The sequence below is a fragment of the Bifidobacterium thermacidophilum subsp. thermacidophilum DSM 15837 genome (assembly GCF_000426425.1).
Classification (GTDB): domain Bacteria; phylum Actinomycetota; class Actinomycetes; order Actinomycetales; family Bifidobacteriaceae; genus Bifidobacterium; species Bifidobacterium thermacidophilum.
Window position 1 is genome coordinate 288,358 of sequence record NZ_AUFI01000007.1, and the last position, 114,171, is coordinate 402,528.

Below are 114,171 nucleotides of genomic sequence, written 5' to 3' on the forward strand. Positions count from 1 at the left end.
AACGCCGTGGACAAGGCTCAGGGGCGTCAACCGAAAATCATGAAGACCCGCTGATTGCTTCGCGTACCTATGGGGTCGCGGCGGGCCGCTGTCGGCGCGGCGGGCGCGGTAGTCGCGGCGCATATAGGCGAGTGCGATTCGAGCGTACGTGCGATATGAGACACGCGCAGAAGGGCGAAACGGCAGTTATCAGCGGGCTCACTACAATCCCCACCCCCTCCTCAGCAGGAGACTCGTGCAAAAGGGCGAAGTTCAGTTATCAGCCGCAGTCAAGGCAGGCACGCGCCGAGAGAGCCATGCTCCCACAAACTGGTTACGCTGGTTAAGCTGAGGCGGCTGATCATGCCGGTCGCGCCGGTTACGTTGAGTGCGGCGCCAGTGCGACCAGATTGAGTGGTCGAGAGCGGCGGGAACGACCGTTCCTCAGCGTGTTCTGTTCATTTGAGTTGTTCGGTGTCATCACTTTTTCTGGACAGTTTCGTCGTTCAATCTGGACGGGTTGAGTGGCGGGGTTGCTCGAGGGTCAATCCAGGGGAGTGGGATTTCGGCGGACGACCGGGCACTCCGGCACTGAATCCGAAAACGGCAGGCGGAATCGGAATCAGTCTCTGCATCCCATAGGGCCTAGCATCAGGGATTTGCCATGGCAACACCACAGAACCGCGAAATTCCAATGATTTGCCCGTACCATGCACGGGTGGATGACGCCAGACCATGTGTACAAGTCGACCGGACCACGGACCGAATCAGAAAACGCTACTCGAAACCCAATCCAGTCCACAACATGCCCGACCGCAACATGCCCGCCAATCACGGCACCACCACGAACCCGCAGAATACCAACAATCCAACACACAACGACAATCAACCACCATCAGACGAGCCACTCAGGCCACCCGAATCCACGGACCAAACCGCGAATCACACCACGACATCGGAACCAGTCCACACCGACACCCACCCAACACGCTCCCGACAACCGCGGCACCACCACAAAACCGCGGAATACCAATGTTCTGCTTGTTGCACAGCAATCAGACGATCACACCGGCCTCGCAGCGGCCCGAACCTGCGGACCAAATCCGAGATTGAGAGCCGAAGACCGATCCAGTCCACACCGACACCGGACCACCAACCACGACACCACCACGAACCCGCAGAATACCAACAATCCAACACACAACGACAATCAACCACCATCAGACGAGCCACTCAGGCCACCCGAATCCACGGACCAAATCGGACAATGAAGGCCGAAAAAGCGATTCAGTCCACAACAGGGGACCAACCACCATCCACCGGCGGCCGCAGTCACATTGGAAAACCACGAATTTCCAATGAACCGACCGCATCATCACTATCACATACCCTCAGCTCAGTCGCCCATGCTGGCTGAACCACGGACCGAATCAGAAAACGATACTCGAAACCCAATCCAGTCCGTGACAGACCCGACTGCGACGCGCCGGCCAGCCACGATACTCCAGCAAAACCGCAGAATACCAACAATCCACAACACACACGAAGACCAGGCGCAGCACACCGGCCACGCAACCGACCAAATCCGCGGCCCAAACCGCGAATCACACCACGACATCGGAATCAGTCCACACCGACGCCCACCGACACCGGGCCACCAACCACGACACCACCGCGAAACCACGGAATACCAATAATCCGCACACACCACGATAATTAATCATTGCCAAGCGAGCCGCTTGAACCACCCGAAACACGGACCAAATCGGATAACGACACTTGAAACCCGATCCAGTCCGCACTGGCACCGGACTGTACCCGGCCGCCAGCATAACCGGCTGGGCACAGAAGCAGGAGACCCACAACGGTTAGCCGCAACACCCACAACAACGTGATGGCCCAGAACACCACCAATGCAGTGTTCCGGACCATCACACGTCGGCAGGCGGATAGCTATCAGCCGTTACTGCCGCACTTGGCCGTTTCCCTGCTGGTTATCCGTTCCCTGCGACGTCGAGGCCGAAGATGAGGACGACGACGATGCCGACGACGATGCCGACGACGATGCCGACTTGGTGGTCAGCGTAATCGAGGCGCCCTTATTCGCCTGCGTTCCGGCAGTCGGATTCTGGGCGGTCACCAGATCGGTGTCCTTGGCGCCTTGCGTCGAGTTGGACACCGTGAAGCCGAGGCCTTCGAGCGTGGACTTCGCCGACGCATACGTTGCCCCGACGACCGAGGGGACAGTCACCTGCTCCTTGCCCTTGGACACATACACATTGATGGTGGACCCCTGCTCGATCGAGGTGCCAGGCACCGGGTCGAGTCGCGTCACCGCGCCGGAAGGCACCGTATCGGAGTTCTCCTCCTCAACGGACGTGTTGAATCCACGCTCCTGCAAGGTCTTGAGGACCGTATCCTTCGACTGTCCGACCAGACCATCAGGCACCTTGGTCATGCCCGAGGAGATGTACAGCAGAATCGTCGTGCCCTTCGACTGCTTGGACCCGGCAGCCGGGCTCGTACGCGTCACATTGTCCTTGGCCACAGTGTCGCTGTCCTCGGTCTGCGTGCTCGCGGCCACCTTGAATCCGGCAGCCTCCAGCGTCGAACGCGCGTCATCCTGCGATTTGCCGCTCACATCAGGAACCGTTCCCGTTGACGGGCCGGCCGAGAACCACACTTTGACCGTCGAGCCGACGGCCACCTTCTTGCCGCCCGCCGGGGACTGCTTGGTGAACGTGCCCTTCGGCTCGGTGGAGTTCGTATCAGTCTCCACCTTGATCTTCAGACCGACCGCCTCAAGCTTCGCCTCGGCGCCCGCTTCGGTGGTGGAGGAGGAGAAGGTCGGGACCGTGACCATCTGCGTTTTCTTGGAATGCGTAAGAGCGAACACGATACCGCAGATTGCGGCGATGGCGACGATAGCGGCCACCACGGCAATGATGATGCGCTTCTTCTTGCGCTGCTGCTCAGCCTCACGCTGCTGGGCGCGCGTCTCGCCTTCCGTCTCCACGAACGGGTTCGTGGTCGTCGGCATCACCGGGTTGGTCTGCGTGGCGACTTGCGGTGGGGTGAGCACCTGGGTCGCCGTTTCGCCACCGGTACGCGTGGCGGGGTTCGCCAGGTCGGTCAACTGGTTGAACGTGGCTGCAATCGGCACGCCGCCGTTCATGAAGGTCAGAATATCGTTCTTGAACTCGGTCGCGGTCGCGTACCGGTTCTGACGATCCTTCGCCATGGCTTTCGCGCAGATGTTGTCCCACATCTTCGGCAGACCGGGAATCACCGCGCTCGGGGGCGTCGCAGCCTCGGAGACGTGCTGGTAGGCGATGGCGACCGCGGAATCGCCGGTGAACGGCGGACGGCCGGTCAGCATCTCATACAGCACGCAACCGGCGGAATACAGGTCGGAGCGCATATCTACGGTCTCACCACGCGCCTGCTCCGGGGAGAGGTATTGGGCGGTGCCGACCACACCCTGCGACTGGGTCATCGTGGCGGCGGAATCGTCCAAGGCACGCGCGATGCCGAAATCCATGACCTTGACGACACCCTGGTCGGAAATCATGATGTTGCCGGGCTTGATATCGCGGTGGATGATGCCCATGCGATGCGAGTATTCGAGCGCGTTGAGCACCCCAAGCATCACCTGCTCGGCGTCACGCTGGCTGAGCGGGCCGTTGGCTTTGATGATGTCGCGCAGGGTCTGCCCCTTGACGTATTCCATCACCAGATACGGCACCCGCTCGGTCCGCCCGCTGTCGTTGACGATGGTCTCCTCGCCCGAATCGTAGATGTTCACAATATTCGGGTTGTTCATCTGTGCAACCGAATGGGCCTCACGGCGGAACCTCGTGAGGAAGATCTCGTCATTGGCGAGGTCGGAGCGCATGATCTTGATGGCGACGGTACGCCCCAGACGCTTGTCGAGCGCCACGCGCACCTCCGCCATGCCGCCCCGGCCAACGAGCTGGCCGAGCTGATACCGGCCGTTCGCCAACGAAGTGGGTACACTGCTGCTCATTGCTGCTCCTTCCATTGCGGGCGGAATGTCGAACTCACTGTCCGCGGCTCCGCAGTCCCGCTAATGAATACTTGTTTCGGCTGCTGCGCGTCCGACATGCCTGCCGTGGCCGCCGCGCCGACATGCGGCGTACTGCTCACCCTTCGGGGCAGACGCCCGTGGGACGGCACGATGGTCGTGTCATCGCTCAGTTTGGTTTCCTGGTCCATCAGCCGTCGATCAATACGTGACAGCGTGCGCGACACCACGAGAGCGTCTTTCGGACGATCCCGCGGGTCCTTGGCCAGCATGGACATCACAAATTGCCGCAACTGCAAATCAACCGTGTCAGGCAACGGAGGAACAGCCTCGTTCACATGGGCCGCAGCGATATCAACCGGGGTCGCTCCCGTAAACGGGCGATGCCCGCACAGCCCCTCATAGGCGACGACACCCAGCGAATAAATGTCCGACTGGGCTGTAGCCTGCTTGCCCTGTGCCTGCTCCGGCGAGATGTATTGCGCTGTACCTACCACCATGCCATCTTGGGTGATTTGCTCCTGATTTGTGGAGTACGACACGCCGAAATCCGTAATTTTCACTTCTCCATCATCGGAAACCATGATGTTCGCCGGCTTGACATCGCGGTGAATCACGCCATGCGAATGCGCCACGAACAGTCCGCGCGCCACCTGAATCAGGATCGGCAGCAACTCGGTGGGATCCATCGCACCTTTTTCGTGATAGATATCCGCCAAGGATTTGCTCGGCACGTATTCCATGATAAGGAAGCCGATGCCGTCATGCTCGTAGTATTCGAACAGCGCGGCGATATTGGGGTGGGCGAGGTTCGCGGAATTATGGGCCTCGGCACGCAGTCGGCGCAGTTTCGCCTCACTGTCCGCCGCATCGCTGCGCAAGGCTTTGATGGCGACGGGACGCCCAAGCTGGATGTCATAGCCTTTCCAGACCTCGCCCATACCACCTTGCGCGAGTCTGCGGTCCAAGCGGTAACGGCGATGAATCAGCTGTCCTTCAATCAGTCTCACTGCTTCAACGCCTCCTCCATCACCTGCTTCATAATCGGCCCGGCAGCGGTAACACCGAATGTATTGACATTATGTACCACAACAGCGACCGCAATCTGCGGGTTGTCTGCGGGAGCGAAGCCCATCACCCACGCGTCAGTCGATTGGTTGTCTGTGCCAATCTGCGCAGTGCCGGTTTTCGCCGCCACCTTGACGCCGTCGATGGCGAGCGTCGGGCTTTCCTTGGTGACCACGTCCTCCATCATGCCGGTCAGAGCGGAAGCGGTGTTCGAGCTCATGGTTTGGGACATGACCGTAGGGCTGGTTTCCGAGATGGTCGACAAATCGCTGGCACGCACACGGTCGACCAACGTCGGCTGCATCAGGGTGCCGCCATTGGCGATAGCCGCGGCGATCATCGCATTCTGCAGCGGGGTTTCGAGCGTATCACCCTGGCCGATAGACGCGAGGGCGAGCTTGTCCGAAGGCAGATTCGATGGGAAGGTGGAGGCGACTGCCTTCATCGGGCTGCCGGTGGAAGCGGAACCATCTACGGTGATTGACTGGCCGAATCCGAATTTCTTCGCCTGCTCGGCGATGGCGTCCCCACCGAGTGTGACCCCGAGCTGGGCGAATGCGGTGTTGGACGAGTAGGCGAGGGCGTCGGACAGGGTCAACTGCCCATTGGTGCCGTTCGCCGCCGGGGTGGCGTTCGTCAGCTGGGTTGCCGTGTTCGGCAAGGTATACGCACTGCCGGCAGGAATCTGCGTGTCCGCCTGATATTTGCCGCTTTCCAACGCCGCCGCCGCGACGACCGTCTTGAACGTGGACCCGGGCGGATACAGTTCGGAAGTCGCGCGGTTGAGCATTGGATTGGTTGAGTTCGATGTCAGCTGGGCGTAAGCGTTGTTGACCTTCGTCGTATCATGCTGCGCGAGCACGTTCGGATCGTAACTGGGCGTGCTCACCATCGCGACGATTCTGCCGGTCTTCGGCACGATGGCGACGACCGCGCCGTCATAGCCTTGGCTGGAGAGCGCCTGATAGGCGACATCCTGCAGTTTTGTGCTGATGGATGTCTCGATGGATGCGCCCTTGTTCTCGGTTCCGGTGAGCAGCGCCTTGAATTTCTGTATCGCCAGCGCGTTTGACGTACCGCTAAGCAACGCGGCCCTCGACGCTTCGATGCCGCGGTCGGCGTTCTGGCTGATGGAGAAGAAGCCGGTGACGGGCGCGTATTCCTCACCGCTCGAGTAGGAACGCTGGTAGGAGAACGCATCGTTCGACGGGTCGGACTTCGCGAGGACAGTGCCGTCGGACGCGAGAATCGACCCTCGCGGGGCACTGAACTGGTAGTACAGCGCACGACGATTACGCGGATCGGAATTCAGTTCGTTCGCGCGGAATGCGGTGAATATCGTGGTGGAGCACCCCAGAATCACGAACAATATGACGACGACAGTGAAAATCTGCCTGAGGCTCTTGTTCATCGGGCTCCTCCTTTCACCGTTCGCGGCGTGGATTGCGGCGGCGCCGGGGGAGTCGGGGGAGTGCCGCCGTTCCCGTCTTGCGCGGCCTGGTTCTGCGCGTCTTCGACCTGTTCTGTCTGGGCCCCGCGCGTCGGCCAATGGCTGGTCGTCGTGGCCGGAGAATCATCATCATCGGCGAAATCACGCCAATCGGCCCAATCGTCTTGTTCATCGCGATTGTCTTGTTCTTCGGCATCATACAGCCCTTCCGGCTGCGATGCGTCGTCGACCATAATGGTCGGGGCATCCTCGATTTGGGTTGCCTGCACGGCGTCTTCTGCGTCGTCGGCGTGGGTCGCATGGCTTGCGTGGCTTGCGTGAGCGCCGTGCCGAGGCTGATTTTCATCGTCCTTGGCGGCCTGCGCGGCTGATTTTGCGCGTTCCTTGAGCTCATGGTCGCGCAGCACGGCCAAAGCCTCATACTGGAAGGTGTCAGAAGTCAGCTCGGGTTCGGGCTTGTTCGCAGCATTCGAAATGATCAGCAGCAAGGTGATCAGAATGTAATTCGCAATCAGCGAAGAACCGCCGGCAGCCATGAACGGCATGGTCAGACCGGTCAGCGGAATCACCAATGTAATACCGCCCACGACGGTGAACACCTGCACGGCCATCGTGAACACCAGTCCCGAGGCGAGCAGCTTGCCGAATCCATCCTTGATTTTCATCGCGGTAATCAAACCGGAGGCGATGATCACCAGATACAAGGCGAGCACGGCCAACAAGCCTGTCAAACCGAGTTCCTCGCCCACGGACGAGTAGATGAAATCGGAATTCGCCAGTGGTGTCAGGCTCGGATGCCCCTGTCCGAGCCCGGTACCCATCAAACCGCCGGACGCAAGGCCGAACAGGCCGGTCACCAACTGCTCGGAGCCGCCCTGGCGGTTGTACACCTTCGCGTCGAAGGGGTGCAGCCAAGCATCGATACGGTTGTCCACATGCGCGAACATGCGGCTGGCGATGACCGCACCTGCCGCAAACGCGAGAATGCCGATGACAATCCAGCTCTTCCGGCCGGTCGCCACATACAGCATGCACACGAACATCGCGAAGAACATGAGCGACGTACCCAAATCACGCTGAATCACCAACACGCCCATTGACATGGCCCAGACCACCATAATCGGACCCAGATCCTTGATGCGCGGCAACTGCAGACCCAGCACCTTCTTGCCACCGACGGCGAGCTGGTCACGATGATCGAACAGATAAGCGGCGAAGAAGAACGCGATGAACAGCTTGGCGAATTCACCCGGCTGCAATGAATACGAGCCGATGCCAATCCAGATCCGCGCGCCGCCGATTGTCTTGCCCAGACCCGGAATCATCGGGGACAGCAACAGTACGATGCCAGCCACCATGCTCACGTACGAGAACCGCCTGAGCACGCGATAATCACGCAGGCAGATCACAAGAATGCAGCACAGCACCAACGCCAAGCACAGCCAAATCAACTGTCTCGTGCCGACGTGCGTACCTTTCTGCTGATCGATGCGCGAGATGAGCGTGATGCCGATGCCCGTCAGCAGCAGAACGCACGGCAGAATCGACTGGCTGGCGTACGGCTGGAATTTCAGCAACAGCGACCACAAGATGATGAACAGCACCGCGACAACGCTCAGCAGCATCATGTATTCGCTTGGGAACGACCCGACGGTGCGTTCAAACATCTGGAAGAAGCCGATGAAGCTGACCGCCATCGCAAACAGCATCAACGACATCTGGCGCAGACGAGTGACGATCATCCGATCACCACCCATACATCGGCGGACCATGCAGCCACGCCTGATATGGGGACAAGGGGAACACGCAGCGCAGCCGGGCTGGATGCGGCGGACGGGCTTGCCGATCCGCTCGCCGAGGGGCTCGCCGACTTGGAATCGCTGGAATCCGTAGACCCCTTGTTGTTTGCCCGTTCGGTCGCCTTGAAGTTCTTCATCTCCTGCTCAATCAGCTTGACGTGGCTGCGCGCCTCGTCCAAACTGTCCACGGTGATTCCGTCATGCAGCTGGTCGCGCCAAGACTGGGGCAGGGACGACACCTTGATGTCGGTGTCCTGGATGGCGTGGGACAGCTCAACGCCGAACACATTCGTCGGAACGCCCTGATAAATCGACACTACGCCGTCATGCTCGCCAATGTAATACTTGGTCTGGCTCCACCGGTAGCCTGCGAAAGCCAAGCCGACCAACGCGGCGATGATCACGACGATGCCGACGATGATGCCAAGACGTGACAGATGGACGCGCTTGCGGTGCGCCCGCTTCTGCTGTGCCTGCTCGCGCTGGATGGCCTTCGCCACCTCCGGATCGTTGGGATCGGCGGATATACGGCCGTCACGCTTCTTGACGACAGGGATTTCACCGGTGTCGGTATTGGGAATCTCGCCGTTTTCCTCACGCACCTGCGAGGGCTGTGCGACACGGGATTTCGGGCCTTGCTCCTCCTCCTTGGCCGCTTCATCTTTTCCTGCGTGCACCGCGCCTTGGATCAGCGCGGCCGCACGCTGCGCAGGTGAGTTCTTGCCCGCCCGCAGAACCGGAGCTGAAGCAACCGGTTTATGCATGATATCGGCGATCGTTTCAAGGCTGGCGCTTGCCGCTCCGCCAACCAACGGAGTCTGATGAGGCAAATCGAAGGCATCGGCGTCAAGAGCGAGCGTGGCATCGCCGATCACAGCAGTCACGTTATCCGTACTACCGGCCTTCAATGCCATGGATACCAAGCGCTGTGCGCATTCCTCCTGGTCGGAGACCGTGCTGAGCATTTCTTCGATGGTCGAATCCTCCAGCACGCCGCACAAGCCGTCCGAACACAAGAGCCAACGGTCGGCGGGATGCGCCTCGCAGATGGCGATATCCGGGTGAGGGTCGATGTCAAAATCGCCGAGCACACGCATCACGACGTTGCGCTGCGGATGATTGCGCGCCTCGGCTGGACTGATGCGGCCGGTGTCAATCAGATGCTGTACGTAGCTGTGATCGGTGGTCATACGCGACAGTTTCCCGTCACGAAGCAGATACGCGCGGGAATCGCCGATATGCGTCAGCACCCAGTACCCGGAAACCAAAGCGACTGCGACCACCGTCGTGCCCATGCCGGCGAGTTTGCGTTCATGTTTCGCTTTGCCGACAATCGCATCATGCGCAGCCATCACGGAGGTTTCCATCATCTGCGCCACAGCTTCCACACTGCTTTGCTCGTCATCCTGTTCAATATGAGCAAGCGAACGAATGGCGATGGTGGACGCGGTATCGCCGCCGGCATGACCTCCCATGCCGTCGCACATGGCGATCAGGCGTTCCCCGGCGAAGGAGGAATCCTGATTATTGCTGCGAACCGTACCGACATCGGAAACGGTGGTCGAATAAAGGAACAACGTCTGCTTGGCTGCATTCGGCATCAGGCATCACCTCAGCTCGAACGTCGTGGCGCCGATACGGACAGGGACACGAGCGGGCAACACCGTCGGAGCGCTGATACGGCGCTGATTGACCACCGTACCGTTCGTGGAGCCAAGATCCTCAATCACCCACGAGCCGGCTGTGGGATCAAGATAGACACGGGCGTGATGCGAGGAGACGAATTCGTCATCAAGCACGACGGTATTGGACGCCGCACGGCCGAGGGTAATCGGCGCGTTCCCCAGAGGAACGGAACTTCCGGCGAGCGGGCCGTCGATGACGACCAGCAAGGTCGGCTGAGCGGATTGACGCGGCGTTGGCGCGGATGATCTGCCCGCAGACGGCGCTGCGGGTGTGGGACTCTTTGACGCCTTGCGCGCTTTACGATCACGGCGACGACGCGACAATGATTTGTGGGGACTGAACGTCTCGATGTCACGACGCAAGGAACGCACGACAAGCCAGAGAAACACCCACAACAGGATGAGATACCCGTACTTGAGGATTGCGAAGGTAAGTTCGGTGGGCATAACGAAACTCGCTCTCAGGCTGGGTCAGTCCTGATCCTGCGACGAAGCCCAATACAGGATGCGGGTACGGCCGATGGTAATGGTGTTGCCGTCAAGCAACGTGGCCGCGGGAATCTGATGCCCTTCGACGAATGTGCCGTTCGTCGAGCCGAGATCGCGTGCGATCACGCCGTTATCGGTGATGTCGATTTCAAGATGTTTGCGGGAGATGCCCGGGTCGTCAATGACGATGTCGCAGCCGGAACCACGGCCGATTACCGTCTTCGGTTTGGTCAGCAGATACTGGCTGCCGTTGATTTCGAGCATCGGGCTGTCCTGCGACTGGTTGTCGGTTGTGACGGGTACTGCGTTGCCCTGCACGGATTCCGAACTCAGCTTGAAGTTGCCTTTGCTCAGGTCAAGATCCTCTTCGAAAATCACCACAACCGGACCGACAAAAGCGTAATTCTGGCTCTTGGCGTACTGGGTGAGATTATCCGCAAGCTCATTGGCGAGCGCCTCGCTGCCCCACTGCTCAATCCGATCGAAATCAGGGGTGCTCAGCTTAAAACGGTACTCATTCGGGGCCACCGTGCGATCGCGGCCGACCGGCATGGCTTCAGCGTCGATCTCACGCTCGAGGGCGCTTGACAGGTCGACGGGCTGCAGGTCCTTGGACCCGAACTTCGAAAACACACCGTTGACGGCGCCTTCCACGCTCTTTTCAAAACGGTCGAGAACGCTCATAGTGATCCCTTTCTATATCCTCGTCCATCCTACGCTGTGTCACCACCACGACCAAAATCAGACGCCAATACTTGCAATTTCTTCATTCAATGGTGCACGGATGGAGATGCCGCCCAGAAAGCTGGCGGGATTTGCGTTTGTGGGAATTTGTGGGAAGAACGGGCGAGGTGGGGTTGGGATGTGGGGTTTGGAGGGTTGAAAGAGGTGGGTTGAGGTGGGTTGGGATTGAGCTGAGGTGGGAGGGATTGGGATTGGGGGAGGCAGGGTTTGAGGAGGTGGGGATTGAGAGGTGGGTTTGAGAGGCGGGTTGGGTTTAGAGGGGATTGGAAGAGATGGGTTGAGGTGGGAGGAGTGAGGTTCGGGGAGGCGGGGTTGAGGTGAGGTGGGGGTTGTGGTGGAAGAGATGGGTCGGGAGAGATGGATTGAGCTGAGGTGGGAGAGATGAAAGTGGTTCACCAGGCTCGCGCGGGCGGCATGTTCGGTTATTGCGTTTGCGGGCGGAGAGCGGGGCCGGGATTGCGAGAGGATTCTTCAGGTCATCAGGAGAAGGGCGGAATTGTTGAGGAAACCGGACACTCCGGCACCGAATCGGGAATCACACGCCGAAATCGGAGCCAGTCCGAGCAGAAGCAGGACCACACCCGGCCACCGACCACGGCAACACCGCAAAACCTTGGAATTCCAACGTTTAGGCCACATCACAACAATCAACCATTGCTGGCCCCTACAGCCTGAATCCACCAGGCCATGGACCAAATCAAAGAACAAGACCCCCAATACCGATTCAGTCCACAATTGCACTGACCTTCATGCATACCACCAACCACAGCCGCATCACGAAACCGTGGAATATCAACAATCCATCCGCGCCGGTCATCAAACCGCAAGCCCGCAACCCGTCAACATGCCCGAATCCATGGACCAAATCGGAAAACACGGGACGAAATCGGAACCGGTCCTCAACAGCGACGGACTGCACTCGGCCTTCAATCGCGATACCTTCCTCACAAGCCCTCATCAGAGTAGGCTGAAAGCATGAGTGAACTTCATACGCATACCATCGGTTCCGTCAGCGGCAAGCCGGAGCGGGCGGCCGGCGACAAGCCTTCCGCAGATACGTCAGCAATCACTGCATCGACGGTCACGACACCAGCGACGACATCTGCCGCCGTGGCAACCATCCAATCCGCCATCGAACAGTTCCCGGAACATAAAGCCCGGACCCTGCGCTTCACCTGCGGAGCACCGCGTTCGGCAACCGTAATCGGGAACGGTACCCGGGCGTTGTTCCTGCGCTCCGACGGCCCGGAGGACAGCGTCACATCTCTGTGGCTGAGCACATTCGACACCGCCACCGGCACACACGAGGAAATCCTGCTCGCCGACCCGCGCGAATTGCTCCCCAACGCCGACGCCGAAGAAGTTCCCGCCGCGGAACAGGCCCGTCGCGAACGCGCACGCGAAGGCGGGCAAGGCATCGTGTCATATTCGGTCGATGCGGCAGGCGACCGCGCGGTCTTCACCATCAACGGTCAGCTGTTCCTCACGCAAATCGACGATGACGGCTGCGGTGCGCGCACACGACAGCTTGCAGTAGATGCTCTGTCTGCGACACCGGACGCTGACGACACCCCGCACATCGATGACGCGCACGCCCATCACACCTGCGCTGACGAGGATGATGCCTTCGACACCGTAGACAACACCGATCCGAACGACTTGCTGCCGGTGCTCAACCCCCGCATCAGCCCGGACGGCCATCATGTGCTGTACACAACCGGCGAGCATCTGGTCATGGTGGATATCGCGGATTGGCCGCAATCCAACGAATCCAACGCCATCACACCGCTTCACGACGGCATCCACGCAATCTGGGGCGTTCATAACGGTCCCGACCCTGCGGAACACACATGGAGCATCGGCCTCGCAGAATTCGCCGCCGGCGAGGAAATGAACCGGTATGACGGATTCTGGTGGTCGCCCGACTCCAACGCCGTCATCTTCGAAACCTTCGACAGCTCCGCGGAACCGACTTGGTATATCAGCGATCCCACGAACCCCGACCGCAACGCGACCTCACGTCGTTATCCACAAGCTCTGACCCGCAACGCGGACGTCTTCCTCACCCTGGTTGACCTCGAATTCGACGGGCACGGCCAGTACAGCGGCATGGACGCCCGGCGCACCGCATGGGATCGCAAGGCGTACGAGTATCTCGCCGTCGTGCGGTGGGCGGCGGGGCATCGTCCGCTGCTGCTCGTGCAGAACCGTCTGCAGAACCACGACCAGGTGCTCCAAGTCGAACACAACGGCACCACCACCGTGCTCGAAGAACACACGAACCCCCAGTGGCTCGATTTGATCGCCGGAACGCCGGCATTCACCCCTGATGGGCGCCTGGTATGCGCGTTTAACGACATGGATACGGACACCAACCGTCTCACCGTTGGCGGCAAGGCGTTCACCCCGGTCGGCTGGCAGGTGTGCACGGTTCTGGACGTCGGCGACACCGACGTGCTTGCCGTCGTGCAACGTACACCCGATAATCCGCAGGCCACCGACGTTCCGGACGCATGGGCCGACCAGGCGGACGAACACGACGCCCGCAGCTTCGACGTAGTGCGATTCGGCTATGACGGCTCGATCACGCCGGTCACCATGTCGCCAGGCGTATGGACCGCATCGCGCACAGGACGCGGAATCGTCGTGTCCGGCAGGGATATGGATCATGCGAAATCACAGATGGTCCATCTTTTCGCGCTCGACGCCGACGGCGACCCCACGACCGCGAACCGGTTCCCCGCACTTGACAACCATTTGCGCGCCGACATCGCCAATCATGCTCAAACACCCGGATTCACGCCGAATACACGGTTCGTCAGATTGGGCGAGCACCGGCTGTATACCGCCATCACCCGGCCGAGCATCGACAGCCCGTACGCAGGTGCACAACGACTGCCCGTCCTACTCAAGCCATACGGCGGCCCGGGCCATCAGGAAGTCATCCTCAGCCAAGCAGCGTACTGGGATGCGCAATGGTGGGCGGACCAAGGTTTCCTGGTCGTCACCGCCGACGGGCGCGGAACCACCGGCCGCGGACCGCGATGGGATCGCGAAATCTTCCACGATATGAAGCGCGTCACGCTCGCCGATCAGGTCGAGGCCGTGCGCGCCTTGCAGGAAGCCGCCCCGGAAGCGGACACCGACCGTGTGGCGATGATCGGCTGGTCGTATGGCGGGTTCCTGTCCGCTCTCGCCGTTCTCGACGCCCCCGACACGGTCCAGGCGGCATGCGCCGGCGCACCGCCCACCGATTGGACTCTGTACGATACGCATTACACGGAGCGGTATCTCGGCCTCGACCCGGAAACCTACCGCGCCAACAGCATCATCGAGGATGCGCCAAATCTGACCCGTCCTCTCATGCTGATTCACGGTTTCGCGGACGACAACGTGAGTATCGCCAACTCGCTGCGCCTATCGCAGGCACTCATGGCGGCCGGAAAGCCACACACCTTCCTGCCGCTCACCGGCATCACCCATATGACCAACGACCCGACAGTCGCGCGCAATCTGCTGATCTTGCAACGCGATTTCCTGATCCAGGCTTTAGGCATGACGCCGAGGGCATGAATCAAGCAACTCGCGGCATCGCCATATCGCGTTGTCGCGGTGAAGCGTTGTGACAGCTGAATAACGCCTGGGTATTGGCCATTAGCCCCACGGATGACCAATACCCGGATAATCCGTTTCGACTACAGTAGATGTCATGACGATTCCGCTGATCGACGAAAGCCATTACCAAGCGCAGATGGACACCGTGGTCATGCCCGCGCTCAAGCAATGCAGCACCGAGGGATGGATGGACCCCGCGCAGGCGCCCGGGCTCGGCGAGCCGGCAACGGAAGGCAAACTGCATTACGTGTGCTATGACGCCAGGGAATTCGACAAACTCAATGTCGAAGGCGCTACGGCAATGTTCAACGGCGCGATCGTCATCTCACACGGGTTCACTGAATTCGCCACCAAATACAGCGAGATGATCTGGTATTTCCTCCTCGCCGGATATTCCGTGTGCTTCTTTGAACACCGCGGGCATGGCCGTTCCGTACGCGATATCGACAATCCATCCCTGGTGTGGATTGATGATTGGCATCGATACGTCGCCGATCTCAACAAATTCGCCTTCGACGTGGGCAGGGAATACGCGGGCGGACGGCCGCTGTTCCTGTACAGTCATTCGATGGGGGGCGGCATTGGCGCCGCGCTGCTGGAAACGTATCCGGACACGTTTGACCGGGCCGTGCTCTCCAGCCCGATGATCGCCCCGCAGACAGGAATGCCGAATTGGATCGCTTATCTCGCCGCAAGTCTGATGTGCGCCTGCGGATTGGGCAAGCACATCGTATTCGGCCAAAGCGAGTTCACGCCTGAACTCGATATGAGCGACCATCAAGGGGCATGTGAGGCGCGAGTACGCTGGTATCAGCAGCAACGCATCGACGATGTACACAACCAGACGTATGCGGCGACCTTCGAATGGGTACGGCAGTCACTCAAGCTGTCACACGCGGTGCAGAAGCCGCAGGCATGCGAGAATATCGACACCCCACTGCTCCTGTTCCAAGCGGAGCGGGACCAATGGGTGCTCAATGAGTCGCAGAACCGTTTCATCCACTGGGTGCTCAACGCCGGGGGGAACGCGAAACTCGTGCGCGTCCCCAGCGCGCTGCATGAAATCTTCAGCATGCCGAACGAAATCCTTGGGCCTTATCTTGAGCGGATTCTCGCGTTCTATGCGGATGCGGACGAGCTGGATCACTGACGTGGCACACTGCTGCGGCACCCGTCTGCTATGCGGCACGGTAGTCGCACAGCGGACAGATACCGACCAGCCCTTGCTCAGACCGACCCCCTAATATGCCCGTCATGCGACAGTCCGATCACACAGCGGGCAAATACCAACCGCGTCAATCCCAAACCAAATCGAATCCGCCTGCCGTGCGACGCAGCAGTCGCACCACGACCAGATACCAGCCCGCCGCCGCTCACTCGCCGTCGTCGCCGTCGAGAATCGACTTGAAGGGCATGTCCGGCAGGAAGCCGTCGTATGAATGCCAACGACGTTCCAGCTCCTTGTTCACCTCATCATGCTCGCGTTGGCCGCGTTTCGCGTATTCGCGCAACTCGTTCGGGCCCATCATCTTCACATCTGCCATGTCTTCCATGCTAGCCGCCGCAATGCCGGCTTACCTGCCGCCGAGAACGAACAGCCCGGCGGCCGACAAAACGGGACGTCAGAACACGTATTCTTGCAGTCTGCGGATCGCCTCACGTACACGGCTCTCCGGCAGCGCCACGTTCATGCGGATGGAGTCCGGCATGCCGAACATCACACCGTCCTGCCAGGCGACGCCCACATCCCAGCCGCGCTTCTCAAGCTCCCCGATGGTCACGCCGTGCTCCCGACACCAGCGTGAGCAGTCCAGATACAGCATGTACGTACCTTCCGGTCGGGCGAGTTCCACGCCGTCAACCGACGACAGGTAATCAAACATGAGTTTCACATTGCGCGACAACACAACAAGCAGCTCATCAAGCCATTGCCGACCTTCCTGCGTGTAGGCGCCGACCAGCGTGTGCATGGCGAGCACATTGGCCTCGTTGTAATGGGACTTTGACGCCTGCGCCTCAACCCGGTCGCGCAGATAGCTGTCGTAGATGATGTGATACGCGCCGACCAAGCCGGACACGTTGAAGGTCTTGCACGGCGCGTACAAGGCGACCGTCCGACGCTTCGCATCCTCGCTCACCGTTTGCGTGGGGATGTGCCGGTGCCCGTCAAGCAAGATATCCGACCAGATTTCATCGGAGACGACCACACAATGGTTGCGGCGGAACACTTCCATCGCTTCTTCGATTTCCCACCGCTCCCATACGCGACCGCAAGGATTGTGTGGGCTGCAAAATACCGCCACATGGATGTGATGCTCTTTGAGACGACGGTCCATATCGTCGAAATCCATGCGCCACACACCGTGCTCGTCAAGCTTGAGCGGACTGTGCTCAATGGCGTATCCCGCGTTCTCAAGTGCCATGGTGAATCCCACATAAGTGGGGCTGTGCAGCAGAATCTTGTCTCCGGGAGCCGCAAACGCCGCGACGGCGGACATCAATCCGCCGAGCACGCCGTTCTCATAGCCGATCGCCTCTCGCGGAATATCGCTGACGCCGTTGCGGTCGCGCTGCCAGCCGGCGATCGCATCGAAATACTCGTCGCTCATCTGGAAATATCCGAAAGCCGGATGCTTCGCGCGCTCGATAATCGCCTGCGCAATGGTGGGAACCGTGGGGAAGTTCATGTCAGCGATCCACATGGGGATCACGTCGAAGCCGGGTTTTGGCGGATCCGGAGCGAATCCTGGCTGGGAACCCAGACCATCGACGGCGAGCGCGTCCTTGCCGTGCCGTTCCATCAGCGACGTGAAATCGTAGGTCATTCCAAACTCTCCTTGGGTGTGGTTTGTGGCGGGGTCCCGGAATTCCAGACATTAGGGAATCCGAATACCCTTGCCGTAGTAGGCGAATCTCGTTTCGCACGCATTGCCGATATGTCACGGGATGACAAGTCATGTGACGACAAGGCACGGGCGGCGGGGCGCATGATGACACGGTGCGGGCGGTCCCGAACGGCTTCAAGCATCTGCAAGCGATTACAGACGGCTCAGTCATCGAAATCAGCTGGCTGCCGGCTTGCAAACCGCAGACGGTCAAACCGCAGACACGCAAACGTGCCGTCGGAATGCCAGCGGCACGTGAGGGATGCGGGGACTGCCGGGGCTCAGTCGTCGACTTTCGCGCGGTAGAAGTTGATATACGAACGCGACGGAGTCGGCCCGCGCTGTCCTTGATAATGCGAGCCGGTACCCTTCGACCCGTATGGGTGTTCGGCGGGGGAGCTCAGCTGGAAGAAGCACATCTGGCCGATTTTCATGCCCGGCCACAGTTTGACCGGCAAGGTGCTCACATTCGACAGCTCAAGCGTGATATGCCCTTCGAAACCGGGATCGATGAAACCTGCGGTGGAATGGGTGAGGATACCCAGACGGCCGAGCGAGCTCTTGCCTTCCAGACGGGCGGCGATGGTTGGGTCGAGCTTCACATACTCCCATGTGGAGGCGAGCGCGAATTCGCCGGGGTGCAGGATCCACGGCTCGTCGGGCTGGACTTCGAACTGTTCGGTCAGCGCACCTTGGTTTTCAGCCGGGTCGACATAGGTGTAGGCGTGGTTGTTGAACAGGCGGAAGAAACGATCCAAACGCACGTCGATGGAAGCGGGCTGCACCATCTCGGGCGTCCACGGGTCGAGCGAGATATGACCGTCGGCCTGTGCGGCGAGGATGTCACGGTCGGACAGCAGCATGAGATTCTCCTTGGCAAGTACGATGCTCTCATTGCGGCCGCCGGCTTGCGGGTGCGGCCACGGATTCACTGTATTCCAGTGTACGCGGCGGCGCGGCCATCGGTTGCCGGATCCGCTCACGCGCTATCACGACTTCAGCACAGTCTTGGCAGAATACTTTCAGGAAAACATCGAGTTGCCCACAGCATCGTGAGTTCTCATAGAACATGTCAGCAAACAGCTGATCAGGAACACCAGTTCCCGATAATTCAACCCCTTTTTCTTCTTCTCTCTCCTTTCTCTCCTCCCCGGTGGCATCCCCCACCGGGGTTTCTTTTTCGGATGTGGGAGATTGTCCTTATCGGCCGCGTTTCCCCATTGCCCACCCGCACGCCGCTCGCCCGCAGCCTATTGCCGACTTCCAATGCCGACATCTGAAAAACTCGCGTCCAAAGGCAAAACGTGCGAGATATTGAGAGATTCTTCCCGATATCTCCGTTTTCGGGGCGTCATGTCCGAGAAATCACGACATCAAAATCACGAGATCAAAATCACAGCATCGCGAGACTGAGAGCTCAACGCGAATACGCCTCACACGTCGTACCGCCAGCTCTTGTCAGTGAGTACGCGAGCCATCACCAGCCCGATCGGCAGGCAGATGATCACCATGAACGCACGGAACGCCCAGTCCAACGCATGTAGCGTGTCGAAAGCCCCAAGGTAGAACATCGCGCGATACATATACATACCGGGCACCATGATCACAATGGACGGCACGGTCAAACAGATGCGCGGATACCCCAAGTGCGGCGGCAGCAATCCGCGCCGGACCGACGACCGCCACGCGGAGGCGAGCAGCCCGGCAAGCAGCGCGCCGATGAACGCACCGGCTTCGGCGGGCACACCCATATCCACGATTTCCAGACGCAGCGTATCGGTGATCATGCCGATCACGGCTGCGACCAGGCACATACGCTGCGGGGAGTTGAACATCACGGAGAAGCCCCACACGCCAATGAACGCGAACACCATGCGCAGCAGGCACTCAATCACCGGGTTGAGACCCAAGGGCTCGAATCCCTGCGGGTTGAGATGCACAATCGAGGCGACCATCCAGCCGGCGAGTGTGGCGATCAGCACGATGCACAGCACGTATGCCACTCGTTGGATGCCTGACGGGAAGTCGATCTTCGCCATATCCAGTCCGCCCGTGATCATCGGGAAGCCCGGAATGACGAACAGCATCGCCCCGATATACGCAGTGTCATGCTGCAAGGCAACGGGGTCGAACAAGCCGATTAGACGCAGCATACCCGTGCAGGCCAGCGCCGCCACGCTCACGCACACGAAGGTCACGAAGAACTGGTTGAGATGGTGGACGAACATCCGCCGACGAAGCCAATGGCCAAGCCCTGCGCCTACGAAAGCGCCGATCATGTCATACGGGCCGCCGCCAAGCAGGAACACGAAGGCCGCGCATGCGCACGCCGAGGCGAGACCTGCAAACGCCGGGGAATACAAGGGTTTGCGATGTTCGATCATGTCAAGCCGTTCATGCGCCTGCCGTACAGTGACTCCGCGCCGATGCTCGGGACGTTGGCCAACATGGTCGAAATGACTTGCGTACTCGCCTTTCGGGGGGCGCTGGGTGCGTTCGAGCCGCCGCGCAATTCGGCGCTCCCGGGCATCATCGCAACGCTCACCGCGGGACTGCGCGTTCTGTCCGCGTTCGGCGCGATATTCGGCCTCGCGCCCCGTCTGGCCACCCTGTTCACGTTCCGCTCGGTCGATACCCCGCATATCCAGCGGCGTCGCCGTCTGGGTGTCCTGGGTGCCAGGACGGGCCTGCTCGGCGTGTTCGAGCGCGTCGAGCACCGGGTCGTCATCGGCTTCGGCCGCCTGATTCCACAATTCGCGCTGGGCCTCACTGCCCATGTTTTCCTTGATTCCCTTGCGTTCTTTGCGCAGCTGCTTGGACAGGTCGGCGGACACCTGGGAGGCATCACGCTGATCGAGATGCTGCATCAAGCCTTCGGACACTTCGGTGCGGCTGTGATACATCGATCCGGTGCCGAGATTGACGTTGAACCAGTCAGCGAAATGCTCAAGTAGCCAGATTCGCTCGGTATTGACACCGGTGGTAGGCAGGTCCACCACTTCGGTGATCCGGTCGTGGCCGTCCGTGCAGGCCGCTTCGATATCGGTCAGATTCACGTCGGCGCGCACATGCGCACCCAACGGGTACGCGATGCGGTGCATCATTTCGCGCACACGGAAGCTGCCGGTGCCCGCCCCCAAATCCAGCATGCCGACGCGCACAATCACACTGGCTTTCGCCGCGATTCCAGCCTCGGTGATCGGCTTGTCCCAGTCACGCTCGATATCCTCCATGTCGAGTGGAATGGAATGCGTATGGTATTTCTTCACCGCAGCCGCGGCATTTTCGACGCCGCCTGTCTGCGCGTTGTCCCGCAGTCCGGTTCCCTGATGTTCTCGTTGTGAAGGATGCTGTGAAGGCTGTTGTGAAGTCACGGTTCCATTACTATCGCAAGCCGTACCCCGTGCGATCCGCAGCATCGGCAGAATGCCCGGAAAACAGCCGATTCACCATCCTGTCCACCATTCGGTCAATCTGCGGACAGATTTCGGACATGTTACACGCCCGTCGAAAACATGACCGTATAATGCCACTGCAACCGCTGAACCGACGGCTTTGGGTTCGCAACGGCCGGCACCACAACCGTGGAGGAGCCACGGAAGACCGGCAGACCGAACAACCGAAGGTTTGGAAAAGGAGGTTCAATGACAACAGAAAATCAGCAAATCACGCCAGCCGACGCCGGTATTGTGACGTCCGGCACGGGCACCAAAGGCCCGGAAGAGTGTGCTCTCCCTGATTCGCTGAAGCACGACATGGATTTGTGTCTGCAGATCGTGCGCGAAGTGCTTGGCGAATTCAATCCCAAACTGCTCGAGACATTCGATACCGTCCGCCAATATGTGGCCGACGCCAGCGCCGAGCATTCCACCAGTGTTCACACCGACCCGAGTGAGGGGCAGCGTGAGCTGGACAAGGCGGTCGGAACCATCGACGCGATGAATCTGCATGATGCGCAGCTGCTCGCGCGCGCGTTCACCACCTACTTCCATCTGGCGAACCTGTGCGAAGAGAATTACCGCGTATCCGTGCTGCATCAGCGCGAAGCGGCAGTCAGCGATGACGAGGCGGTCGACCCGGTCAATGAGATGACCAATGCCTATCACAAGCTCATTGTTGAAATGGGCCCGGCGAAGGCGAAGGAACTGCTCAACAAACTCGAGTTCCACCCCGTGTTCACCGCGCATCCGACTGAGGCACGCCGCAAGGCCGTCGAAGGCAAGATCCGCCGCATCGCCCAGCTGCTGGAAAGCAGCAAGATGCTCGGCGGCTCCGACAAGAAGGAAAGCTACCGTCGTCTGTACAACGAGATCGACGCGCTGTTCCGCACCTCGCCGATTGCGCTGAAGAAGCCGACACCTGTCGAAGAGGCCGACACCATCCTCGATATCTTCGACAACACGCTGTTCCACACGATTCCGCTCGTCTACCGTCGTTTCGACGATTGGATCCTCGGCGACAAGGCGGGTCTCGTCCCGCCGGTGTGCCCCGCGTTCTTCCATCCGGGCAGCTGGATTGGCTCCGACCGTGATGGCAACCCGAACGTCACTGCGAAGGTCAGCCGCCAGGTCGCACGCAAGTTCAGCGACCATGTAATTGCCGCTCTTGAAGAGGCCTGCCGCACCGTTGGCCGTAACCTCACCATGGAATCCGGCACCACGCCGCCCAGCGCCGAGCTGAAGAACCTGTGGAACCACCAGAAGGAAATGAGCGAACGGCTCACGTCCAAGGCCGCGCTGATTTCCACCAAGGAAATGCATCGCGCCGTCATGCTGGTGATGGCCGATCGTCTGCACTACACCATCGAGCGCGACGCCGATCTCATGTACAAGTCCTGCGATGATTTCATCGCGGATTTAAAGATTGTGCAGCGTTCGCTCGCAGCAGCCGGCGATCCGCGCGCAGCCTACGGCCCGTTGCAGGATCTCATTTGGCAGGCCGAAACCTTCGGCTTCCACATGGTTGAGATGGAGTTCCGTCAGCATTCCATCGTGCATTCCCGCGCGCTCGAGGACATCCGCGAGCATGGTCTGCATGGCGAGCGTGGCGAGCTGCAGCCGATGACGCACGAGGTGCTCGACACCTTCCGCGCGCTGGGTTCTATTCAGAAGCGCAACGGTATCAAGGCCGCCCGCCGCTACATCATCTCCTTCACGAAGTCCGCGCAGAACGTGCGTGATGTGTACGAGCTCAACCGTCTCGCCTTCGCCCATCCGGAGGACGTGCCGACCATCGATGTAATCCCGCTGTTCGAACAGCTTGAGGATCTCGAGAACTCGGTGGACGTGCTCGACGAGATCATTAAGATCCCGGAGGTACAGGCCCGTCTGAAGGCTACCGGCGGCAAGATGGAAGTCATGCTCGGCTACTCGGATTCTTCCAAGGACGCCGGCCCGACCACATCAATCCTCGCGCTGCATGAGACTGAGGGTCGTATCGCCACGTGGGCCAAGGAACACGACATCGATTTGACGCTGTTCCACGGTCGTGGCGGCGCTGTCGGCCGTGGCGGTGGCCCGGCCAACCGTGCGGTGCTCGCACAGCCTGCCGGCTCAGTCGACTGCCGGTTCAAACTCACCGAGCAGGGCGAGGTCATCTTCGCCCGCTACGGCAACCCGGTGCTCGGCCTGCGCCACATCGAGTCCGTCGCCGCGGCAACGCTGTTGCAGTCCGCTCCGAGCATCGACAAGATCAACACAGAGATGACCGCGAAGTACAAGCCGATGGCCGACGCACTCAGCAAGGCATCGCACGAGCGCTTCCTGGATCTGCTGCATACACCGGACTTCGCTGAATGGTTCTCGACCGTCACCCCGCTTGCCGAGGTGGGTCTGCTGCCGATCGGCTCCCGTCCTGCCAAGCGCGGTCTGGGCGCCAAGTCGCTCGACGATCTGCGTACCATCCCGTGGGTGTTCGCCTGGTCTCAGGCGCGCATCAACCTGGCTGCATGGTACGGTCTGGGCACGGCGTGTGAGAAGTTCGGCGACCTGGATACGCTGCGCAAGGCGTATGAGGAGTGGCCGCTGTTCTCCACGTTCATCGACAACATCGAGATGTCGATCGCGAAGACCGATGAGCGCATCGCAAAGATGTATCTGGCTCTCGGCGATCGCGACGACCTGCGCGACAAGGTGCTCGACGAGATGCGTCTGACCCGCAAGTGGGTGCTGCGCATTGTCGGTGACGCTTGGCCGCTGCAGCACCGTCATGTGCTCGGCCAGGCCATCAGGGTGCGTTCCCCGTATGTGGACGCGCTCTCCGTCACCCAGGTGCTGGCGCTGCGTTCGCTGCGTCGCAAGGTGGACAAGGAAGAACTCAGCCAAAGCCAACAGGCGGAGTTCATCTACCTTATCCTGTGCACCGTTTCGGGTGTCGCTGCAGGCCTGCAGAACACGGGCTGATTCCGATTTCCGACCAATGCAACGGGAAGGTCTCGTACCCTGCGGGGTGCGGGGCCTTCTCGCGTTTTGGGAGACATGCGAGACACCTCTGCGCGACTTGTCTGCGCCGGCATACACAACTCATCACAGCCCATGACGATTCGAGCGAATCATCAGGAAATGTTGCGCCGCGTATCTGACGACATACACAACATGCCAGTTGCCCTGATGCTTCGGCAACGACGACCGGGAAATCACCCGCTGCGTATCTGACGACATACGCGATCCGTCACATGCCTTGACTATCAAGTGACGTTGGCCACGAATAGTCACGTTGCGCATGCACCGGCATACGCAATCCGTCAGATACCTTGGCGATCCGGTAACAATGAACCGGAAGCGCACGTTGCGTATATCCAGACATACCCAGCCCGCAAGCTACGCCACCGATTCGGTCTCCGAGCGCACAATCCGCCTCACTGCGCATGCGATGGCATACACAACCTGTCAGATACCGCAACGATTCGAAGACGATACTGCGAACGTGGTCCGCTCAGCACGCGATGACATACTCAACTCATCACATGTCATGACGATATGACTTCACTCATCAGCATTGGACTACTCGGGAATGTCATCGTCCAGGCCCGCCTGCCGGGAGATCACCACCGCCCCACGAGTCCGCCCAAAACTCCCGGGAAATCCCCCACAAATCACCCAGAACTCCCGCATCCCCGCCCCATCCGAGCTGATGCTGACCCTACGGGGAGTTTGCGGGTATGAGGATTCGATTCTCGCCCGACACCTGTCCACCCCATCCTCCGGGAGGTTGCATGTTATCCGCCGATGGCAGCGAGTTCTCCCGCATTTGCGCGGGACTTCTCGCAACATGCGCGATTCAGGCCATAATCTCCCATCGGGCCGATTCGAGTCGCATTGGTATATCAACGATTTCCTTGGCACAATATCGCCGAACCCGGCCATCACAGCCAAACTCCCGGGAGATCACCACCGCCCCCCCACAAATCCATCCAAAACTCCCACGCTCTCGCCCCCATCAGCAACTGCCGGAAAAGCAAGCGCCCGTCGCACGGGACGATACCCACACGACGGGCGCGATTCCAAACGGGTACGATGCCGGCCCAACAGCCGCACGAAAGAAATCAGGCTCCCAGCAAATCAAGCATCTGCGGGACCGACTTCTTACCGAATTCGATGGTCTGCTGCGCTTCGGATGCGGCGTCAGCACCGGGCCGGGTGATGACCATGCACGGCACGCTCATCACGTTGAACTTGTCCTTGAGCTCGGGGAAGTGCGCAATATCGTAAGCTTCCGCCCGCACCTTCGGGTTCGCCGCGGCGATGCGCTGGGTCGCGAGCACGGTTTCCGGGCACATCGTGCAGGTGAGGGAGACGAGGAGCATGACATCGACCGGCTGGCCAATCGAGGCGATCCGTTCGGCGGTGTCCTGGTCGAGTGCCTGCCCCGGACCGGCCACATTGTACAGTGCGAGTACGAAGGAGTTGAACTCGTGCCCGCTCGGAACGCCATGGAAGGCAATGCCGGTTTCCTGCGGTTCACCGTTAGCGCCGATCGTGCACAACCGCACATTCGGCCGCGCATCCGGCAGCGGATCATCTAGCGAGACATCGCCGCCGGTCGCCGGAGCCGTATCGACCACCGTGCTCAACTTGCCGTCGCTCAGCGAGGTCATCTCGCCGATGAACGCCTGCAATTCCTTGGACAGCGGGGAATCGTCAAGCTCAAGCTTCAATACCAGCGGACGCGCCATCCGCGAGAACACGACCGCAAGCTGCTGGCGAATCGCATCATCGAAGAATGCATGATTGCCACCGGTCGGCGCGGCAGAAGCAGCACCGGGACGCTGCGGCGCCGGTGCCGGGGACGTGCCCGATGCGCTGGCGGCCTTCGCGGCCTTGGCTTCCTGCTGCTCGTAGGTGGATGTGGTCGGGCGCGGCGGCACCAACCCGGTTTTCTCACTGAGGTGCTTGGCATACCGTTCCAGTTCAACGGCGGCGATGGCGCCATCCGCGGTCGCCGTGACCACCTGGCGCAGATTCTTGACGCGCAAATCGCCGGCCGCATACACTCCGGGGACCGAAGTCTCCAGATAACCGTGCGTGACCACATACCCGTGGTCGTCAAGTTCCACCACGCCACGGACCAGTTCGGTCTGCGGCACATAGCCAGCGAACACGAACACGCCGAAAGTACCGCCATCAGCCGGCTTCCACACGCTCGTCTCACCGGTGCGCGTATCGCGCAACGTCGCTTCGGTCAGCCCGCCGGAACCGGCTGCGACCCCGTCAAGCTGCGTATGGTATCGCACCTCGATCTTCGGGTGGTTCTTGGCTTCGGCGGCAACGGCGGCATCGCAAGTGAAATCGCCTTCGCGCACAAGAATGGTGACTTTGCTGGCGTATTTCGTCAGGAACACCGATTCCTCGGCCGCCGCGAATCCGCCGCCGACCACGATGACTTCACGTCCGTTGAAGAATTCACCATCACAGGTGGCGCAGTAGGCCACGCCTCGGCCCGCATACTCCTGTTCGCCGGTGAAACCGATTTTGCGTGGGGAGGCTCCGGTGGCGATGAGAATGCCGAAGCAGCGGATATCACCGCGATTGGTGTGCACGACCTTGATATCGCCATCCACGTCCAGTCCTGTCGCCTCGGCGACTTTGAATTCCGCCCCGAAATTCTGCGCCTGCTTGCGCATGGTCGCGGTGAGTTTGCGGCCATCGGTGCGTTCGACACCCGGATAGTTGACTACTTCGGACGTGATGGTGATCTGCCCACCGAAATCCGCCTTTTCCAAGATCAATACGCGGTATCGCGCACGCGCCAGATATAGTCCTGCGGTCAGGCCCGCCGGGCCGCCGCCGATCACCACGACATCATACAAATCATCTTGCTGTTGCATTGTCGGCTCCTCGTCATCGCAACGATTACGGGTTCACATGACGGATGCCGCCACCCAACGCGGCCACAACCTTCACTGATTGCGGTGTGCTGCGAACGGTGACGGCATCCGTGATAGGGAATGAAAACCGTTTCAGCCAATCAGCCGAAGGTCACAGCTCGCCGACGAGATCCAGCGACGGCGCGATGGTCGCCTCACCGGGCTCCCACTTGGCCGGGCAGACCTGGTCGCCGTGCTCGTAGACGAACTGGGACGCCTGCACGCGACGCAGCAGCTCTTCGGCGTTGCGGCCGACGTTGGAGGAAATAACCTCATAGGCCACAACCTTGCCTTCCGGGTTGATGATGAAGTCGCCGCGTTCGGCCTGGCCCAGCTCCTCGTTGTAGGTGTCGAGGTCGCGGGCGAGCAGCGCCGTCGGATCAGCGAGCATCGGATACTGGATCTTCGCGATCTTCTCGTTCGCGTCATGCCATGCCTTGTGCACAAAGTGCGTGTCATGGGAGACGGAGTAGATTTCGCAGCCGATCTTCTTGAACTCCTCGTAATGGTCCGCGAGGTCTTCAAGCTCGGTCGGGCATACGAAGGTGAAATCAGCCGGATAGAAGAAGAACAGCGACCAGTGACCGAGCACATCAGCCTTGGTCACTTCATGGAAATCGTTGTTCTGGAACGCCTGAACAGTGAAGTCGGTGAGTTCGTGTTGCAGTAGTGTCATGGTGCACCTCGTCGTCTCGTTGTTCGATTCCGGCGGGCTTCGCGCACGGCCCGCCTTATGCACGGGCCCGGAGGCTCCGACCCCGCGTGGTTCCCATGCTAGCCCATCGCAGGCGGGAAATGCGGGAATTCACCTGTGGTAATCATCACATTGACATATGTGTGATTTCCACGATACTGCCGGTTGGATGCTACATCATATTCGCGGCGACAATGACCGCAATGATGCCCGCAAGGCTCAACACCGTGGATATCACCGTCAGACGCACACTTTTCGTGTTCTCTTTCATCGGCGCCGCGACAATGAACATCACCACTCCGACGACCAGCAGTACAATCGCAATGCCCATCACAATCTGCCCCATATCCACCACGTACCTTTCCGTAAATCATCGTCTGACATTCGTTGTCGACGATATCGACACCATCACCGCGTATGAACCGGTTCATTCAGTATTCTCCGTGACCACGACACACCTGACCGACACCCGCTCAGCCCACGGCATAGCGCAATCCGCGATACGATGACAACGCACATCACAGGCAGGAGGCCACATGGCAGACCAGACATTCAATGACGACGACACCCAACACGAACCGACCGCAACCTCCACGTGGAGCCGTCTGCTGGCCGGCAACCGGCGTTTCGCCCAAGGCAAGATGACACACGCCTGGCAGGACCGCGAAACCCGCGAATCCCTCATCGATTCCCAGCGCCCCGACGCCGCCGTGCTGTCCTGCTCTGATTCTCGCGTACCACCGGAGATCATCTTCGATGCCGGTCTCGGCGACATGTTCACCGTTCGCACCGCAGGGCAAATCATCGACGACGGCGTGCTCGCATCGCTGGAATACGCCGTCGAAAGCTTGCACGTCAGCCTACTTGTGATCCTCGGGCACCAGAACTGCGGTGCCGTCCAAGCCGCGGAAAAACAGCTTGGAGTACTGGCGTCACGCGTGAGACACGGCGATGATTCGCCCGAAACCGCACAATCGCTGGCTTCCATCATCGATGACATCGAAGCGATGGATGATGCACAAGCCGCGCAGGCCGCGCAAGACCGACTGGAAGCATCCTTGGAACGCCTGGTCATTGAAGCGCAGTCGCCGATCGTGCGGTCGGTCGGCCCGTCGGTATTACAGGCGTATGAGACGCAATTGCGCGACCCTGCCGATATTGAGCGCATGCATATCGCCCACACCATCGAAGAGCTGGCGGACCGTTCGCAGCCAATCCGGCAGGCCCTGGCGGATGAACGCCTCGTGCTTATCGGCGCACGCTATTGCATGGATACCGGCCTCGTGGAGGTCCTGAGCTTCTGAATAGCGTGGGCCGCCACGCTCGCCAATCCCCACTCTGGCGTCACCCCCAGGCGGCCCGCACCTTGACCGGCGCTTCTTCTACAGTGGAAGTATGTCGTCATTGTGGTTGAACGTCCTGCTGATTTTCATCTTCCTCGTACTCGGGGCGGTGTTCTCGGGCACCGAGCTGGCTCTGGTGAGCCTGCGCGGTTCGCAGCTCGACCAGATGGAGCAGGAGGACGCACGAGGAGCACGTGTCGCGCGCATCGCACGCGATCCGAACACCTTCCTGTCCACTGTGCAGCTCGGCGTCACCCTATCCGGATTTCTGTCGGCATCGTTCGGCGAATCGGCGATTTCCCCGATGATCGTGCCTGTTGTGGTCAGCTGGGGCATTCCGCAACATATCGCCGCTCCGGTGACCACTATCGTGTTGACGCTGATTATTTCGTACTGCTCGATCGTCATCTCTGAAATGGTGCCGAAACGCATCGCCATGCAGCGCACTGAGCAGATCGCCCGCGCGGTCGTGCCGGCGATTGACGTGTTCGCCAAGATCTGCAAGCCGATTATCTGGTTGATCGGTAAGAATACCAACGGTCTGGTCCGTCTGCTTGGCTTCGACCCGAACGAGACGGAAAGCGAGGTTTCCGATGAGGAGCTGCGCGTGCTGGTCAACACCAATACGCGGCTTGGCAAGGACGAGCGCACAATCCTGGACGATGTGTTCGACGCCTCCGAAACGATTGTGGCCGAGGTGATGCGGCCGCGCGCCGATGTCATCTTCCTCGAGGGCGATATGACCATCGAGGATGCCGCCGCCTACGTGCGCGAAATGCCGTATTCGCGTTACCCGGTCACCGGCAAGGATTTCGACGACGTGCTTGGCTTCGTGCACGTGCGCGACCTGCTGGATGTGCGCGACCCGCATGCGAAAACCGTGGCGGATATCACCCGTGAAGGCATCTCTCTGCCGGGTACGTCGAAGCTGCTGCCCAGCCTTGAGCTGCTGCGCAAGAGCGGTATCCACCTCGCTGTGGTCATTGATGAATACGGCGGTACGGACGGCATCGTGACCCTCGAGGATATGACCGAGGAGCTGGTCGGCGATATCCACGATGAATATGATCTGCCGGAAACCAAGGACGGCAAGACCGCGCCGGACACCGCGTTCGTCAACGGCGTGGCGACGATTGACGGTGGAATGACCATTGAGGATTTCGCCGATCTGACCGGTATCGAACTTGAAGACGGCCCGTATGAGACGGTCGCCGGGTATTTCCTCGCGCACACCGGAAAAATGGGCGCTGTGGGTGATGTTCTGCACTCCGATGATGGCTACGACATGATCGTCACAAAAGTCGACGGGCGGCGGATTGAGACCATCGACGTACGCAAAAGCGGCTCGCCCGGCCATGTGGATATCGCAGATAGCGGAAAGGCCGCGTCGGATACCGGCGAATCGCACGACAGCGATACGGCGGCCCACTGACCATTTCGAGAACGACCGGTCCGGAGAACACCACCTCAGGCAATCGCCGACATCACAGCACGGCGTAACGGTTGAGTTCACGGCGCAGATCACGCCAGCCAGGCAGGAACCGGTCCATCAACTGCTGGAACCGTGGCCCGTGGCCGCCCGCCCACAGGTGGGTCATCTCATGAACCAGCACATACTCAAGGAACCGTGGTTCCATGAGTCCCAACTGAAGATTGAGCCGAATCCGCCCTGTCGCCGGGGTACATGATCCCCATCGCGACCGCATGATGCGGAAGGTGATCCGTGTCGGCGAGCGCCCAATCACACGCGTCCAATGGTCCAGCAGCGCCGGGAGCTGCCATTCGAGCGATTGGCGGGCACGTCGCTGTACATCGGCAGTCCACACGGTCACGGAGTCACGGCTACCGATGTTGCGGTTGCCGGTATCGCGACTACCGATTCCGGATGAATCCTGCTCACTCACGCTTGGTTGTCTTCCCGCCTGATCGTTCAGGTGCTGCGATTGGCTTTCCGGGTGTTCCTCGCCCGTCGCCCCACCGACAAGCCGCATCGTATCGCGTTGCATCCGCTGGATTTTGCGTTGCTGGGCGCGAATCCACGTCTTGCGTGTGCTGACGAACGTCTCGATGACCTCCGTGGATATCCGCGTGGGCGCCATCACCCGGATGTCGCCGTTCGGCGGCTGGACGCGCAGATACATGTTGCGAATCGGCTTGCGGATCACCGTGACCGTCATCCCGCCGATATCTATGATGTCCGTCGAAGTGACGCGTCTTGATGTGCGGCGTCGGTAGGTCACGGCATGGTCCTTTCTGTTCCCTGTATGCGGCCACAGAGCCGGTGGACGCTATGGCCCGGCTATCAGAAGCGCAGCATCATCTCATCATACGGCTCGGTGAGTTCCGGCCCATCGCCATGCAATGGCGCGACCTCGTGACTTGCGAGCAATGACTGCGACAGCCGGGCCCCATACGCGGATGCCTCGGGGAGAATCTTATCTCCGGAAACGCTGCGATTGAGCCATTTCTGTGCGTGTTGCGGATCGCAGAGCACCGGCATCCGGTCGTGGATCTGGGCGGCGATACCGACCGAGTCGCGCGTCAAAATGGTTGCGGTGAGCAGCCAAGTGGCATTCGCCCGTTCCCGCGACAGCCACCAGGAGTATAGCCCCAGCAGTAGCAACGGCCGGTTGTCTTTGGCGTGGAAGTAGTAGGGTTTGCGTTCCGCCGTCCACTCGTAGTAGCCGGATACGGGGATGATCGCGCGATTATGCCGCGCGGCCTGCGCGAAGGTCGGTCTGTCGAGCGCTGATTCAATGCGGGCGTTGAACGTGGGGTAGGGGAGTTTCTTCGATTCGGCGGTGGGCGGAATGAGTGACCAGTAGGCGGATGCGAGATGATTGACCCCATGCGCGTCCTGCCCGATGACGGCGATGGTCTGCGTGGGACTGACATTCCATGATTTCCCGGGCAATCCGGCGGATGGTTGCGCGTGCAGTATCTGCGCAATCTCTGGGTAATCAAGCTCCGCGGCGAATCGTCCACACATGCCCATCAGCGTAGTCGACACCGAAGAAGTGCGAGCAGTACCGCATTCCGCATACAACGACACGCCGGATACCCATGGGTTGACGGAAGTCTCAAATATGGTACTATATCTGCTTGTGCGCTTTTAGCGTACGGATCGGGCCCGTAGCTCAGGTGGTTAGAGCGCATCCCTGATAAGGATGAGGTCGGAGGTTCAAGTCCTCCCGGGCCCACGTCGAAAAATCAAGCGGCTCGTGAGCCGCTCTTTTTTTCACATGGGGCTATAGCGCAGCTGGTAGCGCATCTGCTTTGCAAGCAGAGGGTCGCCGGTTCGAACCCGGCTAGCTCCACAGCAAACCTCCGGAACCCTGAATTCGGCAGAGTTCCGGGGGTTTATCATATTTCCCGCGTCTTCCATCCCAGAAACTAGCTACGCACAACCGCCGCCTATCGAACCCCCAACCTTCTGCCGACGCTGACAAGGCTTTCAGCGTCGGCAGAGACAGGCGGGGACGACAGTTCCAGTACACCTGCCGCCTACCCCCACAAACCAGCTACACAAACGGGTACACAGGCGTAACCAGTTTGGGAGGGTCGGCTCCCAGGTCTCGGGTGTCAGCGCACGCCAGATGGCATGTCAGAGGTGTTGTCGTCACCCTGCTTGGCAAGCTGGTCGCGGATTTCGCGCAGCAACAGCACGGTCTCTTCCTCTCTGCTCAGCTTCTTTTCTTGCTCTTCCTTGACCTTGGCGTCTTCCTCACCCTTGGCCTTGGCAATCAATGCCTCGGACATATCCCGCAGCTTATTGATCGGCACCAAAATGCAGAAGTACACAGCCGCCGCCACAATCAGGAAGTTCAGCACCGCGCTGAGAATCGCGCCGAAGGACACGGTCGCGCCATTGAAGGTGAACGCGAGCAGCCCGTCCATATTCGGCTTTCCGAAGATCATGGCGATGAGCGGGTTGATCAGGTTGTTCACAATGGAATTCACCACAGCGGTGACCGCGGCGCCCATCACCACGCCGACAGCCATGTCGATCATGTCGCCGCGTGCGATGAATTTCTTGAATCCGTCTATCATTCTTGTTCTCGATTCATATGATTGCTGATTGTCATTGTCGATTGAAGGCCATACTGACCAACTATTGGTGATTGTCCGTCGACAGGCGTTGAACATGCCTATTCGACAGGTGGCACGCCGTCGGCGTCCGCCAAGGAAGATGCAGTCGACGTGGGGCTCAAACAGCTCTGCTTGGTATCGTACCGTTCGGTATCCATGAATCGACATCGCGACACGCCTGAGAAATCCCGATTTACCTTGTAGCCACGCCGGAATCGTCGTCTGTCGCCTGTCCAAGGGGCGGAAAACAGCATCCACGGTCTTGCCGGCCCATGCACCCGCGCTTAAAATAAAACCATCTTATCAATAACCCGACCAATGAGGGGAGAGCTATGCTCACTGAAGAGTATGTCAAGCGCGTGTATGCGCAAGTGGAACGCCGCGACGGTGACCAGCCTGAGTTCCTGCAGGCCGTTCGAGAGGTGTTTGAAAGCCTGGAGCCGGTTGTCGCCAAGCATCCGGAATATGAGCGCAACGGTGTGCTGGAACGGTTCGTCGAGCCGGAGCGTGTGGTGAAGTTCCGCGTCGCATGGACGGATGATGAAGGTCGTGTCCAGGTGAACCGCGGCTACCGTGTGCAGTTCAACTCCGCAATCGGCCCGTACAAGGGCGGTCTACGCTTCCACCCGACGGTCAACGAGTCTGTCATCAAATTCCTCGGCTTCGAGCAGATTCTTAAGAACTCCCTGACCGGCCTGCCGATGGGCGGCGGCAAGGGCGGTTCCGATTTCGATCCGAAGGGCCGTTCCGATGGCGAGGTGATGCGCTTCTGCCAGGCGTTCATGACCGAGCTGCAGCGTCATATCGGTCAGTTCACCGATGTTCCGGCCGGCGATATCAATGTCGGTGCCCGCGAAATCGGCTATCTGTTCGGCCAGTACAAGCGCATCCGCGACGAATATTCCGGCGTGCTCACCGGCAAAGGCTTGGAATTCGGCGGTTCGCTGGCACGCACCGAAGCGACCGGCTACGGCCTGTGCTACTACACGCAGGAGGCGCTGCGCGTGCTGCGTAACGATTCCTTCCTAGGCAAGACCGTAGTCGTCTCTGGTTCCGGGAATGTAGCGATCTTCGCGATTGAGAAGGCGCAGCGTCTGGGCGCGAAGGTCGTCACCTGCTCCGATTCCAACGGCTATGTCTACGACCCCAAGGGCATTGACCTCGATGTGGTCAAGGACATCAAACTCGGTCACCGCGGCCGTATCAAGGAATATGCCGAGCGCATGCCCGGTTCCGAATACCGTGAGGGCTGCCGTGACGTGTGGACTGTCCCGTGCGATATCGCGCTGCCGTGCGCCACACAGAACGAGATTGACGGCGAATCTGCCCGCACGTTGGTGGACAACGGCTGCACGGTTGTGTGCGAAGGCGCGAACATGCCCAGCACGCCGGAGGCGATCGCCGTGTATCGGGGCGCGAAGCTGCTGTACGGCCCTGCAAAGGCCGCCAATGCGGGCGGTGTGGCCGTTTCCGGCTTGGAGATGAGTCAGAACTCGTATCGGCTGAGCTGGACCTTCGACGAGGTCGATGCCAAGCTCAAGCAAATCATGGAGGATATCGTGGCGAACTCCCTCGACGCCGCGAAGGAATACGGCCGTGAGGGCGACCTGATGCTGGGCGCGAACGCCGCCGGCTTCGTCAAAGTCGCGAACGCCATGGTCGCACAGGGCATCTTCTGATGTCCCTTCCCCTGTTGTCTCCACTGAGATTTCCCGTGGAGACAACAGGGGATTACCGCTCGAAGAATGTTGATGTATCGCCGATTTGTCCGTCATTCTGGCGATTGTGGACCGCGTGGAGTGTCTGCGCACCATCAGCATCATTGACCCGGCCGGCATTGTCAGCATCATCGCCATCAGTACCCACACGCCCCGATTCGGCGTTACCCGGCGCGTAATCCCAAGGCATCTGCTTGAATATCAGCGCGAACACCGCGACAACGAAGACCAGCAACCCACTGTGTGTGTCCTTCTGCAGCAGCGTGAGCAAGAACCATCCGCCGATAATCGTCGTACGGATCGCATAGAACAATACCCGTTGCCATCCGTGGCGTTCACGGGTTTCCATACTCATGTGGGTGAACATGCCTCCGAGTGTCTGCCCGCGGTGCGTCGCCGGAATCCACAATTCGAATATCAGGAATGATGCCATGCCGAGCACGGTGACTATGGTGTTCAACGATTCGACGTGGATGACGACACTTGCCAGCTGGAACGTCCCGTCGGGCAGCGGCTTGGCGATGGCGTGGAACAGCCAGACGACAATAATGCCCAACGGGTAGTATCCCAAGATCACCATAATCATATCGATTGCGAAGGTCACCCCGCGGTGCACAATGCCGGGCCGGTGGTTGATTTCCGTCTGGTCAACCGGTTTTGGCGGCCACCGCCGGTCGCACAGCTTCGCGATGCCGTACCCGACGAGAGCGCCCAAGGTATTGGTCAGCAGGTCATCGACATCGAATTGCCGATACGAGCATGGGTAGATACCCCAAAATCCACTCAGCTGTGTCAATTCGATTGCCAGTGACAGCAGAAAACCGACGATGACGGTATGGCCGATATTGCGCCGCAGGAACCGCATAAGCAGGAATCCGAGCGGCATGAACAGCACGATGTTGAGCAGCAGCTGCATCACCGCCGATACTCCGCCGGTGGCGACGTCCTGAATGAATTCAAGCGGGTTGAGCTGCGGCGAAAGATGGTGTGTGGCGCAATACCGGTCAGGTTCGTCCGGCATCGGGTACTGCGTGAAGGTGAGCAGACCGACCACGTACAGCACGCTCAGATACGAGCCGATGGTCGAGGCGAGCCGCAGACGGTGCTCGTGATGGTAGAGCAGCGCCAGAATCGGCAGGGTCAGGAACGCTGAAATGAACGGCCAGAGCAGCAGCGCAATCAGCAGCGGTGTGCCGAAGGTCTTGGCGTACAGGGTTACGATACTCATCGTGCAACAACACTAGCGCAAAGGCTGGGGGATATCTTTCAAGCGGCACGGCGATTCCTGAGAGCATGCCGACGAGCGAGGCTGGTGAAGAGATCAGAATTTTGCCAAGGCTTCATCCACCCATTTGGTGGGAATGACACGCCGCCACGCCATCATCGACGCCCACATGGTGACGATGCGGAAATACTTGCGCCGCGCATCCGGCTTGGACATGCTCAAATCATGCAAACCTCCGCGAATCGTCGCCAGCGCGACCACATCGCCCAGATGCAGCGCTGCCTGACGGATCGCAGTAATGTCCAGCACACTGTCGGCTTCGCGCATGCCTTCATCCCATGTGGATTGCAGCATCATTGACTTGTCCGAAGTACATACAAGGACCGGGATCTGGATGTCAAGATTCTTCGCAATCTCGTCCTGCCCGTTGTAGATTGCCTGCATCCAGCCTGCCCGCGTGAGAAATTCAACACCCGGATTGAGCGGGTGGTCAAGATAGTCCCATTCGCCTCCGGTCGACCGTTTGATGCACCGGGCATAGAATCCCGGGTCGCGCATCGGCATCACGGTTTTGCCGCCGCGCAGCCGATACATCTGCACGACCGGCGTGGACAGCAGGCGGAACATGCGGTTGCCTTGCAATTCAAGCCAAGGGGAATTCAGCGCTAGTGCCTCGACATGGTGAGGATGTTCGGTATTGACCCACAACGAAGCGCTCAGTCCGCCTTGGGAGTGGGCGATCATCAGAATGCGGACGTCCTTGCCTTGTTCTTTGACGATCTGGTCACGCAAGGCGTTGAATTCCAGACGATATTCGTGCAGATCCTCGATATATCCGGGGGTCTGGTAGGGACGGTAGGATCGCCCGAATTTGCGCAAATCCACGGCGTAGAAGGGGATTCCCAGCGATTCCCAGTATTCGGATGCGTGCCGGCGGTAGAAATAGTCGTTCCACCCGTGCACGTACATGATGGCCAGACGATGGCCGCGCACGCTGAAATGCCAGCGCCGCCACCGTTCCTGCAAGGTGAGTTTCGACGGGTCCTTGCGCACGAAGGTTGCTACAATCTCACCCTCGGCGTCCTCACCGAGGTGGACGGTGGCCTGTTGATACCCTTCGAGCACGGAATCGGGCTTCCACGGATCCACGTAGGAGTAGGAAGCCTGCGGGTCTTTCGAGGATGATGCCATCGGAGATGATGCCGTCCGAGCGGCCAATGCACTGTCCGACAACACCGCCGCATAGGTGTTGCCCGTTGCAGCCGCATTATCCGGGATGCTGGACACTGGGGGCTGTCCGGTATCCGACATGGTCGCCTCCTTGTTCGTATGACCTGCTCTTCGGTCATCTTACGCAGGGCACGATGACGTTCGCCGTCGGCATGTCCCGCCAGCTGTTTAAGCAATCACGTGTTCCGAGGAACGTTGCGGTCGTAGGCGTGTCAGGCATTGAACCTGCGTTCCGTGTTTTCCCCGCCATCGCGAACGCGATCAGGACCGCCATGGCACCAAGGTGATGTCAGTTGCGTATGCCAGGACATACGCCGAGCGTCAGAAACAGGCACCCCACAGACCATACGCTCCGCCGACACGATGCTGCGCATGCCCAGACATACACAAACCAACAGATACCAAAGGATTCCGCCATTCTTCCGCGCCTTCCGTCCGGTCGCACATGCCAGCGCATACATCACCTGACGGAATGTTTCCGGCAATACCTTTGGCTCGGAAATGCCCGACAAACCGACAAACCATTGCACCCAATACCGCATTACCCTAGGCCGCATATACGATCAGGGGCAGCCCGGAGTACCGGAACCGCCCCTGATCGGCTGAAAAGACCATGGATATGGGAATGGCTGTCAGTCGTCACCCAAAGTCACGTGGACGCCGCCGACAAGCGAGCTGACCACGTTATACAGCAGCGCGAAAATCGTCACCAGCAGAGTGAACAGCACCACGCCGATGATGGCGAGGATGGTCACCGTGCTCAGCACCGTGCTCAGCGAGAGCACGTCGGCGAGGTTGAATCCGCTGGAATCAAGGCCTGTCGAAGAGACGATCTGCGTGACTTGGTCGAACACGCCCGCCATGTTCAGCACCAGCCACAACAGCGCCGCCGCCACAATCTGAATGATGCCCCCGGCCACACTGAGCAGGAAAGTAACCTTGGCCACCGACCAAGCGTCCACTCGTGTCAGGGACAGGCTCATACGCCGTGCGCGCGGCGTATGGTGCCGACGCTTGTTCGCAGCCGCGGCACGCGCCGCAGACGGCATCGGTGCCTCGTTGCCGGTACTGATCGGCTGGTTCGAGACGGTCCTGCCTACGCGTGGTTCGCGGCGCCCCTCGCCGTCGACGTATTCGCTCATTGTTTCTCCTTGGACGTTCCGACTGCCTTCGCCTGATTAGTGAACCTACCAGTGTTCGGGGACGATTGCCGCTCTGATGGCAAGGTCTGCACACTATCCGACGGGCCGCGCCATGGTATTTTGACGCGGCCCGCCGCCAGTTCACTGCTGCGCGCCTTGTGCGGCCGCGGCCTCATCCGCGTGCTGATCATGCTGATCGGCATCGGTCTGGTCGTTCTCGTCGTCGTCATCCTTCTCGGCGTTGCGCGCGATGGCGAGGATTTCGTCGCCCTTGTCAGGCTTGGCGAAGGTCACGCCCTGCGTGGTTCGGCCGGTCCGCTTGACTTCGGACACATCCGAACGGATGACCTTGCCAGACTTCATGATGGCCATGACCTGGTCGTCTTCGCTGACCACAAGCGCACCGACAAGCGAGCCGCGGCCTTCCGCCAGTTGCAAGGCCTTGGCACCGAAGCCGTTACGGCCTTGCAGACGATATTCGCTGATGGCCGTGCGCTTGGCGAAGCCCTCGTTGGTGACCACGAACAGATCCTTGTCGCTGTCACCCCAGATGACGTCCATGGACAGCAGTTCATCGCCGTCACGGAACTTCATGCCCTGCACGCCGGCGGTCTGGCGACCCATCGGACGCAGCTGCTCGTCGTCCGCACGGAACTTGAGACTCATACCGTGCTTGGAAACGAGGATAATGTCGTCCTCCGGGTTGCACAGCGCGGCGCCGATCAGCTCATCGGTCGGCTCCCCGGTCTCGGGGTCAGCGGCCAATCGCACTGCAATCAGGCCGCCCTGGCGAGGCGAATCATATTCGGCGAGGCTGGTTTTCTTGACCTTGCCGGACCGCGTGGCAAGCACCAGATACTTGGCGACCTCGTAATTCGGAATCGACAGCACCGCCTGGATGGTCTCGTCGGGGGCGAACTGCAGCAGGTTGGCCACATGCTGGCCCTTGGAATCCCTCGACCCTTCGGGCAACTCGTAGGCCTTGAGCCGGTAGACGCGACCCTTATTGGTGAAGAACAGCAGCCAGTTGTGCGTGCTGGTGAGGAAGAAGTGGTCGACCACGTCGTCCTCGCGCAGCTTGGTACCCTTGATGCCCTTGCCGCCGCGGTGCTGGGCACGGTATTCGTCGGCCTTGGTGCGCTTGATGAAGCCGGAATGGGTGACCGTTACGACCACGTTCTCCTCGGCGATCAGGTCTTCGACGTTCATCTCGCCCGAATACGGCAGGATGCGGGTGCGACGTTCGTCACCGTACTTCTCGACGATTTCGTCAAGCTCGTCGCCCACAATCTGACGCTGGCGCTCCGGCTTGGCGAGGATGTCGTTGTAATCGGCGATCTTGCGCTGCAATTCCTCGTGTTCGTCGAGGATCTTCTGCCGTTCGAGTGCAGCGAGGCGGCGCAGCTGCATCGCGAGGATCGCGTCCGCCTGCACATCATCGACGTCCAGTAGGTCTTTAAGGCCTTCACGGGCGGTGTCCACGTCCTTGGAGGAACGGATGAGGGCGATGACCTCGTCGATCATGTCGAGGGCCTTGAGATAGCCCTGCAAGATGTGGTCGCGCTCTTCGGCCTCACGCTTCAAATACCGGGTACGGCGTTCGACGACGTCGAGCTGATGGGAGACCCAGTGACGGATGAACGCATCCAGGCTGAGCGTGCGCGGCACGCCGTCAACCAGGGCGAGCATATTGGCACCGAAGGTCTGCTGCAGCTGGGAATGCTTGTACAGGTTGTTGAGCACGACCTTGGGGACAGCATCGCGCTTGAGCACGAGCACCAGACGCTGGCCGGTACGGCCCGAAGTCTCGTCTCGCATGTCGGCGATGCCTTGGATTTTGCCGTCGCGCACCGCCTCGCGGATGGAGACGACCAGACGGTCCGGGTTGACCTGATATGGCAGTTCGGTGACCACCAGGCACATACGCCCGTTGATTTCCTCAGTGTTGACCACGGCACGCATGGTGATCAGGCCACGGCCGGTGCGGTACGCCTGTTCGATGCCCTTGTGGCCGAGAATAGTCGCGCCAGTCGGGAAGTCCGGTCCCTTGATCCGTTCGATGAGCGCGTTGAGCAGTTCTTCGCGGCTCGCTTCCGGGTGGTCGAGCGCCCAGTGCACGCCGTCCGCCACCTCGCGCAGGTTGTGCGGCGGGATGTTGGTGGCCATGCCGACGGCGATGCCGGCGGAACCATTGACCAACAGGTTCGGGAAACGGCTCGGGAGCACGGTCGGCTCTTGAGTCTTGCCGTCGTAGTTGGGCACGAAATCGACGGTGTCCTTGTCGATGTCGCGCACCATTTCCATGGCGAGCGGGGCCATACGGCATTCGGTGTAACGCATGGCGGCCGCCGGGTCGTCGCCCGGGGAGCCGAAGTTGCCCTGACCGTCCACAAGCGGATAGCGCATGGACCACGGCTGGGCCATACGCACGAGCGTGTCGTAGATGGCGGCGTCGCCGTGCGGGTGGTATTTACCCATAACGTCGCCGACGACGCGGGAGCACTTGTTGTAGCCGCGATCCGGGCGGTATCCGCCGTCGTACATCGCGTAGATGACGCGACGGTGGACCGGCTTCATACCGTCACGCACGTCCGGCAACGCACGTTCCACGATGACGGACAGTGCGTAGGCGAGGTAGGATTCGCGCATTTCCTGCTGCAAATCAATCGGTTGGACGCGCTGGCCTTTCACCAGGCCGTAATCGGTGTTGTCGGCTTCCTGCGGGCTCAACGGCTCGTGGTTGTTGTCCAGCCCGTTGAGCTGGTCGTCATTGCTCGACCCGCCGTCTTCCGGGGTGTTGGTGTTGTTTTCGTCTGCCACGGTAGATCCTTCGTGTTCTTGTCCATCCTCTTCGGATGGCTAGCCTGATGCACGGCTAGTGATGAAGTGTGCTGGTTTCCGTACCGAAATCCTTGGAAAACCGCGGATTCCGGCGTTGTACGGTCACGCGTCGATGAATCGTGCGTCGTGCGCGTTGCGCTGGATGAACAGGCGCCGGGGCTCGACCTCGTCACCCATCAGCATGGAGAAGGTCTCGTCCGCCTGTGCCGCGTCCTCGATATGGATTTGCTTGAGAATGCGGTGGTCGGGGTCCATGGTGGTTTCCCACAGCTCCTGATAGGTCATCTCGCCCAGACCCTTGTAGCGCTGAATACCCTCACCCTTCGGCAGCTGGCGACCGGACTCCTTGCCCTCGCGCAGCACGCGGTCGCGTTCGGCGTCCGTATACACGAAGGAGTGCGGCCCCTTGGTCCACTTGATGCGGTACAGCGGCGGCATGGCCACATAGACATACCCTGCGGTGATCATCGGCCGCATGTAGCGGAAGAACAGCGTCAGGTTCAGCGTGGCGATATGCGCGCCGTCGACATCGGCATCTGCCATGATGATGATTTTGTGGTAGCGCACCTTGCTCACGTCGAAGTCTTCGCCGTAGCCGCCGCCGATCGCGGTGATCAGCGACTCGATGGTGTCGGACTTGAGCATGCGATCGATGGAGGCGCGCTCGGTGTTGAGGATCTTGCCTCGAAGCGGCAGGATCGCCTGGGTAATCGGGTTGCGCCCCTGGATGGCGGAGCCACCTGCGGAATCACCCTCGACGATGAACAGCTCGCATTCCTCCGGATTGTTGGACTGGCAGTCCTTGAGCTTGTCCGGCATACCGGCGGATTCGAAGATCGACTTGCGCCGGGTCGATTCACGGGCCTTCTTCGCAGCGATACGGGCGCGGGAGGCCTCGATCGCCTTCTGGATGATGCTTTTGGCTTCGGCAGGGTGTGCGTCGAACCAGTCGCCGAGCTTGTCGGTCATCACACGCTGTACGAAGGTCTTCGCTTCGGAGTTGCCGAGCTTGGTCTTGGTCTGGCCTTCGAACTGCGGGTTGGTGAGCTTGACGGACACGACGGCTGTCAGGCCTTCGCGCACGTCATCGCCGGAGAGATTGTCGTCCTTCTCCTTGAGGATGTTCTTCTCGCGCGCATACCGGTTGACAAGCGTGGTGAGCGCCGCACGGAAGCCCTCCTCATGGGTACCGCCTTCGGTTGTGGAGATGGTGTTGGCGAAGGTGTGCACGGATTCGGAGTAGGCGGTCGTCCATTGCATGGCGATTTCCGCGGAGATGCCGATTTTGAGGTCTTCCGCCTCGAAATCGATGATCTCCTCCTCGATCGGGTTGGTCTTGCGGGTTTTGACCAGATATGCCACGTAATCCTTGATGCCGTGCTCGTAGCAGTATGTCACGGATCGATGGAGTTCCTCGACCGGGTTGTCGCCGTCGCCGGTCACCTCGTCGCCCGCCTGGTCGATTTCACGCAGGTCGGTCAGAGAGATGCGCAGGCCGCGGTTGAGGAAGGCCATCTGCTGGAAGTGCGAACGCAGGGTCTCAAAATCGTAGACCGTGGTTTCGAAGATCTTCGGGTCGGCCCAGAAGGTCACGGAGGTGCCGGTCGATTCGCCGTCCTCCATGGGCTTGCCTTGGGCGAGCGGTGCCGTCGGATGCTGGTCGATGTACGTCTGGGTCCAATGGAAGCCCTGACGACGCACCTCGATCTCCATACGCGTGGACAGCGCGTTGACCACGGAGATGCCCACGCCATGCAGACCGCCGGAGACCGCGTAGCCGCCGCCGCCGAACTTGCCGCCCGCATGCAGCTTGGTCATAACCGTCTCAACGCCGGAAACACCTTCGCCCGGCACAATGTCAACCGGGATGCCTCGGCCGTCGTCCACCACGCGGATGCCGTTGTCCGGCAGAATGGTCACTTCGATATGGGTGGCGAAACCGGCCAAGGCCTCGTCCACTGAGTTGTCGACGATTTCGTAGACCAGATGGTGCAGGCCTCGCGGACCGGTCGAGCCGATGTACATGCCCGGGCGGATACGCACCGCCTCAAGCCCTTCCAGCACACGCAAATCACTGGCGTCGTAATGGTCCGGCGACAGCGAATCGTCAAGCTGTGCATTCTCGAGCTTGTCGTTGGCGATGGCGTCGTTGACCTTGTCGTTGAGTTCGGCCTTGGATTCATTACCTGTCTGCGATGGTACCCCGCCCTGCCCGGGCGCAGCATTGTTCAGCGAATCAGCTTCAGCGTCTGCCACACAAATTCCTTCCAGCACACCGCGCGGCGCCCCTGCCGACACGGTCGATATACCCTAGAACGAAAATAACGGGGCCTTCTAGGCGTTTTACAGTACTGTACGTGATTCTACACATCAAGGGGGACTTTGCGGCTCTGAGGGCAATACAAGGCATTCCGCGATATTTTGCGGTTTTTAAGCCCTCCATCCCATACTATCGCCGGTATCTGCCGTAGCGGCCACGGGTGAATGGATGCGCCTGCGGCCCGGTCACGCGAATCTGGGAGATATCAAGCCCGTCAAGACGTTCCTTGATCGTATCGGTCAGCTGCGGGATCATATACGTCAACGTCGTGGTCCATGCCGGGGATTCCGCCCGAATCACAAGGATTCCATCATTGAACGAGGCGACCACCGAGTGCTGTGCGATTTGTGGGCCGACCACTTGATCCCAATGGTTGCGCAGCTGGGCGAGCTTGAGATGGGGGGTCCAGTTGCCGTTTTTCGCCAGCAGGGTGACCAACGACCCGAGGGTGTTGGGGTCTCTGCCCGGTTTGCCGAAGCTCTCCCAGGCCTTTGCTTCGCGCTCTTGCCTGTCGCGGATGATGCCCGCCCGCGCGGCATAGCGTTGGAACACCTGCGCCGGCAGCTTTCTCGGATCAAGCTTGAGCATGCGTGCGACCGGCTTGTTCATGCCGATGCCTCGCCTTGCGCGTCGGCCTGTTGCCGGGCGGCCTTGATTCGCGCGACAGTCTCGTCCGTCAGCAGCTGCCCGGCTTGCTCATCGTCGCTTTGACGCCGGAGAGCGGCGATATCGACGATCCGCGCATGTGTGCCATACGGCGACAAATCAGGCACGTCTGCGGCCGCGGCGGCGGTTATCAGCACTTGGTCACGTCGGACGGCGAATTCGAGGATCTGCCGCCGACGCGTCTCATCAAGCTGGGCGAACACATCGTCAAGAATCACCATAGGAGCGTTGCCTGTAGCCCGCTCGACCAAGGCGGCAAGCGCCATTTTGAGCGCCAACGCCATCGTCCACATTTCGCCGTTGGACGCGAATTCCTTAGCCGGCACGCCGTCCAACGTCATGGCCATGTCGTCGCGATGAGGACCGATCAGATTCTGGCCGCGCGCCACTTCGCCCGGATAGATTCGTTGGAAATGCCGGCTGATCAGCTGATGCGGCTCGCCGTCTTCCAGCACCTCGTCGAATGAGGGGAGATAGGCGAGCGAGGCGTGCTGTTCACTTCCTGACAAGGCATCGTAGTTCTGGGAGAACAAGGGATCGAGCTGGTCGATGAGGCGCTTGCGCATACGCGTGAGTTCAACGCCTGACTCGATGAACTGCCCGGTCCAGATCTCCAGTCCGCTTAGCGCGGGTTGCATCGCGGCCGCCTGTCCGGCATCAGCATCGCTTGGGGCGCCCTGCCCGTACCGATCGCCGTATCGTCCGTCCTGAACGGAGGGTTTTCCCAGCTGTTTGAGCAGCGCGGCCCGTTGTCTGGCGAGTTTGGCGCATGTCTGGTGGACTTCTTCGTATCCTGGGATGAGCAGAGTCCCTGCCTGGTTGATGAATCCACGTCGGGTCGCAGGGTCGCCCGACACCAGACGCTGGTCTTCCGGCGTGAACGAGACGCTGGGAATCCGGCCGACAATGTCGCGCATGTACATCGAGGCGCCGCCGTCTATGCGTGCCCGGTTCGCCCCGTGGGCGCGAATGGTCAGTTCGATGGTGGTGTAGGGGGCGCGATCTTGGGTGTTGTGGTCTGGTTGCGCCGCATCGTCATGGTCGGAGGGTGAATTCTGAAGTGAATCCTGATTCGAATTCAGTTTTCCATTTTGCTCTTCAGAATTCGATTCAGAGGATTCTGGCGCCGATTCAGTATTGGCCGATTCCGCGACATTCCGCGGTTGCGACCCGGCCGCTTCGCCGTCTGCGGCGTTGGTATCCACGATATTAGCCCGGACCGTAGCCGAGTCATATCCTCGTTGGACGAGCGGAAGCGAGCTTGATGTTCTGTGACTCGACCCGGTGGACAGCACTTCGATTGCTTCGACCAAATTGGTTTTGCCCATGCCGTTGGCGCCCTGGATTACCGTGACTCCCTCAGGCAGGTCGATGATGCAATGGTTCCACGACCGGAAATGGTCAAGCGCCAGTCGTGAGACGATTACGCTCATCGCTGCCCGTCCTTTCTAGGTCTTTTGGCTGGCCACCAAAGCCTGTGGATAACTGGCGAATTGTCATATTCCGTGTCTGAGAAGGTTTCTCGTGTCCGACCGTCACATGAGACACGGCCGCGGAAGAATCCCACAGCGCCTCGTCGTTCAGTACGATCGTGCTCAGACAAGGATTTCGCCGTCGACAGGGTTATCCACACCACCTTGCCGACGGCGATTGCCTGATTCGGGCTCAGATGCCCAGTCCAGACTCAGTTGCTGAAGCGCATCGGAACCAGCAGATACCGGTAATCCATCGATTCGTCGGAATCCTGCTCCTGCTGGCCGTTGAATTCAACCGGCTTCACCGCTGTCGTCATCTTCATGCGCACGAATGGTTCGGTGATTGCGCTCAATCCCTCAATCAGGTAGGACGGATTGAATGCAACGGTGATGTCATCGCCGTCAAAATCGACATCGAGCACATCGCTCGCCTGATTTTCGTCGGCGACACCGGCGCTCAGCGTCAACTCGCTGCCGGAGAACGCCATCCGGATCGGTGCGTTGCGCTCCGCCACCAACGACACACGCTTGATCGAGTTGATCAGCTGCTGTTTGTCGATGACCGCCTGGATCGGATACTCGTCGGCGAACAACCGGTCGATTGCAGGGAACTCACCGTCGATCAGTTGGGATGTGGACACCCGGCCGGCGTTCTCGAAACCGATGAGCGAGGGGTTGTCCTGGCTGAAGTTGATGGTGACATTTTGGCTTTCATTCAACGTTTTGGCGATGTCGCGCAACAGCGAACCGCGCAGCAAGGTGTTGGTGGAGACATCCGGATTTTCCGGCGACCAGGTGAACGTTGCACGGGACAGACGGAACCGGTCGGTCGAGGTCATGACGACCTTGTCGCCTTTAAACTGCATGAATACACCGGTCAGCACCGGTCGTGTTTCTTCGCGCGAAACGGCCACGCACGCCTGATCCACCGCCTGATGGAAGGTTTCCCCGTCAACTTTGCCCAAAATCGGCGGAACGACTGGCAGATCGGGATATTCACTTTCCGGCATGAGCTGCATGGTGAACTTGCTCTTGCCCGAAGTGATGATCAGTGTCGAGTTTTCAGTGGACAGATACGTCTTCTCGGAAGGCAACGACCGGGTAATGTCCGCGAGAATCTTGCCTTGGACCACGGTGCTGCCTGATTCATCGATGCCGGCTTCGATGTGATCGCGCGCCGAGATTTCAAAGTTGAATGCAGACAGTTGGAGTGTTCCATCAATGGCCTCCAGCTTGATGCCTGCAAGGATTGGGCTTGCGGGACGTGCGTCGATGACCCGCGTGGTCCATGCGACAGCGTCCGCAAGCGAGGTCGTGTTCACTTCGACTTTCATGCTTCCTCGTTTCGATTGGTGTTCTGTGGCTATTCTAGCCGGACTTTCCGGCCAGATTCGTTCGTGCGAAGCATGCGCCATGATGATGTCGATGATGATACGTAAGAGAACAATAGCCTTCGTAATAATTCCGGTGGATAGTGTGGATAAGTGTATGCAGGCCTACAGCGACAAGACTTCGCAATCACTCACCGAATGTGGATAACTTCTGAATATCCTGTGCATAACCATAGGAGTTATCCACAGCGAGAAGGCCGCTGAAAAGTTATCCACATCGGAAGCCGAATCATCCACGAGTTATCCACAGCTTTTCTGGGGTTGCCCACGAGTTATTCGCACGGTTTACCCACAATTGTGAATAACGTGGTGGATAACTTTATTCTGAATTTTCCACAGCCACGGCGTGTTGCATCCACCATGGTGGACGATTTTGAATTCGTCAAAATCCTGCTGTGAGCGTCGTTGTCCTGCATGGAACGTGAGATCGGACGCAAGACATCACCCTGATAGAACACCTGATAGGACTGCCCGTAAGGCGCATTTCAAACCGGCACGCGTCCCGGGCACAGCTTGGTTGACCGGGCGGGGGCAGGGCTTATTGTTCGGCGGAATGATGCTTGAGACGAACAGTCAACTCCATGACGTAGTTGTACGTCTCCTGCTTTTCTTTCATCTCGTCGCTGATACGCGTGTAGGCGTGCATCACCGTCGTATGGTCGCGCCCGCCGAATACCTCGCCGATATCGACCAGGCTCATGCTGGTCATCTCACGGGCGAGATACATGGCGATCTGCCGCGCCAGCGCGATGTTCTTCGTGCGTGCGCGCCCCACGAGATCGTCAAAGGTCAGGTGGAAGTACTTTGCCACCTGGGTGATGATATCGGTGGGTTTGATCTCCACATCCGTTGAGAAGAAGTCCTGCAGGGTCTGCTCGGCAAGCGCGCGGGTTACCGGCTGGTTATTCAGTGACGCCACTGCGGAGACTCGTGTCAGCGCGCCTTCCAGCTCGCGGATGTTCTCAGTGAACCGTTCGGCGATGAGATCGAGCACATCGTTCGGTATTTGCATATGGTTCATCGAGGCGATCATGCGCAGAATCGCGATGCGGGTCTCCAGATCCGGCGGTTTGACATCCACGGTCAGGCCGGATTCGAATCGTGAAATCAGGCGGGCCTCGAAGCCTTTGAGGTTCTTCGGCGCCACATCGGATGCAATTACGATGCGCTTGTTCGCCTGATACAACGTGTTGAAGGTGTGGAAGAAGCTGTCGAGTGTCGCTTCCTTGCCGCCGAGGAACTGGATATCGTCGATGAGCAGGACGTCGACTTCACGGTAACGTCGGTTGAAATCAGCGATTTGGCCTTGGGACTGGTTCGGGTTCTGCAGCGCTTCGATGAATTCGTTGGTGAATTCCTCGCTGGTGACGTACCGCACTTTGAGCGTGGGGTCCTTGATCAGCGCGTAATTGCCAATGGCGTTGAGCAAATGGGTTTTGCCCAATCCGGAGCCGCCATAGATACACAACGGGTTGAAATCCTTGCCAGATCCCTCTGCCACCGCCATGGCGACGGTACGCGCGAAACGGTTGGAATCGCCTGGAACGAAGGTTTCGAAGGTCGCGTTCTTGTTGAGATGGGTTTCCGGATCGAGGGCAGGTCGATGCTGGTCGATGTTGAAATTCTCCCGATTCGGCACGCCGGAGGGCACGGTTGCCGGGATTTCGGGCTGATTTGGGCTGGGCGCCGGTGCTTGGTGCTGGGTGGCAGTAGACGGCATGGCCGCTGCAGAGCCCGGTTGGTCTGCGCCATAGTGCACTGGTTGTTGCTCGTATATCGTGGCGCCGGTCGGTTGCCCCATGTGTTGCGACTGGGCTGCCGGCTGCTGATATCCGGGGACATACGGGCTATATGCATCGGCGCCGTGTTGTTCATTGAATCCGGATGATTGTTGATATTGGCCAGGCATCTGGCCGCGGTCCTGATGCATCGTCGTCTCGGACTGCACCGGATGCGTGGTCTGGTGAGGCATCATCGCGGGTTGCTGGAACTCGGCGAATTGGGGCTGCGAAGCCTGTCCCGATCCCCATGCCGGGGTCTGCTGGACGGAAGATTGTGGCGTGGCCGACTGCTGCTGCCCGGTTGGGACATTCGTGTGGCCGGCGTAAGAGATTTCCCCTTGGACGTCGGGCCTCGGCGTGGTGTCGGGCCTCGGCGTGGTGTCGGGCATGGTGATGTCCGGCTGCGGGGCGAGCGGCTCGGGGTGCGGCTCAATCTTGAACGCCGGGAACATGTTCATTCCGGTGCACAATTTGAGCGCTTTGAGCAGAGGCTGGTTGAGGTCAGTCTGCAACGCCTTCTGCGTCGCGGCGTTGGTGACCGTGAGCACGATGGTGGTGCCGAACACGGCTTCGGGGATGACACCTTCGAACCATCCCTTGTCCCGTGCGGTCAATGATGCATCATGCTTGAGCACGGCGAGCACATCCGACCAGATATGCACGGCCTGGGTCGCCGGATCTTGCGAGCTGTTCGCCATGCGGCCATCCTTTCGTGCATACCTCGTGTTCCCGTCCGTATATGAGAACAATACCGTAGTGTATGTTTACACCGAATCCGGGAAGTTATCCACAGCCTTGCGTGTTGAAATTGCTGAAATGTGAATAACATCAGTGTGATTTGTGGATAACTTTTCCCTCGGTTTCGTTGTGATTGCAACGTTTTTTGGGAATTGTGGGGATTGATTCGCCGGTTGGTAAGCGATGTGGAAAACTCCGAAGAATTATCCACATGCTGTGTCGTGTTGACGAATGGGCAGGGGTGAGAGTAGTTTAGTAGAGCTTGACTCATGAGGAGCCGTGCTTTTGCATGGCTGAAAAACCGGGAGCGTAAATTATGAAGAGGACATTCCAGCCCAATAACCGCCGTCGTCACATGAAGCACGGGTTCCGCGCACGTATGCGTACCCGTTCCGGCCGCGCCGTCATCAACCGTCGTCGCGCCAAGGGCCGCAAGACCCTGTCTGCCTGAACCGGCGAACTGAGCAGTGGAGCGGCTTACAAGTCACCGTGACTTCGTCACCGTGCTGAAACGTCGCCGAAAAGTCAGCGACCATGACATCGTCGTGCACTATCTGGTGCGCGACGATTCACATTCATGCGCCCAATTGGGCGCTATCAGCACCCCAAACGCCCAGTCCGCTGAGACGGACGGGCATACGGATTCCACTGGCTCAACGCTTGGAACACCATCGCACCGACGTCTTGGGCTCGCCGTATCCAAATCGGTGGGGCACGCCGTAACCCGTAACAAGGTAAAACGCAGGTTCCGCGTCTTGGCGCGAAATCACGAGCAATTATTGCCCGATCATTGCGATATCGTCATGCGGGCGAAACCATCAGCAGCGCACGCGCCATTTGAATCCCTTGACCGACAGGTCGAGCGATTGTTCGCGTCCGTCGGCGCACGGGTGGCCCAAGGTAAGTAAGCGGTCGATATGTCAACTGCAACGCAAGCCGCGATTCGGGCCATCCGCTGGTATCAGAGGAATATCTCTGCGAATACGCCGGCACGGTGCAGGTACTATCCGACGTGCTCGAACTATGCCTTGCAAGCCATTCGACGCTTCGGCATAGTGCGTGGCGGAACACTGGCATTGTTGCGGCTGCTGCGATGTCGTCCCTGGAGTCGCGGCGGTATTGACGACGTTCCGCAGCGTTTCTCGCTGTTCTATCGATATTCCTGGTCGAAGGCCCATGAGGAGCCACGACTGACGCCACTGGCCTCGCACACGAAGGAGATGGCCTGATCGATGAATACCAATACTGATCAGTTCTTGCTTGACAGCGGCTTTTGGGGCTGGCTGTACAAGCTGTTGACCCCGGTCGAATGGCTGATGACCCAGATTATGGCCATCTTCCACAAGTTCCTGACACTGCTAGGCATGCCCGCCGTCGGTGTTTCTTGGGTGCTCTCCATCATCTTCTTGGTGATTGTGGTGCATGCGTGCATTCTGCCGATTTTCATCAAGCAGATGCGTTCGATGCGCAAGATGCAGGCGCTCCAGCCGGAAATGCAGCACATCCAGAACAAGTACAAGGGCAAGAACGACCAGGCCAGCAAGGACGCCATGAGCCGCGAGCTCATGAAGCTCTATCAGGACAACGACGCTAACCCCGCCGGCTCCTGCCTGCCGATGCTCATCCAGGGCCCGGTGTTCATGTGCATGTTCTATGTGCTCTCCGCCATCGAATACATCGCCAAGGGAAAGCGCGCCCCGCTCGGCGCCTTTGACAAGGCCACTGCACAGCAGTTCTCCGACAGCTCGAACTTCGGTGTGAACATCACCACGCGCTTCATGCACGCCGATACGCATGCGAAGATTGTCATCGGCATCTTCATCGCGCTCATGTGCTTCTTTATGTGGCTCATGCAGTTCTATAACATGCGGCGCAACCTGCCCCGAGCTTCGATGCAGGGCCAGCAATACCGCATGCAGCAGGCGATGACCTGGATGTTCCCGATCATGTACATCTTCTCCGGTTTGAACTTCCCGTTCTCAGTGCTGATTTACTGGCTGACCAACAACCTGTGCAACTTCCTGCGGTCGTTGTGGCAGATTTACACCTTCCCAACTCCGGGGTCGCCCGCTGCGGAAGACAAGGAAATCCGCGATCACAAGCGTGAGAACGCCCGTCGTAAGCGCGCCGGTGAGCCGTCGCTCGAGGAAGAGCAGCTGCAGAAGGCCAGGGACGAGGCCGCCCGTCGTGAAACCGAAGGATTCCAGCGTAAGCAGCCGCAGCGCAAGAAGAAGAAATAATTCCATGGTGGCGCCGGTATGTCAGGCTATACCGACGCCACCTGTGCGTTGACGGCATGGTATCAGCCGCGACGCCGGGTGTAATCCCCGCAGGAGCCTGAACCCCCGACCATGAAGACGGATGCGCCGAACAACATTTGTGATGCGCTCAGATGCGGCGAATTTCCGTCCATCCATTAGACTTGACCTATACAGCCGACAAGGAGTACCACATGGCACAGGATGATGAAAAGACTATCGACCAGCTCAATGAGGAAGCTGATATCGCCGCGGATTATCTTGAAGGCCTTCTCGACATTGCCGATTATGACGGTGATATCGAGATGGGCATTCGCAACAACCGACCCGTTGTGCAGATTGTTGCCGATGATGACGACGACATCAAGCATCTGGTTGGCAAGAATGGCGAGGTGGTGGACGCCCTGCAGCAGCTGTCACGGCTTGCGGTGCAGCAGAAGACGGGTGAGCGATCACATCTCATTGTGGATGTTGACGGATTCCTCAAGCACAAGCGTCAGCACCTGCGCGATATTGCGCTTGATGCCATCGACGAAGTGCGCGAGACCGGCAAGCCTGTCGATTTGAAGCCGATGAATTCCTTCGAACGCAAGGTGGTCCATGATCTGGTCCGCGAAGAGGGGCTGCGCTCCCGTTCGCACGGCGAGGAACCGAACCGTCATGTCACCATTTATCTCAAGGCTTCCGCTGTCGATGATGATCAGCATTACGATGATGAATATGATGACGAAGCTGATGAAACTGGTGACGTCGAAGCCTGATTTCAGTGGTTTTTGCTCGTCTGGTGATGGGCTTTGATGCTGAATGCGGTTGTGTGAATGCGTAGCTGCTGAGTGCTGCGTGTTTGCACAACCGCATTCTCTTTGAAACGGATGATGGTTGACTTCGGTGATTGGCCGTGTGGAGAGGTGTTGCTGGTGTTTGGAATGGCTGTGCGGTTGGTTGCTGTTGTTTGCTATTGGTTGTGGATGGGTTTGGTACAGCCGGTTGCCGCGGATCGTGGATATGCGGCCGATTCCGGCCGATTGTGTTAGGCTTCAACTGAATAAAATCTGATAAATAGCTGTATATGTATCATCCGGTGATTCGAGTACATTGAAATCATTACAGAAGGACGCACATTCATGATTGAACAAGAACAGACACCTCAAGATGCGGTTGTTGACGAGCTTGATGGTTCCACGCTGCCGCAGCAGATTTTGGGCGACGCCTACCCGGTGTTGCAACGCTTCCATGACAAGATCATGGCTGAAGGTGAGCCCCGTGGTTTGATTGGGCCTCGGGATGTTCATATTGTCTGGGAACGCCATATTCTGAACTCGGCCGCTGTGCTGCCCTTCATTCGTAAGGTCACTTCGCATGATGCCAAGAAGCGGGTCGCCGATGTCGGCAGTGGTGGCGGTTTTCCTGGCATTGTCGCAGCCGCATGCCTGCCTGACTGTGAATTCACTCTTATTGAGCCTATGGAGCGTCGTGTCGAGTGGCTCGAGGAGTGCATTCAGCAGCTCGGACTTGAGAATGTCAAGATTGTGCGTGCGCGGTCAGAGGAGATCATCAACCAGATTCGAAAGCATGATATCGAACCGTTCGCCGCGGTTACTTGCCGGGCGGTTGCACCGATGACCAAGCTTTCCGGTTGGACCCTGCCGTTGCTGAAGCCGCACGGCCAACTCATCGCTTTGAAAGGTCGTTCCGCACAGGTCGAACTTGATAAGGCGGAGAAAATGATTCGAAAATTCCACGGCGGTCATGCCCGTGTGTGTCTCGCGCCCGTGGGGGAGGGGCTTGAACCGACGCATGTGGTGTTGGTGGACAAGATGTAGGCAGCGCGCTGTGTTCGGTTTGAGGTTTTTCGCAGCATAGCCAGAAGCTGTTGAACCCCGGAATTCCTGCGGTTTTGGTGTTGTGTACTCGGTTGATTGATGCCTGGGCTATTACTGTGGATGCCGCTGATTACACATCTCACCCATAGAGTTGATGATACCGGGAACGGGGTGATGTTGGTGGAATGTTTCACGTGAAACATTCCACCAACATCGTGTTGGGCAAGGCTCGATGTTGGAATCAGCCGTGGTTGAGTACCGATGATAGTGCGGGTGGTATGCCTGCGAATTTTGTGAGTTGACGATTACGAAGTCAACGTAATGCCTTTGGCTTCGTGTTTTCTCATCCAACGTGTCCTTCTAGAAAACAGAATCCCGTCTTAACGGCAGAGGCGTTCGTCCTGTTTGCCAGTATGCCAATTGCGGTGACACCGTTGCCTCTATTACGCGGCGCAGTCGGGGTGTCGATGTGGTGTGCTCCTCTCGGTTACGTCTGTACGTCATGTATTGGATACATGAAACGATTGTGGACACACGAGTTCCCGGCATGAAACTATGTTCGAACACGAATCTCAGACCTTCAGATATGAATCAGCGAATGATTACTCGCATCACGACATGTCTACTCCTGCAATGGATTAGTCGCATCATCGGCACCACGATTTCCCTGTACGCCGGCGACTCGATGTTGGGAGCAGGAGAGTCGGATGATGTACTTATAGGTGAATTCCTCCAATTGTTGCCTCTGCCGTGATTTCGCTTTCTGTGTATGATTTGAATGTTCAACTACTGATGCACTGACTAGCTTTTCTGAAATTGCTAGTTGTGGATACTGTGACAAACTCGACTACGAGTTGTCTGTTGAAGCGATGATGTTTCACGTGAAACATCATCGATAGTTTGGGTGTTGTAATCAATACCAGTACACGAGTATCCTGCTGCACTGTTCTACTGCCAATATTGTTCTCTCAGTTCTCTCGCTAGTGTTTACATTTCCGTAAGGTGAGGGCTCACATCAAGAATTGTTCGTATTAGTCTACGAAGCTGATGTTTCACGTGAAACATCAACAGGCTTGCAGAACGGTGACTATAGATGTTTCGCCGATTAGATCCACACTCATTCAGATGACGAAAGTCTTGATACCGAATGACTTGCGCTGGGTCCATTGGGAATGACATGACCGGTGGCATTGAACACAGCTTGTGTCGGTCTGTAAGAACATGCCTGATACTGATAATGCTGATGGGATCTCCTGTAGGGTCGGGTAGTTGCCGCCTGTTGCCGGTTTCCAAATTCATCAGCGTTAGTGGGTGGTCGTGTGGGTGTCATTTTTCAAGGTCTCATATTGCAGGCGTATTGGGAACAGTATCCGCTGTGAATCCGTGGCTCGCCAATAGGATGACGTAGTCACACTATAATTGGCGAGAAATGCGCTAATAATGATAGCGCCGTCGAGACCTGGCCCCTCATCCAACAAGGTGGAGGGGAGTAATACTGAGAGTCTAGGTTGACACTGTTGAATAATACGTAGCGATGTGCGCCATTTGACAGGCGAATTCCAAATCAACGATGATGTTTCACGTGAAACATCGAAAGTTGAGTGAGTGTTCTTGATTGCATTCTGTTCCCCACCTACCTATGGATGCAGCGCTGGTGTGATTCTGTTTTGATAAACCCTCTCTAGGTGATAAACGGAGGCGGTTGACAATCTCTCAAAACTCGCTGGTTGCGGGATCGCAGAATCGGAATGTTTCACGTGAAACATCGTTCCATCAATTGTGTGCATGAGATGGTTCGACGAACAGTGCGAGGCAGGACGTATGGAATCAATCCTGTTGCTCATCATGCTGTTGCGCTCCAACCGGAGTTGTGTGCTGTGGCGTGATGAACCGCTCATACATGAATCCCGGTAGATCGGTGGTGTCACGTGGTCTGTTGATGTCGTATATCGCAGGGAGCGGAAATTCTGAATCCAAAACCAGCGCGCCCGCGCCTAGTGAGCGTATGAAGGAAACGCTGCATCACGTTGGACATGCTGGAATACTTCCGGGGCAGGAAAGCCATCAAGCCACAATTTGACATCTGCATAGAGATGTTAGATAGCCAGCAACGTAGTTCAGTACACCATGTTGTTCCTATATGCCTGAAGTGACATGGCAAGATTGATTCGCTTTGGGCAACACAATCAGCGATGAATTGCGTGGATGATAATAGCCACTCAACCGTATCGTCGCAACATTCTTGTCAATGTTTCACGTGAAACATTGACATCTGTTGATTGATTATCGGTTGTAATACGGATAGGGCAAATCAAGGTCTAGCACCGCTTATTCCCACTTCAATAAACTAGGTTATCCACATTTTCATGTCGCAAAAAAGTTATCCACAACAATCGTGTTTACCTTCGGGAAATGTTGTTTCCGCGATTTCCTGCGGTTTTGTGGCGAGATGAAACTAGGTTATCCACAGAGTTGTGCAATGTTGTCCACATTTATCCACAATGCGGTGGATATCTTGCTGGGCATGTCCAGTGCAATGGGGAAACTGGAACAACCGTATATCAAGGAGGAGCTTTGTCGACGGCTGCACAACGTTCAACAGGTCCAGAGCAAGGGGGTCGGTCCATGAATTCCGCCTCGGATATCATCCGTCGCATATTTGGTGATCAAGCGGATTCGCTCGGCAGTGAAATCGCAGAGGAAACCACCAGATATCAAGCTCTCCATATGGTGACGTTCCCCAAGCCGGCATTAACGCGGCGTATTGCCGTGGCCAATCAGAAAGGTGGCGTAGGCAAGACCACCACCACGGTGAATCTTGCTGCTGCTCTTGCTGATAGTGGAGCGAGGGTACTTGTTCTGGATATGGATCCTCAGGGCAATGCGTCTACTGCATTGGGTGCTCGCCACATTTCCGGTGAACCCTCGATCTATGACGTCATTGAGGGGCGTACGACTATTCGTGAAGCGATTCAGGAATGCCCGTCATTTGATCATATGGATGTCGTTCCGGCGTCTATTGATTTGAGCGGCGCGGAGCTTGAAATCGCCGATCTCGGCGACAGGACCGATTTGCTTAAGCATGCCTTGGATAAGTATCTAGAATCATGCGATGAGCCCTACGACTATGTGTTTGTCGATTGTCCGCCAAGCTTGGGCCTGTTGGTAATCAATGCGATGTGTGCTGTAACAGAAGTACTGATTCCAATCCAGGCTGAGTATTATGCGCTCGAAGGTCTGGGACAGCTCATCAACACCATTGGTTTGGTGCAGGAGCATTACAACCCTGTGCTGCTGGTGTCCACAATGTTGGTGACGATGTTTGACAAGCGTACGATTCTGAGCCGTCAAGTTTATGATGAAGTGAAGAGCCATTATCCCAATATCGTGCTCGACACGACGATTCCTCGTTCGGTCAAGATCTCAGAGGCACCGAGTTTTCAGCAGACGGTGATTGCATATGACCCGCATGGCATGGGAGCGATTGCTTATGGGGAAGCGGCTCTTGAAATTGCGAGGAGATCTCCGGCGGTTTTGGCAACTTTGGAAGCAAAACGAGGTGAGCACTGAATGGCAACGAAGTCACGTCTGGGCAAAGGGCTTGGAGCATTGTTCCCTGCATTGCCTGGAGATCCAAATGAGTCCAAACAACCGGCCGCTGAGCCGAATCATACTGCCGCAGTTGAGGCTGATGCCAGTACATTGGTAAAGCAGGACAAGGCATCTTCCGGCACATCGCAGCGTGAGAACAAGCATGCGCAGAATCGGACGCCTGCCCGTGATACGGCTTCGGTAGAGACACGACCGCAACATCAGCGGAAGCATGACGATGTTTCACGTGAAACATCTGCAACATCTGAAACATCGACTCATGCTGCATCTGCCAATACCAAGCAGCATGCGCATGGGCAGTCACGTTTGCAGCATCGGATGAGCATTCCGTCGCTCGAAGAAATGACTCATCCGAGCGACGTGTTCTTCGGAGCAATGCAATCAACGGAAACGGCTATAGAGAAGCGTGCCGCAGGCGAGAGCAAGGTACAGCAGAATCGCGCGACTGACGCTAAGACTGCGGCCAAAGGGGAAGCGTCCCGTGCTCGTTTGACCGAAGTGGTTGCCGATGCCGACAATGGAAATGGTTCGACGGACGCCGATGTTTCACGTGAAACATCGGCAGACGCTGATGGACGGAACGAAGAACTGAAGCCGGTGCACGGCGGTTATCTGGCCGAGTTGAGACTGGATGACATCGGCCCTAACAAAGAACAACCGCGAACCATCTTTGATGAGGACGAGTTGCGGGAGCTTGCCGAATCAATCCGCGAGGTCGGTGTATTGCAGCCGATTGTGGTGCGTAAGCGGCTTCAATCACAGATTGTGGCATCGGCGGAACATCAGGCGGATACCGACGATACCAACGATGTGATGCGCCGACCATACGAACTGATTATGGGAGAGCGCAGGTGGAGAGCCTCGCAGCTTGCGGGACTGGAGACAATTCCGGCGATTGTCAAGACGACATCCGACAACGAAATGCTTCGTGACGCGTTGCTTGAGAATCTGCACCGAGTCGCCTTGAATCCTCTTGAAGAGGCGGCTGCATATCAACAGATGATTGATGAGTTTGGACTGACCCAGGCACAGTTGTCGAAGTCCGTGTCCAAGTCAAGACCGCAGATTGCGAATACCTTACGGCTGTTGAATCTTCCGGCCTCAGTCCAGAAGAAAGTCGCCGCGGGTGTATTGTCTGCAGGGCATGCGCGGGCCTTGCTTGGGTTGTCCAATGAAGAAGATATGGACAAGCTTGCCAACAGAATCATCGCTGAGGGTCTTTCCGTACGCAGTACGGAGGAAATTGTCGCGTTGAAGACCATGGCGGGGGAGAAACCTAAGAAGGAGAACAAGAAGGTCGCGAACCCGTGGGCTGATTCTCCGATTCGGCAGCACCTTGAACAGCGCTTGGACACCAAGGTGACAATCAAGGGTAATCAGAAGAAAGGGCGGATCGAGATTACATTCTCGTCGCCAGATGATATGCAGCGGATTCTGGATATTCTGATGCCGCAGCAGCAGGAGGAGAATGCGTCTGCAGCCGCTGATGGGGAATCTGACTGGGTGTGATGCGAGGCGGATTTTCTGGACTCTTGAGCTGAAAACGCGGTGTGGCCGCAATCCAAGGTCTCCCCGGATTTCTGATTTGCAGCAGGAATCCGGGGATTCTGTTGTTCACTAGGTGATGGTGACTGCACTGTGCATGCCCGTGCTTGAATTCAGTCGGGAATCTGCTGTGATACGGCGTGTCGGGTTGTATCACCGGATATAAGGCATTCAGAATAATCAGAATACTTTATGGTAACTTTCAGCATCGAATGCCATTCAATCAGCGTTGCGCCGTGGTATATCACGGGATACGGGCTGGCACGGGTACGTGACAATCCCAGCTGGCGATAGATGACGACAGTCGGATTGTGGGCGCCGCTGCCGGCAATCAGTGGAGGTGAGGGAATGTCTCTGCCGATGATGGCGGAATTCGTTCGTATCGCAAAGACCGACAATCTGGTCACGCCGGGGCCACGGCGTAAGCAGATTGGGTGGTAATCAAACTGTCTACGCTGGGGTGGTGTTGAGCGTAACCAGTTTGAGAGATCGCACAATTTGGTTACGCTGGCAAGGCGGTTTGCGTAGACAGTTTGTAGTGAGATGGGAGGTGGGGAATAGCGGTATGCTGGGGCGAATACCTGCCGAATGTCTCAGGCTTGTTCGGCGAGGTAGGTTTGCGCGTCGAGGGCTGCGCGGCAACCCATGCCGGCTGCCGAAATGGCTTGCCGGTAGACGCCATCCACCACATCACCCGCTGCAAACACGCCAGACACACTGGTACGAGTCGAAGCACCGTCAACGGTGATATACCCATGCTCATCAAGTTGAAGGGCACCGTGAAGGAATTCAGTGGCAGGTGTGTGCCCGATTGCGACGAAAACACCGTTGGCCGGGATTTCAGTCGTATCGCCGGTCGCCGTATCGCGAATCGTCACGGAGTGGGCACCCGACTCATCATCGCCGTTAACACGCTCCACCACGGCGTTCATCCGGAAATCAATCTTCGGGTTCTTTTCCGCCCGGTCAACCAGAATGCGCGAGGCTCGGAATGCGTCACGCCGATGGATTACCGTCACCGAAGAACCGAAACGGCTCAGGAAGTCAGCCTCGGTCAGCGCACTGTCACCGCCGCCGACCACGACAATGGGCTTGCCGCGGAAGAAGAATCCGTCGCAGGTGGCACAGTACGAAACACCGCGGCCGGAGTATTCGGCTTCGCCCGGCACCCCGAGTTTGCGTACCTGCGAGCCGGTGGCCACGATTACAGCACGGGCGGTATACGTATCCCCGCCGTCCAGCACAACATGCTTGGAATCGCCCTGCACATCTGCGCTGACCACGTCGTCATAGACGATTTCGGTGCCGAAACGCTCAGCTTGCTTGCGCATGGCATCCATGAGATCAGGGCCCATGATGCCGTCCGGGAACCCGGGGAAGTTCTCCACTTCAGTGGTATTGACCAGCTGTCCGCCGGGCGTGAGCGCCCCGGCAATGACCACCGGATGATACCCGGCGCGGCTCAGATAAATGGCCGCAGTGTAGCCGGCAGGCCCGGAACCGATGATGATCACGTCTGTTGTCTGTTCGCTCATGGGTCCTAACCTAGCACATCCAGACGGCCATGATTGTGCTGTCAGCACAGTGGCGAGACATCCCGCAGATGACGGAGTAACGCAGGACCATGGTCGCGGCAGCGGCGTCGACAACCGTCCGAAAACAAACCGGGGCGGCCGTCCGCAACAACGCGCGCAGACAACCGCCCCGGAGAAAGCCCAGCAGCCGTGAAAACAGCCGCAGGAACTGCCGTGAAGGCAACCGCTAATACAGTTGGACTGATTTGATGTACAGCTGGTTGCCGGGCAGGCTATCCCGCGGCACCCACATGAGGAAGTCCTGGCTCTTCACCGTCTTCGTGAGCTTGACGTCGGTCGTTCCGCTCGCGTCGAAGGAGAACTGAGCGACCTGCTCGCCCTGTGTCGGATCCGCGGTTGTATTGGCATACAGGTAGCCAGTGCCGCCGGAAGACCTGATCGACACCACGAAGCGGTATACGCTTTCCGGCTCGCTCAGATGCATGTAATAGCCGTAGCCGTCCTGACCGCCGGGCTTGGTGAGGAACTCCTGTTTATCAATCGAATACGGGGTGTTATTTTCCGGAACCTTGGGTGTCGGCACGGCGGAAGCGTCCTTGTCCTCGGTGATGACGCTCGACTTGTCGGATGAGCCCGACGATGATGCATCGCTGGTAGGCGTGCTGCTGCCGAACGGCACCTTGTCGAGATTCTGGGACGGCCATGCACTCGACTGCTTCGTGACACCGAGTGTGGTGCCGCCGGAAAGGCTATGCAGGGCAAGTCCTGCGGCCGCCGCAACCACCACAATGACGACGACGATTGCCACAACCTTCGTGCTGAACCGGCCAAACAATTTCTCGTCCGCCACATCGTCCTGGGTGACCGGATTGTAGTCTTCGTGCGTCTCCTTCTCCGGTTCCACAGTCGGCGTGAAGCTCGGCGGGCGGCTCGCCGGAGTGTAGGCAGCGAGAATCTGCGTCTGTTCGTTCTCCAAGGCGCGTCGTGATTCGTCACCGGGGGGAACCGGCATCCCGTTCGCATCGTATACAGGAATCCTGCTCGTAGATTCATTCACCGACGGCGGTTGCAAACGATGGGCGTTCTTGGCCGCCTTGCGGGCGAAATCGAATCGCATCGTCGCTTGGGTGTCGGTATACGGGCCGGACGCCGCGTTGAAGTTCGGGAAAATCGCGTTATCCGGGTCAGGAACGGACGGAGCTATGATATTGGCCACTTCCGCAGCGGCGATGTCATGGAAGTCGTAGTCGCTGCTGTCAGTGACTTCAGGATGGGGAATGGTCTGCCTGTTGGGGTTGCGAGGAACCGCCTGGCTGTTCTTCATCCATTCGGCCGATTCCTGCTGCATCGCCTGCTGAATGGCCTGCTGGCGGGCGGCAAGAGCTTCGGCATGGTCGGTGTTGTTACTGCCGGCGTCAAGAATCGCGGCGGACACACCCGGCAAGACACTCGCCTGGGCGGCTTGCGCATACGAATGCTGTTCGAAGGACGAGGACAGATCCTGCGGGAAATCAAGAATATGCCCAGGGTCAGGTGTTTTCAACGCTGCGTTGGCAATGGAGCATTCTGCATCGATACTTGGCAGGGCGATATCACTGTTCTGCAAGTGCGACAACGGTTCCCAGTCGCCGAGTAGCGCGGTGAGTTCTGCAAGCGACTCCATAGGGATGACACTGCCGTTCCCGTCGGATTCCAGGCCACGATGGCAGATGAGACGGAATTCGCCGGGCACGTCCGGGCCGAGCTTGGACAAATCGAATTGGGTATCCACCGATGAAGGGGTGCGGGTGATCAGGGCATACAACACGGCGGCGAGTTGGCGGGTCGCCAGACGCTCGGCCCCGAGCCCTTCCGGGGCATGTGACGTGTCGGCGAGCATCGGGCTCAGCGTCGCATCGGCGAGCTGGACCCCGTTCGCGGTCAGACGGATGGTATCGGTGTTCAGCGCGTAGTGCGACAGCCCGTCCACCAGGAGCTGACGCATCGCAGATGCGGTTTCGCCGAGAATCGACCGCATGGCCGCATGACTGAGGGTTCCTGACGCCGGTCCATGGAAGTAATCGGTCAGCGACAAACCGTTATCCACAGCGGTGATGATAATCGACACGTCACCGCGATGCTGGAGTTGAAGGACCTGTGTGAAACGACGGTTGCGCGACAGGGCTAGGGATGACGCGATCGCGTCGACTTTGGCGATCGCATCGGCGTCGGTGACGATGTACAGCTGGCAATCACGCGCGAGGACACGGTCATTTGCCTTCCACGCTTGCAGGCCGGGTTCGTCACGCAACAGTGACACCAACGTATACCGGTTGATAACGGTATCTCCCAGTTGAGGCTTCATAGTTCCTTCGGCTCCATAACGAGAAATTCGCGTGCTCGCGGGTGATGTAGTAGTAGTCATTCTAACGACTGGAGTGGTCGAAACGGCGGTGGGTACTGCCGTGTCTTCCGCAGAATCGGCTTGCGGGCCGGTTCTTGGCCGGTCAGGGGCGAGATTGCCCGGATTGCTTGGTTCGTCCGGATTATCGGGATTGTCTGGTTCGTCCGGCTCCCCGGAGGTGGCCCGATTGTCGGCGGTTTCGGTAGTGTCGGTGGAATCCGCGGATTCGTCGGCAGTGTCGCCGGCAGGCTGATCGCCATTGACATTCGCCGCATTGCCAGACCGTCGGGAGGCGACCCGTGCCTTGAGCGACGACAACATCGTGACCAGTTCCTCGGTGTGCATACCCCACAAGGCGCCCACATAGACCGCAATCACCACAATGCCGATGACGACGCACACGCCGACGGATTGCAACCAGTTCATATGCCCGCCGGAAGGGGTGAGTTCCGCGCCCAGCAGATGTTCCACGGGTCCGCGCAGCGATAGACCGACAATCGCCGCGGCTACCGCTGCGGCAGTGGCCTTGATATAAGACAAGGCGATACGACGGCCGTCCAAGCGGTTCTCGAAGCGTTTGCGCAGCATCCACACCAGCAGGGGGAAGGACAGTGCATAGGCTAGCGTAACGGCGACACCGCGCATCAGCGTCCAATCCAGAGGAGAAAGCACCTTGGTGGTAATCAGCAGGGTGAGCATCTGAATGCTGAGCTGGACAGCCATGAATATGAACGGGGATCGCCCGTCCTCGAAGGCGTAGAAGGTGCGCTGGATGATCAGATAGGAGCTTGACAACGGCAGTGACAGTGACAGCGCAATCATCGGCCCTGACATCAGCTGTGCTTCGCCCACGCTAATCGAAGGCAGCAAGGCGAGCGAAATCGGGACGGACAACACGACGAATATCGCGGAGAAGAAGCTCATGAGCAGGGTGACATTGCGCAGCGCATCGCTCAAATCACCGCGGGCGGTGTTTAAATCATTATCAGCGACTGCTCGGGAAACCCTCGGAAACACTGCGGTCGCCACTGACACCGCAATCAACGAATACGGAAGAATGTAAATCGTGAACGCATTCTGGTAGGTGGCATTACCGGCGACCAGCGTCTCATCAATGCCGAATAGCTGATGCGCACGCAGTGGGGCGTTCGTGGTGATACGGGTCGAAATGATGGTCAGCAGCTGGTCGATGCCGACAATCCCCAGACTCCACGCGGCCACCGAACCCATCGAGCGCAAGCCGATACCGTGGATACCCCAACGCCAGCGGTACCGCAACCCCAGTTTGAACAAGGGCAGGAACAATACCAGTGCCTGGACGGCCACGCCCAGCGTCCACGTGCCGGCGGTCAGCATGATTTTGTCCGTGGTCCAGAAGCTCAGCGGCTGCTTATCGGCCTTGCCGAACATCACAATGAACAGCGTGAATCCGGCGCAGCTGACGATATTCGCCGCGACCGAACTCCACGCGTACATGCCGAAATGGTTTTTCGCCGCCAGAATCTGGCCGAGTACGGTATACAAGCCGTAGAAGAAGATCTGTGGCATGCACCACAGCGCGAACGCATTCGTCAGCGCGAGCATGTCCTTGCCGCCGTTCGCGTACAGATGCGTGAATGCGGGGGTGGTAGCGGTCAACAGCATCATTGTGATTGTGATGCCCGCCAGTAGCGCGATGGCGAAGGTGATGAGCTTGTTGAGCCGGTCCTCGGCATCATCCTCTTTGAGCGTGCGCACAATCTGGGGGACGAGCACCGCGTTGAAAATGCCTCCCGAAATCAGCGTGAAAATCACCTGCGGGATCATCGAGCCGGCCTGATACGCGTTCGCAGCCATGCCGGTGGTGCCGACAGCTGCCGCGAGCAGAATCGTACGGATTTGGCCGGTCAGTCGGGAAGCCGCCGTGCCGACGGCCATCACGAAGGAATTATGTCCAACCGAGGAACTCATTCGTCAGAATCTTTCTTCCGATGGAATTGACGCCACAGGCCTACCACGCCGAGCAGAAAAGCCACCCCGATGAACGCGATGCCGGTCTTGTCACTGATTTGCAGGGAACTGGTGATGGTCGTCGTCTGTGCCGACGAGAACGTGGAGCCCTGACGGTCCAGAAGCGTCAGATGCACCGTGGTGGAACCCGAAGTCGCCACACGGATGGCGAAGGTGACCTGCGCCTCGCCGTGGGCGGGAACCGTGACATCCGCGTACCGGCTGGTCACAATCTCCATGGAGTCGGTCAGCGAAGACACCCGAACACGCACCGGATACGGGTTTGCGTTCGTCACTGTGACCGGCATGCTTGCCGTCTCGCTGACCACGGTGACCGTATCGGTCGGGGTGATGGACACGTTGTTCAGCAATGTGGTCGACAAACTGGTCGCGGCATCGCCCATACGCTGGATGACCGCCGCATTGCCGGATAGCGCAAGCAATCCCATACGCGATTGCAGGGAATTTAGGCATGTCATCCATGAGGAAGGGCCTTTTGCGTTGTTTTCGGCGACCTTCGAGGCGTCATGTCGTGCCAGTGATTGCTCGTCACCGCTGTTGGACGTACTTGCGGTTGCGCTTGCGGACGGCGACGACGACGGATTGGAATACAGGACATGTTCCTTGAACTGGCTCAGACTCCTCACGCTGGCCGTGAACGTCGACAACGCGGCCTCAAGACGTTTGCGTGACGCTGCGGTGATGCCGGAGCTCTGAGGCACGATGTCGGACGTCTCGTCGCCGCTGAGATAAGCGTCCGAAGCGATGAGGGTGTTCAGGTCTGTGAGATTGAGCCATGTGGATTGTTCGACGGCGCTCATCAGGGTGTCGATCAGCGTGGTCGATGCCCCGGGTTTGAGACACACCAGCAGGTTGCGGGATGTATAAGGCTGTTCCATCTGGTAGAACGCGCTCTGCGCGACAAACCGCGACAGGCGTCCCGCATCGCTTGTCTCGCTGTCCGCCTCGCTGCTGGTTGCCTTGCCTTGGGCGAGGCCGCTCAGCTCCTGCTGGGCAGTGAGAACCGTCACATCGCCGGAATCCGTGGGAACAACGTATTTGCCCGTGTGGACCGTCCCGGAAGTGTCGGAGTCATAGCCGGAGGTGGCGATAACCGTCGAATAGCCCTGTTGACGCGCGATATTCAACGCCTGACGGGTCCAGCGGCCACTGCCTTGCCACGCGATGATGGTATGCGTCGCATTCGTGTTGCCGACCGCCGAACGGTAGGCGGCCATGCTTGCGGAGGCATCCCAATCAGTGGATTTGACGCCGGCGGACTGATAGGCGTCAGGCGTGTCCAGCGCCGCGTACCCGGTGATGTCGAACATGCCTGGCTGGGCGATTGCTGATGTCTGCGTGGGGATGGACATGGATTGCAAATATATGGGGTCGGCGACGACCTGCAGCTTGGCGTGCTTGGCGACGAGCTGGGATTCGGCGCGTTCGCGTTTCGCCGCGTCGGTTCCCGTGAAAATCGCGCCTGCCACCGAAGACGAGTTCAGCCATGAACGCTCCGCGTTGACGATATTGGACACGATGGTCGTATTGCTCTGCCAGGAGGTTGAGCTCAGTGGTTGGACAACCGTGATGTTCATCGCCGGCGTGTCGGCCGTTTTCAGTCCGTCGGTCGAACGGGTCAGGAAGGTGTGCAGGGAGACGCTGGCCGATCCGGATGCCGACGCATAGGAGATGCGCACCGGCTTGGGCCCCCAACTGGTGATTGAGGCCAATTGTTCGGCGGATGCGTCCACATCGACGTTCACCGTCGCGGTGCCGTGGGCGGCGATGTTGCCAACATCGATCTGGAACAGCTGGCTGGTCATGGGGATACGCGACTGGCCTTGCGCCCAATCCTGGATATCGGTGCGCGAAACGAAGGTGTACAGCGCGTTCGCGGCGACCGTCAACGTGCCGTCACCGGTGGCTACGCTCGACGTATTCTGCAAGGTGAGTTGCAGATGATAGCCGGATGAAGCAGTGACCACCGGGGTCGCACTGTCAATGCTCATCGAGATTGAGGAGTCGCTCTGCCGTTGCGTGGTGCGCGAGGCGGTTTTCGAAGTGGTTGTAGAGGTGGGCTTGGTTGATGCGCTGGCGGCATTTGCCACGCTCGCATCTGCGGCAGCATACCCGAACATCGAAGGCACGACGACGGCGAGGATACAGGCGACCAGCAGGCGCAGCAGACGCTGCATCCGCGCCGACTGGATGCCATGATGTGCGGGGTAGTTCAACGTTATGCCTGCCTGTTCAGTTTCCTGGCGTAGAGCCACGCGATCTTGCGTTCATTAGGATAGCTGAGCACATTGTCCAGATCCTCGAACTTCACCCAGATCGCGTCCTCCGCCTCATGGTCAGGGTCGCCGGTTACCGTCAGCTCACCGCTGATTCGACGAAGCGCATAATGGTGCACCAGCTTGTGCACGCGTTGGTTGGTTCCGGTGAACCAGTAGTCGATTGTGGCGATGGAATCCACCACCTCACCGAGGATCCCCGTTTCCTCATGCACTTCACGGACCGCGGTCTCCTGCGGCGTTTCGTCCTTCTCAATATGCCCCTTCGGCAGGCACCATTCCAGATGCCCGCTGCGTGAATGCCGGGCGATGATCGCGACACGGCCGAGTTCGTCGAACACGAGTCCGCCAGCGGAGTACTCTCTGACGACCGGAAGTTCCTGCGCGTCCAAGGAGGCGAACGTTGCGGGCGTGTCACCAGTCCTGCGGTGAGGCATCAATGCGGGAGTAGGGGTTCCCGGCTCGATATCCTGGTATTGTACGGGTTTTTCCGATTGCGACGTGTACATCAGCGTGTCGGGCGACGGGCCCATTTGGGTATGCTTATCCGCAGCATTGGCGAGCATGCGCGCAAAGTCTGCGGGAGTAATCATGTCTTCCACCTTACTCAAACCAATGTGCAGGTGGAGTAACGGTATGCTTGGAGGCGTAGAAAGTGCTGAATCGAAAGGGCGCGCGTTGAATTTCGAAGTCTGGCCAGAAGCGATAGAGCTGGGTCATATGTTCGCGGATGAAGGCTATGAGCTGGCTCTCGTGGGAGGTCCGGTACGTGACCTGCTGTTGCATCGCAAATCCCACGACCTTGATTTCTGCTCGTCGGCCAGGCCTGAGCAGTTTGAACATATCCTGCGGGCATGGGGACACGACGGTTTCTGGGATATGGGCCGCAAATTCGGCACGCTCGGCGCCATGCGCCGCCGGCCTGACGGCACGCCGGTACAGGTCGAGGTGACCACGTATCGAAGCGACACGTATGATCCGGATTCGCGTAAACCGGAAGTCAATTACGGCGATTCGCTGGAAGGGGATCTGTCGCGGCGCGATTTCACGGTGAACGCCATGGCGTTGCGCGTACCAGATCTGGAGTTCGTCGATCCGTTCGGCGGCGCGAACGACTTGGCCAAGGGCGTGTTGCGCACGCCCGTCGATCCGCGTCAATCCTTTGATGACGATCCGTTGCGCATGATGCGCGCGATTCGTTTCGTCGCCCAGCTGGGATTTAGCATCGAGCCGGAGACCGCGCAGGCGATCACCGAAATGACCGAGCGTATCCGCATCGTCTCCGCCGAGCGCGTACGCGACGAGCTGGTCAAAATGCTGCTGTCGACCCGGCCGCGCGCCGGAGTGGAGGCGCTGGTGGAATCCGGGCTCGCCGATATCGTGCTGCCGGAGATTCCCGCGTTGAAGCTGGAAATCGACGAACATCACCGGCATAAGGATGTCTTTGAGCACACGATGATCGTACTCGACCGTGCGGTTGCGCTGGAAACTGGCCCGGACGGCCCGGTCCCGGCCCCCGACCTCGAGTTGCGGCTCGCAGCGCTGCTGCATGACATCGGCAAGCCGGCGACCCGTAAGTTCGAAGACCACGGCAAGGTCAGCTTCCATCATCATGACGCCGTCGGCGCAAAATTGACGCGCAAACGCCTGCGCGCCCTGCATTTCGATCATCACATCGTCCAAGATGTGAGCGAACTGGTGAACATGCATCTGCGTTTCCACGGGTATGTCGACGAACCGTGGACCGATTCCGCGGTCCGCCGCTACGTGCGTGACGCCGGGCCGCTTTATGAGCGTCTCAACCGTTTGACCCGCGCTGACGCGACCACGCAGAACAAGCGCAAGGCTCAGATGTTTTCCGACGCCATGGACGAAATGGAACAGCGGGTCCGCGACCTCAAACAGCGTGAGGACATCGAGGCGATCCGCCCTGAGCTTGACGGCAACGAAATCATGCAACTGCTGGGTCTCGAGCCCGGGCCCCAAGTGGGCGTCGCCTACCAGCACATGCTGGAATACCGGTTGGATAACGGTCCGGTCGGGCATGAAGCGGCGGTCGAAGAACTCAAACGTTGGGCCGCCGCGCAGAACGCTTGAGGTGAGGTGAGAACGGGCGTGGCAACGCTGGAAAGAATGCGTGTCATCATGTGTGATGCCGTGTCATGCCGTGACACGCCGCGCCCGTGCTGTGACACGCCGTGTTATTCCCCAGCATGACACGCCCGGGCCCTTTCCCGTACCTCGACTTTCTCAGTGCCCAGATTTATTTCCACAAATTGGTTACGCTGAGCGCGTCCCAGCGTAACCAATTTGTGAAAGTGAGGGAGTGGAGAAAGCGGGTGCCGACTGGTGTGTGTGGTCAGCGTATGCGTCAGTTCACTGCGTCATGGGCTAGGGCCTTGGGCAGATTCGTCATCTTGCTGCTATCGAGGCAGCCGCTGACATCGGTGATTTTCGCGCCCTTGCCCAGCACCTTCGACTTGGTTTTGAGATTGTCGAAGGTGGCGCCGAGCACCACGTCGATGAGCTTGTCCTGACGGTCGTCCATCTTCATAACTGCATCGGTGAAGTTGTCGTTGAGCGTGTACGCTTCGTTGATGGTGTTCTTGCCGTAATAGATGATGGTCCGCTTGACGTCGGTCTTCTGGTAGTTCGACACGTTCTCCACGGTGAACCCGCGATTGGTGAGTGCTTCGCCGACAGCGCGCGCAAACCCTGAATGCTGTGTGCCGTTGAGCACGCGGACGTGGACGGTCGAGTTGTCAACATATTTCGCTGTTCCTGATGAATCCGGAACAGCGCAGGCGGCGGAGACGCCATAATTCGGCAGCGTCTCGGCGGTTGACACCGAGCCCAGACCGAATACATGGAACGAGAACAGCAGGGCGATGATCAACGCAATCACCATGCCCATGATGGTGAAAGTAAACACCGCGGTCTGACGGTGGCGCACATAGGCTTTGCGTGCCGCGCGTTCATCATAGATTCCGGTCATAGCATCCTCTTCGTTCCTGTATCCATCCCACTCTACCGGCAATCGCTGACTCCACGGACGACATGGATCCGCGGCACGGCCGGTGCCTGTGCTTCGATGATTCGATCGACGGCATTGCCTGCACGCCACGACTCGGCGACTGCCGACAGCGCGCGGGAATTTGGCACGAAAGCGACGACGGAAGGTCCTGAACCGGATACGAATGCATGGGTCGCCCCGGCTGCGATCGCCAAGTCAATCGCCGTGCCGCTGCGCGGATGAAGCTGCACCGCAGCATACTGCAAATCGTTGGCCGGCTTGACGTCGCCGGTATTGTGCCGACCGTCGCCGATACGGTCGAACTCGGCATACACACGGGGTGTACTGAGCTGCGAATCGTACGCACCGACGAGCACCAAACCCGCGAATCCTTGATTGCGCAGCTGCATCGCGGATTCGCTGTCCGGCGGTATCGGGGTGATGCGCTCGCCGAATCCGGTACCGTGCGCATATCCGCCGGTCAGGCAGAACGGCATGTCGGTGCCCAGTGTTGCCGCGACCTGTTGTAGGCGGCCGATCGGCCAATGCAGATCCCACAGGGTGTCGAGCGCCAGCAGGGTCGCCGCGGCGTCCGCCGAGCCTCCGGCCAAACCGGCCGCGACGGGGATGCGCTTGACGATATGCACGTCGACATCGGGGTGATGTCCACTCACCTGCGCCAACGCGTTGACCGCGCGCACGGCATGGTTGTGGCTGTTGTCGCCGTTGCCTGCGAGGTCGGCAAGGTCTGCAAGATGCTCCCCGTCCATCGACAGCCGTACACCGCCGCCGGGTTGCGTGGGGGACACGGTGACCGTGTCGTAGACGCCGAGCGCGCAGTAGATGGTGTCAAGCTCGTGCCGTCCGCCCCAATCCGCATGTTTCGCGCCCACATGCAGGGTGATATTGGTCTTCGCGGGGCAATCCACGCTCACCTTCATGCTGATGCCCGCTCTCCGACGGTGCTGGTGTGCGCGGTGCGTGCGACCGTAAGGCGTGTGAATTCTTCAATGGTCAAGGTCTCGCCGCGTCGGGTCGGATCGATGCCGGATGCTGTGAAGGCCTCCGGGGAAACCATGTGTTTGAGGGCGGCGTGCAAGGTCTTGCGCCGCTGCCCGAAGGCGGCATCGACCAGTGCGAAGACATCGTCGCGTGCGACCCCCAGGCTGGAGGCCTCCGGCAGCTGCCCGCCGGGATATCGGGTGAAGGTCACCAGCGCGGAATCGACGTTCGGAGCCGGCCAGAACACGTTGCGGCCAATCATCGCCGAACGCTGTGCGATGCCGTACCATGCGAGTTTGACGCTGGGGGTGCCGTAAATCTTGCTTCCCGGCTTTGCGGCGAGCCGGTCGGCGACCTCTTTTTGCACCATGACCGTGAAGCGGTCCAGTTGCGGGAAGCGTTCAAGCAGAGTCAGGATGATCGGCGTGGCCACGTTGTATGGGAGGTTCGCGACCAGCGTGATGTGCGGGGCTGTTGACAGCTCAGGCGTGTCCTCGGGGGTGATGGTCAGCGCGTCGTGGTTGATTACATGCAATCGGTCCGCGGCTTGCGGCATGAACTCCATGACGGTGTTGGGAAGGCGTTGTGCGAGGGGTGGATCGATTTCAATCGCAGTAACATCGGTTCCGGCTTCCAGCAGCGCCAATGTGAGTGATCCGAGCCCCGGACCGACCTCCAACACGGTGTCGCCGGCCGAAACGCCGGATTCGTGGACGATTTTTCGGATGGTGCCCGGGTCGATGACGAAATTCTGCCCGAATTTCTTGGTCGGGTGGATGCCCGCCTCGGCGGCGATACGGCGGATATCCGCGGCTCCGAGCAGGTGCCCGGCATGTTCCGGGGCGTTGTTCTTCCGATTGTCCGCCGTCTGCGGGGGTGTTGTGGTGTTCATTCGTACTTCTTGTCGAGTTCGGTTGCGTGGTGGTCGGTGGAGGGAATCGATCAGTACCAGTTGAAATCTTTCCAATGCTGCCAGGCGACGGAGGGTTTGCCGTAACGGATGGTGATGTAATACAGTCCCCAGTCGATCTGGACCGCGCCGTCATCCTTCCAGTTTGCCCCGAATTGAGCCATTTTGCTGCCCGGCAGGGATTGGGGGATGCCGTAGGCGCCCGATGTGGGGTTGCCTGCGGACCAGCGCCAACTGGATTCTTTGGTCCACAGGTTCACTAGGCTTGTCCACTCGTTGCCGGTCCAACCGCGTTGTGCAGCGGCGCCGGCGGCATAGGTCTGAGCTTGCTGGACGGTCGGGTGCCACAGTCTGGAGCCGGCCGCGGACGATCCGCTGCTGCTGGATGACCCGCTGTTTGAAGATCCGCTGTTCGACGGCGTGGTTTTGCTTGGGCTGGGGCTTGGTTTCGGCGCCGCAGTCTGGGTTGGTGTTGGGGTCGGTTTTGGCGTGGTCTTGGACGGGCTTGGTGACGCTGTGGCTGTCTTCGACGGCGATGGTGACGGCGAAGCACTGGATGAAGCACTGCCCGTGGAGGACGGTGAGGACGACGCCGAGGCGGATGGTGACGATGAGCCTGATGATGACGACGAGGAACCTGAGCCACTGGAACCGGAGTCGCCAGAGTTGCCGGAATCTGAACCGCCTGCCGCCGCCGATCCGCTGTCCGAACTGCCGGAATCCGCAGAATCGCTGGACTGCTCCGGTCCTACGGCGATGATCTGCATGACCGGAACCGCCGTGGTCTGCGACGAGGTCAATGTCTCACTTTCCTTGACGCCATCCACATACGTGACGTCATACGTGTCGACTTTGGCGCCGTTCTGTCCAGCCTGTTGAATGACGGTCTGCCCAGGCTGCAGGCTGTTGTCGACCACGGTCTGCGTGTCGAAGGGAATGGTTTCCGTGCGGGTTTCGGTCTGATGCTTGACGCGTTGCACGCGCAGGATGGTTGTCCCGTTGTCCCGCTCGACGCTCACGCGGTCTTCCTTGCCGAGCGTGATGCCCTTGGAATCAAGGATTGACGCAGCCGTCAGTTTGCCGTTCGGCGCGATGGATGTGGTGCCGTCCGCTATGACGGTGACCGGGCCGGCCTCGTTGATGACTAGGCCGCCAGTGAGCTGGTTGTAGACGTTCTTGATGTCGACGGTCACTTTCGAAGCGGCCTGTTCGTTCTGCTCGAAGAAGCCGAGCAGCTGGTCCATGCTTGTGGCGACTGTCCAGAACGGGACCTCGGTGCCGTCGATGTTGATGGTCGTCTCGTATGCCGAGCGGATGGTGACCACATCATGGTCTTTGAGCGCGCCTTTCGAGGTGGACTCGATGATGTCATGGGATTTGATGGTGATGCCGCGTTCGCTGAGCAAGCGATCCACCGAGGAGGCATACGTGGTGATTGTCGTGGTCTGTCCGTTGATGGAGAGGGCGACGGTTTTTCTCGCGCCGACAGTGAATGTGCACACTGAGGCGAGTACGACCGCGATCGAGCAGCATGCCACTCTGATGCGACGCAGTATCACCGTGCGTTGTGGAGTCCAACGACGCGCCATGCCATCACCTTCCGAAATCGTAGAACGGGTTGCCTGTCTGGCAGAGCCTCTGGCTTGCATTGTAGCGACTTGCCTGGGCGCGGTGGGGTATTCGGCGCAGCTCGCAACATTCTCCCACATTCGCAGGGTTCGCTGCCTGCGGTTACTTGGTTGCTTGGGGGCTCGTGGCGGTTGTGGTGATGGGGTGTTGGAATGCTGAAGTGTCGGTAGAAGGTTGTGCCGACGCTGAGCTGCCCGTGAGTGTCGGTAGAAGGTTATGGCTCTGTTTCTGCCGACGCTGAGAACCCCGTCAGCGTCGGAAGAGGGTTCTGGATCGGACGCGCTGTCGGGCTTGCCTTGCCGTCGGACGTGTGTCTTGGTTCTTCGCTTCACAAACTGGTGACGCTGGGGCGGTCCTGGCGTAACGAGTTTGTGGAGAAAGGGGAGAGGGCGGAACTTGCTGATGCGCATTGCCACACTGCCCGATGCGTATCTGACTGTCTGATGCGGATGTTGGCCGATGATTCCACAGCCTGGCCTCGCCCGAAGGCTCCCGTGGCCGGTTTCGCGGAATTCGTATGCGCTGGGAAAAAACAAGTCCGCCCCACAGTGGGCGGACTTGGAAGAGAAGGGGGGCCGAAGAGAAGGGGATGTTCCGGCCCCCTCAAGGTGAAGCTGGTTGGGGGGACGCTCCACCTTTGTGTTGCCAAGGGTCATAGTTGGGGGGAAGGCCCTTGGCTTACTTACTCGCAGTAAGACTCAACGTGGTGCCACTATTATGGCACAACAATACTGTACCACGTTTCGAGCCTCCTGTCGGGATCGAACCGACGACCTGCCGCTTACAAGGCGGCCGCTCTGGCCATCTGAGCTAAGGAGGCGTTCGCGCGTCGGCGGCAACCGTAGTGTTGTCGCGTCCTGAGCGCACAAGGAACTAGCATACCAGTGCTGACGAACATCGACTCACCATAGGGTCGGAACCGTGTCGTGGGGGCGGTGTCAGCATCAAGGAAAGCAACGTTTGCAAATGTGAATGATATGTGAAGTTGTTGATATATTCGCTCAGGGCGAACATGGAGTGGATCCCAGAATGAACATCACAGGGGTCATCTCCGCGAATTCAGCACGAGCGTCGCGAACCGTGTTATGTTGCAGTCCTTGCGCCGCCGTACCTGCAACCCCCGCGTCGCCAGGCATGACAAAAGCCCCAGCCGTAACGACCGGGGCGTGAATCTGCGGCGCGTACAGCCGCGACGCCGATCTCGTTACTTGCCGGTGTCGATGGCCTTCGGCTTGCCGGAGCCAATCGACGGCATGACGCCACTCTTGCCGACCTGGCTTTCCTTCAGCCCGATGGAGGTGAGAATCGCGTCCTTGATTGACATATTGTACTGGCCGACCTTCACCAAATCCAGATAGGTGCCGTTGATGGTGACGGTAGGCGTGGTCATGTAGCCGGCGTAATTGCCCGAGACGTTCTCAAGCTCCGGCCGCATGCTCGTGTAGGTGTCCGAAGCCTTGAGCCAGGCGGTGTAGGTATTCGAGAACGCCTTGGAGGCTACCGCGGTCGAAACCCCGGCCTTCTCCGCCTGCTCCTGCAGCTTCTTGTTGCTCACCGGGACATAGGAGTCGGCTTCGTCAGGCTGGAAATCCTCGTCGTAGATATTTTCGATGTACTTGAGCAGATGCTCCGGGTTGTCGTCGTGCTCCACGATGTACACTGCGGCGTTGGCGGCGCGCGAAGAGTAGTTGTCCGAGGAGCTTGCGTCACGCGAGGTCATCAGATGGAACTCAAGATTGACCTGTCCCGCGTCGAACATCGACGCAAGAGTCGAATCAATCTGCCGGTGCATCGACCCGCAGCCCGGGCAGATTGGATCCATGTACAGCGCGATGGTGGGGGCGTCCCTGATTGTCTTGTTGTATCCGTTCTTCGAGAACAGGAATCCACCGGTGGAATTCGCCTTTGATGGCTTGGTCTTCACCGCGTTCATTGCCTTTTTCGCGGCGGCGACGGATGTGGGCGAAGCAGAGCCGGATGATGTGGATGTCGAGGACGGATGCGTGTTGCGATAGACCGTGACGCCTATGACTGCCACCAACGCCACGACCACGAGAACCACGATTGCGCCAATCAGCGTCTGCTGTTTGCGCTCGTGTTCCGCCTGGGCGGCCTGCTCCTTCAGACGCGCTTCTTCCTCAGCCCGGCGTTCCGCACGGGTACGGCGTTTGGCGTTCCTCTTGTCGTTCTGGGGCATGATTGTCCTTTCTGGTATGCACGATTCCGCGACCGCGGCATCCATGACCGCTCACTGTCGGATAGTCTAATCGAGGACGGCGAGAACGGCCGGCAAAGTTCCGGATTCTTGCGGTTTCGGCAATCGGCACAGGCCTATTACATGTGCATGTAGCCAGTGACCATCAACGGCACCCAATTGATTGCACCAGTCATCAGCATCGCCACCACGGCGGCGACCACCAGCATCAGCCATATCACGAGCAGCGTTGTCTGTCGGCCGCCCGCGCCCTTGCATTCCGGCGCGTCGTTTTGGCCGGTCTCGCTATTGCCTTCAGCCGGGAGAGTGCTTCCCGTGTCGCGGGGAAGACCGCGCAACGCGCCCGAGCCCAATCGGATTGCGGCAGCCCCAGGCGCGAACACGTCGACAAGCCATCCGATGGCGGCGGCGCCTGCCAGGACGCAGCCGCTGACCGACAGCGGATTGCCGGCGAGCAACACGAACGGAACGACCCAGCCGTTGGTATGCCATGGCGCTGGGAATGTCGGCAAATGTAAGGCGAGTGTGGCGATGATGACCACCAGTGTGGCGATGATGCCGGCCAGTAGGGCGCAGGGGATGGCCAGCGCCAGTCCTTTGACGATATGCCACGGCATGGTTGCCACGCGCAACGCGCCATCGCCGCGTTTGCGTGTCCCGCCGCGTTTGCTTTCACGGTCGAGCTGCGAACCGGCATTCAGACCGATCGCGATGAGCAGCCAGATCAGCACGCCGGCGAGAATCCATGCGATGAGCGGCATCGCCGCCGCGGTGATGGCGACCGGAACGGTCAGCGCAGCGAGCGGGAGCGTTCCGCGCTTGAGATACTGTGCACGCTTGATATCGGCGGGATTGGGCTGATTCTGGGTTCCTGGCACCGCCGCTTGCGTTGCCGGCAGGACCGGTTGCCCGGCCGCCTGCCCGGTTTCGGCTCCATCTTCCGGGAGAATGGACGGCGGCATCGTCTCGTTCGCGGTGTTGGCGGTGTTGGCGGCGTATGGGTCGCCGGCGGCATCGGGGAGCAGGCGCGTGGGATCGTCATGCGGCATCACTGCGGTCGCGGTGATCGGAACCGGTGCGGCAACAGTAGGCTGGTCGCCGATCACCATGGTGCGATCCGAGGCGTTGGAAGAACTGGCGGTATCCGCAAATTTCGCGGAATTCATATCGGCGCGGGCATCAGCAGCGTCGTCGGGATCAACCGTGTTAACGACATCAGTGGCATCATCGTCGGCATCGGTTCCGCGGTCACCGCCGATATCAGCGGATTCTGGGCCGTTTTCCTCAGGGCTGTCGTCGTCCCAGCCGTCGCCGGTATCAGCCATCCACAACGACCTCGGATTGTCGGCTTGCATGGTGGCGTCCCTGGTGGTGTGCCCGGCATTCGCCGCATTGCCCCCGTCAAAAGGGAGCATCGTGCCCCCGTCTTCAGAGCGCTCGCTGCCGTCTGCAGGGGGAAACACAACCGTCTGCCCGTCCACCATCTGGTCTTGCGCATCATCCCAAGCGGCCGGATTCAGCGCATCCGCGGCGATGGTGTGCAGCAGCTGCTTCGGCGCGCACCTGTGATCGGGGTCCGGGTCGAGAGCAGACCGGAACGCGGCTGCTGTGCGTGCCGGCAGCCCGGAAAGATTTGCGTTGCCGCGCGCCTCGCGCTCCAGCACCGCCATCATCGGCTTCGTGCCGAACACCGGCTGGCCGGTCGCAGCGAACGCCAGCACCGAGGCGGTCGACCACCAGTCCGTCGCCTCGCTTGATTCAGCGCCGTCAATGATTTCCGGGGCGATGAACCCGGGTGTGCCCATCACCAGCCCGGTCCGCGTGACATGGCTTTCCCCTTCGCCCATCGCGATGCCGAAATCCACCAGAATCGGCCCGCTCGCAGCTACCATCACATTCGTCGGCTTGATGTCGCGATGTACGATCCCCGCCGCGTGCACCGCCTCGACCGCGTCAATCAGCTTGCGTGACAGACGCTCCAGATCGTCGCCCACATACCGGCCGTTGGCGGCGACATCCTCGCGCAAGTTCCTGCCCTCAATCAGCTCCGTGACAATGAACGCGACCGCATCATCCAATTCCATATCCACAATCGAGCACACGCCGGGATGTTTGATGCGCCGCAACGCCATCGCCTCGCGGCGCAGGCGCTCGCGGGCGGTCGCATGGTCGCGGGCGGCCTGGCCGGTCGTCTCACCGTCATCAACCAGGGAATCGCGCAGGATCTTCATCGCGTATTCCTGCCCGCCGTCGTCCTTCACGCGCCAAACCGACCCCATTGCACCACTGCCGAGCCGGGAAATCAGCGTGTAGCCGCCGATTTCCTCGCCTGCTTCGAGATTCAACGCGTTCAAATCGCTCATAGCCTCAATCCTAGTGATACCAAGGTGCAAGCGTGCCGGACCCGCCATGACACGTCAGCAGGTCATGCACGGGAAGCGTGCAGATTATGCACCCGAAATGACAGGATGGGGCGTAGAGGCACGACAGGACATATTTTCTGGTGCAATGGCATCAAGGCATGTTGAACCGCTCCCGAAGACGGGCGACACATCGGCGTGAGGCGCGGAAGCAGCATCGACACGGTCGAGACATGCACCACAAACAAGGAGGAGACGACCATGTTACAGATCAACATGGCAGATGTTGTCGCCGTCATCAACTCGCTGGTGCCGTATCTGGTCACCGCAGGTGTGTTGCTGCTGCTGGAAAGCTTGCCGTCCAATGCATGAATGATGATCGTATGCCGTATGGATTCGACACGCATCACGTCGTTGAGGCTGAGACGTAGTTTTCGTGAGCCTGCACCGACGGGCAGCGAGTTCTCGGAACGCCGGCGGACCATCCCGATGCAGATTGTTTGCGTGGAAGGTCCCCTGTTTTCGGCCCGGCACAACACGTCAAACGACACACCCTTGCCGATGTCAAATCATCGTGTATACTGGGCCATGGCTCAACGAAGAGAACCTTCAATGGACCGGAACAAGTAAACGCCGAAGCTTGCAGTTTCCGAAGCCGGATGCTACGAGTGAACGCACCAAACCTTCTCACTACGGATCGTGAGGCACGTACCTGCCTCTGAAAGGATGAACATCATGGCAGAAGTCGTATTCGACCACGTCACGCGTATCTACCCGGGCAATGACAAGCCTTCGGTTGATGATCTCAATCTTGATATCAAGGATGGCGAGTTCCTCGTGCTCGTCGGTCCGTCTGGCTGCGGCAAGTCCACAACGCTGCGTATGCTCGCCGGCCTCGAGGAAGTCAACAAGGGTCGCATCTTCATCGGTGGCAAGGACGTCACCACCATGCAGCCGAAGGATCGCGACATCGCAATGGTGTTCCAGAACTACGCGCTGTACCCGCACATGACCGTCGCCGACAACATGGGCTTCGCCCTGAAGATCGCCGGCACCCCGAAGGAAGAGATTCGCAAGCGCGTCGAGAAGGCTGCTGAAATCCTCGACCTCACCGAGTTCCTCGACCGCAAGCCGAAGGCTCTGTCCGGTGGTCAGCGTCAGCGTGTCGCCATGGGCCGTGCAATCGTCCGTGAACCGAAGGTCTTCCTCATGGATGAGCCGCTGTCCAACTTGGACGCGAAGCTCCGTGTGCAGACCCGTACGCAGATCGCTGCACTGCAGCGTCAGCTCGGTGTCACCACCCTGTACGTGACCCACGATCAGACCGAGGCTCTGACGATGGGCGACCGCATCGCCGTCATCAAGCTTGGCAAGCTGCAGCAGGTCGGCGCTCCGACCGAGCTGTATGATCGCCCGGCGAACGTCTTCGTGGCCGGCTTCATCGGCTCCCCGTCGATGAACCTGAACACCCACCCGGTGGTCAACGGCAAGGCTAAGATCGGCGACGACACCATCGACCTGCCGGCTGAGGCCGTGAACAAGCTCACCCCGGAGGACGGCGGCAAGATTGTTGTCGGCTTTCGCCCGGAGGACGGCTCTCTGGCCGCTCCGAACGAGCCGAACGCCTTCTCGCTCAAGGTCGTCAACGTCGAGGATCTCGGCTCAGACGGCTACATCTACGGCAACATCATCACTGATGGCTCGGTTGCCGAAGCCACCACGCTGATGTCCGATCAGAACAAGCTCACCACGATTCGCGTGAACCCGCGCGTGCTTCCACGCGTCGGCGAGGTCGTCAAGATCAAGATTGATCCGTCGAAGATGCACCTGTTCGCGCCGTCCACTGAGCTGCGTCTGAACTAAGAACTTGGCGGGAGCAATCCCGTCAACCAGTAACGCGAGGCTTCTCTTCCTCTCTTTCGGCCTCGTTGGAAAAGCCCCGCATAGCTGCGGGGCTTTTCTGTTGAAAAGGGTAGCATGAGGAACATGGAAACGAACGACCAGTCACAGCTTGACCCGCGCGCAGTGAACGCGACATCTGTCAAGGCGGAGGACGAAAACGCCGAGTCGAAGGAGCCTGAGGCGCTGAAGATCACGGCGGCGAGCTCGAACCCGAAGATGTTCACCCTGCCGTGGAACCAGCCGTTGGCCATGTGGCCGGACGATCTGCTGGTTAACCTGCCGCGAGGCATCTCCCGGCACGTCGTCCGCTTCGTGCGCGTCGGCGATGACGTCTACGCGATGAAGGAAATCACGCGCAGCGTGGCGGAACGGGAGTATGAGCTGCTCAGGCGACTGCGCAAGCTCGATCTGCCTACGGTCACGCCGATTGCCGTCGTCACCGGGCGCCACGACAAGGACGGCAACCCGCTCGAAGCCATGCTGGTGACCGAGCATCTGAAATACTCGCTGCCGTACCGCGCGCTGTTCGCGAGGAACCTGCGCACCGACACCGCGGAACGGCTGATTGACGCCCTCGCCGTGCTTATGGTCCGGCTGCATCTGGCCGGCTTCTACTGGGGCGATGTCTCGCTGTCCAACGTGCTGTTCCTGCGTGATGCCGACGCGTACTCGGCGTTCCTTGTGGACGCCGAAACCGGCGATCTGCATGCGAACCTCACCGAAGGTCAGCGCGAATATGATATCGACCTGGCGCACACGAATATCATCGGCGAGCTGATGGATTTGAGCTCCGGCAAGCTGCTCCCGGGCGATGTGGACGAAGTCGAAGTCGGCAACCGGCTGGTGGACCGCTACCATTCGCTGTGGAGCGCGCTCACCGATGTCGAGACCTTCAATCCGGACGAAATGTGGAAGATCGAGAAGCGCGTCAACAAGCTCAACGAGCTCGGCTTCGACGTGGATGAGCTCGAGGTGAAGACCGCCGCGGACGGCACCCACGTGCTGGTGCGGCCGCGCGTGGTCGATGCCGGGTATGCGTCCCGCAAGCTCATGCGTCTGACCGGCCTCGATGTGCAGGAGAACCAGGCTCGGCGACTGCTCAACGACCTTGACACGTATCGCGCGTCCACGTGGCGGCAGAACGAGGATCTTGAAGTGGTGGCGACCGACTGGATGCGCGAGGTCTACGAGCCGACCGTGCGCATGATTCCGCCGGAATACCGTTCGCAGATCGAACCGGCGCAGTTCTTCCACGAGGTGCTGGACCACCGGTGGTTCCTCGCCGAGCATGCCGGGCATGACATCCCCATGGCGGAAGCCGTGCAAAGCTATGTCAAGAACGTGCTCCCGCAGTACAAGCTCGATAAGAAGGCGATGAAAGATATCAACGCCGATGCCGATTCCGGTGTGATCGACGACGAGTTCACCTACTCCGATGATTCCGCGGCCGGTCGTGGTGCGGATCATGTGGATGACGGATATAATCCGGAGGACGACCCCGATGCCGCGGTGTGGAGCCACTGACAGGCGGAACAGACAGGCGTACTGGCTGGCGGAACTGGCTGAGATCGGCCTGAGCCATCCCCGACCCCGATACCGTTGCGCTCATTACACAAACTGGTTACACTGAGACCCTTCCCAGCGTAACCAGTTTGTGTATGGGGGTTGTGCGGTTGGCGGCTGGTTACTTGGCGGCCGCTTGCGTTTGCTGTTGCGCGGCTTCGCGACGGGCGCGCGCCACGGCGTACAGACTGATACCGGCGGCGACCGAAGCGTTCAGCGATTCGACCTGGCTGTCGATTGGAATACCGGCGATGGCATCGCACGATTCCCGCACGAGCCTGCTGATGCCCTTGCCTTCGGAGCCGAGCACGACCACAAGCGGATCGGTCTCGAACCCGGTCTCGCCGACGAGCGCATCCCCGCCGCCGTCAAGCCCGACAACGTAGTATCCGCGCTCTTTCAGCGCCTCGATCGCCTTGGTCAGGTTCACGACGCGCGCAACCGGCAGATGGGCCGCAGCACCGGCCGACACCTTCCAGGCCGCGGCCGTGACGGAAGCGGAACGGCGTTCCGGCAGAATCACGCCATTTGCGCCGAACGCCGCCGCGGAACGGATCACCGCGCCAAGATTCTGCGGGTCGGTCACGCCATCCAAAGCGATGAACAGCGGGCGGGCTGCAATACGCATCTGCGGGGAATCGACCTGCTCCATGGCCTTCGCGCGCTTCTCGGCCTTGTCAGCGAGGTCGCGCAACGACGCGTATTCGTAGGGCTGCACTTTGAGGATGATGCCCTGATGGTTGCCGGAATGCGCGATGTGATCCATCTCCAGGCGGTCGGCCTCCAGCAGGTGGAGTCCTTGTGCTGTGGCGATTTTGATGATCTCGCGCGTGCGGTCATCATGCTCGATATGCGAGGCGATATACAGCTGAGTGCTCGGCACGCCGACGCGCAACGCCTCGAGGACGGAGTTGCGGCCGATGACCAGATCGGCGCCGTCGGACGTGTACTTGGCGGCCCGCCGGCGCGCGGCGAGACGCGGATCGGCGGCTTTGCGGCGGTCGGCCGCCTGCTTCGCCTTGTATGCCTTGTGATAGACGCGATTCTCTGCCTTCGGGGTCGGGCCCTTGCCCCGAAGCGCGTTACGATGTTTTCCGCCCGAACCCTTGGTCGGGCCTTTCTTGTTAGCCATACCTTTCATTATCTCATGGCCGATGGAGCAATCGCCGGTCAGAGCAGCCGGGGCCAATGTCGGAGTGTCGTCGGAAAATCGTGGATTTCAGCGTTTCGTGAACGCCTCGGTAGGGGGCGTCTTTGTAGAATACAAGTATTGCGCCGCAGGCAATCGCCCGGCGCCCATAACCGCGCAGCCTTGCCGTGTCGGCATCGTCAGCAGACGCAGCAGACACGAGGGTTGACTACTCCGCGGCTGACTGAGGAGACCATCATGGTTGATCACCAGCTCGATCAATCCCCATCCCGTGCCCCCCAGGCGCAACCAGCCGAAGCCGGTGACCTGCATGCATCCGCGATTCTTGACACCGATCCGTCGCTCACCGACGCATCGGATGTCGCCAAAGCCCTGCATGTCGATCCCGCTGTCGGGCTGAGCTCGCAGGAGGCGAAACGCCGCAAGGAAAAGTTCGGCCCGAATCAACTGGCCAGCGCACCGCCGGTGCCCAAATGGAAGAAGTTCCTCGCCCAGTTCCGCGACCCGCTGGTCTATCTGCTGCTTGTCGCGACGGCCATATCGCTGGTCGCATGGTTCATCGAACGGGCTAACGCGCAGCCCGGCTCATCCACCGAGGCGCTCCCGTTCGACGCCATCGTCATCGTGCTGATCCTCATCGTCAACGCGGTGCTCGGCTACATCCAGGAAGCAAAAGCAGAACAGGCGGTTGCGGCGCTCGCCAGTATGACCGCCCCGCAGACCTCCGTGTTGCGTGACGGTCAGGTGATGCGCATCGACACGTCGGACGTCGTGCCGGGCGATATCCTCATCCTCGGCGAAGGCGATTCTGTCTCCGCTGACGGCAGACTGCTCGCCGCTGCATCCCTGCGTATCGCGGAGGCAAGCCTGACCGGCGAATCCGTGCCGGTCGCGAAGAAGCCCGAGACCCTTGACAGCGCCAAAGCGCTGGGCGACCGCATGAACATGGTGTTCAACGGCACATCCGTCACCCAAGGCACCGGGCGTGCCATTGTCACTGGCACAGGCATGGACACGCAGGTCGGCAAAATCGCCGATATGTTGTCGCGGACGGAAGACGAGCAGACCCCGCTGCAGAAGGAAATGGCACACGTTTCCAAGGTGCTGGGTATCGCCGTGTGCATCATCGCCGCGGTGGTGCTCGCCGCACTCGCGATTATGGAAGGCTTCCACAGCGTCGATGACGTCATCGAATCCTTGCTGCTTGCCGTGTCGCTTGCGGTCGCCGCAGTGCCAGAAGGCCTTGCTGCAATCCTCACCGTGGTGCTGGCGCTCGGCGTCCAGCGCATGGCCAAGCATCACGCCATCGTCAAGAAGCTGTCATCCGTCGAAACGCTCGGTTCCGCTTCGGTAATTTGCTCTGACAAGACCGGCACGCTCACCCGCAACGAGATGACCGTCGAACGGGTGGTTACGCCGAGCGGCGAAGTGCAGTTGACCGGAACCGGGTACGCTCCCGAAGGCCGGATGATTGCCGTTGGTGCCGCTGATGGCGATTTGGAAGTGCCTGCCGATATTCGTGCGGAGGTCTATGCCACGCTGGGTGCCGGTGCCATGGCGAATGACGGCGAGTTGCGTGAAGGTGACAAGCCGGGCACGTGGGATATCGTGGGCGACCCGACCGAGGTATCGCTGATTGTCGCGGCCCGCAAGACCAAAACCGACCGCCGGTTTGAGAACTTCCAACGTGTCGGCGAAGTGCCGTTCACCTCGGAACGCAAGCGCATGTCGATTGTCGCCAAGGACAACGCGGATTCCGGCAAGCTCACCGTATTCGCCAAGGGCGCCCCAGACGTACTGCTCGGCTATTGCACCCGCATCGCCGTGGGCGGCGCGGTCCGGCCGATCACCGAAGGCGACCGGCAGGAAATCCTGCACCAGGTCGAACGGCTGTCGAACGAGGCCTACCGCACGCTTGGCGAGGCATACCGTCCGCTTGACACCCCTTCAATCGCTGATGTTCCGGGCATGATTTCCAATGCGGCAGGCGAGGTGCTTGATATCGCCGACCAGAGCGACGCGTTGGAACGTGACATGATCTGGACCGGCATGGTCGGCATCATTGACCCGCCGCGCACCGAAGTGCGTGACAGTGTGGCCGAAGCGCACCGGGCGGGCATTCGTACGGTCATGATCACCGGCGACCACCCGCTGACCGCAGCGCGTATCGCCAGCGACCTCGGCATCATCGACAAGGGTGGCAAAGCCTTGACTGGCGACCAGCTGGATGCCATGGGCCAGCAGGCGTTCGACAAGGCGACATCCGAAGTATCCGTGTACGCGCGCGTCGCCCCGGAGCATAAGCTCAAAATCGTCGATTCCCTGCAACGGCAAGGCAATATCGTGGCGATGACCGGTGACGGCGTCAACGACGCCCCGGCGGTTAAAACCGCGGATATCGGTGTGGCGATGGGCATCACCGGCACTGAGGTGACCAAGGAATCCGCCAAGATGATCCTGGCGGATGACAACTTCTCCACCATCGTGGCAGCCGTGCGCGAAGGCCGCGGCATTTTCGACAACATCCGCAAGTTCCTGCGCTACCTGCTCAGCTCGAATGTCGGCGAAGTGTTCACCGTGTTCTTCGGCGTGGTACTCGCCGGCTTCCTCGGCATCACCCAGCCGGGTTCCGCGGGCGTCACCGTGCCGTTGCTGGCGACGCAATTGCTGTGGATCAACCTGCTGACGGATGCCGCGCCGGCGCTCGCCATGGGCGTCGACCCACAGACCGAAGACGTGATGAACCGCAAGCCGCGCAAGCTCATCGACCGGGTGATTGACCGCTCCATGTGGGGTGACATCGTATTCATCGGCGTCATCATGGCTGCGGTCACGCTGATCGGCATGGATATGCACCTGTCCGGCGGCCTGTTCACCGACCGTTCCGTCAGCGCCATCGGGCATGACGCGCAGATGGTCGAGGCGCGCACCATGGGCTTCACCATTCTCGTGTTCGCCCAGCTATTCAACGCGCTCGCCTCGCGTTCGGCGCGCCAGTCCGCGTTCGTCGGCCTGTTCTCCAACGGCCGGCTGTGGGGTGCGATCGCGCTGTCTGTTGTGTTGCAGCTTGCGGTGATTTATCTGCCGTTCCTCAACACCGCGTTCGGTACCACACCGCTCAGCGGCGGCGCCTGGCTGGAATGCATTGGTCTGGCAGCCATCGTGCTGGTCGCTTCCGAACTGCGCAAGCTGGTGCTTCGCGCAGTGGAACGCGGCAAGGAATCCGTGAAATGATGCGGCAACAGCCCAGACGGCCAGAGCCGGGTTCGGGTGCGAATGCCGCCAGAATGCGGCAAAGCCCTGATCAGCACTGACAGCGTCCGAGACGCGTTGTGAGGCAGGATTCGCTGATGAATGTGGGACGTCGTGCGGCAATGGCCGGTTTTCCGGTCGCCGCACGACGTCCTCGTATATTGCCGGGTGACTCGGCGTATCTGCGCCCGGCGCCTCATATGGTGAAACGATGGTGACAGCAACCCGCTGAGTGCCGCCCGGCTGTCGGGCGATGAATGATAATTGCTGTTGCGTGTATTGCGTATGTATGGCTGAAATGTGAATGAGGGCATGATGACAGACGACGGAAAGGCGTTATCCATCGATTCCGGGACTTCTGCGGCTTCAGAGGCCTTGGGAATGCCGAAAACCACAGGAAACGAGATTGCCCGGTCACGGCAGGCCACGGAGAAGGCGTCAAGCACGTCGGGGGAGGATGCATTCCGCCAGAACAACGACAGTTTCAATGCTGATGACGACTATGCTGATGACGATCCGTGGCAGGACCCTCTTCATCCTTGGAATGGACTGTATGACCGCGCGCAGGCGTCCCCGCAGCCGGATGACGATGTGATGGCAAAATTGCAACGCGAGGCCGATGGGTCGTCGTTGTCGCCGCAGGCGTCGGCGGCGTATGCGGTTGGGATGTCACCTGTCGAGCGGCAGGAGGCGACGGCTGGCTCCTCGCAACAGTCTGTGCATTCGGAGCAAACGCAGGCGGGTGCCGCCAACGCTGCTGGTGCCGCTGCTGGTGCCGACTCCGACTCCGGCGAGCGATCGAATCTGCGAAATAACCCGGCCGATAGCGACCGCGATAGTGACAATCACCCTGGTCATGCGGGCGAACCAGCGGTGCATGAACATGAATTCCACGCCGGCGAAGGGCGTGACCCGCACGCTTTGGCGGCACCCAAGCCCAAGCGCCAACGCAAGCCGATTGCCGCGGAACGCTGGATTGCCGGCGGCGCGGCGCTGAGCTCACTGTTGTCCCTCGCCGCGGCATCGTGCGCGACATTGCGCGCGGTCGCTCCCGGCAAGCTGTCTCAACTGGCGGTATTGCCTGTATCCGCTTACACCGCGATTGGCTGCGTGTTCGCGGTTCTGGCCATCATTCTCGTCGTCGCCGCCCGCGTGGCGGATTCGAAACGGCGCAAGGGCGGTCATGCGGGTACTGCCGCCATCGTGCTGACCGCCTTGGCCGGCGTGTTGATCGCCAGCGCACTGGTGGTCGGCAACTTCTTCCCTGACGGCATCATCAAGGCTTCAGGGCGTGATGATGCCCCGGTCAACAGCGTGTCACGCATGGAAACCGATATCGAGGCGGCGACTGAGCGTTGCTCCGACGGCTGGCAGTCCATGGATGTCAGCGGTTACCCCGGCATCAGCGCGGTGGCGGTGTGCAAGACCACACGGATGGCGTTCGTCACCTTCGACAGCGCGTCGGCCGCTTCCATATACCGCAGCGCGATCACGTCGAAGATCTCGTCCACGCTGGACGGCTACTCCACCGACTCGCGCGCCCAGGGCGACTGGCGCATCCTCAGCGGCGAACGCTGGATCGCCTTCGGCCAGAAATCCGACATCGAAGCCCTGCACGACCAGTGGGGCGGCGCCATCAGCACCGTGCAGTGAGCGTTGTCTCCCGAATATGATGCCGCCAACGGATAGTCGCGGACAATTCGCGGGTATATTGGGCGGTATGAGTGAATCTTCGCAGCTGGTGGGTCGTGAATCGAACGTAGTGCCGGGGCGGTTCGGCGAACCGATGCAGGTGCGTGAAGCCCAATGGTCGCGCGGAGGCGGCAACGCGCAGCCCAATCGTCCGGTGCTGCTGTGCTTGCACGGCTGGGGGTCGAACGAGCAGGATCTGGCGGATATGATGCGCTACGTGGCTCCCTACAACGATTTCGTGTCGCTGCGTGCGCCGCTCGTCTTGCAGGAGGAGCACGGGCCGGTCCCGGGTGCCTACACATGGTTCCATGATTGCGTGCCGACCGGCGAGGATCTGGACCGTGACGCTTTCGCCGCCGCCAACGCGATTGACGCGTGGGTGTCGCAGCATATCCCCGCAGAACGTGACGTGGTGCCGATCGGCTTCTCCCAAGGTGGATTGCTTGCGATTCACCTGCTGCGCGTACATCCGGAACGGTACCGTGCCTCGATTTCACTGTCCGGATTCCTTGCTCCTGCACAGGTTCCGGGCACCACTCCCGCGGATGATCGGCTCGCCGACCTGCAAATCCCGACCTTCTTCGGCTACGGTCAGGCCGATACCGTGATTCCAGCGTATGAGATCCACGCGATGTCCGCATGGCTGGAGGAACACACCTGGCTGACGGAGAAAAGCTATCGCGGGCTTGATCACGCGGTGAGTCTGCAGGAGTTCAACGATTTGCGCCAGTGGCTGATGCTGCACAACATCACGTCCGGTATGCTGTGAGCCGCGTGGCGGCGGCGAGGAATCGTGGGCGCTCGGCGAACGGGCCACTGTGCCGTGCGACGAGCGCCGTTGTGTGAGGATTCGCTCACACGCCGGAGTCCGCGTCCACCTGCATCACATACACGTTGCGACGCAGGTGCCTCAACTGGGCGCGATTAATCCGTCCGTCCTCGAACAGGTCCTGGATGATGCCCAGCTCAATCGCATAACTGTTGCGCTTGACATCCTCCACCTCGTTGATGGTCTCCGCGCTGCGCTCCATATTCGGCCGGTTGCGCAGGGAAGCCTCGGCACGCTGATAATCAAGGATCAGCGCCGAACAATCCTCGGTATTGTAGGTGCCCGCATGCATCTGCTCATACAGCTTGCCGATCACCACATGAATCGCCTCAAGCTGGGTGACGCGCACGGCCGCGTAGATTTCATCCTCGCTCATCAGCGGTGCCGTGCGCAGAATTTTGCCGTAAATCCGCCGCGCCAACAGGGATACCCGGCGTTGCAGCGCGCGGAACCGACCGCGAATCTGCGAGACCGCCTGCGAATTTCTTGACCCCGCTGTCGCATGGCGCAACGTGGTCATCAACTGGTCGAGCATGCGCTCGCAGGCTTCGATATGCAGGTCGCGCTGGTGTGTTGCCGCCGGGGTTGCGGGCTCCTCGTTTTTCAGGTCGATGATCCGCTGCTTGAGGAAGTCTTTCTCCCATTGCAACGCCTCGATTTGCAGGGCTTCGAAGCCTTGCGGGTCGGCGCTGCCGATGCGGTGCTTGAGCCGGGTGATGCGCTTGGTGTATGAGTCGATGACCGCGAGGACGGCTCGCCGGTTCTCCGGGGTGACGCGGCGGGCGAGCTCCTCCACGGTCTGGCGCAGCACTTCCACGGTGATGTCGTCCATCTCCTTGGTGCTGTGCAGGTGGGTGGGCGCGAGCAGCGGCAGCAGGAAGTTCACCAGCAGCAGGGTCACGATGATGACGCCGGCAGCCACGAATATCAGTTCGTCGCGCATCGGGAAATCGGCGCCATCGGCGATGGTGTACGGGATGGTGAACATCAGGGACAGGGTGATGGTGCCTTTTGGCCCGCCGAAGGTCATGATCGCGGCGGAACGCCACCGTTCCGAGGTCATGCGGCGTCGCCGTCCGGTGCGCTGGTCGCGGGCGATACGCAGCATGGCGGCCACCCACACGAACCGCATGGCGACCACCACAACGGATACCAGTGCGATGATCCCCAGCAGCATGGTGTTGCTTTTCGTGGGGTCGGCCCATGTGGTGCCCAGTACGTCCGGCAACATCATGCCCAGCATGATGAACACGGAACCGTTCAATGCGAACGACAGCACCGCCCACACGCTGGATGACACGATGTTGGTACGGGCGACATCCGGGCCCACACCGCTGCGATCATATTGAGCAATCAGCCCGGCGGCTACAACCGTGAGAATGCCAGAAACGCCGACCGCCTCCGCGCCCAGATACAGCAGGAACGGCAGGAGCAACTCCATCAGGATGCGTGACGTGGTGGTTTCCCAGCCGAACGAGCGCATCAGTCCGAACAGCCAGTTGGCGAAGACTCCGAACGCCAAGCCGAGCAGGGTGCCGCCGAGGAAGGAGACGACGAACTCGCCGACGGCAGCGCCGACCGAGAATGTACCGGTGGTCGCCGCGAGGATTGAGAACTGGAACCCGACGATGCCGGAGGCGTCGTTGAACAGGGATTCGCCTTCGAGAATTCCGTGCTGGCGTTCGCTCAGGGTGGCCTCGTGGCTGAGCGATGTCACGGCGACCGCATCGGTCGGGCCGAGCGCCGCGCCCAGTGCGAGGGCGGCGGCAAGCGGTACCGCGGGCCAAGCGGCGTGCGTCACGTAGCCGACGGCTACCATGGTGGCGATGGCGAGCCCGATGGCCAGCGAGAGTGACAGTTTCAGGTTCTTCAGCAGCGAGGTCTTGTTGATGCTGCGCGCCTCGAGGTACAGCAGCGGCGCGATGAACAGCACCATGAACAGTTCCGGGTCGAGGGTGACATCTGGGAAGAACGGGAGTTGCGACGCGATTGCTCCCAGCACGATCTGCACGAGCGGCGTGGATACTTTGGGAATGAACCGGCTGAGGAATGATGACACCACGACCGCGCCGACGATGCACAGTACGAGGGTCAGTTCCGTCATGATGCCGCCTTCCTTGGACTGGTAAGCAGTGGGCGTGGGCTGTGGTGCGTTGCGTTGCCGTTTGGGGTTGCCGCATGGCACGCACGAATACTTCCAGCGTACCGGGCGCAGGTGATTTTTTATTCGCTGCGTGCTGAGGAATAGTTGTGGACTGACTGTAGGCAGACCGTGTGCTGATTGCGTATCAACTGGAGATAGGCGGCACGCAGATTGGGCAGGTGGCTGGTGCGCGAAGCTTGCCGCTAGACTGGCTGATATGGCGGAAACGGGAAGTCGTGCAACGGTAAGCGAGACGCTAGACGGGCCGATGCGGCTGGCGCTGGGTCTTGCGCGCGAGGCTGCGCGTGAGGGGGAGGTGCCGGTCGGGGCGGTGGTCATCGGTGCTGATGGCGCTGTCATTGGTCGTGGCCGCAACCTGCGCGAGCGCGGCGGCGATCCATTGGCCCACGCCGAGGTCGAGGCAATGCGTCAAGCCGCTAAGACCTTGGGGAACTGGAATCTTGCCGATTGTACGCTAGTTGTCACCTTGGAACCGTGTCCGATGTGTGCCGGAGCGTGCCTGCAAACCCATATCGGGCGTATCGTGTTCGGTGCGTGGGATGCCAAATTGGGTGCATGCGGTTCAGTGTGGGATATCCCGCGCGATCCGCATGTCGGCTCATTCCCTGAAGTATATGGGGGAGTATGCGAGGACGAGTGCGCACGTCTGCTCGCGGATTTCTTCAGCCTCAGGCGGTGAATTGGACCGTCTCGGCTGAGATATCACGTCATGTCACACGCGCGCACCCCAAGCGCACGCATGTGACATGACATGCGAAGTCACACCCGCACGGCCTCGAACAGCACGGCTTGCGCTGGGTGCAGGCTTGGCGGACGGACGCCATAGGTTTCAAGCGCGACCGCAGGCAATGTCACACCGTCGGCGGTCCACCAGCCGAGCGCGGACTGACCGTTGCCGATGCCGTCGGCGTCGAGATCAAGGCTGACCGATAGCGGCTTGACCTGGTACACGGCATCCGCGTCGAGTCCGGGAAGATCGACCGGTGCCGCCGGGTAGGTCTGTGACGTGGTCAGCTGCGTGAAACGGTACACGGCGTGCGAGCGGTCGGCGCTGACAATGCCGTCCAGGCGCACTGCCGGATCCGCGGTATCCGCATGCACTGTCGTCCCGGTTTCGAACATAGAGCGATGCTCCTTGTATGCGCGCACCCACGCGGCCAGTTTGTCCAAGTCCTCCTGCGGCTCCTTGAGCAGATTCCATTCGATACCCATATGCCCGAAGAACGCCATATCCATACGCAGGTCTTGGCTGGTCGCGCGATGCGTCGAATGTGCGGGGCTGGCGCCCACATGCTCACCGATCATTTCGGGCGGCACCAACAATGACGTGTAGCGCTGGATGTCTGCACGCTCCACCGGATCCACGCAGTCGGATGCCCAGACACGGTCGGCGTAGCGCAGGATGCCCAGGTCGATACGGCCGCCGCCGGAGGAACAGCTTTCGATTTCGAGTCCGGGATGCGCGAGTTTCAGATCGCGGTAGATTCGGTATACGGCGAGCGTCTGTTCGTGCACGGCTGGCTTGCCGGAGCGCGGGGACACCGCTTCGGTGACGAGCTTGTTGTGATCCCATTTGATGTAGTCGATGCCCAGTTCGCCGACCAGATGGTCCATCGCGCCGAACACGTAATCGTACGCGTCCGGATTGGTCAGATCGACGACTTGCTGGGAACGTCCCTGCATCGGCAGGCGGCCGGGGGCGGGGCGCAGTACCCAATCCGGGTGGTTGCGGAACATGTTTGAGTTCGGATTGACCATCTCCGGCTCAAACCACAGGCCGAACTCCATGCCCTTGCTGTGCACGTAGTCGGCCAACGCCTTGAGGCTTTTTGCGCCGTCGGGCCACACATCCTGTGAGACCTGCCAGTCGCCGAGGCCGGCGGTGTCATCGCGCCGGGCGCCGAACCATCCGTCATCCACGACGAACCGCTCCACACCGCTGTCCACGGCCTTGTCCGCGAGTCGGACAAGCGTGTCATAATCATGCTGGAAATAGACGGCTTCCCACGTGTTGAGGATGACCGGACGCGGCTTGCTGGCGAGATTCGGGTGCTGCGCGCGCACGAACTCGTGGAAGCGGTGGGCGATCTCGTTCAGCCCGGTGCCGAACGCGCCATACACCCACGGCGTGGTGTATTGGCCGCCATGCTCCAGTGTGATTTCGCCGCCGAACAGCTTCTCGCCGCCGCCAATCACACCCTGCGTGTAGGGCAGACGTTCTGCAGACAGCACGCTGTTGCCGCTCCAACCCACATGCACGGAATACACGTCGCCGTGTTCGAAACCGAAACCGGGAGCGCCGGCGGTCAGGAGCAGGGATGCGTCAAAGTCGGGGCGTCCGGCCATGGAAAGCTTCTCGAAGCGGCCGACGGTGAGTGGTTGGCGTTGTGGCGAACGCTCGTGCAGATGGTGGCCGGTGGTGGTGAGGATTTCGACGGCCTGCTGGGGCAGGGGATAGCCGAGTTCGATGCCGTTGACGTCCAGGGTGCCGTCGCCGAGATTGGTGACGGTGGCGCACTGGCGGATCAGGCCGGAATCGGTCAGTTCGCAGGTCCAGTGCAGGGCGACCTGCTGGTCGGCGTCTTGCATGTCGACGCTGATCATGGAAGCGCCCTCGTTGTCGCCGACGGCGGGGCTGATGGCGATAACGGAGAAATCGCAGAAGGTCTCACGGCTGTCACGGCGGAGGTCAATGCGTTGGGCGCCGATCCACGCTTCGGCCTGCGTGGGCAGGATGCTTGGCCAGGCGGTGTTGTCCAGCGCGCCGGACACGCGTTGCGGTTTGAGTGCGTCATACAGGTGCACGAGGGTTTCCGGGTGCGTCAGTGGGCGCCCCCAGTGGACGAACCGGGGGAGGGCCTTGCCTGGGAAAATCAGTGCGAACGCTACGTTGGCAGCGGCGTTCTCCGCGTACACGGCGGTCAGGTCGGTGCCGTCGTTCGCTGTTCCGGGGATGATGGTGATGCGCGTCATTGCACTCCTTTGGTCGGTCGTTGCTGGCCTGTAGTTGTCGGCCTGCCGTTGTCCGTGGATGGGCTGGTACTGTACCGGTTCAGTGTATCGTATTCATCGAATCCGCTGACCCGGTTTCTTCGCAGCATGGTATGTGTTCCCGTTTTCCTTGTCCTATGTCGCGTGTCGCCTGCACTGCGCAAGAAAAGAATCGAGGTGCAGGTGTGCGTTGCCGGACAGTCGTCGGACCGACGCCGGACAGTCGTCGCGGATAGTCAGGAGATGAAACGACGGCACTCTGCAGAGGACATACGCGCTACAGTTGGCGCCAAATCACACTGCGCATCACGCATACCTATGTACGGGACGAGAGAAAGGACAGCCATGGCGTATTCCAACACCCAGGACCATGACGCGCTTGGCGGCAATCTGCCTCGCCGTATCGCGGCGCTTATGGTGGTGGGCATGCTGTCGGGCCTCATGTCCGGCCTGTTCGGTATCGGCGGCGGGACGATTATCGTCCCGGCGCTTGTCTGGCTCGGCCTGACGCAACGGCATGCGGTCGCCACGTCGCTCGCCGCGATCATACCGACGGCCATCGCCGGCGTGATTTCGTACGCGCAATCCGGCCATGTGGACTGGATTGCCGCACTCCTGCTCGCCTGCGGCACGATTATCGGCTCGCAACTCGGCAGCTGGCTGCTGTCACGATTGCCGGAAATGGTGTTGCGCTGGGCGTTCGCGGCATTTCTCGTATTCGTGATTGTCTCGCAGATCGTCGGCACACCATCGCGTGACGGCACGATTCATATGACGTTCCTGACCGGCGCTCTGCTGGTGCTGCTCGGCGTGTTCGTCGGCACGCTGTCCGGCTTGCTCGGTATCGGCGGCGGGGCGATTGTCGTGCCGGCGCTGTCACTGGCGTTCGGCGCGAGCGACCTGGTGGCCCGCGGCACGTCCCTGCTCATGATGATCCCGAACGCGATCGCCGGCAGTGTCGCGAATGTTCGGCGCGGCCTGGTCAACCTGCGTGATGGCTTGATTATCGGCGTGGTCGCGGCATGTCTGACCCCCGCCGGCACGTGGATTGCCGGCTCTATCAGCGCTCGCATGGGCGCCAACCTGTTCGCCGTCTACCTATGCGTGATCGGCGTGCGTTCCGTGTGGGCCGCCGTGAACGTGACCCCCGCCTTGGCAAAACGGCTCCCGCACCGCAATGCCGAACGCTGACAGCAGCACTTCAGACGGCGCTTGCCTCCCGCTTTACTTTCCGTCTTCACCTTCCGGCCCGTTCCACCAGCCTCGCCAGCTGCACCCGGTTCATGCTCAGGCGTTCGCTGGCGCTGGACAAATGCGCTTTTACTGTGCGTTCGGATATGAACATCCGTTCGGCGATTTCCTGATTGCTCATGCCTTGCGCTGCGAGAATCACGGTTTCCCGCTCCCGCTCGGGTAGACTGTCGAGCATGCGTCTGGCTTCGTCCTCGCGGGCGTTGAGGCGTGCACTCGACATATCGTCCAGCAGCTGGCGTTGCGCGGCCTGATTGAATTGCGGTTCGCCGTCACGCACGGCGATGATGCGTTCGATGATGGTTTGCGGTGCGTCGGTTTTTGAAATGAAGCCTTCCGCACCCATTTCCACGGCGCGTTCCACCGTGCGTTGCGGGCTGAGCGAGGTGAGGATCAATACGTGCGTGCCCGGGCTGACGCGTCGCACGCGGTCGGTGGCTTCGATCCCGTCCATGGCGGGCATGTCGATGTCCATGAGCATGACATCGGGATGGTCGCGTTCGGCGGCGGCAACGGCCTGCACGCCGTCCGCGCAGGTGTCGAGTACGCGGATCCGGCCGCGGGAATAGTCCTGCAGGATCAACGCCATGGTCTGGCAGATCATGGGGTCGTCATCGGCGATGATCACGGTTGCCGGGGCTTCACCGCCTGCCGCCGCACCATCTGGCTGTTCCGTCTTCTCTTGTGTCCGCACAGCTCCATGATACCGGGAATGCCGATACCGGCGATTCGCTGTTCAACGTGCGGTGCCCATTCCCGGGTGTTTCGCTCCGGATGCCTGTTGCGCGGTGTTTCCCGGCGGAAGTGTCACGTCAAGATGGAAGACGCCGCGCTGGTCGGTTCCCCACGTACAGGTACCGCCGAAGGCCGCCACGCGTTGGCGGATGCCACGCAAGCCGTTGCCGCCTGCGGGCTTGGCGTCGGGTTTGTTGCTGGTCTCGTTGCCGTTGGCAGCCGTGTTCCTGATGTCGCTGCCGCTCCCGCTGCTGGTGGCATGCCCGGGTGTCTGCACGCCGGTCGGATTGCTGATATGCACGCCGATGCCGTGCCCGGCGGAACAGGTGACCTCCAGCTCGATGGTCTGCCCGGGGGCGTGCCGCCGCGCGTTGGTGAGCCCCTCCTGGACTGTGCGGTAGGCGATTTTCGCGATATCCGGGTGGATGGCGCCCATGTCCTGGATGTCAATCCAAGTGTCGATGTGCGCGCCCGCGGCTTTCGCGTCGGCAATCAGGCCGCTTAATGATTCACGCGACAGTGACGTGGTGTCGTCCGGTCCGAGCGTTTGTCGGGCTTTGTTCGGATTGCGCAGCAGATCGATGATGCTGTGCGCTTCGTCCAACGCTCCCGCTGCCTGCTTGCGGATATCTTCGGCGCGCTGTGCGATGTCATGCAGCTGCCGGTCGGTGATATTGCCGGCTTCAAGCGCCCCGCATTGCACTTGCAGTGCCGAGGCGTTGACTGCGATAAGCGACAGGCTGTGCGCAAGCGTGTCATGCGCCTCCGTGGCGATCGCATCCGCCAGCTGCTGGTTGGCGAGGTCGGATTGCAGCATCTGCGCGCGATCCTGCTGTTGCGCCGCCTGCCGCTGGGCGCGCCGGGCACGTGAAGTGTTGCGGTTCGCTACGCCGACAATTACCGCGATGGCGATGGATATCACGGCGAGAAGCAAGCCTGACCACAGCATGCTCGGTTGGCTTGCCGCGTGGACGACGTGTCCTTGATCGTTGGTGCTGGACAACATGGTGCCGATGATGGAGTATTCGGCTGGCATCAAGGCATCGCGCAGGCGGGAGATGACGGTTGCCGCGCTGCTGAGCGCGATGAGTCCGTAGATACGGCGATCCGGGTCGCGACGAGCAATCAGCGCACTTTGTGCCATAAGCGTGGTCAGCGGACTGATGGGCAGGCAGATGGTCACGATGGTGGTAATCAGGCAAACGAATTCCGGTTTCTCGTCGCGGTTGCGCAGCAGGAAGGGTAGTGCGGCACCGGCAACCAAGCCGATCAACGACCAGAACATGCCGATATCGTTATGCCATGCGGACATGCCTTCGTAGATGAACGCCGGTTGCACGATTCCGCAGGCAATCGCACATGCGAGCATCACCGTTGTGATGGTGATGCGGCGGGTTTTCCCGTTGCCCGATGCGCCAGTATCGGTTCTTTCGGCGTGCTGCCGGGGCATCGTGTACGGGTGTTGCGCCATGTATGGTTGTGGTTGTGGTTGCGGTTGCTGAGGTTGCGCCGGTTGCGCTGGTTGCTGAAACCGCCGGGGTTGCTGTGTCGTGTACGGCTGCCGGTACTGGTATGCACCTTGGAACGTGCCCTGTGATGGGCCGCCGCCGTAACCATATGGTGATTGATGCCCGACTGGTGCGGATGGCATAGCACGAGGTGTCTGAGGGGCTCCTGCTGTCCCCAATGACCCGATGGTCCCCGCACCCATCTGCTTGTTGGGTTCGCCGCCCGGATACCCTCCTGCTTCGCTCATGCTGTCCACTGTACTCAGTGAATTGTCGCGCCGCCATTGTCCTTTCGGGCATATCGGCACGGCCTGTCGTACACTTTCCGCTTCTCTTCCCAACCCGTAGCGTGGGGATTGTCCTGATCGGAAGAGAAAAGCGAGGATGACATGGACGACAACCAACAGTATGGGACTCAGCCGTACGGCAGCCCTCAGACCGTATATTCACCGCAGCCGCAAGCTGCACCCACGATGCCGGCGACTCCTGGGGCGCTCCCGCCGAACACCGTGTACCCGCAGCCTGTGCCAGGCGGCGACCCGGATGATGACGTCCCGCGCAAGCTGAGTGCCAGCGCGGTCGCCGGTCTGGTCCTCGGCATTATTGGCATCATCTTCAGTTTCATCCCGATTATCAACAATGTCGCGTTCATTCTCGGCATCATCGGTCTGGTGTTCGGCATCATCGGCTTGGTCGCGACCAAGCGTGGCGGCAAGCGTCGCGGCAGGGGACTTGCGATTGCCGCCGTCGTCCTGACGGTGCTGGCGATGGTGATTACGCTGGTGATGCAGCAGGCGACTGGCAAGGCGCTCGATGATGCGCTCGGCACGTCTTCCACCACATCCCAGTCTGCCTCGTCTGGCGCGAAGAAGGACAGCGGCGATTCGTCGTCTTCTTCAGCTGCGGCGTCCGGGGCGCAGGATACTGAGGGCGATCTTGGCAAACTTCATGTCAAGATCGTGTCTGCCGCCAAGTCCGGGGCCGACTATAACGGCCAGCCGACCGTGCTGGTGACCTACGAGTGGACGAATAACACCGACAAGAACCAAGTGTTCTCGGTGGCAACGTCGGCGAAGGCCTTCCAAAACGGCAAGGAGCTTGACATGGCGATCTATACGGAAGCGCCGGCTGGCTATGATTCCAACGCCAGCCTTCAGGAGATTCAGCCCGGTGCCACCCAGCAGGTGAGCGTTGGCTACGTGCTTCAGGATGATTCGCCTGTGGATGTTGAAGTGAGTGGCACCCTTGACTTCTCGGGCGCCAAGGTCTCGCACACCTACCAGCTGCAGTAGGGGATGCGGCGCGGGTCCTGAATGCGGTTCGGGGCTGTGTGGTCGACGGTCTGTCGGCTGCGCAGCCCCGTCATCGTGCGAGGATCGGCTCACAAACTGGCGGGTTGGGCGCTCCGAATCGCTGATTTAGCGGTTTCCGGTGCCCACTTTGTGAGGATCCGCTCACACAATGGCAGGTGGATGGCATCGAAACTGAGAATTCGACACGTCTGAGCGTCATCGTGTGAGGATGCGCTCACAAACTGACCGGTAGAAACACGATTTCGCTTGTTTGACCGGCCCTATACAGTCCGTTGTGTGAGTGAATCCTCACACAACAGCCTGTGAAATACATGGGGCACGATTGGCAGCGCGCGCCATGGCCACCCCGCCTCACCCGATATACCGTGCGATCGCCCGTGCGGCCGCGGCTTTCGCCCAGCTTTCCCAAGAGAAGTCAAGGATTTCGAAGTCGACGGTCGCCGCCTGGCTGGGGCGATACCAGTTGATGCCGCTGCGAATCGATTCTTGGTTCATTTTCGCGAGGAACGATGATTCCCCGCTGATCAGCACTTTTGACGGCATCGCGAAGTTCGCGACCGTAGACACCAACACGCCAAGGCGGAAGCACAGGCGGTTGAGCAACTGTCGTGCCTGCGCGGTCCCTTCCTGTGCGTCGGCGGCGAACTGGTCGAAGGTGACCATATGCCCCACCATGCCTGAATATTCCTCGGCCAGCGAATCATTGGTCAGGCATTGCGAGCAGCCGGTGTGACCCGCGTAACAGCGTGGCCCTTCGGGGTCCACGAGGATATGCCCGGCCAGCCCATAGCTTTTATCAGGGTAGTCCACAGGCATGCCGTCCTCGGCGAGCGAGTACCCGACGCCCGCACCTATCGTGACCACAGCGAACCGTCGCACGCCGATGCCGGCGCCGAACCAGCTTTCATACAGTAACAGCGAATCGAGGTCGTTGAACACCGCTGTGGGCAGCCCGCTCGTCTGTTCAATCGCCCCGGCGGCATCGACCCGCCCGTCCCAATGCAGGAAGGGAGCATACGTCACATACCGGTCGTCTTCCGCATGCCCGCCGAAGCTCATCCCTACGGCTACCGGGCTCGGCGTGACGTCCGAACGGTATTTGCGAATCGCCGTGCCGATGGTCGCGGCGACATCCTGCGGCTTGGTGGATTCAAGTGTCACCGTGCGGCATGGCCCGACCGGCCGGCACAGCGCGTCCACAGCCACAATACTCGCCTCGGAGCCGTGGATATTGATGCCGAGGAAAGTGCGCTCGCCGGCGCGCAACCGCAGATTGGTCTGCGGGCGGCCGCGTTTTTCGCGTGATTCTTTCGGTATGAAGTCTTGCGGGAGTCTGCCTTGTTCTGTGGTGTCACCGGGAAGTTCTTCGATGACACCTTCGTAGATCAGGTCGCTGGTGATGCGCGACAACGCCCCTTGTGACAGCCCGAGAAGTTGGGCCAGGGTCGTGCGTGCGATGGGCCCGTATTGTGTAATGGCGCGGGCCACCCGGTGGGTTTGCGGGGAGCCGGTGAACCATTGGACGTCTGTCGTGTGTTCATGCTCATCGCCTGATTCCGCGGTTTTCCGCGTATCCGTCTCGTGTGTCGTCATCACTGCTCCTTGCCTGTGGGGTCCATCGCCGGCGTGCGAGGATACGTCCTTGTTCTCATGGCCTCGCATCTGATATCCTGCATTTTCTTTCTCAATACATTAAAATACCGTGTTTTTCTTTCCTCATGCAAGAGGCGCGCAGGGGCTGGGAATGAAATCCGCAGTCGCGTATGCTTGCAATCACAAACAAAGCCGCGGCGATGGTGTTGCGGTATGGAAGAGGCAAAGGAGTCTTCATGAAGACGGATTCCCATTCAGGACGCGGAACGCTCAGGTCGGTACTTCGCAGGGCCCTCACCGTGGCATGTGTCGCGGTGATGGGTCTTGGCGCCGCTGGGTGTGGTGCGTCGAACGCGCAGACGGTGACGTTGGATTTCTTCCAGTTCAAGTCCGAGGCCGCCGACCAGTTCAAGAAGATGGCGGAGGAGTTCGAGAAGGAGAATCCGAACATCCGCATCAACATCAATAATTCCGCGAACGCGCAGACCGATCTGCGCACCAGGTTCGTGAAGAACCGCGTTCCGGATGTCATCACGTTCAACGGCGATATCAGCTTCGGCATGTTCGCCGCCTCCGGTGTGTTCCATGATTTCACTGACGACCCGATTGTTGACGAACTCAATCCTGGCATGGTCCAGATCGCCAAGAACCTGGTACAGACCACCGACCCGGCGAAGAAGCGTCTGTATGGTCTTCCGTTCTCCGGCAACGCATCCGGCTACATCTACAACAAGACGCTGTGGCGTAAGGCCGGCGTTGATCCGAACAATCCGCCCAAGACCTGGAACGAATTTATTGCCATGCTGAAGAAATTCAAGGCTGCGGGTATCAACCCGGTGCAAGCCAGTGTCGCGGACGCGTGGACCACCCAGGCGCCGCTCGCCTCGCTCGCCGGTACGCTCGTCCCGGAATCCGAGTACACGAAACTGAAGGAAGGCAAGACCGACTTCAAGACAATCTGGACCGAAACCGCGAAGAAGGAAGTCGAAATGTACTCCTATTCGACGTCCGACAAGGGTGTCACCTATCAGGAGGCCACCCAGAACTTCGCGAAGGGCACGGCGGCGATTATCCCGCTCGGCACGTATGCGATTCCGCAGATCACGATGATCAACCCTGATATTGACCTCGGGTTCGCGCAGATGCCGGCCAGCAACAACGCCAAGGAGCAGAAGCTCACCGCAGGCGATGACGTGATGCTCACAATGGGCGCCGACACCAAGCATCCGAAGGAAGCCATGAAGTTCATCAAGTTCCTGATGAGCAAGAAGCAGCTGAACGCCTACGCGAAGGCCCAGTCCGCTATTTCCCCGCTCAAGGACACCTACTTCGGCAACAAGGCGCTGGAAGGCATCCGCCCGTTCTTCGAAAGCAACGACGTGGTTGACTTCTGCGACCACTACATCCCGTCGTCCATCAACCTCGGCGGCTACCTGCAGACCATGGTGATCAGCGGCAACGTCCCCCGCTTCATCAACTCGATGCAGAAGGAATGGGACAAGGTCCAAGCTCGCACGGTCGAGTAAGTCGAGTAATCGGACATGGAGAAAGGAAATAGCATGTCTGCAACAGTCGTATCGTCGAAGCAGCCGGCGGCGTCGGACAAGCCGGCTAAGAAGCGCAAGACCGCGTTCTCCAAGCGCAAGGTCGACCGCGCCTACTACTGGATGACCGTCCCCGCGGCGATTATCTTCGCGGTGTTCCTGTATGTCCCGTTCATTCGCGGCATCGGCTACTCGTTCACGAACTCGCAAGGGTACGGCAACTTCAAGTGGGTCGGCCTGCGCAACTACCAGGCGTTGTTCAGCGATGACCGCGTCGGCCACGCCTACCTGTTCACCTTCTTCATCGCCATTATCATTACGGTGCTGATCAACGTGATCTCGATGTTCCTGGCGGTGTTGCTGAACAGCAAGATCGCGTTCAAGAACGGGTTCCGCGCGATCTTCTTCATCCCGTACATTCTGGGCACGCTGGTCATTGGCTACGTGTTCAAGTACATCTTCATGACGCCGCTTCCCGCGCTCGGCAAGGCGCTGGGCATCGGCTGGTTGTCCGAATCGATGCTGACCAGCGAACAGTATGCCTGGGTTCCTGTGGTGTTCCTCGCCGTATGGCAGGGCGTCGCCTACTCCACGCTGCTGTACATCGCCGGTTTGCAGACCATTGACGACGAACTCTACGAGGCCGCTTCAATCGACGGTGTGAATGCGTGGCAGAAGTTCTGGAAGATTACCTTCCCGCTGATCGGGGCGTTCGTGACCATCAATCTCGTGCTGTCGCTCAAGAACGCGCTGGGCACCTTCGACCAGGTGGTCGCGTTGACGGAAGGCGGCCCGAATTCCTCCACCGAAACCGTGACCTACCTCATCTGGAAGGGTGGTCTGACCGGCGGTGAATACGCCTATCAGACAGCCAATGCGGTGATCTTCTTCATCGTCCTCGCGATTGTCGCGTTCATCCAGCTCGGATTCTCGAGAAGCAAGGAGCAGATCTGACAGCCGTGCGCTGAAGCCCGACTGACAGAGGGGAAAGGAACATCATGAAAGACAAGACATTCCACAAGGATCATCGGATTAATTGGTGGCTGACCGCACTGACCGTGGTGCTGGCGCTGACCGTGCTGATCCCGCTGTATTTCACCATCGTCACGGCGTTGAAGACACCGGCCGAGGCGGGCACCTTCAGCCTGCCGACGTCCTGGCAGTGGCATAATTTCGCGGATGCTTCGGCGAAGGTCGATTATCCGCGGGCAGCGCTGAATTCCGCGATCATCACGGTGGCCGCGGTGGTGCTCACGCTGCTGACGAACACCTTCGTGGCGTACGCCGTCGCCCGCAACATGGACAAGCGCTTCTTCCGCTTCCTGTACTACTTCTTCATCGCCGCGATGTTCGTGCCGTTCCCGGTGGTGATGCTGCCGATCGCCAAGCAGATGGGCGCCTGGCATCTGGACAACCAGTTCGGTCTGATTCTGCTGTACATGACGCTCGGTCTGGGTACGAACCTGTTCATCGCGACCGGCTTCATTCGCTCGATCCCGCCGTCGCTCGAGGAGGCGGCGCGCGTGGATGGCGCGAGCACGTGGAAGATCTTCTGGAAGATCATCTTCCCGCTGATGAGCCCGATCAACGCGACGATCGGCATCCTGACCGCGCTGTGGGCTTGGAACGACTTCCTGCTGCCGCTGATTGTGCTGACGGACCAGTCCAACCAGACGATTCCGCTCGCTCAGTACGTGTTCAGCTCGCAGTTCGCGACCAACTATCCGATGGCGTTCTCCAGCTACCTGATGGCGATGGCCCCGATCCTGATCGTCTACGTCTTCGCTCAGCGCTGGGTCGTCAGCGGTGTGATGAGGGGCGCCGTGAAGTAAAGGAAAGCCCAGTGGGCTTTCCGTTCACGGCGCCGGGCGGGGTGCGCCCCCCGCCCGGGAAAAATGTGGTCGGCCGTAGGCCGCCCAAAATTGCCGGATCCCGTGAAGTAAGGGAAAGCCCAGTGGGCTTTCCGTTCACGGCGCCGGGGCGGGGGATAGTCCCCGCCCCGGTAAAAATCCCGCCGACCGTAGGCCGTCAATAATTGCCGGATCCGGTGAAATAGACGAAAGCCCTCATCGGACAACGAGTTCGGCAATCCCGAATCCGGAAAGCCCAATGGGGTAAGGAAAGCCCGCCGCCTTCCTACTCTCCCCATCCACTTCCGTCCAACTGTTCTCTCCCGCCGAGGGGCCTGTGATGCACATTCACAGGCCCCTCGGTCTGTTTTTCCTCGCCCGATGCAACCACCCAGTCGCACGACACTGGGGTATCTCCCGCCTCCCGTCTCCGCTTTTCGCCTCTCACATCCTGCGCCCGTCGTGCCGAGCTAGTTGTTGCCCTGCGTGATTGCGGGCGCGGCGGCAGGTGTCGCGTGGACGTGGATGCTTGCCGACAAGGGCACGGTCAACCAGCTGCTCCGTGCAGTCGGGCTTGGTGATGCCACTCATGTTTGGCTTGGCGACAGGGCAACCGCGTTGAATGCCGTCGGCGTCATCGGGTTCTGGCTCCAACTCGGGTTCTGCGTGGTTCTGCTGCTTTCCGGCATCGGGAACATCGACCAATCGCTGTATGAGGCGGCGAGCTTGGACGGAGCTGGGTGGTGGAGACAGCTCTTCTACATCACACTCCCCGGCTTGCGCGGGCAAATCGGCGTATGCCTGACGATGACGATTATCGCGGCATTGGCGAGCTTTGACGTGGTCTATATGTCCACGCAGGGTGGACCGGGAACTTCGACGATGGTGCCGGGCGTCCAGGTATACCGGCTGGCGTTCACCCAGCAAAGTGTGGGCCTCGCGTCGGCGCTGGCTGTCGCGTTGATGGTGCTGGTCCTGCTGATTGTGGTGCCTTTGCAACGTTTGGTCAATGGGAAGGATAAGTGATCGCGATGGAGCAGTCCAAAAGTACGAAGGTAATCGGCGGCATCATGCTCGCGCTGACTATCGTGTTCTGCATCATGCCTTTCGTGAGTATGTTTTCCGCGGCGATTCAACCGCAAGGTTCAACTCCTGAAGGTATCCAATTCACCGCTCACCCGCAGTGGCATAATTTCGTGGATGCTTGGAAGATGGCGAATATCACCCCGTTGCTGCTGAACAGCATGCTGCTGGTGGTTGTCGTGGTCCCGAGCGTGGTAATCCTATGCTCTCTGGGCGGCTACGCGTTCGCCCATCTCAGCGTGCCATGCAAAGGCCTGATTTACTTCCTGTTCCTGATTGGCCTGACCATTCCGTTTGAAACCCTGGTCACTCCGCTGTATTACGAAATCAGCGACATGGGCATACTCAATACCCGACTGGCGTTGATGTTGCCCCTGATCGGTCTCAACATCCCATTCGGCATCGTGTGGATGCGGTCCTGCTTCGAGCAGATGCCCCGCGATTTGATCGAGGCGGCAAGCATCGACGGTGCCGGACACTTCCGGACATTCGTCTCAGTGCAGCTGCCGCTCGCTCTTCCTGCGCTCTCATCGCTGGGTATCTTGACATTCTTGGCGACATGGAATCAGTTCCTTCTCGCGGTCGTGTTGGAAGATGATCCGAACAAGCGCACGATGGCAGGCGCCCTGCAGTCCTTCGTCGGCCAGTATCAGACCGATGTCGTGCTCCTCAACGCAGGCGCTCTGCTGATTATGGCCCCGACGATGATCTTGTTCATCATCCTGCAGCGGTACTTCATCCGTGCCATGCTTGCGGGCTCCGTCAAAGGATGACCGATGGCCGAGGACAATGCTGATGATTGGTGGAGAAACGCCGTGGTCTACGAGGTGTACCCCCGGTCGTTCAATGATGCCAACGGTGACGGGGAAGGCGACTTCCGCGGCATCATCGACAAGATGGACTACCTGCATGACCTCGGTGCGGACGCATTGTGGTTGACTCCGTTCTACCCCTCGCCGCTTGCGGATGGTGGGTATGATGTCGCCGACTATTGCGGCGTGGATCCCAGGTTCGGAACACTGCAGCAGTTTGCCGATCTCGTTGCAGGCGCGCACGAACGGGGAATACGCGTCATCATTGATATCGTGCCCAACCATACTTCGGACAAGCATCCTTGGTTCACCAAGGCACTGCACTCGGCGCCGGGCTCGAAGGAGCGGAACCGCTATATTTTCCATGTTGGGCGCGGAGAACACGGAGAACAACCGCCTACGAACTGGCTGAGCAATTTCGGCGGATCAGCGTGGGAACCTTGTGGAGACGGATGGTACTACCTGCATTCGTTTGCGAAGGAACAGCCTGATCTGAACTGGGATAACCCCCAGGTCCGGCAGGATTTCCTGGATATCCTCCGTTTCTGGTGCGAGCAAGGCGTAGACGGGTTCCGTATCGACGTGTCCCACGGGCTGGTCAAGGACCTGAAGGAGCCGCTGCGGGATCGGCCGGATCCGACGTTGATGTCGCCGCAGGCGGCAGACGGGTCTGATCCTGTATGGGATCGCGATGGTGTGCATGAGGTCTATCGCCAATGGCGTGAGCTGCTGAACCGGTACAGTCCGGTGAAATATGCGGTCGGGGAGTCTTGGACGCCGTTCACTCCGCGGGTATACCAGTATGCCCGGCAGGACGAACTTGGGTCGATTTTTGACTTTTCCTTGCAGAAAGCGGCGTGGGATCGGGACGATTATCGGAAGATCATCGAGCGGACTGGCGCATGCGCTGCCGCAGCGGGTTCTGCGCCGGTTTGGGTGCTGGGAAACCATGATGTGCCAAGACTGGCCTCACGGATTGGGCTTCCCAAAGGAACGGACGTCGAACATTGGGTCACGTCCAACGGCACCGACCCGAGCATCGATCCCGCCCAGGCAGAACGCCGCGCACGTGCCGATGCGTTGTTGATGCTTGGCCTGCCCGGCACCGCGTTCATCTATCAGGGAGATGAGCTTGGCCTACCCGAGGACCTTGATTTGCAGCCCGCGGACTTGCAAGACCCGATATGGGAGCGTTCTGGGCATCGATTCAAAGGGCGTGACGGCTGCCGTGTGCCGCTGCCTTGGAACAGCGATTCAGTATCGTTCGGGTTTAGCCAGTCCGGGCATCCTTGGCTGCCGCAACCGGCATGGTATGCGCGGTATGCGGTGTCCAATCAGGAACGCTTGCCGGGATCGATGCTGAACCTCTACCGGGCGGCTATCGCAGCGCGTCGACGTTGGATTAGGCCAGGAGATGAAGCCGAATGGCTCGCGGACGGCGAATATGCTGAATACGGTCTTGGCTGGAGAGTGTCTTCAGGATTGGAAGTCTTGGTGAATTTCTCTTCCGACCATGCGATCCGCCTGCCGGAAGACGCAACTGTCATGCTGAATTCGCGCCCGGAAATAACGGATTGTGCGGATAAGCAAGTTCCGCCTGAAACCGCGGTCTGGTATTTCCGCGGAACCTTGGCATCTCGTAGCAAGGAGAACCGATGAACAACGTATGCCCGATTGATGTTGTGCGTGTTCAATCCAGCATTCTGAAAGAAGACACGCATGAGTGCAAGGAATGCGCCGTTCCGGCAACGGCAGTGAATATCGAGCCTGTCCGTGGGGACGATGCTGTCTGGAGTCTGTCGATCTGCACTGAGACCGGACCTGCGAAGCGTGAGCAACAATTCATCGCCTGTGATTCATTCGCGCCCTGCGATGCGGTGCGGGTCAGTTGCAGGGTGGGCGTTGCTGACGGCCAGATTCTGGCGCTGTACCAGCACAAGGAGTGGTGGATGCGACCGGCATGGTGTTCTGCGCCCACGCAAATTCCGTTCGGCACCCAGTTGCTGCTCTGGCGGTGGAAAGGCCGTGACGATAGTGTGCGATGGAGCGCGGTGCTGGCGGTGTGTGATGCCGATGCCCGTACTGACATCAGAGGAGACGAGCAAGGCATCACATTCGTGGTCTCTTCGAACCGTATGGGAATGACCCGTATCGAAGCGACGTTAGGGTTCATGGCATCGGCGGAAACCCCGTACCGTGCCGTTCAGGTGTGCGTATCCGCGGCAGCCGGGCGTACGGGCATCAGCACTCGCAGGAGGAAATCTTTCCCGGACAACCTGTCCGGCTTGGGCTGGTGCACTTGGGATTCGCTGGGGCAGGATGTCAATGAGCGCCAGATCATCGAGAAGATGCAGGAATTCCACGATTTGGGAGTGCACATCTCCTGGGTGCTGATCGATGACGGTTGGTCGGATGTCGACAGGCTTCAACAGAAATTGCGTTCCTTCGATGCCGATCCTGAGCGTTTCCCGCAAGGGTTGGGACATACAATCGACGTGCTGAAACAACGGTTTGGCGTCCAGCATGTCGGCGTATGGCAGGCGTTCCAAGGCTATTGGAACGGTATTGATCCTGACGGACCAGTCGCCGACGCTTTCGGCGACTGCTTGACACGTTGCCCGTCCGGGGCGCTGGTGCCGGGGCCGACTCATGATCAAGCTGCGCAGTTCTGGAACGCCTGGGAATCGAAGATGAGCGAGCAAGGCATCGACGTGCTGAAAGTCGATTCCCAAGGTTCGATATCCGTGATGACCATGGGGGCTGAAAGCTTCGGTGAGTCCACGGTCGGCCGTCATCTTGGACTTGAGGATGCGGCGGATCGGATGAATGCCGCGCTGATCAACTGCATGGCCATGACGCCGGAGAATTTCTGGCACAGCGATCGTGCGCAAGTCGCCCGCACAAGTGATGATTTCCTCCCGCGGGAGCCGAAATCCCTGGACGAACATCTGATTCAGAACGCCTATTGCTCACTGTTGCTTGGTGAGTTGGTCTATCCGGACTGGGATATGTTCTGGAGCGAACATCCCTATGCAAGGGCGAGTGTGTTGTCGCGCGTATTCAGCGGTGGTCCTGTGTACTGTTCGGATGCCTTGGGACATACCGACGTGTCTGTCCTCCGCGGGGTCCTTGAGAATGACGGCCATGTGCCCCATCCTGATGCTCCTGGCGTGCTTGTTGAGGAATCGTTGCTGAATGATCCCCGGTCGTCTGACGTTCCCTTGGGCATCCGCGCAAGTTTCGGCGGTTGCGAACGCATGCTGTTCGTCGGGCTGAGGCAGCGACAGATGCAACATGTGGATTTGACGGCGGATGTCCCCATGAAGGTATCCGGGCCGGATAGCGACACGGTGGTTCATCTGCAACAGGGTGATCATGCCCGGTTCGATCTCTCGTACGGTCAGGCGCTGCTGGTTGATGTTGATCGGACCCCGGACCCCACGTGTTGCGGCATCAGCAATCATCCTCGGCGGTAAGCCTGCTCTGAGCGCGGGCGGATATGTGTAGGCGGACGAGGGCGGCTTGACCTCCGCCGCCTCGTCCGACGGTATCTGCCTGCCGGTATCTGTCCGCAGTGTGACTGCCCGGTCGCACAGCCGTTCGGTTTCGCTCCCGCCGCCGGTTCTGTCCCGTGGTGTCTGTCTGCGGTGCGACTGCCCGGTCGCACCAGGGTGTGGCCGGTTTCCTGCGTGTTGTCGCCGGTATCCGCCCGCCGTGCGATCAGTCGGTGGCACGCCGTCGGTTTATCTCCGGTCCTGTGCCCGCTGTGCTGGCTATTTGCCCGCCGTGTAACCGCCCGGTCGCACAACCGTGTGATTCCGCCCGCGACCCCATCTCCTTGCAATCCCGCTGTCCCTCCTACACCCGTCCCGACCACACCCGTCCCGCCCCGCCGCCTGCGACCCTGCCCGAATATCTTTCCCCGCGCACCCGGCACGCCAGCAGTAGGAATGAAAACGTATGCATCGTACGATAATCCCAGCAATAAAACACCAGACAGCAAAGGAGCTTGCCATGACCAATTTCAATCGTCCGGCCCTTCCCGCCGGTGTCCGCACGAATGGGGCGTCCACCAGCCCGTGGTGGGCGAACGCCGTGGTGTACCAGATTTACCCGCGTAGCTTCCAAGACACCGATGGCGATGGCCTCGGCGATATCAAGGGCATCACACGCCGCTTGGATTATCTCGCCGACTTGGGCGTTGATGTGCTGTGGCTGAGCCCGGTCTACAAGTCCCCGCAGGACGACAACGGCTACGATATCGCGGATTATCAGAGCATAGATCCGATGTTCGGCACGCTTGACGATATGGATGAACTGCTTGCCCAAGCGCATAAGCGCGGTCTGAAAATCGTGATGGATCTGGTCGTCAACCATACTTCCGACGAGCACGCGTGGTTCCAGGCGAGCCGCGACAAGAACGACCCGCACGCCGACTGGTATTGGTGGCGTCCCGCCCGTCCCGGCCATGAGCCGGGCACGCCGGGTGCCGAACCGAACCGTTGGGGCTCGTATTTTGGCGGTTCCGCATGGCAGTATGACCCCAAGCGCGGCGAGTATTTCTTCCACCAGTATTCCCCGAAGCAGCCTGACCTCAACTGGGAGAACCCGCAGGTGCGTCAGGCGGTCTACCAGATGATGAACTGGTGGCTCGACCGTGGTATCGACGGTTTCCGCATGGACGTCATCACGCAGATTTCCAAGCGCGTCGACCCCAACGGCAAGCTTCCGGGCGAACCTGGCAGCCAGATTGAGGATTATCCCGCCGGTCCCGACGGCTACTCGTCCCCGTTCCCGTTCTGCTCCGACGGCCCGCGGCTTGACGAGTTCCTCAAGGAGATGCACCGCGAGGTGTTCGACGGCCGCGAAGGCTATCTCACGGTTGGTGAGGCGCCAGGCGTCGCCCCGCAGCGCAATGAGCAGATCACGGACCCCGCCGCACGCGAACTGGACATGCTGTTCATGTTCGAGCATGTTGATGTTGATTGCGAGAACGGCACGAAGTGGAATCCGACCCCGCTTGATTTGCCGAAGCTGAAGCGTACGCTTGCCGCCCAGCAGGATGCGGTCGCGAAGAAGGGCTGGGTGAGCCTGTTCTTCGACAACCACGACCAGCCGCGCGTCGTGTCCCGCTGGGGCGATGACTCTACGGAGGAGAACCGCGTCCATTCCGCCAAGGCGCTGGCGATGCTGCTACACATGCACCGTGGCACACCCTACATCTACGAGGGTGAGGAGCTTGGCATGACGAACGCGCATTTCACCCGGCTCGACCAGTATCGCGACCTTGAATCCCTGAACATGTTCCACCAGCGTGTCGAGCAGGCGCATATCCAGCCCGCCGAATCGATGATGGACGCGCTCGCCAAGCGCAGCCGTGACAACGCCCGCACACCGATGCAATGGGACGATTCGACTTACGCCGGGTTCACCGCCGCCGACGCCCCCAAGGAACCGTGGATCAGCGTCAATCCGAACCATACGACGGTCAACGCGCAAGCCCAGCAGGATGACCCGGATTCGGTGTTTTCCTTCTTCAAGCAGCTGATCGCACTGCGCCACGACGACCCGGTCGTATCCGCTGGCGACTGGCATCTGCTCGACGAATCCGACCCGCAGGTGTACGCGTTCACGCGAACGCTGGGCGATGAGCGTCTGCTGGTCGCCGTGAACCTGTCCGGGAAAGACGCCCGCATTCCGGATGACACCGCAGCCGCGCTCGCCGCAGCCGCTAATCAGTCGCCCGACATCGTGCTGACATCCTATGATCCGCAGCATTCCGCCGATTCACTGGCTGCACGCACGCTGTCCCCGTGGGAGGCGGTGACGGTCCGGCTGTAAGCCGGGTCCAGCCCGGGAGGGTTTGTGGCTGCCGCGTGGGAACCCGTTCGCCGCTCATGCGGCAGCCAGCGGCCTGCTCCAATGTGCGAGACGCGGCGACATGCTTGTGCCTCGACCGTCCTACAATAACGATCATGGAACAAAACGAGGTTCTCAAAGCACTGCAGCGCGATTATGCCGCTGAATTGAAGAAGGCCGCCCAGCGGCTCAAAGGCACGGCCAAACGCACGGAGATCATTGACTCTCCGGTGCTGTCCGACATGACCGGACACCAGATTCTCCTCAAGCCGGAGAACCTGCAAGTTACCGGTTCCTTCAAGATTCGCGGCGCCTACAACAAGATCGCCTCCCTGTCCGAGGACCAGCTGGCTCGCGGCATCGTCACCGCATCCGCCGGCAACCATGCGCAGGGTGTCGCCTACGCCGCCCGCGAGCGTGGCGCAAAAGCCACCATCTGCATGCCAACCATCACCCCGCCGCTCAAGGTTGACGCCACCAAAGCCTACGGCGCCGACGTCGTCCTGCACGGCGATGTGTTCGACGAAGCCGCCGCGTACGCCCAGAAGCTGAGCGACGAGCAGGGCATGATCTACGTGCCGCCTTTCGACGATTACGAGGTCATCTGTGGCCAAGGCACCATCGCCATGGAAATCCTCGAAGATGTCCCGAATGTCACTGATATCGTCGTGCCGCTCGGCGGTGGCGGTCTGGGCGCCGGCGTGGCGCTCGCCGTCAAGACCTTCAAGCCCGAAGTCCGCGTGATTGGCGCGATTCCTGAGGGTTCTCCGGCGTTCAAGAATTCGTTCGCCGCCGGCCGCGTGGTTCCCGCCGACAAGGTGGTCACCTCGGCTGAAGGCGTTGCCGTCAAGCGCCCCGGCGACCTGACCTTCGCGCTGCTCAACGAGTTCCTGGACGACCTAATCACCGTCTCCGAACGAGACATCAACGAGATGATTCTCCTGATGCTCGAGAAGCACAAGCTGGTCGTCGAAGCCGCAGGCGCGGTGTCGCTCGCCGCATTGGAACATCTGAACCTGCGTTCGCGCAAGTTCGCGTCCGCTCCCGGTCCGCATGTCGTCGTCCCGATCATGTCGGGCGGCAACATCGATACGGTCACCATCGGCGCGGTCATTCAGAAGGGCATGATTGCCCGCGGCCGCATCATGAACTTCGAGGTCGAGCTGCCAGATCTGCCGGGGCAGCTGCTCAAGGTCGCTCAAGTGCTGGCCGAGCAGCGTGCCAACGTGATCGCCCTCGACCACGACCAGTTCAAGGCGTCCGGCCATTACACGAATGCAGTCGCCCTCGGGGTCACCGTCGAAACGAACGGCCCCGACCACATCGACCGCGTACTCGAAGCGTTGAAACAGGCCGGTTTCGACCCCAAGCGCATCTACTGACAGTCCGCCATCTGCCTCTGTATGGCAACGGCCCCGGAATCTTGGATCCTCAAGGTTCCGGGGCCGTTATGCTTCGCCCGTTGCCGTGGTTGCTTTCCGTGTGGCGCAAATGCAAGTTTCAGTGCTTACTGCTCATCCGACTGCGCTTCGGCGATGGTTTCGTCCACGAGTTTCGGCAGCGCGACGGCGATATCCTCATGAATCAGCCGCGTGGCAATGTTGTCGTACTGCGTTTTCCCCATATTCATGATGGTGACGGGCACGCCGGCCTGTGCAGCAACCGGGGCGAGCGATGCCGCCGGGAACACCTCAAGCGTCGAACCGATAACCCAGAACTCGTCGGCCTGCGAGACGAGCCGCATCGACTTCTCCATCGCCCCGTCCGGCAGCATCTCACCGAAATACACGACATCCGTCTTGATAATGCCGCTGCACGGCATGTCGCCCTGGTACTTGAGCCGGCGATGGCAGTGCGGGTCCGGTTCCTCGTCAAGGCGCGCCATAATGTCTGCGGTGTCGTATTTCGCGTGGCACTTCATGCAGTGGGACGTGCCGATGGTTCCGTGCAGGTTCACGATGATATCCGGCGAATTTCCAGCCTTCTCGTGCAGTGCGTCAAAGTTCTGCGTGGCCAGGAGCGTCAGGAGCCCTGCCTTCTCAAGTTTGACGAGTGCCTTGTGTGCGGCGCCAGGCTGGGCGTTCCACACGGGGGATTCTTTCTGCCAACGCCACGAATATTCGCGATCCTTCTGATTGGTGAGGAACGCGTCGATGTCGTAGACCTTGGTCTGCTCGGGGTGTTTGGTCCACACGCCGTCGGGCCCGCGGAAATCAGGGATGCCGGCTGATGTCGAGATGCCGGCTCCGGTTAATACTGCAATCTTTTTGCTCATACCTCAGGAATACCACGCTGTGATGTCTATAAGACCTTGCTGTGGTGGCGACACGCGGGTGTTTTGGTTTTTGGTGGTGTTGTGGGTTGTTGGTGGGTTTGTCTGGTGGTTTTGGTTGTTGTTTTGGTTGGTTGTGTGTGGTGTTTTCGACACGCCGGTGTTTGGGTGTGTTTTGTAGGGTTTGTGGGGTGGTGGTTGGGTGGTTGGTTTGCGTGGGTGGGGTTGGTGGTGTATGTTGTTCTCTTGCTGCCGCTCGCGGGCCGGCTTCCTTTGGGGGGTTGGTTTTGTCGGGTGTGTGGTGGTGGTTTGAGAACTCAAGAGCGTGTCTGTACTACTTTTTTATAGTCAATGATTGCCAGTCCGGTCCCCGCTTCCGTGCGGGGTGTTTGATTGTCCTGCGTGGGAGTCCGCGAGGGCGGTTGATGGGGGTCGGGGTTTTCGTGCGAGTCGCCTTTCCT

Annotated in this window: 76 protein-coding genes, 3 tRNA genes and 1 pseudogene (1 of these 80 only partly in view); 35 read left to right on the forward strand and 45 right to left on the reverse strand. The window is 59.8% G+C overall.

Annotated elements, in window-relative coordinates:
- Window positions 1-54, forward strand: the 3' portion of a protein-coding gene (locus K315_RS0103605) for an anthranilate synthase component II (RefSeq protein ID WP_029576228.1). Its footprint begins 597 nt before the window's first position; 54 of the gene's 651 nt are visible here — the last part of the coding sequence; its start codon lies off the left edge, out of view; the stop codon is at window positions 52-54.
- A gap of 1,888 nt (window positions 55-1,942) precedes the next feature.
- Here K315_RS0103605 and pknB read toward each other — a convergent pair.
- The 7 genes from pknB to K315_RS0103640 are packed head-to-tail and all read right to left on the reverse strand — an operon-like array spanning window position 1,943 to window position 11,199.
- The gene (gene pknB / locus K315_RS0103610; RefSeq protein WP_029576229.1) at window positions 1,943-4,006 is read right to left on the reverse strand and encodes a Stk1 family PASTA domain-containing Ser/Thr kinase; all 2,064 of its coding nucleotides are present in this window, start codon (window positions 4,004-4,006) and stop codon (window positions 1,943-1,945) included.
- Window positions 4,003-5,034, reverse strand: coding sequence for a serine/threonine-protein kinase (locus tag K315_RS0103615; protein WP_029576230.1), 1,032 nt, complete (start codon window positions 5,032-5,034; stop codon window positions 4,003-4,005). Before K315_RS0103615 ends, pknB begins: the two co-directional genes overlap by 4 nt.
- A complete protein-coding gene (locus K315_RS0103620) occupies window positions 5,031-6,503 on the reverse strand; it encodes a peptidoglycan D,D-transpeptidase FtsI family protein (RefSeq protein WP_029576231.1) in 1,473 nt (490 codons plus the stop codon). The genes K315_RS0103615 and K315_RS0103620 overlap by 4 nt, the downstream gene beginning before the upstream one ends.
- The gene (locus tag K315_RS09370; RefSeq protein WP_029576232.1) at window positions 6,500-8,284 is read right to left on the reverse strand and encodes an FtsW/RodA/SpoVE family cell cycle protein; all 1,785 of its coding nucleotides are present in this window, start codon (window positions 8,282-8,284) and stop codon (window positions 6,500-6,502) included. Before K315_RS09370 ends, K315_RS0103620 begins: the two co-directional genes overlap by 4 nt.
- Window positions 8,281-9,942, reverse strand: coding sequence for a PP2C family protein-serine/threonine phosphatase (locus K315_RS0103630; protein ID WP_029576233.1), 1,662 nt, complete (start codon window positions 9,940-9,942; stop codon window positions 8,281-8,283). Before K315_RS0103630 ends, K315_RS09370 begins: the two co-directional genes overlap by 4 nt.
- A 6-nt stretch (window positions 9,943-9,948) precedes the next feature.
- Window positions 9,949-10,473 carry an FHA domain-containing protein FhaB/FipA gene (locus K315_RS0103635; RefSeq protein ID WP_029576234.1) on the reverse strand — a complete coding sequence of 175 codons (525 nt, stop codon included), beginning with the start codon at window positions 10,471-10,473 and terminating at the stop codon, window positions 9,949-9,951.
- 24 nt (window positions 10,474-10,497) lie between these two features.
- Entirely contained in the window at window positions 10,498-11,199 is a 702-nt protein-coding gene (locus K315_RS0103640) for an FHA domain-containing protein (protein WP_015449566.1), read from the reverse strand.
- 1,170 nt (window positions 11,200-12,369) lie between these two features.
- On the opposite strand from K315_RS0103640, the gene K315_RS0103650 reads away from it, so the two are divergent.
- Together K315_RS0103650 and K315_RS0103655 are read left to right on the forward strand one after the other, a co-directional pair.
- A complete protein-coding gene (locus tag K315_RS0103650) occupies window positions 12,370-14,832 on the forward strand; it encodes a S9 family peptidase (RefSeq protein WP_029576236.1) in 2,463 nt (820 codons plus the stop codon).
- 136 nt (window positions 14,833-14,968) lie between these two features.
- Window positions 14,969-16,024, forward strand: coding sequence for an alpha/beta fold hydrolase (locus tag K315_RS0103655; RefSeq protein ID WP_029576237.1), 1,056 nt, complete (start codon window positions 14,969-14,971; stop codon window positions 16,022-16,024).
- Window positions 16,025-16,247: 223 nt separating this feature from the next.
- On the opposite strand, the gene K315_RS09375 is transcribed toward K315_RS0103655, so the two are convergent.
- From K315_RS09375 to K315_RS0103675, 4 genes are all read right to left on the reverse strand, one after another.
- Window positions 16,248-16,418 (reverse strand): hypothetical protein, encoded by a 171-nt coding sequence (locus tag K315_RS09375; protein ID WP_238556455.1) that lies wholly within the window; start codon window positions 16,416-16,418, stop codon window positions 16,248-16,250.
- Window positions 16,419-16,496: 78 nt separating this feature from the next.
- Window positions 16,497-17,699: a MalY/PatB family protein gene (locus tag K315_RS0103665; protein WP_029576238.1), complete on the reverse strand. Its 1,203-nt coding sequence runs from the start codon at window positions 17,697-17,699 to the stop codon at window positions 16,497-16,499.
- Between the two features lie 341 nt (window positions 17,700-18,040).
- A complete protein-coding gene (gene dcd / locus K315_RS0103670; RefSeq protein ID WP_015449560.1) occupies window positions 18,041-18,622 on the reverse strand; it encodes a dCTP deaminase in 582 nt (193 codons plus the stop codon).
- A gap of 570 nt (window positions 18,623-19,192) precedes the next feature.
- Window positions 19,193-20,992, reverse strand: coding sequence for a threonine/serine exporter family protein (locus K315_RS0103675; RefSeq protein WP_238556475.1), 1,800 nt, complete (start codon window positions 20,990-20,992; stop codon window positions 19,193-19,195).
- A gap of 411 nt (window positions 20,993-21,403) precedes the next feature.
- Between K315_RS0103675 and K315_RS0103680 the strand changes: the two genes are divergently transcribed.
- Complete coding sequence (locus K315_RS0103680) at window positions 21,404-24,160, forward strand: phosphoenolpyruvate carboxylase (RefSeq protein ID WP_029576240.1); 2,757 nt, start codon at window positions 21,404-21,406, stop codon at window positions 24,158-24,160.
- A gap of 123 nt (window positions 24,161-24,283) precedes the next feature.
- Here K315_RS0103680 and K315_RS10845 read toward each other — a convergent pair whose 3' ends face one another.
- The 4 genes from K315_RS10845 to K315_RS10370 all read right to left on the reverse strand — a co-directional run bounded on the left by K315_RS10845 (window position 24,284) and on the right by K315_RS10370 (window position 28,163).
- Window positions 24,284-24,418, reverse strand: a complete 135-nt coding sequence (locus K315_RS10845) for a hypothetical protein (protein ID WP_274518218.1) — start codon at window positions 24,416-24,418, stop codon at window positions 24,284-24,286.
- Between the two features lie 884 nt (window positions 24,419-25,302).
- Complete coding sequence (locus K315_RS0103690) at window positions 25,303-27,084, reverse strand: FAD-dependent oxidoreductase (protein ID WP_029576241.1); 1,782 nt, start codon at window positions 27,082-27,084, stop codon at window positions 25,303-25,305.
- 151 nt (window positions 27,085-27,235) lie between these two features.
- Window positions 27,236-27,799, reverse strand: coding sequence for an alkyl hydroperoxide reductase subunit C (gene ahpC, locus K315_RS0103695; protein ID WP_029576242.1), 564 nt, complete (start codon window positions 27,797-27,799; stop codon window positions 27,236-27,238).
- A gap of 190 nt (window positions 27,800-27,989) precedes the next feature.
- Window positions 27,990-28,163, reverse strand: coding sequence for a hypothetical protein (locus K315_RS10370; protein ID WP_155804615.1), 174 nt, complete (start codon window positions 28,161-28,163; stop codon window positions 27,990-27,992).
- 190 nt (window positions 28,164-28,353) lie between these two features.
- Between K315_RS10370 and K315_RS0103705 the strand changes: the two genes are divergently transcribed.
- Window positions 28,354-29,121 (forward strand): carbonic anhydrase, encoded by a 768-nt coding sequence (locus K315_RS0103705; RefSeq protein WP_033520805.1) that lies wholly within the window; start codon window positions 28,354-28,356, stop codon window positions 29,119-29,121.
- Between the two features lie 91 nt (window positions 29,122-29,212).
- Window positions 29,213-30,592: a hemolysin family protein gene (locus K315_RS0103710; protein ID WP_029576244.1), complete on the forward strand. Its 1,380-nt coding sequence runs from the start codon at window positions 29,213-29,215 to the stop codon at window positions 30,590-30,592.
- A 52-nt stretch (window positions 30,593-30,644) separates the two neighbouring features.
- Here K315_RS0103710 and K315_RS0103715 read toward each other — a convergent pair whose 3' ends face one another.
- Window positions 30,645-31,400, reverse strand: coding sequence for a M48 family metallopeptidase (locus K315_RS0103715; RefSeq protein ID WP_052316542.1), 756 nt, complete (start codon window positions 31,398-31,400; stop codon window positions 30,645-30,647).
- A 62-nt stretch (window positions 31,401-31,462) separates the two neighbouring features.
- Window positions 31,463-32,212, reverse strand: coding sequence for an SOS response-associated peptidase (locus tag K315_RS0103720; protein ID WP_244874292.1), 750 nt, complete (start codon window positions 32,210-32,212; stop codon window positions 31,463-31,465).
- A 74-nt stretch (window positions 32,213-32,286) separates the two neighbouring features.
- On the opposite strand from K315_RS0103720, the gene K315_RS0103725 reads away from it, so the two are divergent.
- Both K315_RS0103725 and K315_RS0103730 read left to right on the forward strand, forming a co-directional pair.
- Window positions 32,287-32,360: transfer RNA gene (locus K315_RS0103725), tRNA-Ile, on the forward strand.
- A 44-nt stretch (window positions 32,361-32,404) separates the two neighbouring features.
- Window positions 32,405-32,477 (forward strand) — tRNA-Ala (locus tag K315_RS0103730).
- A 265-nt stretch (window positions 32,478-32,742) separates the two neighbouring features.
- On the opposite strand, the gene mscL is transcribed toward K315_RS0103730, so the two are convergent.
- Complete coding sequence (gene mscL, locus K315_RS0103735; RefSeq protein WP_029576247.1) at window positions 32,743-33,210, reverse strand: large conductance mechanosensitive channel protein MscL; 468 nt, start codon at window positions 33,208-33,210, stop codon at window positions 32,743-32,745.
- 371 nt (window positions 33,211-33,581) lie between these two features.
- On the opposite strand from mscL, the gene gdhA reads away from it, so the two are divergent.
- Window positions 33,582-34,928: an NADP-specific glutamate dehydrogenase gene (gene gdhA, locus K315_RS0103740; RefSeq protein ID WP_029576248.1), complete on the forward strand. Its 1,347-nt coding sequence runs from the start codon at window positions 33,582-33,584 to the stop codon at window positions 34,926-34,928.
- A 52-nt stretch (window positions 34,929-34,980) separates the two neighbouring features.
- Here the strand turns inward: gdhA and K315_RS0103745 are convergent, their stop codons facing one another.
- From K315_RS0103745 to dnaA, 9 genes are all read right to left on the reverse strand, one after another.
- Entirely contained in the window at window positions 34,981-36,195 is a 1,215-nt protein-coding gene (locus K315_RS0103745) for a VanZ family protein (protein WP_044085926.1), read from the reverse strand.
- 93 nt (window positions 36,196-36,288) lie between these two features.
- Window positions 36,289-37,503, reverse strand: a complete 1,215-nt coding sequence (locus K315_RS0103750; protein ID WP_029576250.1) for an alpha/beta hydrolase — start codon at window positions 37,501-37,503, stop codon at window positions 36,289-36,291.
- A 551-nt stretch (window positions 37,504-38,054) separates the two neighbouring features.
- Entirely contained in the window at window positions 38,055-38,564 is a 510-nt protein-coding gene (locus K315_RS0103755; RefSeq protein ID WP_029576251.1) for a DUF3566 domain-containing protein, read from the reverse strand.
- A 141-nt stretch (window positions 38,565-38,705) separates the two neighbouring features.
- Complete coding sequence (gyrA, locus tag K315_RS0103760; protein WP_029576252.1) at window positions 38,706-41,384, reverse strand: DNA gyrase subunit A; 2,679 nt, start codon at window positions 41,382-41,384, stop codon at window positions 38,706-38,708.
- A gap of 123 nt (window positions 41,385-41,507) precedes the next feature.
- Window positions 41,508-43,547 (reverse strand): DNA topoisomerase (ATP-hydrolyzing) subunit B, encoded by a 2,040-nt coding sequence (gene gyrB / locus K315_RS0103765; protein ID WP_193345924.1) that lies wholly within the window; start codon window positions 43,545-43,547, stop codon window positions 41,508-41,510.
- A 307-nt stretch (window positions 43,548-43,854) separates the two neighbouring features.
- Window positions 43,855-44,334 (reverse strand): DciA family protein, encoded by a 480-nt coding sequence (locus tag K315_RS0103770; RefSeq protein WP_029576254.1) that lies wholly within the window; start codon window positions 44,332-44,334, stop codon window positions 43,855-43,857.
- Window positions 44,331-45,824, reverse strand: coding sequence for a DNA replication/repair protein RecF (locus tag K315_RS0103775; RefSeq protein WP_044085924.1), 1,494 nt, complete (start codon window positions 45,822-45,824; stop codon window positions 44,331-44,333). Before K315_RS0103775 ends, K315_RS0103770 begins: the two co-directional genes overlap by 4 nt.
- Before the next feature lie 251 nt (window positions 45,825-46,075).
- Window positions 46,076-47,200 carry a DNA polymerase III subunit beta gene (gene dnaN, locus K315_RS0103780; RefSeq protein WP_029576256.1) on the reverse strand — a complete coding sequence of 375 codons (1,125 nt, stop codon included), beginning with the start codon at window positions 47,198-47,200 and terminating at the stop codon, window positions 46,076-46,078.
- Between the two features lie 595 nt (window positions 47,201-47,795).
- Entirely contained in the window at window positions 47,796-49,736 is a 1,941-nt protein-coding gene (gene dnaA, locus K315_RS0103785; RefSeq protein ID WP_029576257.1) for a chromosomal replication initiator protein DnaA, read from the reverse strand.
- A gap of 356 nt (window positions 49,737-50,092) precedes the next feature.
- Here dnaA and rpmH point away from each other — a divergent pair, with 356 nt between their 5' ends.
- From rpmH to K315_RS0103830, 8 genes are all read left to right on the forward strand, one after another.
- Window positions 50,093-50,227 (forward strand): 50S ribosomal protein L34, encoded by a 135-nt coding sequence (gene rpmH / locus K315_RS0103790; RefSeq protein WP_015451361.1) that lies wholly within the window; start codon window positions 50,093-50,095, stop codon window positions 50,225-50,227.
- Between the two features lie 16 nt (window positions 50,228-50,243).
- Window positions 50,244-50,684 (forward strand): ribonuclease P protein component, encoded by a 441-nt coding sequence (gene rnpA / locus K315_RS10165; RefSeq protein ID WP_081666379.1) that lies wholly within the window; start codon window positions 50,244-50,246, stop codon window positions 50,682-50,684.
- 9 nt (window positions 50,685-50,693) lie between these two features.
- Entirely contained in the window at window positions 50,694-51,005 is a 312-nt protein-coding gene (gene yidD / locus K315_RS10170; RefSeq protein ID WP_015451360.1) for a membrane protein insertion efficiency factor YidD, read from the forward strand.
- A gap of 3 nt (window positions 51,006-51,008) precedes the next feature.
- A complete protein-coding gene (yidC, locus tag K315_RS0103795; protein ID WP_029576258.1) occupies window positions 51,009-52,016 on the forward strand; it encodes a membrane protein insertase YidC in 1,008 nt (335 codons plus the stop codon).
- A 212-nt stretch (window positions 52,017-52,228) separates the two neighbouring features.
- Window positions 52,229-52,795, forward strand: coding sequence for a Jag family protein (locus K315_RS0103800; RefSeq protein WP_029576259.1), 567 nt, complete (start codon window positions 52,229-52,231; stop codon window positions 52,793-52,795).
- A gap of 363 nt (window positions 52,796-53,158) precedes the next feature.
- Window positions 53,159-53,857 carry a 16S rRNA (guanine(527)-N(7))-methyltransferase RsmG gene (gene rsmG, locus K315_RS0103805; RefSeq protein WP_029576260.1) on the forward strand — a complete coding sequence of 233 codons (699 nt, stop codon included), beginning with the start codon at window positions 53,159-53,161 and terminating at the stop codon, window positions 53,855-53,857.
- Window positions 53,858-56,482: 2,625 nt separating this feature from the next.
- Window positions 56,483-57,427 carry a ParA family protein gene (locus K315_RS0103825; protein ID WP_029576261.1) on the forward strand — a complete coding sequence of 315 codons (945 nt, stop codon included), beginning with the start codon at window positions 56,483-56,485 and terminating at the stop codon, window positions 57,425-57,427.
- Window positions 57,428-58,978 (forward strand): ParB/RepB/Spo0J family partition protein, encoded by a 1,551-nt coding sequence (locus tag K315_RS0103830; protein WP_029576262.1) that lies wholly within the window; start codon window positions 57,428-57,430, stop codon window positions 58,976-58,978. It abuts the gene before it with no gap.
- A 629-nt stretch (window positions 58,979-59,607) separates the two neighbouring features.
- Here K315_RS0103830 and trxB read toward each other — a convergent pair.
- The 4 genes from trxB to K315_RS0103850 form a co-directional block, all read right to left on the reverse strand.
- Window positions 59,608-60,549: a thioredoxin-disulfide reductase gene (trxB, locus tag K315_RS0103835; RefSeq protein ID WP_029576263.1), complete on the reverse strand. Its 942-nt coding sequence runs from the start codon at window positions 60,547-60,549 to the stop codon at window positions 59,608-59,610.
- 226 nt (window positions 60,550-60,775) lie between these two features.
- Window positions 60,776-64,882: a lipid II flippase MurJ gene (locus tag K315_RS10690; protein WP_029576264.1), complete on the reverse strand. Its 4,107-nt coding sequence runs from the start codon at window positions 64,880-64,882 to the stop codon at window positions 60,776-60,778.
- On the reverse strand, window positions 64,879-67,158 hold the full coding sequence (locus K315_RS0103845) for a DUF6049 family protein (RefSeq protein WP_052316544.1): 2,280 nt from the start codon (window positions 67,156-67,158) through the stop codon (window positions 64,879-64,881). Before K315_RS0103845 ends, K315_RS10690 begins: the two co-directional genes overlap by 4 nt.
- Before the next feature lie 2 nt (window positions 67,159-67,160).
- Complete coding sequence (locus tag K315_RS0103850; protein ID WP_029576266.1) at window positions 67,161-67,811, reverse strand: NUDIX hydrolase; 651 nt, start codon at window positions 67,809-67,811, stop codon at window positions 67,161-67,163.
- 85 nt (window positions 67,812-67,896) lie between these two features.
- Here K315_RS0103850 and K315_RS0103855 point away from each other — a divergent pair, with 85 nt between their 5' ends.
- Window positions 67,897-69,315, forward strand: a complete 1,419-nt coding sequence (locus K315_RS0103855) for a CCA tRNA nucleotidyltransferase (RefSeq protein ID WP_029576267.1) — start codon at window positions 67,897-67,899, stop codon at window positions 69,313-69,315.
- A 274-nt stretch (window positions 69,316-69,589) separates the two neighbouring features.
- Here the strand turns inward: K315_RS0103855 and K315_RS0103860 are convergent, their stop codons facing one another.
- The 7 genes from K315_RS0103860 to K315_RS0103890 form a co-directional block, all read right to left on the reverse strand.
- The gene (locus tag K315_RS0103860; RefSeq protein WP_015451348.1) at window positions 69,590-70,213 is read right to left on the reverse strand and encodes a LytR C-terminal domain-containing protein; all 624 of its coding nucleotides are present in this window, start codon (window positions 70,211-70,213) and stop codon (window positions 69,590-69,592) included.
- Window positions 70,214-70,245: 32 nt separating this feature from the next.
- Window positions 70,246-71,172: a 4-(cytidine 5'-diphospho)-2-C-methyl-D-erythritol kinase gene (locus K315_RS0103865; protein ID WP_029576268.1), complete on the reverse strand. Its 927-nt coding sequence runs from the start codon at window positions 71,170-71,172 to the stop codon at window positions 70,246-70,248.
- Complete coding sequence (rsmA, locus tag K315_RS0103870) at window positions 71,169-72,125, reverse strand: 16S rRNA (adenine(1518)-N(6)/adenine(1519)-N(6))-dimethyltransferase RsmA (RefSeq protein WP_029576269.1); 957 nt, start codon at window positions 72,123-72,125, stop codon at window positions 71,169-71,171. Before rsmA ends, K315_RS0103865 begins: the two co-directional genes overlap by 4 nt.
- Before the next feature lie 50 nt (window positions 72,126-72,175).
- Window positions 72,176-73,732 (reverse strand): aggregation-promoting factor C-terminal-like domain-containing protein, encoded by a 1,557-nt coding sequence (locus K315_RS0103875; RefSeq protein ID WP_029576270.1) that lies wholly within the window; start codon window positions 73,730-73,732, stop codon window positions 72,176-72,178.
- Window positions 73,733-74,518: 786 nt separating this feature from the next.
- A tRNA-Thr gene (locus K315_RS0103880) sits at window positions 74,519-74,592 on the reverse strand.
- A 384-nt stretch (window positions 74,593-74,976) separates the two neighbouring features.
- Window positions 74,977-75,969 carry a DsbA family protein gene (locus K315_RS0103885; RefSeq protein WP_029576271.1) on the reverse strand — a complete coding sequence of 331 codons (993 nt, stop codon included), beginning with the start codon at window positions 75,967-75,969 and terminating at the stop codon, window positions 74,977-74,979.
- Window positions 75,970-76,106: 137 nt separating this feature from the next.
- On the reverse strand, window positions 76,107-78,359 hold the full coding sequence (locus K315_RS0103890) for a serine/threonine-protein kinase (protein WP_029576272.1): 2,253 nt from the start codon (window positions 78,357-78,359) through the stop codon (window positions 76,107-76,109).
- Window positions 78,360-79,082: 723 nt separating this feature from the next.
- Here K315_RS0103890 and K315_RS0103900 point away from each other — a divergent pair.
- Both K315_RS0103900 and K315_RS0103905 read left to right on the forward strand, forming a co-directional pair.
- Window positions 79,083-80,210, forward strand: a complete 1,128-nt coding sequence (locus tag K315_RS0103900; protein ID WP_029576273.1) for an ABC transporter ATP-binding protein — start codon at window positions 79,083-79,085, stop codon at window positions 80,208-80,210.
- A gap of 123 nt (window positions 80,211-80,333) precedes the next feature.
- Complete coding sequence (locus K315_RS0103905; RefSeq protein ID WP_029576274.1) at window positions 80,334-81,773, forward strand: DUF4032 domain-containing protein; 1,440 nt, start codon at window positions 80,334-80,336, stop codon at window positions 81,771-81,773.
- A gap of 160 nt (window positions 81,774-81,933) precedes the next feature.
- On the opposite strand, the gene rlmB is transcribed toward K315_RS0103905, so the two are convergent.
- Window positions 81,934-82,944 carry a 23S rRNA (guanosine(2251)-2'-O)-methyltransferase RlmB gene (gene rlmB, locus K315_RS0103910; protein ID WP_029576275.1) on the reverse strand — a complete coding sequence of 337 codons (1,011 nt, stop codon included), beginning with the start codon at window positions 82,942-82,944 and terminating at the stop codon, window positions 81,934-81,936.
- A 255-nt stretch (window positions 82,945-83,199) separates the two neighbouring features.
- Between rlmB and K315_RS0103915 the strand changes: the two genes are divergently transcribed.
- From K315_RS0103915 to K315_RS0103925, 3 genes are all read left to right on the forward strand, one after another.
- Complete coding sequence (locus tag K315_RS0103915; protein ID WP_029576276.1) at window positions 83,200-86,196, forward strand: cation-translocating P-type ATPase; 2,997 nt, start codon at window positions 83,200-83,202, stop codon at window positions 86,194-86,196.
- A gap of 333 nt (window positions 86,197-86,529) precedes the next feature.
- A complete protein-coding gene (locus K315_RS09940) occupies window positions 86,530-87,867 on the forward strand; it encodes a hypothetical protein (protein ID WP_162142810.1) in 1,338 nt (445 codons plus the stop codon).
- Window positions 87,868-87,934: 67 nt separating this feature from the next.
- Window positions 87,935-88,675, forward strand: coding sequence for an alpha/beta hydrolase (locus K315_RS0103925; RefSeq protein ID WP_029576278.1), 741 nt, complete (start codon window positions 87,935-87,937; stop codon window positions 88,673-88,675).
- A gap of 85 nt (window positions 88,676-88,760) precedes the next feature.
- Here K315_RS0103925 and K315_RS0103930 read toward each other — a convergent pair whose 3' ends face one another.
- Window positions 88,761-90,839, reverse strand: a complete 2,079-nt coding sequence (locus tag K315_RS0103930; RefSeq protein ID WP_029576279.1) for a cation:proton antiporter — start codon at window positions 90,837-90,839, stop codon at window positions 88,761-88,763.
- A gap of 307 nt (window positions 90,840-91,146) precedes the next feature.
- Here K315_RS0103930 and K315_RS0103935 point away from each other — a divergent pair, with 307 nt between their 5' ends.
- Window positions 91,147-91,578: a nucleoside deaminase gene (locus K315_RS0103935; RefSeq protein ID WP_029576280.1), complete on the forward strand. Its 432-nt coding sequence runs from the start codon at window positions 91,147-91,149 to the stop codon at window positions 91,576-91,578.
- Window positions 91,579-91,658: 80 nt separating this feature from the next.
- Here the strand turns inward: K315_RS0103935 and K315_RS0103940 are convergent, their stop codons facing one another.
- On the reverse strand, window positions 91,659-93,872 hold the full coding sequence (locus tag K315_RS0103940) for an alpha-galactosidase (protein WP_029576281.1): 2,214 nt from the start codon (window positions 93,870-93,872) through the stop codon (window positions 91,659-91,661).
- Between the two features lie 363 nt (window positions 93,873-94,235).
- On the opposite strand from K315_RS0103940, the gene K315_RS0103945 reads away from it, so the two are divergent.
- Window positions 94,236-95,081 (forward strand): sulfite exporter TauE/SafE family protein, encoded by an 846-nt coding sequence (locus tag K315_RS0103945; protein ID WP_033520812.1) that lies wholly within the window; start codon window positions 94,236-94,238, stop codon window positions 95,079-95,081.
- Window positions 95,082-95,127: 46 nt separating this feature from the next.
- Here the strand turns inward: K315_RS0103945 and K315_RS0103950 are convergent, their stop codons facing one another.
- Window positions 95,128-95,835: a response regulator transcription factor gene (locus K315_RS0103950; protein ID WP_029576283.1), complete on the reverse strand. Its 708-nt coding sequence runs from the start codon at window positions 95,833-95,835 to the stop codon at window positions 95,128-95,130.
- A 42-nt stretch (window positions 95,836-95,877) separates the two neighbouring features.
- Window positions 95,878-97,347: a sensor histidine kinase gene (locus K315_RS0103955; protein WP_161786024.1), complete on the reverse strand. Its 1,470-nt coding sequence runs from the start codon at window positions 97,345-97,347 to the stop codon at window positions 95,878-95,880.
- A gap of 426 nt (window positions 97,348-97,773) precedes the next feature.
- On the opposite strand from K315_RS0103955, the gene K315_RS0103960 reads away from it, so the two are divergent.
- Entirely contained in the window at window positions 97,774-98,676 is a 903-nt protein-coding gene (locus tag K315_RS0103960) for a DUF5067 domain-containing protein (protein ID WP_029576285.1), read from the forward strand.
- A gap of 372 nt (window positions 98,677-99,048) precedes the next feature.
- Here K315_RS0103960 and K315_RS0103965 read toward each other — a convergent pair whose 3' ends face one another.
- Complete coding sequence (locus K315_RS0103965) at window positions 99,049-100,290, reverse strand: ROK family transcriptional regulator (RefSeq protein ID WP_029576286.1); 1,242 nt, start codon at window positions 100,288-100,290, stop codon at window positions 99,049-99,051.
- Between the two features lie 236 nt (window positions 100,291-100,526).
- Between K315_RS0103965 and K315_RS0103970 the strand changes: the two genes are divergently transcribed.
- The 9 genes and pseudogenes from K315_RS0103970 to ilvA all read left to right on the forward strand — a co-directional run bounded on the left by K315_RS0103970 (window position 100,527) and on the right by ilvA (window position 112,820).
- On the forward strand, window positions 100,527-101,816 hold the full coding sequence (locus K315_RS0103970) for an ABC transporter substrate-binding protein (protein WP_029576287.1): 1,290 nt from the start codon (window positions 100,527-100,529) through the stop codon (window positions 101,814-101,816).
- Window positions 101,817-101,849: 33 nt separating this feature from the next.
- Window positions 101,850-102,788, forward strand: coding sequence for a carbohydrate ABC transporter permease (locus tag K315_RS0103975; protein ID WP_029576288.1), 939 nt, complete (start codon window positions 101,850-101,852; stop codon window positions 102,786-102,788).
- Between the two features lie 44 nt (window positions 102,789-102,832).
- A complete protein-coding gene (locus tag K315_RS09385) occupies window positions 102,833-103,666 on the forward strand; it encodes a carbohydrate ABC transporter permease (RefSeq protein ID WP_033520814.1) in 834 nt (277 codons plus the stop codon).
- Window positions 103,667-104,161: 495 nt separating this feature from the next.
- Window positions 104,162-104,710: pseudogene (locus K315_RS09390) on the forward strand (carbohydrate ABC transporter permease); the annotation flags it as partial.
- A 5-nt stretch (window positions 104,711-104,715) separates the two neighbouring features.
- Entirely contained in the window at window positions 104,716-105,540 is an 825-nt protein-coding gene (locus tag K315_RS0103990) for a carbohydrate ABC transporter permease (protein WP_029576289.1), read from the forward strand.
- A 3-nt stretch (window positions 105,541-105,543) separates the two neighbouring features.
- Window positions 105,544-107,238: a glycoside hydrolase family 13 protein gene (locus tag K315_RS0103995; protein WP_029576290.1), complete on the forward strand. Its 1,695-nt coding sequence runs from the start codon at window positions 105,544-105,546 to the stop codon at window positions 107,236-107,238.
- Window positions 107,235-109,055 (forward strand): Sip1-related alpha-galactosidase, encoded by a 1,821-nt coding sequence (locus K315_RS0104000; protein WP_052316545.1) that lies wholly within the window; start codon window positions 107,235-107,237, stop codon window positions 109,053-109,055. The genes K315_RS0103995 and K315_RS0104000 overlap by 4 nt, the downstream gene beginning before the upstream one ends.
- Before the next feature lie 538 nt (window positions 109,056-109,593).
- On the forward strand, window positions 109,594-111,420 hold the full coding sequence (locus K315_RS0104005) for a glycoside hydrolase family 13 protein (RefSeq protein ID WP_029576292.1): 1,827 nt from the start codon (window positions 109,594-109,596) through the stop codon (window positions 111,418-111,420).
- A 134-nt stretch (window positions 111,421-111,554) separates the two neighbouring features.
- Window positions 111,555-112,820 (forward strand): threonine ammonia-lyase, encoded by a 1,266-nt coding sequence (ilvA, locus tag K315_RS0104010; RefSeq protein ID WP_029576293.1) that lies wholly within the window; start codon window positions 111,555-111,557, stop codon window positions 112,818-112,820.
- Window positions 112,821-112,945: 125 nt separating this feature from the next.
- Here ilvA and K315_RS0104015 read toward each other — a convergent pair whose 3' ends face one another.
- A complete protein-coding gene (locus tag K315_RS0104015; RefSeq protein WP_029576294.1) occupies window positions 112,946-113,713 on the reverse strand; it encodes an SIR2 family NAD-dependent protein deacylase in 768 nt (255 codons plus the stop codon).
- Window positions 113,714-114,171: the final 458 nt, after the last annotated feature.

Coding starts and splice junctions, on each gene's coding strand:
- pknB (WP_029576229.1), bottom strand. CDS start 4,006: ATGAGCAGCAGTGTACCCACTTCGTTGGCGAACGGCCGGTATCAGCTC.
- K315_RS0103620 (WP_029576231.1), bottom strand. CDS start 6,503: ATGAACAAGAGCCTCAGGCAGATTTTCACTGTCGTCGTCATATTGTTC.
- K315_RS09370 (WP_029576232.1), bottom strand. CDS start 8,284: ATGATCGTCACTCGTCTGCGCCAGATGTCGTTGATGCTGTTTGCGATG.
- K315_RS0103630 (WP_029576233.1), bottom strand. CDS start 9,942: ATGCCGAATGCAGCCAAGCAGACGTTGTTCCTTTATTCGACCACCGTT.
- K315_RS0103635 (WP_029576234.1), bottom strand. CDS start 10,473: ATGCCCACCGAACTTACCTTCGCAATCCTCAAGTACGGGTATCTCATC.
- K315_RS0103640 (WP_015449566.1), bottom strand. CDS start 11,199: ATGAGCGTTCTCGACCGTTTTGAAAAGAGCGTGGAAGGCGCCGTCAAC.
- K315_RS0103655 (WP_029576237.1), top strand. CDS start 14,969: ATGACGATTCCGCTGATCGACGAAAGCCATTACCAAGCGCAGATGGAC.
- K315_RS09375 (WP_238556455.1), bottom strand. CDS start 16,418: ATGGCAGATGTGAAGATGATGGGCCCGAACGAGTTGCGCGAATACGCG.
- K315_RS0103665 (WP_029576238.1), bottom strand. CDS start 17,699: ATGACCTACGATTTCACGTCGCTGATGGAACGGCACGGCAAGGACGCG.
- dcd (WP_015449560.1), bottom strand. CDS start 18,622: ATGCTGCTGTCCGACCGTGACATCCTCGCCGCACAGGCCGACGGTCAT.
- K315_RS0103675 (WP_238556475.1), bottom strand. CDS start 20,992: ATGGAGGATATCGAGCGTGACTGGGACAAGCCGATCACCGAGGCTGGA.
- K315_RS0103680 (WP_029576240.1), top strand. CDS start 21,404: ATGACAACAGAAAATCAGCAAATCACGCCAGCCGACGCCGGTATTGTG.
- K315_RS10845 (WP_274518218.1), bottom strand. CDS start 24,418: ATGTCGTCAGATACGCAGCGGGTGATTTCCCGGTCGTCGTTGCCGAAG.
- K315_RS0103690 (WP_029576241.1), bottom strand. CDS start 27,084: ATGCAACAGCAAGATGATTTGTATGATGTCGTGGTGATCGGCGGCGGC.
- ahpC (WP_029576242.1), bottom strand. CDS start 27,799: ATGACACTACTGCAACACGAACTCACCGACTTCACTGTTCAGGCGTTC.
- K315_RS10370 (WP_155804615.1), bottom strand. CDS start 28,163: ATGGGGCAGATTGTGATGGGCATTGCGATTGTACTGCTGGTCGTCGGA.
- K315_RS0103705 (WP_033520805.1), top strand. CDS start 28,354: ATGGCAGACCAGACATTCAATGACGACGACACCCAACACGAACCGACC.
- K315_RS0103710 (WP_029576244.1), top strand. CDS start 29,213: ATGTCGTCATTGTGGTTGAACGTCCTGCTGATTTTCATCTTCCTCGTA.
- mscL (WP_029576247.1), bottom strand. CDS start 33,210: ATGATAGACGGATTCAAGAAATTCATCGCACGCGGCGACATGATCGAC.
- gdhA (WP_029576248.1), top strand. CDS start 33,582: ATGCTCACTGAAGAGTATGTCAAGCGCGTGTATGCGCAAGTGGAACGC.
- K315_RS0103745 (WP_044085926.1), bottom strand. CDS start 36,195: ATGAGTATCGTAACCCTGTACGCCAAGACCTTCGGCACACCGCTGCTG.
- K315_RS0103750 (WP_029576250.1), bottom strand. CDS start 37,503: ATGTCGGATACCGGACAGCCCCCAGTGTCCAGCATCCCGGATAATGCG.
- K315_RS0103755 (WP_029576251.1), bottom strand. CDS start 38,564: ATGAGCGAATACGTCGACGGCGAGGGGCGCCGCGAACCACGCGTAGGC.
- K315_RS0103770 (WP_029576254.1), bottom strand. CDS start 44,334: ATGAACAAGCCGGTCGCACGCATGCTCAAGCTTGATCCGAGAAAGCTG.
- K315_RS0103775 (WP_044085924.1), bottom strand. CDS start 45,824: ATGAGCGTAATCGTCTCACGACTGGCGCTTGACCATTTCCGGTCGTGG.
- dnaN (WP_029576256.1), bottom strand. CDS start 47,200: ATGAAAGTCGAAGTGAACACGACCTCGCTTGCGGACGCTGTCGCATGG.
- dnaA (WP_029576257.1), bottom strand. CDS start 49,736: ATGGCGAACAGCTCGCAAGATCCGGCGACCCAGGCCGTGCATATCTGG.
- rpmH (WP_015451361.1), top strand. CDS start 50,093: ATGAAGAGGACATTCCAGCCCAATAACCGCCGTCGTCACATGAAGCAC.
- yidD (WP_015451360.1), top strand. CDS start 50,694: ATGTCAACTGCAACGCAAGCCGCGATTCGGGCCATCCGCTGGTATCAG.
- yidC (WP_029576258.1), top strand. CDS start 51,009: ATGAATACCAATACTGATCAGTTCTTGCTTGACAGCGGCTTTTGGGGC.
- K315_RS0103800 (WP_029576259.1), top strand. CDS start 52,229: ATGGCACAGGATGATGAAAAGACTATCGACCAGCTCAATGAGGAAGCT.
- rsmG (WP_029576260.1), top strand. CDS start 53,159: ATGATTGAACAAGAACAGACACCTCAAGATGCGGTTGTTGACGAGCTT.
- K315_RS0103825 (WP_029576261.1), top strand. CDS start 56,483: ATGAATTCCGCCTCGGATATCATCCGTCGCATATTTGGTGATCAAGCG.
- K315_RS0103830 (WP_029576262.1), top strand. CDS start 57,428: ATGGCAACGAAGTCACGTCTGGGCAAAGGGCTTGGAGCATTGTTCCCT.
- trxB (WP_029576263.1), bottom strand. CDS start 60,549: ATGAGCGAACAGACAACAGACGTGATCATCATCGGTTCCGGGCCTGCC.
- K315_RS10690 (WP_029576264.1), bottom strand. CDS start 64,882: ATGAGTTCCTCGGTTGGACATAATTCCTTCGTGATGGCCGTCGGCACG.
- K315_RS0103850 (WP_029576266.1), bottom strand. CDS start 67,811: ATGATTACTCCCGCAGACTTTGCGCGCATGCTCGCCAATGCTGCGGAT.
- K315_RS0103860 (WP_015451348.1), bottom strand. CDS start 70,213: ATGACCGGAATCTATGATGAACGCGCGGCACGCAAAGCCTATGTGCGC.
- K315_RS0103865 (WP_029576268.1), bottom strand. CDS start 71,172: ATGAAGGTGAGCGTGGATTGCCCCGCGAAGACCAATATCACCCTGCAT.
- rsmA (WP_029576269.1), bottom strand. CDS start 72,125: ATGAACACCACAACACCCCCGCAGACGGCGGACAATCGGAAGAACAAC.
- K315_RS0103875 (WP_029576270.1), bottom strand. CDS start 73,732: ATGGCGCGTCGTTGGACTCCACAACGCACGGTGATACTGCGTCGCATC.
- K315_RS0103885 (WP_029576271.1), bottom strand. CDS start 75,969: ATGCCCCAGAACGACAAGAGGAACGCCAAACGCCGTACCCGTGCGGAA.
- K315_RS0103900 (WP_029576273.1), top strand. CDS start 79,083: ATGGCAGAAGTCGTATTCGACCACGTCACGCGTATCTACCCGGGCAAT.
- K315_RS0103905 (WP_029576274.1), top strand. CDS start 80,334: ATGGAAACGAACGACCAGTCACAGCTTGACCCGCGCGCAGTGAACGCG.
- rlmB (WP_029576275.1), bottom strand. CDS start 82,944: ATGGCTAACAAGAAAGGCCCGACCAAGGGTTCGGGCGGAAAACATCGT.
- K315_RS0103915 (WP_029576276.1), top strand. CDS start 83,200: ATGGTTGATCACCAGCTCGATCAATCCCCATCCCGTGCCCCCCAGGCG.
- K315_RS09940 (WP_162142810.1), top strand. CDS start 86,530: ATGACAGACGACGGAAAGGCGTTATCCATCGATTCCGGGACTTCTGCG.
- K315_RS0103925 (WP_029576278.1), top strand. CDS start 87,935: ATGAGTGAATCTTCGCAGCTGGTGGGTCGTGAATCGAACGTAGTGCCG.
- K315_RS0103930 (WP_029576279.1), bottom strand. CDS start 90,839: ATGACGGAACTGACCCTCGTACTGTGCATCGTCGGCGCGGTCGTGGTG.
- K315_RS0103935 (WP_029576280.1), top strand. CDS start 91,147: ATGCGGCTGGCGCTGGGTCTTGCGCGCGAGGCTGCGCGTGAGGGGGAG.
- K315_RS0103940 (WP_029576281.1), bottom strand. CDS start 93,872: ATGACGCGCATCACCATCATCCCCGGAACAGCGAACGACGGCACCGAC.
- K315_RS0103945 (WP_033520812.1), top strand. CDS start 94,236: ATGGCGTATTCCAACACCCAGGACCATGACGCGCTTGGCGGCAATCTG.
- K315_RS0103955 (WP_161786024.1), bottom strand. CDS start 97,347: ATGGCGCAACACCCGTACACGATGCCCCGGCAGCACGCCGAAAGAACC.
- K315_RS0103960 (WP_029576285.1), top strand. CDS start 97,774: ATGGACGACAACCAACAGTATGGGACTCAGCCGTACGGCAGCCCTCAG.
- K315_RS0103965 (WP_029576286.1), bottom strand. CDS start 100,290: ATGACGACACACGAGACGGATACGCGGAAAACCGCGGAATCAGGCGAT.
- K315_RS0103970 (WP_029576287.1), top strand. CDS start 100,527: ATGAAGACGGATTCCCATTCAGGACGCGGAACGCTCAGGTCGGTACTT.
- K315_RS0103975 (WP_029576288.1), top strand. CDS start 101,850: ATGTCTGCAACAGTCGTATCGTCGAAGCAGCCGGCGGCGTCGGACAAG.
- K315_RS09385 (WP_033520814.1), top strand. CDS start 102,833: ATGAAAGACAAGACATTCCACAAGGATCATCGGATTAATTGGTGGCTG.
- K315_RS0103990 (WP_029576289.1), top strand. CDS start 104,716: ATGGAGCAGTCCAAAAGTACGAAGGTAATCGGCGGCATCATGCTCGCG.
- K315_RS0103995 (WP_029576290.1), top strand. CDS start 105,544: ATGGCCGAGGACAATGCTGATGATTGGTGGAGAAACGCCGTGGTCTAC.
- K315_RS0104000 (WP_052316545.1), top strand. CDS start 107,235: ATGAACAACGTATGCCCGATTGATGTTGTGCGTGTTCAATCCAGCATT.
- K315_RS0104005 (WP_029576292.1), top strand. CDS start 109,594: ATGACCAATTTCAATCGTCCGGCCCTTCCCGCCGGTGTCCGCACGAAT.
- ilvA (WP_029576293.1), top strand. CDS start 111,555: ATGGAACAAAACGAGGTTCTCAAAGCACTGCAGCGCGATTATGCCGCT.
- K315_RS0104015 (WP_029576294.1), bottom strand. CDS start 113,713: ATGAGCAAAAAGATTGCAGTATTAACCGGAGCCGGCATCTCGACATCA.